This is a genomic window from Undibacterium sp. WLX3042 (assembly GCF_049544825.1).
In the GTDB taxonomy this organism is placed as follows: Bacteria; Pseudomonadota; Gammaproteobacteria; order Burkholderiales; family Burkholderiaceae_D; genus Undibacterium.
On sequence record NZ_CP186698.1, the window covers coordinates 2,305,785 to 2,421,127 of the forward strand.

Annotated in this window: 104 protein-coding genes, 3 tRNA genes, 1 pseudogene and 1 riboswitch (2 of these 109 cut by a window edge); of the genes and pseudogenes, 45 read left to right on the top strand and 63 right to left on the bottom strand. The window is 49.0% G+C overall.

Annotation, left to right across the window (positions count from 1 at the left end):
• Positions 1-1,518: the 5' portion of an electron transfer flavoprotein-ubiquinone oxidoreductase gene (locus ACPAOP_RS10470; protein WP_423710006.1), read on the bottom strand. The gene continues 111 nt to the left of window position 1, outside the view; only the first 1,518 of its 1,629 coding nucleotides appear in the window; the start codon lies at positions 1,516-1,518; the stop codon falls past the left edge of the window.
• Positions 1,519-1,876: 358 nt separating this feature from the next.
• Between ACPAOP_RS10470 and ACPAOP_RS10475 the strand changes: the two genes are divergently transcribed.
• A complete protein-coding gene (locus ACPAOP_RS10475; RefSeq protein WP_423678738.1) occupies positions 1,877-2,653 on the top strand; it encodes an SDR family oxidoreductase in 777 nt (258 codons plus the stop codon).
• Between the two features lie 294 nt (positions 2,654-2,947).
• Here the strand turns inward: ACPAOP_RS10475 and ACPAOP_RS10480 are convergent, their stop codons facing one another.
• Positions 2,948-3,508, bottom strand: a complete 561-nt coding sequence (locus ACPAOP_RS10480; protein ID WP_423707939.1) for a LuxR C-terminal-related transcriptional regulator — start codon at positions 3,506-3,508, stop codon at positions 2,948-2,950.
• A gap of 186 nt (positions 3,509-3,694) precedes the next feature.
• Between ACPAOP_RS10480 and ACPAOP_RS10485 the strand changes: the two genes are divergently transcribed.
• Both ACPAOP_RS10485 and ACPAOP_RS10490 read left to right on the top strand, forming a co-directional pair.
• Positions 3,695-4,396 carry a CoA transferase subunit A gene (locus tag ACPAOP_RS10485; protein WP_423678736.1) on the top strand — a complete coding sequence of 234 codons (702 nt, stop codon included), beginning with the start codon at positions 3,695-3,697 and terminating at the stop codon, positions 4,394-4,396.
• Between the two features lie 18 nt (positions 4,397-4,414).
• Complete coding sequence (locus ACPAOP_RS10490) at positions 4,415-5,056, top strand: CoA transferase subunit B (protein WP_423707941.1); 642 nt, start codon at positions 4,415-4,417, stop codon at positions 5,054-5,056.
• A gap of 80 nt (positions 5,057-5,136) precedes the next feature.
• Here ACPAOP_RS10490 and ACPAOP_RS10495 read toward each other — a convergent pair whose 3' ends face one another.
• From ACPAOP_RS10495 to ACPAOP_RS10630, 28 genes are all read right to left on the bottom strand, one after another.
• Positions 5,137-5,703 carry an NUDIX domain-containing protein gene (locus ACPAOP_RS10495; RefSeq protein ID WP_423678734.1) on the bottom strand — a complete coding sequence of 189 codons (567 nt, stop codon included), beginning with the start codon at positions 5,701-5,703 and terminating at the stop codon, positions 5,137-5,139.
• Positions 5,696-6,007 carry a DUF2818 family protein gene (locus ACPAOP_RS10500; protein ID WP_423678733.1) on the bottom strand — a complete coding sequence of 104 codons (312 nt, stop codon included), beginning with the start codon at positions 6,005-6,007 and terminating at the stop codon, positions 5,696-5,698. The genes ACPAOP_RS10495 and ACPAOP_RS10500 overlap by 8 nt, the downstream gene beginning before the upstream one ends.
• 12 nt (positions 6,008-6,019) lie before the next feature.
• A complete protein-coding gene (nuoN, locus tag ACPAOP_RS10505; protein ID WP_423707942.1) occupies positions 6,020-7,495 on the bottom strand; it encodes an NADH-quinone oxidoreductase subunit NuoN in 1,476 nt (491 codons plus the stop codon).
• A gap of 86 nt (positions 7,496-7,581) precedes the next feature.
• Positions 7,582-9,075 (bottom strand): NADH-quinone oxidoreductase subunit M, encoded by a 1,494-nt coding sequence (locus ACPAOP_RS10510; RefSeq protein WP_423678731.1) that lies wholly within the window; start codon positions 9,073-9,075, stop codon positions 7,582-7,584.
• Positions 9,076-9,101: 26 nt separating this feature from the next.
• On the bottom strand, positions 9,102-11,147 hold the full coding sequence (gene nuoL / locus ACPAOP_RS10515; RefSeq protein ID WP_423707944.1) for an NADH-quinone oxidoreductase subunit L: 2,046 nt from the start codon (positions 11,145-11,147) through the stop codon (positions 9,102-9,104).
• 84 nt (positions 11,148-11,231) lie between these two features.
• Entirely contained in the window at positions 11,232-11,540 is a 309-nt protein-coding gene (gene nuoK / locus ACPAOP_RS10520; protein ID WP_186885129.1) for an NADH-quinone oxidoreductase subunit NuoK, read from the bottom strand.
• Between the two features lies 1 nt (position 11,541).
• Positions 11,542-12,174: an NADH-quinone oxidoreductase subunit J gene (locus ACPAOP_RS10525; RefSeq protein ID WP_423707945.1), complete on the bottom strand. Its 633-nt coding sequence runs from the start codon at positions 12,172-12,174 to the stop codon at positions 11,542-11,544.
• A 16-nt stretch (positions 12,175-12,190) separates the two neighbouring features.
• A complete protein-coding gene (gene nuoI / locus ACPAOP_RS10530) occupies positions 12,191-12,679 on the bottom strand; it encodes an NADH-quinone oxidoreductase subunit NuoI (RefSeq protein WP_186885127.1) in 489 nt (162 codons plus the stop codon).
• 12 nt (positions 12,680-12,691) lie between these two features.
• A complete protein-coding gene (gene nuoH / locus ACPAOP_RS10535) occupies positions 12,692-13,762 on the bottom strand; it encodes an NADH-quinone oxidoreductase subunit NuoH (RefSeq protein WP_423707946.1) in 1,071 nt (356 codons plus the stop codon).
• Positions 13,762-16,068: an NADH-quinone oxidoreductase subunit NuoG gene (nuoG, locus tag ACPAOP_RS10540; protein ID WP_423707947.1), complete on the bottom strand. Its 2,307-nt coding sequence runs from the start codon at positions 16,066-16,068 to the stop codon at positions 13,762-13,764. Before nuoG ends, nuoH begins: the two co-directional genes overlap by 1 nt.
• Before the next feature lie 32 nt (positions 16,069-16,100).
• Positions 16,101-17,396, bottom strand: a complete 1,296-nt coding sequence (nuoF, locus tag ACPAOP_RS10545) for an NADH-quinone oxidoreductase subunit NuoF (RefSeq protein ID WP_423678726.1) — start codon at positions 17,394-17,396, stop codon at positions 16,101-16,103.
• Positions 17,396-17,884, bottom strand: a complete 489-nt coding sequence (gene nuoE / locus ACPAOP_RS10550) for an NADH-quinone oxidoreductase subunit NuoE (RefSeq protein ID WP_423678725.1) — start codon at positions 17,882-17,884, stop codon at positions 17,396-17,398. Before nuoE ends, nuoF begins: the two co-directional genes overlap by 1 nt.
• A gap of 36 nt (positions 17,885-17,920) precedes the next feature.
• Positions 17,921-19,174, bottom strand: a complete 1,254-nt coding sequence (locus ACPAOP_RS10555; RefSeq protein WP_423678724.1) for an NADH-quinone oxidoreductase subunit D — start codon at positions 19,172-19,174, stop codon at positions 17,921-17,923.
• Entirely contained in the window at positions 19,174-19,770 is a 597-nt protein-coding gene (locus ACPAOP_RS10560; protein WP_423678723.1) for an NADH-quinone oxidoreductase subunit C, read from the bottom strand. Before ACPAOP_RS10560 ends, ACPAOP_RS10555 begins: the two co-directional genes overlap by 1 nt.
• Before the next feature lie 29 nt (positions 19,771-19,799).
• Positions 19,800-20,276, bottom strand: coding sequence for a NuoB/complex I 20 kDa subunit family protein (locus tag ACPAOP_RS10565; RefSeq protein WP_186885120.1), 477 nt, complete (start codon positions 20,274-20,276; stop codon positions 19,800-19,802).
• A 6-nt stretch (positions 20,277-20,282) separates the two neighbouring features.
• Positions 20,283-20,642, bottom strand: coding sequence for an NADH-quinone oxidoreductase subunit A (locus ACPAOP_RS10570; protein WP_212679390.1), 360 nt, complete (start codon positions 20,640-20,642; stop codon positions 20,283-20,285).
• A 109-nt stretch (positions 20,643-20,751) separates the two neighbouring features.
• Positions 20,752-20,836: transfer RNA gene (locus tag ACPAOP_RS10575), tRNA-Leu, on the bottom strand.
• An 85-nt stretch (positions 20,837-20,921) separates the two neighbouring features.
• The gene (secG, locus tag ACPAOP_RS10580) at positions 20,922-21,287 is read right to left on the bottom strand and encodes a preprotein translocase subunit SecG (protein WP_423678722.1); all 366 of its coding nucleotides are present in this window, start codon (positions 21,285-21,287) and stop codon (positions 20,922-20,924) included.
• Positions 21,288-21,331: 44 nt separating this feature from the next.
• Positions 21,332-22,081, bottom strand: a complete 750-nt coding sequence (gene tpiA / locus ACPAOP_RS10585) for a triose-phosphate isomerase (protein WP_423707949.1) — start codon at positions 22,079-22,081, stop codon at positions 21,332-21,334.
• Positions 22,082-22,281: 200 nt separating this feature from the next.
• Entirely contained in the window at positions 22,282-23,262 is a 981-nt protein-coding gene (locus ACPAOP_RS10590; protein WP_423707950.1) for an NAD(P)H-quinone oxidoreductase, read from the bottom strand.
• Between the two features lie 100 nt (positions 23,263-23,362).
• Positions 23,363-25,507: a polyribonucleotide nucleotidyltransferase gene (gene pnp / locus ACPAOP_RS10595; protein WP_423707952.1), complete on the bottom strand. Its 2,145-nt coding sequence runs from the start codon at positions 25,505-25,507 to the stop codon at positions 23,363-23,365.
• 218 nt (positions 25,508-25,725) lie between these two features.
• The gene (rpsO, locus tag ACPAOP_RS10600; RefSeq protein ID WP_423678718.1) at positions 25,726-25,995 is read right to left on the bottom strand and encodes a 30S ribosomal protein S15; all 270 of its coding nucleotides are present in this window, start codon (positions 25,993-25,995) and stop codon (positions 25,726-25,728) included.
• 118 nt (positions 25,996-26,113) lie between these two features.
• Complete coding sequence (locus ACPAOP_RS10605) at positions 26,114-27,652, bottom strand: 2-isopropylmalate synthase (protein ID WP_423707953.1); 1,539 nt, start codon at positions 27,650-27,652, stop codon at positions 26,114-26,116.
• 356 nt (positions 27,653-28,008) lie between these two features.
• Positions 28,009-28,875 (bottom strand): CDP-diacylglycerol--serine O-phosphatidyltransferase, encoded by an 867-nt coding sequence (gene pssA, locus ACPAOP_RS10610; protein WP_423678716.1) that lies wholly within the window; start codon positions 28,873-28,875, stop codon positions 28,009-28,011.
• 113 nt (positions 28,876-28,988) lie between these two features.
• A complete protein-coding gene (locus ACPAOP_RS10615; protein WP_423707954.1) occupies positions 28,989-29,717 on the bottom strand; it encodes an SIMPL domain-containing protein in 729 nt (242 codons plus the stop codon).
• A gap of 672 nt (positions 29,718-30,389) precedes the next feature.
• Positions 30,390-31,406 (bottom strand): ketol-acid reductoisomerase, encoded by a 1,017-nt coding sequence (gene ilvC / locus ACPAOP_RS10620; RefSeq protein ID WP_423682227.1) that lies wholly within the window; start codon positions 31,404-31,406, stop codon positions 30,390-30,392.
• A gap of 57 nt (positions 31,407-31,463) precedes the next feature.
• A complete protein-coding gene (ilvN, locus tag ACPAOP_RS10625) occupies positions 31,464-31,955 on the bottom strand; it encodes an acetolactate synthase small subunit (protein ID WP_423682226.1) in 492 nt (163 codons plus the stop codon).
• Position 31,956: 1 nt separating this feature from the next.
• Complete coding sequence (locus ACPAOP_RS10630; protein ID WP_423682225.1) at positions 31,957-33,672, bottom strand: acetolactate synthase 3 catalytic subunit; 1,716 nt, start codon at positions 33,670-33,672, stop codon at positions 31,957-31,959.
• A 527-nt stretch (positions 33,673-34,199) separates the two neighbouring features.
• On the opposite strand from ACPAOP_RS10630, the gene ACPAOP_RS10635 reads away from it, so the two are divergent.
• From ACPAOP_RS10635 to ACPAOP_RS10695, 13 genes are all read left to right on the top strand, one after another.
• Positions 34,200-34,772, top strand: coding sequence for an RNA polymerase sigma factor (locus ACPAOP_RS10635; RefSeq protein ID WP_423682224.1), 573 nt, complete (start codon positions 34,200-34,202; stop codon positions 34,770-34,772).
• Entirely contained in the window at positions 34,769-35,185 is a 417-nt protein-coding gene (locus tag ACPAOP_RS10640) for a DUF3619 family protein (protein WP_423682223.1), read from the top strand. Before ACPAOP_RS10635 ends, ACPAOP_RS10640 begins: the two co-directional genes overlap by 4 nt.
• Before the next feature lie 2 nt (positions 35,186-35,187).
• Positions 35,188-35,871, top strand: a complete 684-nt coding sequence (locus tag ACPAOP_RS10645; protein WP_423682221.1) for a DUF3106 domain-containing protein — start codon at positions 35,188-35,190, stop codon at positions 35,869-35,871.
• Between the two features lie 3 nt (positions 35,872-35,874).
• Positions 35,875-36,387, top strand: coding sequence for an RDD family protein (locus ACPAOP_RS10650; protein ID WP_423682220.1), 513 nt, complete (start codon positions 35,875-35,877; stop codon positions 36,385-36,387).
• Between the two features lie 65 nt (positions 36,388-36,452).
• Positions 36,453-37,124: a TetR/AcrR family transcriptional regulator gene (locus ACPAOP_RS10655; protein ID WP_186885105.1), complete on the top strand. Its 672-nt coding sequence runs from the start codon at positions 36,453-36,455 to the stop codon at positions 37,122-37,124.
• A complete protein-coding gene (locus tag ACPAOP_RS10660; protein ID WP_423682218.1) occupies positions 37,121-37,702 on the top strand; it encodes a TIGR00730 family Rossman fold protein in 582 nt (193 codons plus the stop codon). The genes ACPAOP_RS10655 and ACPAOP_RS10660 overlap by 4 nt, the downstream gene beginning before the upstream one ends.
• A 147-nt stretch (positions 37,703-37,849) precedes the next feature.
• A complete protein-coding gene (locus tag ACPAOP_RS10665; RefSeq protein WP_423682217.1) occupies positions 37,850-38,059 on the top strand; it encodes a DUF3460 family protein in 210 nt (69 codons plus the stop codon).
• Between the two features lie 23 nt (positions 38,060-38,082).
• The gene (locus ACPAOP_RS10670; protein WP_423682216.1) at positions 38,083-38,937 is read left to right on the top strand and encodes a segregation and condensation protein A; all 855 of its coding nucleotides are present in this window, start codon (positions 38,083-38,085) and stop codon (positions 38,935-38,937) included.
• Positions 38,938-38,971: 34 nt separating this feature from the next.
• The gene (panC, locus tag ACPAOP_RS10675) at positions 38,972-39,811 is read left to right on the top strand and encodes a pantoate--beta-alanine ligase (protein ID WP_423682215.1); all 840 of its coding nucleotides are present in this window, start codon (positions 38,972-38,974) and stop codon (positions 39,809-39,811) included.
• The gene (locus tag ACPAOP_RS10680) at positions 39,811-40,698 is read left to right on the top strand and encodes a cobalamin-binding protein (RefSeq protein ID WP_423707956.1); all 888 of its coding nucleotides are present in this window, start codon (positions 39,811-39,813) and stop codon (positions 40,696-40,698) included. The genes panC and ACPAOP_RS10680 overlap by 1 nt, the downstream gene beginning before the upstream one ends.
• A gap of 146 nt (positions 40,699-40,844) precedes the next feature.
• The gene (gene rarD / locus ACPAOP_RS10685; RefSeq protein WP_423682212.1) at positions 40,845-41,729 is read left to right on the top strand and encodes an EamA family transporter RarD; all 885 of its coding nucleotides are present in this window, start codon (positions 40,845-40,847) and stop codon (positions 41,727-41,729) included.
• Positions 41,730-41,855: 126 nt separating this feature from the next.
• A riboswitch (TPP riboswitch) is annotated at positions 41,856-41,954 on the top strand.
• 58 nt (positions 41,955-42,012) lie between these two features.
• The gene (locus ACPAOP_RS10690) at positions 42,013-44,148 is read left to right on the top strand and encodes a TonB-dependent siderophore receptor (protein ID WP_423707958.1); all 2,136 of its coding nucleotides are present in this window, start codon (positions 42,013-42,015) and stop codon (positions 44,146-44,148) included.
• A 728-nt stretch (positions 44,149-44,876) separates the two neighbouring features.
• The gene (locus ACPAOP_RS10695; RefSeq protein WP_423707959.1) at positions 44,877-46,610 is read left to right on the top strand and encodes a methyl-accepting chemotaxis protein; all 1,734 of its coding nucleotides are present in this window, start codon (positions 44,877-44,879) and stop codon (positions 46,608-46,610) included.
• A gap of 152 nt (positions 46,611-46,762) precedes the next feature.
• On the opposite strand, the gene ACPAOP_RS10700 is transcribed toward ACPAOP_RS10695, so the two are convergent.
• The 10 genes from ACPAOP_RS10700 to pepN form a co-directional block, all read right to left on the bottom strand.
• Entirely contained in the window at positions 46,763-48,220 is a 1,458-nt protein-coding gene (locus ACPAOP_RS10700; RefSeq protein ID WP_423707961.1) for a Ppx/GppA family phosphatase, read from the bottom strand.
• A gap of 97 nt (positions 48,221-48,317) precedes the next feature.
• A complete protein-coding gene (locus tag ACPAOP_RS10705; RefSeq protein ID WP_423682206.1) occupies positions 48,318-49,226 on the bottom strand; it encodes a class I SAM-dependent methyltransferase in 909 nt (302 codons plus the stop codon).
• Between the two features lie 155 nt (positions 49,227-49,381).
• Positions 49,382-49,457: transfer RNA gene (locus ACPAOP_RS10710), tRNA-Lys, on the bottom strand.
• A gap of 54 nt (positions 49,458-49,511) precedes the next feature.
• Positions 49,512-49,587, bottom strand: a tRNA-Lys gene (locus tag ACPAOP_RS10715).
• 71 nt (positions 49,588-49,658) lie between these two features.
• The gene (gene ybgF / locus ACPAOP_RS10720; protein WP_423707962.1) at positions 49,659-50,432 is read right to left on the bottom strand and encodes a tol-pal system protein YbgF; all 774 of its coding nucleotides are present in this window, start codon (positions 50,430-50,432) and stop codon (positions 49,659-49,661) included.
• 102 nt (positions 50,433-50,534) lie between these two features.
• Complete coding sequence (gene pal / locus ACPAOP_RS10725) at positions 50,535-51,071, bottom strand: peptidoglycan-associated lipoprotein Pal (RefSeq protein WP_423682204.1); 537 nt, start codon at positions 51,069-51,071, stop codon at positions 50,535-50,537.
• 34 nt (positions 51,072-51,105) lie between these two features.
• A complete protein-coding gene (gene tolB / locus ACPAOP_RS10730; RefSeq protein WP_423707963.1) occupies positions 51,106-52,389 on the bottom strand; it encodes a Tol-Pal system beta propeller repeat protein TolB in 1,284 nt (427 codons plus the stop codon).
• Positions 52,390-52,398: 9 nt separating this feature from the next.
• A complete protein-coding gene (gene tolA, locus ACPAOP_RS10735) occupies positions 52,399-53,367 on the bottom strand; it encodes a cell envelope integrity protein TolA (protein WP_423707965.1) in 969 nt (322 codons plus the stop codon).
• 233 nt (positions 53,368-53,600) lie between these two features.
• A complete protein-coding gene (locus ACPAOP_RS10740; protein WP_423682201.1) occupies positions 53,601-54,602 on the bottom strand; it encodes a class 1 fructose-bisphosphatase in 1,002 nt (333 codons plus the stop codon).
• Positions 54,603-54,729: 127 nt separating this feature from the next.
• Complete coding sequence (gene pepN / locus ACPAOP_RS10745; protein ID WP_423707966.1) at positions 54,730-57,408, bottom strand: aminopeptidase N; 2,679 nt, start codon at positions 57,406-57,408, stop codon at positions 54,730-54,732.
• 298 nt (positions 57,409-57,706) lie between these two features.
• On the opposite strand from pepN, the gene ACPAOP_RS10750 reads away from it, so the two are divergent.
• Positions 57,707-58,336, top strand: coding sequence for a DUF4136 domain-containing protein (locus tag ACPAOP_RS10750; protein WP_423707968.1), 630 nt, complete (start codon positions 57,707-57,709; stop codon positions 58,334-58,336).
• Positions 58,337-58,346: 10 nt separating this feature from the next.
• On the opposite strand, the gene ACPAOP_RS10755 is transcribed toward ACPAOP_RS10750, so the two are convergent.
• The 4 genes from ACPAOP_RS10755 to ACPAOP_RS10770 all read right to left on the bottom strand — a co-directional run bounded on the left by ACPAOP_RS10755 (position 58,347) and on the right by ACPAOP_RS10770 (position 62,642).
• Complete coding sequence (locus ACPAOP_RS10755; protein WP_423707969.1) at positions 58,347-60,524, bottom strand: DUF1631 family protein; 2,178 nt, start codon at positions 60,522-60,524, stop codon at positions 58,347-58,349.
• A gap of 75 nt (positions 60,525-60,599) precedes the next feature.
• A complete protein-coding gene (locus tag ACPAOP_RS10760; protein WP_423682197.1) occupies positions 60,600-60,737 on the bottom strand; it encodes a hypothetical protein in 138 nt (45 codons plus the stop codon).
• Between the two features lie 10 nt (positions 60,738-60,747).
• Entirely contained in the window at positions 60,748-61,722 is a 975-nt protein-coding gene (locus tag ACPAOP_RS10765) for a quinone oxidoreductase family protein (protein ID WP_423682196.1), read from the bottom strand.
• 8 nt (positions 61,723-61,730) lie between these two features.
• Complete coding sequence (locus ACPAOP_RS10770; protein WP_423707970.1) at positions 61,731-62,642, bottom strand: DMT family transporter; 912 nt, start codon at positions 62,640-62,642, stop codon at positions 61,731-61,733.
• Positions 62,643-63,139: 497 nt separating this feature from the next.
• Here ACPAOP_RS10770 and ACPAOP_RS10775 point away from each other — a divergent pair, with 497 nt between their 5' ends.
• The 9 genes from ACPAOP_RS10775 to ACPAOP_RS10815 all read left to right on the top strand — a co-directional run bounded on the left by ACPAOP_RS10775 (position 63,140) and on the right by ACPAOP_RS10815 (position 71,238).
• Positions 63,140-63,865: a YebC/PmpR family DNA-binding transcriptional regulator gene (locus ACPAOP_RS10775; protein ID WP_423682194.1), complete on the top strand. Its 726-nt coding sequence runs from the start codon at positions 63,140-63,142 to the stop codon at positions 63,863-63,865.
• A 1-nt stretch (position 63,866) separates the two neighbouring features.
• A complete protein-coding gene (gene purD, locus ACPAOP_RS10780; protein WP_423682193.1) occupies positions 63,867-65,141 on the top strand; it encodes a phosphoribosylamine--glycine ligase in 1,275 nt (424 codons plus the stop codon).
• Positions 65,142-65,236: 95 nt separating this feature from the next.
• On the top strand, positions 65,237-66,136 hold the full coding sequence (gene hemF, locus ACPAOP_RS10785) for an oxygen-dependent coproporphyrinogen oxidase (protein ID WP_423707971.1): 900 nt from the start codon (positions 65,237-65,239) through the stop codon (positions 66,134-66,136).
• Positions 66,127-66,804, top strand: a complete 678-nt coding sequence (locus ACPAOP_RS10790; RefSeq protein ID WP_423707972.1) for a nicotinate-nucleotide adenylyltransferase — start codon at positions 66,127-66,129, stop codon at positions 66,802-66,804. The genes hemF and ACPAOP_RS10790 overlap by 10 nt, the downstream gene beginning before the upstream one ends.
• Positions 66,804-67,508 (top strand): ribosome silencing factor, encoded by a 705-nt coding sequence (gene rsfS / locus ACPAOP_RS10795; protein ID WP_423707973.1) that lies wholly within the window; start codon positions 66,804-66,806, stop codon positions 67,506-67,508. Before ACPAOP_RS10790 ends, rsfS begins: the two co-directional genes overlap by 1 nt.
• A 90-nt stretch (positions 67,509-67,598) precedes the next feature.
• The gene (rlmH, locus tag ACPAOP_RS10800; protein WP_423682189.1) at positions 67,599-68,069 is read left to right on the top strand and encodes a 23S rRNA (pseudouridine(1915)-N(3))-methyltransferase RlmH; all 471 of its coding nucleotides are present in this window, start codon (positions 67,599-67,601) and stop codon (positions 68,067-68,069) included.
• Between the two features lie 18 nt (positions 68,070-68,087).
• Entirely contained in the window at positions 68,088-68,705 is a 618-nt protein-coding gene (locus tag ACPAOP_RS10805; RefSeq protein ID WP_423707974.1) for a Maf family protein, read from the top strand.
• 12 nt (positions 68,706-68,717) lie between these two features.
• A complete protein-coding gene (rng, locus tag ACPAOP_RS10810) occupies positions 68,718-70,184 on the top strand; it encodes a ribonuclease G (RefSeq protein ID WP_423682186.1) in 1,467 nt (488 codons plus the stop codon).
• Positions 70,185-70,200: 16 nt separating this feature from the next.
• On the top strand, positions 70,201-71,238 hold the full coding sequence (locus ACPAOP_RS10815; protein WP_423707975.1) for an acyltransferase family protein: 1,038 nt from the start codon (positions 70,201-70,203) through the stop codon (positions 71,236-71,238).
• Here ACPAOP_RS10815 and ACPAOP_RS10820 read toward each other — a convergent pair.
• The 8 genes from ACPAOP_RS10820 to ACPAOP_RS10855 all read right to left on the bottom strand — a co-directional run bounded on the left by ACPAOP_RS10820 (position 71,224) and on the right by ACPAOP_RS10855 (position 81,649).
• Entirely contained in the window at positions 71,224-72,432 is a 1,209-nt protein-coding gene (locus ACPAOP_RS10820) for an acetate/propionate family kinase (protein WP_423707976.1), read from the bottom strand. The genes ACPAOP_RS10815 and ACPAOP_RS10820 overlap by 15 nt on opposite strands.
• On the bottom strand, positions 72,429-73,853 hold the full coding sequence (locus ACPAOP_RS10825) for a bifunctional enoyl-CoA hydratase/phosphate acetyltransferase (RefSeq protein WP_423682181.1): 1,425 nt from the start codon (positions 73,851-73,853) through the stop codon (positions 72,429-72,431). Before ACPAOP_RS10825 ends, ACPAOP_RS10820 begins: the two co-directional genes overlap by 4 nt.
• Before the next feature lie 60 nt (positions 73,854-73,913).
• Entirely contained in the window at positions 73,914-74,693 is a 780-nt protein-coding gene (gene fabI, locus ACPAOP_RS10830; RefSeq protein WP_423682179.1) for an enoyl-ACP reductase FabI, read from the bottom strand.
• 39 nt (positions 74,694-74,732) lie between these two features.
• A complete protein-coding gene (locus ACPAOP_RS10835) occupies positions 74,733-75,890 on the bottom strand; it encodes an ABC transporter permease (RefSeq protein WP_423707978.1) in 1,158 nt (385 codons plus the stop codon).
• A 17-nt stretch (positions 75,891-75,907) separates the two neighbouring features.
• On the bottom strand, positions 75,908-77,062 hold the full coding sequence (locus tag ACPAOP_RS10840; RefSeq protein ID WP_423707979.1) for an ABC transporter permease: 1,155 nt from the start codon (positions 77,060-77,062) through the stop codon (positions 75,908-75,910).
• A complete protein-coding gene (locus ACPAOP_RS10845; protein ID WP_423710007.1) occupies positions 77,059-79,071 on the bottom strand; it encodes an ATP-binding cassette domain-containing protein in 2,013 nt (670 codons plus the stop codon). The genes ACPAOP_RS10840 and ACPAOP_RS10845 overlap by 4 nt, the downstream gene beginning before the upstream one ends.
• A gap of 14 nt (positions 79,072-79,085) precedes the next feature.
• Positions 79,086-80,198, bottom strand: coding sequence for an HlyD family secretion protein (locus ACPAOP_RS10850; protein WP_423707981.1), 1,113 nt, complete (start codon positions 80,196-80,198; stop codon positions 79,086-79,088).
• A gap of 119 nt (positions 80,199-80,317) precedes the next feature.
• Complete coding sequence (locus tag ACPAOP_RS10855; RefSeq protein ID WP_423707982.1) at positions 80,318-81,649, bottom strand: TolC family protein; 1,332 nt, start codon at positions 81,647-81,649, stop codon at positions 80,318-80,320.
• Between the two features lie 186 nt (positions 81,650-81,835).
• On the opposite strand from ACPAOP_RS10855, the gene ACPAOP_RS10860 reads away from it, so the two are divergent.
• Positions 81,836-83,716 carry a PHA/PHB synthase family protein gene (locus ACPAOP_RS10860; protein ID WP_423707984.1) on the top strand — a complete coding sequence of 627 codons (1,881 nt, stop codon included), beginning with the start codon at positions 81,836-81,838 and terminating at the stop codon, positions 83,714-83,716.
• 141 nt (positions 83,717-83,857) lie between these two features.
• Here ACPAOP_RS10860 and ACPAOP_RS10865 read toward each other — a convergent pair whose 3' ends face one another.
• The 6 genes from ACPAOP_RS10865 to dnaE all read right to left on the bottom strand — a co-directional run bounded on the left by ACPAOP_RS10865 (position 83,858) and on the right by dnaE (position 93,509).
• Entirely contained in the window at positions 83,858-84,817 is a 960-nt protein-coding gene (locus tag ACPAOP_RS10865; protein ID WP_423682172.1) for a DUF808 domain-containing protein, read from the bottom strand.
• Between the two features lie 107 nt (positions 84,818-84,924).
• On the bottom strand, positions 84,925-85,497 hold the full coding sequence (locus tag ACPAOP_RS10870) for a Crp/Fnr family transcriptional regulator (RefSeq protein ID WP_423707986.1): 573 nt from the start codon (positions 85,495-85,497) through the stop codon (positions 84,925-84,927).
• Between the two features lie 13 nt (positions 85,498-85,510).
• Positions 85,511-86,566: a lipopolysaccharide heptosyltransferase II gene (gene waaF / locus ACPAOP_RS10875; RefSeq protein WP_423682168.1), complete on the bottom strand. Its 1,056-nt coding sequence runs from the start codon at positions 86,564-86,566 to the stop codon at positions 85,511-85,513.
• A gap of 156 nt (positions 86,567-86,722) precedes the next feature.
• On the bottom strand, positions 86,723-88,468 hold the full coding sequence (msbA, locus tag ACPAOP_RS10880; protein ID WP_423707987.1) for a lipid A export permease/ATP-binding protein MsbA: 1,746 nt from the start codon (positions 88,466-88,468) through the stop codon (positions 86,723-86,725).
• A gap of 168 nt (positions 88,469-88,636) precedes the next feature.
• The gene (locus tag ACPAOP_RS10885) at positions 88,637-90,013 is read right to left on the bottom strand and encodes an O-antigen ligase family protein (protein ID WP_423707989.1); all 1,377 of its coding nucleotides are present in this window, start codon (positions 90,011-90,013) and stop codon (positions 88,637-88,639) included.
• Positions 89,991-93,509: a DNA polymerase III subunit alpha gene (dnaE, locus tag ACPAOP_RS10890; RefSeq protein ID WP_423707990.1), complete on the bottom strand. Its 3,519-nt coding sequence runs from the start codon at positions 93,507-93,509 to the stop codon at positions 89,991-89,993. Before dnaE ends, ACPAOP_RS10885 begins: the two co-directional genes overlap by 23 nt.
• Before the next feature lie 265 nt (positions 93,510-93,774).
• Here dnaE and ACPAOP_RS10895 point away from each other — a divergent pair, with 265 nt between their 5' ends.
• The 7 genes from ACPAOP_RS10895 (at position 93,775) to ACPAOP_RS10925 (ending at position 102,858) form a co-directional block, all read left to right on the top strand.
• On the top strand, positions 93,775-95,820 hold the full coding sequence (locus tag ACPAOP_RS10895; RefSeq protein ID WP_423707992.1) for a TonB-dependent receptor plug domain-containing protein: 2,046 nt from the start codon (positions 93,775-93,777) through the stop codon (positions 95,818-95,820).
• A gap of 17 nt (positions 95,821-95,837) precedes the next feature.
• Entirely contained in the window at positions 95,838-96,821 is a 984-nt protein-coding gene (locus ACPAOP_RS10900) for an ABC transporter substrate-binding protein (protein WP_423707994.1), read from the top strand.
• Positions 96,818-98,143 (top strand): diguanylate cyclase, encoded by a 1,326-nt coding sequence (locus ACPAOP_RS10905; protein WP_423682162.1) that lies wholly within the window; start codon positions 96,818-96,820, stop codon positions 98,141-98,143. The genes ACPAOP_RS10900 and ACPAOP_RS10905 overlap by 4 nt, the downstream gene beginning before the upstream one ends.
• 472 nt (positions 98,144-98,615) lie before the next feature.
• Positions 98,616-100,361: a glutamine--tRNA ligase/YqeY domain fusion protein gene (locus tag ACPAOP_RS10910; protein ID WP_423707995.1), complete on the top strand. Its 1,746-nt coding sequence runs from the start codon at positions 98,616-98,618 to the stop codon at positions 100,359-100,361.
• A 100-nt stretch (positions 100,362-100,461) separates the two neighbouring features.
• Complete coding sequence (locus ACPAOP_RS10915) at positions 100,462-101,553, top strand: AAA family ATPase (protein WP_423707997.1); 1,092 nt, start codon at positions 100,462-100,464, stop codon at positions 101,551-101,553.
• On the top strand, positions 101,553-102,236 hold the full coding sequence (locus ACPAOP_RS10920) for a DUF3226 domain-containing protein (RefSeq protein ID WP_423707999.1): 684 nt from the start codon (positions 101,553-101,555) through the stop codon (positions 102,234-102,236). Before ACPAOP_RS10915 ends, ACPAOP_RS10920 begins: the two co-directional genes overlap by 1 nt.
• A gap of 403 nt (positions 102,237-102,639) precedes the next feature.
• Complete coding sequence (locus ACPAOP_RS10925) at positions 102,640-102,858, top strand: addiction module protein (RefSeq protein ID WP_423708000.1); 219 nt, start codon at positions 102,640-102,642, stop codon at positions 102,856-102,858.
• A 308-nt stretch (positions 102,859-103,166) separates the two neighbouring features.
• Here ACPAOP_RS10925 and ACPAOP_RS10930 read toward each other — a convergent pair.
• Positions 103,167-103,529: pseudogene (locus tag ACPAOP_RS10930) on the bottom strand (integrase core domain-containing protein); the annotation flags it as partial.
• A 332-nt stretch (positions 103,530-103,861) separates the two neighbouring features.
• Between ACPAOP_RS10930 and ACPAOP_RS10935 the strand changes: the two are divergent.
• From ACPAOP_RS10935 to ACPAOP_RS10965, 7 genes are all read left to right on the top strand, one after another.
• Positions 103,862-104,287, top strand: coding sequence for a hypothetical protein (locus tag ACPAOP_RS10935; protein ID WP_423708001.1), 426 nt, complete (start codon positions 103,862-103,864; stop codon positions 104,285-104,287).
• Between the two features lie 40 nt (positions 104,288-104,327).
• The gene (locus ACPAOP_RS10940) at positions 104,328-105,107 is read left to right on the top strand and encodes an SMEK domain-containing protein (RefSeq protein ID WP_423708003.1); all 780 of its coding nucleotides are present in this window, start codon (positions 104,328-104,330) and stop codon (positions 105,105-105,107) included.
• Between the two features lie 675 nt (positions 105,108-105,782).
• Positions 105,783-106,340 carry a hypothetical protein gene (locus ACPAOP_RS10945; protein WP_423708005.1) on the top strand — a complete coding sequence of 186 codons (558 nt, stop codon included), beginning with the start codon at positions 105,783-105,785 and terminating at the stop codon, positions 106,338-106,340.
• Positions 106,333-106,623 (top strand): hypothetical protein, encoded by a 291-nt coding sequence (locus tag ACPAOP_RS10950; protein WP_423708007.1) that lies wholly within the window; start codon positions 106,333-106,335, stop codon positions 106,621-106,623. Before ACPAOP_RS10945 ends, ACPAOP_RS10950 begins: the two co-directional genes overlap by 8 nt.
• A gap of 1 nt (position 106,624) precedes the next feature.
• On the top strand, positions 106,625-107,068 hold the full coding sequence (locus ACPAOP_RS10955; protein WP_423708008.1) for a protein-export chaperone SecB: 444 nt from the start codon (positions 106,625-106,627) through the stop codon (positions 107,066-107,068).
• Between the two features lie 368 nt (positions 107,069-107,436).
• Complete coding sequence (locus tag ACPAOP_RS10960; protein ID WP_423708010.1) at positions 107,437-108,393, top strand: hypothetical protein; 957 nt, start codon at positions 107,437-107,439, stop codon at positions 108,391-108,393.
• Positions 108,394-108,451: 58 nt separating this feature from the next.
• The gene (locus ACPAOP_RS10965) at positions 108,452-108,580 is read left to right on the top strand and encodes a hypothetical protein (protein ID WP_423708011.1); all 129 of its coding nucleotides are present in this window, start codon (positions 108,452-108,454) and stop codon (positions 108,578-108,580) included.
• Positions 108,581-108,968: 388 nt separating this feature from the next.
• On the opposite strand, the gene ACPAOP_RS10970 is transcribed toward ACPAOP_RS10965, so the two are convergent.
• A complete protein-coding gene (locus tag ACPAOP_RS10970) occupies positions 108,969-109,112 on the bottom strand; it encodes a hypothetical protein (protein WP_423708012.1) in 144 nt (47 codons plus the stop codon).
• A gap of 204 nt (positions 109,113-109,316) precedes the next feature.
• Positions 109,317-110,015, bottom strand: coding sequence for a hypothetical protein (locus ACPAOP_RS10975; protein WP_423682127.1), 699 nt, complete (start codon positions 110,013-110,015; stop codon positions 109,317-109,319).
• Here ACPAOP_RS10975 and ACPAOP_RS10980 point away from each other — a divergent pair.
• The 4 genes from ACPAOP_RS10980 to ACPAOP_RS10995 all read left to right on the top strand — a co-directional run bounded on the left by ACPAOP_RS10980 (position 110,007) and on the right by ACPAOP_RS10995 (position 113,579).
• A complete protein-coding gene (locus ACPAOP_RS10980; RefSeq protein ID WP_423708014.1) occupies positions 110,007-112,097 on the top strand; it encodes an RHS repeat domain-containing protein in 2,091 nt (696 codons plus the stop codon). The genes ACPAOP_RS10975 and ACPAOP_RS10980 overlap by 9 nt on opposite strands.
• On the top strand, positions 112,094-112,450 hold the full coding sequence (locus ACPAOP_RS10985) for a hypothetical protein (protein WP_423708015.1): 357 nt from the start codon (positions 112,094-112,096) through the stop codon (positions 112,448-112,450). Before ACPAOP_RS10980 ends, ACPAOP_RS10985 begins: the two co-directional genes overlap by 4 nt.
• Positions 112,451-113,085: 635 nt before the next feature.
• Positions 113,086-113,220, top strand: coding sequence for a hypothetical protein (locus ACPAOP_RS10990; protein WP_423708016.1), 135 nt, complete (start codon positions 113,086-113,088; stop codon positions 113,218-113,220).
• Between the two features lie 50 nt (positions 113,221-113,270).
• Entirely contained in the window at positions 113,271-113,579 is a 309-nt protein-coding gene (locus ACPAOP_RS10995; protein ID WP_423708018.1) for a hypothetical protein, read from the top strand.
• A gap of 60 nt (positions 113,580-113,639) precedes the next feature.
• On the opposite strand, the gene ACPAOP_RS11000 is transcribed toward ACPAOP_RS10995, so the two are convergent.
• Positions 113,640-113,885, bottom strand: a complete 246-nt coding sequence (locus ACPAOP_RS11000) for a hypothetical protein (protein ID WP_423708019.1) — start codon at positions 113,883-113,885, stop codon at positions 113,640-113,642.
• 439 nt (positions 113,886-114,324) lie between these two features.
• A protein-coding gene (locus tag ACPAOP_RS11005) for an ABC transporter permease (protein WP_423708020.1) crosses the window boundary here: on the bottom strand, positions 114,325-115,343 show its 3' portion. Its footprint extends 172 nt past the window's final position; 1,019 of the gene's 1,191 nt are visible here — the last part of the coding sequence; the start codon falls outside the window, past its right edge — the gene reads right to left on this strand; its stop codon occupies positions 114,325-114,327.

Genomic DNA, 115,343 nt, shown 5'->3' on the forward strand with positions numbered 1-115,343 from the left:
GATCTGCAAACGATCCTTACCATCATCGGTCTTCGTAAATTCGTACACACCGGCGGGACAGTAACGCACTTCCGGCCCGGCATATTTCGCCAGATTCACCTCAACCGGGACATTACTATTTTTTAAAGTCAGATGGATAGGCTGATCTTCCGCGTGATTCGTGTTAGAGATAAACACGGAAGACAAACGATCAAAAGTCAGTTTACCATCCGGCTTCGGATAGACAATAGGCTTAAACTCAGACGCGGGACGCAGGCATTCGTGATCAGCATGTGTATGTCTCAGCGTCCACGGTGCTTTACCGCCAAAAACGACCTGATCGATACCAACCATCAACGTACCCAGTACCAGACCTTTACTCATGGACGGTTTGAAGTTACGAGCTTTGTGTAACTCCTCGTGCAACCAGGAGGCTTCAAATGCTGTACTGTACGCAGTAACTTCATCGTATTGGCGATTTTCACCCAGCGCATCAAATACCGCATTTGCAGCTAACATCCCGGTCTTGATTGCAGCGTGACTGCCTTTGATGCGGCTGGCGTTCAGGAAACCGGCATCACAACCAATTAATGCACCACCCGGGAAAGTCAGCTTAGGCAATGACTGCAGACCACCGGCTGTAATCGCACGCGCCCCGTAAGCGATCCGCTTACCCCCCTCAAAGAACTGACGGATTTCGGGGTGAGTCTTATAACGCTGGAACTCCTCATACGGAGAAAGGTAAGGATTTTCATATCCAAGCCCGACCACATAACCGACTGCAACCTGATTATTTTCCAGGTGATACAGGAAAGAACCGCCGTAGGTCGCGTTATCCAGCGGCCAGCCGGCCGTGTGAATTACCAAGCCTGGTTGATGTTTTGCCGGATCAATTTCCCACAACTCTTTAATCCCGATACCATAAGTCTGAGGGTCTTTACCCGCATCCAGCTTATATTTTGCGATCAGTTGCTTACCAAGATGTCCGCGTGCGCCTTCAGCAAACAAAGTATATTTTGCGTGCAACTCCATGCCGAGCTGGAATGCCGGACCGGGCTCACCCTCGCGGTTCACGCCCATATTGCCGGTTGCAACGCCTTTTACAGATCCGTCGTCGTTATACAAGATTTCTGCTGCCGGAAAGCCCGGGAAAATCTCGACGCCCAATGCTTCCGCCTGTTGTCCCAGCCAGCGCACTACGTTCGCCAGTGAAATTACATAGTTTCCATGATTCTGGAAACAGGCAGGCAGCATCCAGTTCGGTGTTTTATACGCTTTAGTTTCAGATAAGAATAAAAACCGGTCTTCTGTCACCTCAGTATTCAGAGGTGCGCCAAGTTCTTTCCAGTCAGGGAAAAGTTCGGCCAGCGCTGTCGGGTCCATCACAGCTCCGGAGAGAATATGCGCACCAAGCTCACCGCCTTTTTCCAGCACGCAAACGGAAACTTCATTTCCTTTTTCCGCGGCAAGCTGCTTGAGTTTGATCGCGGCAGACAAGCCTGCAGGACCGCCGCCGACAATGACGACATCGTACTCCATCGCATCGCGGGGACCGTACTGTTCAAGAATGTTTTGGGTCATGACTGTAATCGCTTTAAAATAATTTTCGAACGAACGTGCTAAATTAATCACCGCATGTTATCTGTTGGACTGCCAATGCGCAAGCAAGCGATTAGACGAAGACATCCATTGCGGAAAAACTGACTCTTAGTGTTGGCGAAAGATAATTATCGCAGAGCAGTGTTCAGCCCGCACCAATTAAAACGACGAATCTCTTAGGATTATTGATGAAAAAGAGGCGCGCGCTACATTCTGAGCCACACAGCAGGACACCGTATGTCATGATAGTGCATCAGACAGAATACTGAACTTATCCAAAATTTTGCAGGAGATCATGATGGGAATAGAAATTAATTTTGAAGGAAAAATCGCACTGATTACAGGTGCATCCAGCGGTTTGGGGGCACGCTTTGCGAAAGTGCTGGCGAAAGCTGGTGCGCAAGTGGTACTGGCTTCCCGGCGCGTCGAAAGACTGAAAGAATTACGCGCTGAAATTGAAGCCGATGGCGGTGCAGCTCACGTCGTCGCATTGGACGTAACAGATTATGCCAGCATCAAATCAGCGATCGCCCATGCTGAAACCGAAGCTGGACCTATCGACATTCTGATCAATAACTCAGGTGTCTCAACGACACAACGTCTGGTCGATGTCACACCAGATGATTACAACTATGTGATGGACACCAATCAACGGGGTTCATTCTTTGTAGCACAGGAAACCGCGAAACGGATGATCACCAGATATAAAGGCGATCAACGGAAGCAACACCGCATTATCAACATTGCTTCAGTCGCGGGGCTGCGCGTACTCCCACAAATTGGCATCTACTGCATGAGCAAAGCCGCAGTCATACACATGACGAAGGCAATGGCAGTTGAATGGGGAAAATACGGCATTAATGTCAATGCGATTTGCCCCGGATATATTTCGACGGAAATCAATCAGGAATATTTCGACACTGAACAGGGGCAAAAACTGATAGACATACTGCCGCGCAAGCGTGTCGGAACACCAGAAGATCTGGATGGACTGTTGTTATTGCTGGCTGCAGAAGAGTCGCGCTTCCTGAACGGCGCAATCGTCACAGCAGATGATGGAATGAGTGTGCAATAACCGATACCGGTTACCGGCTATATCTCTGTCAGTGAACTCGTATGAGCAGGACAACACTCCTGACCATACGAGTCGAAAAATTTCAACATCATCACTGAGACCGGAATAGCAAAAATGGTCATTTCCGACACGAGCATACTGTCAGTGGATGTAACCTGCCCATACATTGTCAACATGCGAAGCGCTAAACGATGGTCGCTGAATAAAACTTCAAAACTACCTTCCCCGCACCTGGAAAGTGTACGTAAGCAGCACCTATTAAGCAGATGCTGATCCAGCACACATCACAGTAAGTCAACGCATAATCCCCAACAGCTTATGCACGAGCTCACTTGATGTTGCGGCAGAAAATTTTCTCATCAGCTTAGCCCTGTGCATTTCAACGGTTCTCGGACTAAGTGATATCTGTCTGGCGATCAGTTTACTGGTTTTCCCCTCAACAAGAAGAGCTGCAATCTCTCTTTCTCTTGGTGTCAGTTCCGCGCTTACAGGGCGCTTTGCACTCAGGTCTTCAAATGTCCATATTCCTGCCGCGTGTGGATCATTTTTTAGCAACCCTCGTCCCGTTACATGGCACCAGAATAACTCCTGATTCGCTCTCTTCATGATGCGTTCGTCAGAATATGACCCCTTCGCATTCATGATGGGTGTGATGCGTGCGCCGGTTCGTTCAAACTCATCAGGACTGGGATAAAGTATCTGGAAAGACTGCCCAATCAGATCGTTTTTCTCATAGTTAAACATCTGTGCAAGATCATCATTGCAGGCACAAATTATACGGTTTTGAGACACACACATTCCTATCGGTGCTTGTTGGAAAATAATCTCAAAATCAATCGTGTGCGTCTCTATCATATGGCTATTCTTGTTCAGATGGATAAGGTAAATTTATTCAGGTAGTTTTACGGTATTGCGGAGTATAGCGCAGCATCTTATGCTGAGCTCTAATCTGAAAAAAGTAATACGCAATCAACCGCTATTCGTGTTGTTGCGAAAAAAAATGGATAAGTATTTCACTGAATATCTGCGAGGAGACAAATAATGAATAAGGAATACCCTGACGCAAAGGCCGCCCTGGCTGATGTAGTCAAAGATGGGCAGACGATTGCGGTAGGTGGTTTTGGTTTGTGTGGCATACCAGAAGCATTGATTGCAGCTTTGCGCGATTCTGGTGTCAAGGGATTGACCGCGATCTCTAATAATGCCGGAGTCGATGGCTTTGGACTTGGTCAATTACTGACAACACGCCAGATCAAAAAAATGATCTCGTCGTACGTCGGTGAAAATAAAGAATTTGAACGCCAGTATCTGGCTGGTGAATTAGAGCTCGAATTTACTCCGCAAGGAACGCTGGCAGAGAAGTTGCGCGCTGGTGGCTCCGGTATCCCAGCATTTTTTACGAAAACCGGCGTCGGTACTATCGTAGCCGAGGGAAAAGAAATTCGTGAATTCGATGGTCAGAAATATGTGATGGAAAGATCCCTGGTTGCTGACGTCTCGTTAGTTAAAGCCTGGAAAGCAGATAAGGCCGGCAACTTGGTCTATCGTAAAACGGCGCGTAATTTCAATCCTAACGTTGCCATGGCAGGGAAAGTCACTATTGCGGAAGTCGAAGTACTGGTAGAAACAGGCGATCTGGATCCGGACGAAATTCATACTCCGGGTATTTTTGTGCATCGTATCGTTGTCAATGCGCATCCGGAAAAACGCATCGAACAACGTACTGTGCGTCCGACTAAATAAAATACCAGGAGAACGAATATGGCATGGAATCGTGATGAAATGGCTGCGCGCGCAGCGTTGGAGTTGCAAGATGGATTTTACGTCAATCTCGGCATAGGTCTGCCTACATTGGTGGCTAACCATGTGCCAGCGGGCATGGAGGTCTGGTTGCAATCAGAAAATGGTTTGTTGGGAATTGGCCCATTTCCAACCGAAGATGAAGTTGACCCGGATCTGATTAACGCCGGAAAGCAAACAGTAACTACGCTGCCGGGATCTTCGATTTTCAGCTCGGCAGACTCGTTCGGAATGATACGCGGCGGTAAAATCAATCTCGCTATTTTAGGAGCAATGCAGGTCAGCGAAAACGGTGACCTCGCTAACTGGATGATACCAGGCAAAATGGTCAAGGGTATGGGTGGGGCGATGGATCTTGTCGCTGGTGTCGGTCGTGTCGTGGTTTTGATGGAGCACGTCGCAAAAGACAATGCACATAAACTGCTGAAATCCTGCAATCTGCCATTAACCGGCGTTGGCGTCGTCAACCGGATTATTACCGACCTGGGAGTGATTGATGTAATGCCTGACGGCTTCAAGTTAATTGAACTTGCTCACGGTATCAGTGTAGACGAAGTTGTCGCAAAAACCGAAGCTCGAATCGATACCAGCGCATTTCAATAAACAATCCTGCTGATTCAAAAGCGAAAAAAGCCGGCAAGAATTGAGCCGGCTTTTTTTATTTTCGATACCTGATAATTCATTTACCAGTGATCGTTCAGTATTTTTTCCAGCCAGAAAGTACCTATCACTGTTTTTACATCGGTAATCTTGCCTTCTCTCACCCATTTCAGCATTTCCGTTGGCGTGGCTGTAAAGGTTTCCAAAAATTCTTCATCATCTAAAGACGCCTGCCCGGCTGTTAATCCACGTGCAACGTAAATCTCCAGCCTTTCATCCGAATACGCGATTGCATTGTGGATAGTAAAGATATGCCGCCAATCAGTCGCGCTATAACCAGTTTCTTCACGCAGCTCTCTTTTTGCACAAATCAATGGATCTTCGCCAGCATCAATTTTACCTGCTGGAAATTCAATAAAAACACGATTCAGCGGATAGCGGAACTGACGTTCAAGCAAAACACTGCCATCATCAAATACGGGGATGATGACGACTGCTCCCGGGTGACGTATAAACTCCCTGGTAGCAACATTGCTATCAGGCAAAGACACTGTGTCCTTCTGGACCTTCAGAAAATCACCGGCATAAACCAGACCACCGCTGATCTTTTCCTCACGCAAATGCGCCTCCCCTGAAAGTCTATCAGTCACGCTGCCGCCTCAGATAGCGGAAGACAAATCCGGGAAACGCTAAAACCAGAAATAAAAAAGCGGTTATTGCGAAAAACTCCCATCCTTGCGGGAAGCGATTACCACTTCTGCTTTCCAAAAAAAAGCCGACAGCACCAATCAAAAAATAGAAAATAAGCAGCTCAAGCAAACGCACCCAAAATGGCTTAATAAAAGAAAAACGCCGTAACGCAAAAACTGCGAAACAGCGTTCATTCACAAAGGGTATGTTGGCAGCGATCACTGCCAACAATACGATGAGCCAGACGGAAGTCAGACTAGTCAAAAGAAACCAACCTTATGATGCGAGTGTCTTTACAACTGCATTCAAACATGCAGTCATCAAGCCACCTGGCACAATTCCAAGAATCAAAACAGCCAGTCCATTCAGACTCAGTACGAGGCGGACATCTACGCTAGGGCTAATTAAAGCGCTATCAGTCGCATCATCAAAGTACATCAGTTTAACAACACGAAGATAATAGAACGCTCCGATCAGAGAGAACAACACAGCGACGACTGATAACCATACCTGACCAGTTGCCATGACAGACTGCAATACAGATAACTTTGCGTAGAAGCCCATCAATGGCGGGATGCCAGCGAGCGAGAACATCAACAACAACATAACCAGAGCGAACCATGGTGAACGCTTATTCAGCCCTTTCAGATCATCCAGATTTTCTGCCTCAAAACCTGAGCGTGCCAGCAACATGATCACGCCAAAGGTACCCAAAGTGGTGAGCACATAGGTGATGCTGTAAAACAGCGCGGCACTGTAAGCATCCGCAGCAAGAGTGGTATTGCCGTGAGCGACACCGGATAACAGACCCAACAGCAAAAAGCCCATATGTGAAATCGTAGAATAAGCGAGCATACGCTTCAGATTGGTCTGGGCTATAGCAGTGAGATTACCAATTGCCATAGACAGTACAGCGAGGACAACCAGCATTTGCTGCCAATCTACCGCCTGAGAGAACAAGCCTTCGACTAATAACCTGAATGTCATAGCAAAGGCTGCTAATTTCGGCGCACCACCCAGTAACAATGTCACTGCCGTAGGGGCCCCCTGATATACATCGGGAACCCACATGTGGAACGGAACAACGCCTAACTTAAATGCCAGACCTGCTACGAGGAAGACAATACCAAATACCAGAATTGTCTTATTTGCAGTCGGAGAACTCGCTACCTTAGCGACTTCTGCTAATTCCAAAGAACCTGTCGCACCGTACAACATGGAAATACCGTAGAGCATGAAACCGGACGCGAGTGCACCCAGAATGAAGTATTTCATTGACGCTTCGGTTGATTGTGTATGTTCACGGCGCAACGCCACCAGTGCATACAGAGACAAGGACATCAGTTCCAAGCCAAGATAGATGATGAGGAAATTATTCCCCGAAATCATGATCATTTGGCCTAACAACGAAAACAAAGCTAAGACATAAAACTCGCCGCCCAACTTTCCATTTGTCATACCGCGATCGGATACGTATTGACGCGAATAAATGAAAGTTGCACCCACTGCTACGTAAGAACACAACTTCAGCAAAGTCGACATTGGATCGGAAACGAACATGTTATTCGCAACATAAGTTGAGCCGTCGCTATTTGAAGTCGAGATAGTCAGCGCACCACAAACAAACAACGCAAGTATGCTCATGACATATGTCAGATTACGTTTGTTATCAGGCAAAAACATATCAACCAGCAAAATAGTACAGATTGCCAGCAGCAAAAATATTTCAGGATAAAGTGGTGTGAAGTTCATATTATTCAGTTCTACTAGCATTAATCTGCTGTCACACAATTAGCGCAACGAAAATTGTCGACGGGCTTACTTGTCTATATCCTCAATCAAAGCGGTAACTTTGACGTCGCCACATGCTTCAAAAGATCAGTCACGGAAACTTGCATCGCGTCGGTAAATGGTGCTGGATACAATCCCATTACGATCACAGCGATCGCCAATACGCCTAACATAAAAAATTCACGTGCATTAATATCGCTCAGATGAGCAACATGATCATTAGTAATCTTGCCGAAGACAACCCGTTTGACCATCCACAAAGAATACGCTGCACCGAAAATCAACGCTGTTGCGGCCAGCATGCCAATCCAGAAGTTAAACTTTACTGCGCCAAGAATCACCATGAACTCACCAACAAAGCCTGAAGTTGCTGGCAAGCCGCAGTTCGCCATTGAGAACAGAACAAACAGCGCCGCAAATTTAGGCATGGTATTGACAACACCACCGTAGTCAACAATCTGACGCGAATGCACACGGTCATACAACACACCGATACACAGGAACATCGCACCTGAAATAAAACCATGTGAAATCATTTGCACAATCGCACCCTGAACAGACATGTCGTTAAACATGAAAAAACCCAGTGTGACAAAACCCATGTGCGCAATGGATGAATACGCGACCAGCTTCTTCATATCCGCTTGTACAAGTGCAACCAGGCCAATATAAATCACAGCAACAAGAGACAAAGTGATCATGAAGCCAGCCATATAGTGGCTTGCGTCCGGTGCGATAGGCAACGAAAAACGCAGGAAACCGTAAGCACCAAGCTTGAGCATGATTGCAGCCAACACTACAGAACCGCCTGTCGGTGCTTCAACGTGTGCATCTGGCAACCAAGTGTGCACTGGCCACATCGGTACCTTCACAGCGAACGCCATCAGGAACGCGCAGAAGATCGCAATCTGAGTCGACATCGGCAGAGGCAGTTTGTGCCAGACCAGGATGTCAAATGAATGACCAGCCTTAATATAAAGATAAATGATAGCAACCAGTGTCAGTAAAGAACCAAGCAATGTGTACAAGAAGAACTTGAACGCCGCATAAACGCGGTTCGGACCACCCCAGACACCAACGATGATATACATCGGAATTAGTGTCGCTTCAAAGAACACGTAAAACAACATGCCATCTAAAGCACAGAAAACACCGATCATCAGGCCAGACAGAATCAGAAAAGCCCCCATGTACTGGGCGACCTGTTTCTCGACAACTTCCCACGCAGCAATCACTACAATGACAGTAATAAACGCCGTCAATGGCACCAGCCACAGAGAGATGCCATCGATACCAAGTGAGTAGAAAATATTAAATTTCTCTATCCAGGCAAACTTTTCAACAAACTGCATACCATGTGCTGAATTATTGAAGTTAGTAATCAGCGGCACAGTGACGATAAAACTGGCCAAAGAACCAAGCAGAGAGACGCCGCGAACTAAACCACGGTTACTATCGCGGCCAAAAGCCAGAACAAAAATACCAAATGCGATTGGACACCAGATCGCCAGGCTGAGTAAGGAGGAAGTTGACTGCATCATGATTATATTTTTTTAGCCGAGGTCACTTATTTAGCAAAAGGGAATGGCATGAAATACACGAGGAATGCCAACACGCCTAATATCATTACAAAAGCATAGTGATAGATGTACCCGCTCTGGAATAAGCGAACAAGCTTCGAAAACCATCCTACCAGTTTTGCACTACCATTCACGACCAGTCCGTCAATCAATCCCTTATCACCGACGTTCCACAGCCCGCGCCCAAGGAAACGTGCTCCGCCGGCAAACACGATTTCGTTAAAGCGATCCATGTAGTATTTATTATCCAGCAGCGTATAGACAGCACTTGCATTCTTCTTGATGGCGGCCGGTATCGACGGCTTCACCATATAGAAGAAATAGGAAACAGCCACGCCTGCCAACGCCAGCCAGAATGGAGCTGTTGTCAAAGCATGAGTTGCCATTGCGACAGGACCGTGGAATTCATGTCTTAACTCTTCCATCGCATGGTGAGCTTCGTTGACAAAAATAACGTCTTTAAAGAAACTGCCGAAGAGCATAGGTTCTATTGCTATAAAACCGATGGCGACTGATGGAATTGCCAGCATCACCAGCGGGAACCAGACGACGAAAGGTGATTCATGAGGTTTTTGACCCGGAGCCAATCCGTGATGATGCTCATCATGATCATCCGCTGCGTGATGTGCGTCATGATGGTCATGTGCGTGACCAAAATTTTCTTTTCCGTGGAACACCAGGAAGTACATACGGAAGGAATAAAACGCTGTGACAAATACACCTGCTAAGACAGCAAACTGAGCAAAGCCAGAACCAGCAATGTGAGACGCCTGAACAGCCTCGATGATACTGTCTTTGGAGTAAAACCCTGAGAAGAAAGGAGTACCAATCAGCGCTAACGAGCCTAACAATGACGTCAGCCAGGTAATCGGCATGTATTTACGCAATCCACCCATGTTACGGATGTCCTGATCATGATGCATACCAATGATGACAGAGCCGGCAGCAAGGAACAGAAGTGCCTTAAAGAAAGCGTGTGTCATCAAATGAAATACAGCAACCGAGTACGCAGAAGCGCCCAATGCAACCGTCATGTACCCGAGCTGCGACAATGTGGAATATGCGACAACGCGTTTAATGTCGTTCTGGATAATACCGAGGAAACCCATAAACAGCGCAGTTATCGAACCGATCACCAAGATAAATGACAAAGCAGTATCCGACAATTCGAATAACGGCGACATACGAGAAACCATGAAAATACCAGCAGTAACCATGGTCGCTGCGTGAATAAGCGCAGAAATCGGGGTTGGACCTTCCATCGAATCAGGCAGCCATACATGCAGTGGAAACTGCGCAGATTTACCCATCGCTCCGATAAACAAACAGATGCATGCAACCGTAATCAGCATCCAGTCAGTTCCAGGGAAAATCAGTTTCGCAAGTTCTTCTTTTTTGGCGAAAACTTCTGTGTAATTCATCGAACCGGCATAGGCGAGCAACAAACCGATACCAAGTATGAAACCAAAGTCACCGACACGGTTAACCAAAAATGCCTTCATGTTGGCATAGACAGCCGTCGGTTTGGTGTACCAGAAACCGATCAGCAAATAAGATACCAGACCGACAGCTTCCCAACCGAAAAACAGTTGCAGGAAATTATTGCTCATAACGAGCATCAGCATGGAGAAAGTGAAAAGCGAGATATATGAGAAAAAGCGGTTATAGCCTTCATCTTCGGCCATGTAACCAACGGTATAAATATGCACCATCAGCGACACAAAGGTCACCACACACATCATCATCGCAGTCAGATTATCAACCAGAAAACCGACTTCTAGTTTTAAACCAGCTACCTGCATCCATTGATACAAGGTAGCGTTGTAAACTGGCGCACCATTCATCAAAGCGTTCAGTGTCATGCACGAAATAATGAATGCAACCAGCACACCGAGTATAGTCGCGGTGTGTGAAACTTTACGCCCTACGACGTTACCAAAAAATTTGGTGCCCAGTAAACCGGCAATGGCAGATCCTGCCAATGGAGCCAGAGGTACTGCTAATAGTAGTTGTGGGTTAAGTTGCCCCGCCATGATGACCCTTTTTTAGCTTATTACTTTTTTAAATCGCCAGCGAATGATGAGGAAGATGCATACTGCTTCCGCCCCCATGAAACATTATCCTTTGAGAGCGTCCAGATCTTCTACATTAATCGTATCCAGATTACGGAACAAGACCACGAGAATAGCCAGTCCAATCGCAGACTCAGCTGCAGCAACTGTAAGAATAAAAAATACAAAGATCTGCCCTGCCGCATCACCCAGATAATGAGAGAACGCAATGAAATTCATATTCACTGCCAGCAAATTCAATTCAATCGCCATCAGCAGCACGATAATATTTTTTCGATTCAAAAAAATACCAACGATAGAAATCGCAAACAGAATAGCGCCAAGTATCAGATAGTGTGTCAGTGTCAAAGCCATATCAGCCCTCTTGCTTTTCTGTCGATGAAGTTAAATTACGTTCGGATTCTGCTTTCATTTTTACAACGCGAACGCGATCAGCACTTCTCACTTTTACAGCTTTTGCCGGATCAAAATATTTAGTATCTTTGCGACGGCGTAAAGTCAATGCAACGGCTGCAACGATGGCAAGCAACAGAATTGCCGCTGCAATTTCAAACGCAAATGTATAACGGGTAAAAATTTCGATACCAAGATTTTTCGTGTTGCCTATGGTGTCAGCTGCGGCAGGTACATGGTTATCCGGACGTAAGAATCCACGCCATAAAACAGCAGACATTTCCAGGACGATTACGACACCGATTGTTGCTGCCAAAGGGAGGTGTCCCCAGAATCCGGCTCTTAACTTATCAATATCGATGTCCAGCATCATCACCACGAACAAGAATAAGACCATAACCGCACCGACATACACCAACACCAAAACAATGGCCAGAAACTCGGCTTTCAACAATAACCAGATTGCCGCAGCAGAGAAAAACGACAGCACTAAGAACAATGCGGCATGCACTGGATTACGGGCGGTAATCACCTGCGTCGCAGCTAGCACAAGAATCGCTGCGAAAACATAAAATAATGCAGTAGTAAATTCCATATTGAAACCGTTCTAATTAGCGATATGCAGCGTCAGCAGCACGAGCGGCTGCAATTTGTGGTTCATAGCGATCACCGACTGCCAGTAACATCTCTTTCGTAAAATAGAGATCGCCGCGCTTTTCACCGTGATATTCAAATACATGTGTCTCGACGATGGAATCAACCGGGCAGGACTCTTCACAGAAGCCGCAGAAAATACACTTGGTCAGATCGATGTCATAGCGAGTTGTCCGACGGCTGCCATCTTCACGCTGATCAGATTCGATCGTAATTGCCATCGCAGGACAGACGGCTTCACACAATTTACATGCGATACAACGTTCTTCTCCATTAGGATAGCGACGCAACGCATGCAAACCACGGAAACGTGGTGACTGCGGCGTTTTTTCTTCTGGAAATTGGACAGTAATTTTGCGGGCGAACATGTAGCGACCTGTCAATGCCAGTCCTTTTATCAGTTCGCGCAGCATCAGGCTGCCAAAAAAATCTTTGATTGCTTCCATCTTTTCAGCCTCTTACTTCCAAATATTCCATGAAGTTTGTATCCATGCGGCGACAAATACCAGGTACACCAGGGTTAAGGGAATAAACACTTTCCAACCCAAACGCATGATCTGATCGTAACGGTATCTCGGGAAAGAAGCACGAGCCCAGATAAACATAGAAACAACAACAAATGTTTTCAAACCGAGCCAGATCCAACCTGGAATCCAGTTCAATACGATGGAATTCAAAGGTGCATCCCAACCACCCAGGAACATCAGGGATGCCATTGTAGAAATCAGGATCATATTGGCGTATTCCGCCAGATAGAACATGGCGAAAGACATACCTGAGTACTCAACCATGTGCCCTGCGACGATCTCTGATTCGCCTTCAACCACGTCGAACGGATGACGGTTCGTTTCAGCAATCCCGGAAATGACATAGACAACAAACATCGGCAGCAATGGCAACCAGTTCCAGGACAGGAAATTCAAGCCCATCGAAGCAAAATGACCTTTTGTCTGAGAGTTAACGATGTCCGTCAGATTCAAACTTCCGGAGACCATCAGTACGATGACCAGAACGAAACCCATTGCAATTTCATAGGAAATCATCTGAGCGGATGCACGCATCGCCCCCAAGAACGAGTATTTCGAGTTAGATGCCCATCCAGCGATGATAATGCCGTACACCTCAACTGAGGTGATCGCCATGATCAACAATAAGCCCGCATTGACATTCGCGAGCACGACTTCAGGGCCGAAAGGAATGACAGACCACGCAGCCAGCGCTGGCATAATGGTCATAATAGGTGCGAGGATAAAAAGTACCTTATTAGCTTTTGCCGGGACAACAATTTCTTTCAGCAGCAACTTAACCGCATCAGCAATCGGCTGTAACAGACCTGCTGGTCCGACGCGGTTAGGACCAAGACGGATGTGCATCCAGCCTATCATCTTACGTTCCCACAAAGTAAGATAGGCAACGAGACCCATGATAGGAGCAACGACGCAAATAATTTTGATCAGATTCCAGACCAGAGGCCAGAAGTAGCCAAAGACACCCTGACCGAAAGTTTGTACAGTGAGCAGCCAATTCATTATGCACGCTCCACATTAATAGCACCGAACATACCGTCCAGCTTACTAGTCAGTACCGAACCTGCTGAAACCCGGACTACATTTTCAGGTAAAGATCCATCGATGCCAACATTCAACAGAATACTTCCGGCCTTCGTCACTTTCACCATATCACCAGCAGATACACCGATTTTTTCTGCCTGTGCCTTGCTGATCCATGCCTGAGGCGTACGTGCGTCTGCCGTTTTTTGCAATGATTCCGCTCTTCTTACGATAGCGTCAGTACTGTAAATGGCGACATCGGCGACACGCTCCAGACCTGCCGCAGACGCAGTCGCCAGCGCAGGTTTCAAAGCAGAAGTGTTACTCAGTTTCTCAATCACGTCGCTACCACCCAAAGCTTCATCGCGAATGGCCTCTGAAGTTTCGTAGTCAAAATTATCGAGGCCAAGCAAATTGCCTAAGACACGCAGAACTTTCCATGCTGGGCGTGTTTCTCCCAGTGGCTTGACTACACCATGGAAACTCTGAACACGTCCTTCGCAACTGACAAACGTCCCCGCCGTTTCGGTGAATGGAGAGACTGGCAATAAAACGTCTGCGTATTCGGCTCCGTGCTTGAACGGTGACATAACTACAACCATATCAGCCGCGGACAAGGCTTTCTCTGCCTGAAGCGGATTTGCACTGTCTAAAGCTGGCTCCGCGTGAAGCACAACGTACGCCTTCTTTCCTTCAGTAAATACTGGTTTAGCGTTGTTAGTTGGAATCGCATTTGCAAGATAGCCACCAACGGTGTTTGCAGCTTCCGTCAGGTAACCGAAATCTGCAGCAGTTTGCTCGGCAATCCACTGTGCAAGTGCGTGCAGGCGTGAGGCTTCCGGATGATACGAAGCGGTATTGCCTAAAAATACGCCGGCGTCGCCAGACAACAGGGTCGCTGCGATACTTTGAGCAAGTGCTCCAGCATCAACAGATTCCAGGCCCGCAGGTTTCGCGATCTCTTTTATAGTTGCTACGGCAACCGCTACCTCAGCAAGGAACTGAGCCCATAACGAAGGTGCCAGAATCGCTTTATTTGCTAACTTGATCAGCAGATCATCATCGGTTGCATTCAGCACACTGAGTTTCGTGCCCGACTTCACAGACTGACGCAGGCGCGCGGCCAACAATGGATGATCTTTACGCAAGAATGAACCGATAACGAATACATTCTTCAACTGCGCGAATTTAGTTATGGAAGTTCCCAGCCAAGGTTTAATACTTCCACTCAGTGCAAAATCAGACTGACGTAAGCGGAAGTCAACATTATCAGAACCGATGCCACGGATTATCCGTTGCAGCAGGAATAATTCTTCCACTGTAGAGTTTGGTGCTGCGACCGCAGCTACAGAATCAGCACCGTGTTCATGGCGAATATTACGCATGGCATGGGCAACATACTCCAGCGCTGTCTGCCAATCAGTCTCTTGCCATTGACCGCCTTGCTTGATCATAGGCTTAGTCAGACGCTCAGCACTGTTCACGCCCTCATAAGAGAAGCGGTCTTTATCAGAAATCCAGCACTCGTTGATCTCTTCGTTTTCGAAAGGAACAACGCGCATTACTTTATTATTTTTGACCTGAACAATCAGGTTAGAACCTAAACCATCATGTGCGCTGACTGATTTACGACGGGACAACTCCCAAGTACGTGCGGAATATCGGAATGGTTTCGATGTCAACGCACCAACCGGGCACAGATCAATCATGTTACCGGACAATTCTGAGTCAACAGTCTTGCCTACGAAAGAGGTAATTTCGGAATGCTCACCACGATTCAGCATACCCAATTCCATCACACCGGCAATTTCCTGACCAAAGCGAACACAGCGTGTGCAATGAATACAACGGCTCATTTCTTCCATCGACACCAGCGGGCCGACATCTTTGTGGAAAACAACGCGCTTTTCTTCTTCGTAGCGAGAAGTTGTACCGCCATAACCAACCGCCAAATCCTGCAACTGGCATTCACCGCCCTGGTCGCAAATCGGGCAATCCAGAGGATGGTTAATCAACAGAAATTCCATTACTGCTTTTTGCGCCTTCACCGCTTTATCGCTGTGAGAGCGCACGATCATGCCTGGTGTGACTGGCGTCGCGCAGGCCGGCAGCGGTTTAGGTGCTTTTTCAACCTCTACCAAACACATGCGGCAATTGGCCGCAATAGATAATTTTTTGTGATAACAAAAATGCGGGATATACGTGCCAAGCTTATTGGCAGCGTCCATCACCATACTGCCCTCTTGGACTTCGACTTTTTTGCCGTCTATTTCGATTTCAACCATGGTCTACTCTAAGTGTGCTAACCGAAGCTGGCTTACAGGTAAGTGGGAACCAAGCAATGCTTATGCTCGATGTGATATTCAAACTCTTCGCGGAAGTTCTTCACGAACGCACGTACTGGCATCGCTGCAGCATCGCCTAACGCACAAATCGTTTTACCCTGAATGTTGTCAGCGATGGAATTCAGCATATCCAGATCTTCTGGACGACCTAATCCATTTTCTATCCTGTGAACAAGACGATACAACCAGCCTGTACCTTCGCGGCAAGGCGTACACTGCCCGCACGACTCTTCAAAATAAAAATACGACAGACGTTCCAGCGATTTGACCATGCAACGGGTTTCATCCATGACGATGACGGCTCCGGATCCAAGCATAGAACCCGCCTTGGAAATCGAATCATAATCAAGATCCGTATTCATCATCACATCACCAACAATCACCGGTGCGGAAGAGCCGCCCGGGATCACTGCCTTGATTTTCTTTCCGCCACGCATGCCGCCCGCCAACTCAAGTAACGTGGCAAATGGCGTACCCAACGGAATCTCATAATTACCAGGCCGCTCAACGTCACCTGAAATAGAGAATATCTTTGTACCACCGTTATTTGGCTTACCAAGGGCAGCATAATTTTCACCACCCATGGCAAATATGAACGGTACTGCGGCAAATGTTTCGGTGTTATTAATTGTTGTCGGCTTACCATACAAGCCGAAACTGGCCGGGAACGGTGGTTTAAAGCGCGGCTGGCCTTTTTTACCTTCCAGCGATTCTAACAATGCAGTTTCTTCACCGCAAATATAGGCACCATACCCATGGAACGCATGCAATTGAAAACTAAATTCAGAGCCCGCAATATTGTTACCAAGCATCCCCGCTGCGCGCGCTTCCTCAATCGCTTCCTCGAAACGATCATAGTCAGCAAAAATTTCGCCGTGGATGTAGTTGTAACCGACAGTAATGCCCATCGCGTAGGCACCGATCGCCATACCCTCGATCAGAGCATGAGGGTTATAACGAATAATATCGCGATCCTTGAACGTACCAGGTTCGCCCTCATCGGTATTACAGACAAGATATTTTTGTCCCGGAAACTGACGTGGCATGAAACTCCATTTCAGACCAGTCGGGAAGCCTGCACCACCACGCCCACGTAAAGACGACGCTTTTAGCTCCGCAATAACCTGCTCAGGCGGAATTTTTTCAGAAAGAATACGTTTTAATGAAGCATAGCCACCGCGCGCTACGTAATCTTGCAAGTGCCAGTTTTTGCCATCCAGACCGGCAAGAATCAAAGGCTTGATATGGCGATTGTGCAGACTCGTCATTATTTACCCGCCTCTTTCAGTTCATTCACCAGTCCATCGATTTTTTCGTTCGACATAAAACTGCACATACGCTTGTTGTTGACCAACATAACAGGCGCATCGCCGCATGCTCCCATGCATTCACCCTCAACCAGAGTGAAGCGACCATCAGCGGTCGTCTCTTTGAAATCAATACCCAATTTCTGTTTCAGATGATGAGCCGCGCGCTCTCCGCCCGACAAAGCACAAGGCAAATTGGTACAGACGGTAATTTTGAATTTACCGACCGGCTTCGTGTTGTACATATTGTAGAAAGTCGCCACTTCCTGAACTGCAACGGCAGGCATACCAATATAGTCAGCTAAAGTCTGCATTACATCCGGGGAGATCCAGCCAGTCTCATCCTGTGCAATGGCCAAAGCGGCCATCACAGCAGACTGCCGCTGATCAGGAGGGAACTTTGCCAGTTCACGGTCAATTTTTTTAAATGCCTGCTCTGATAACACCATAGCTAATGCCTCTAATAAACGTCAGACGACGTTCTTTTATCTGTCAATCTCACCAAAAACAATATCCTGAGTACCAATAATCGTTACCGCATCGGCAATCATATGACCCTTCGCCATTTCGTCCAGACCTTGCAAATGAGGGTATCCCGGAGCACGAATCTTCAAACGGTAAGGCTTATTAGCACCATCAGACATCAGATAGATACCAAACTCACCCTTTGGATGTTCAACAGCAGCATATGCTTCACCGACAGGAACATGAAAGCCTTCGGTGAACAGCTTGAAGTGATGGATCAAATCTTCCATATTCGACTTCATGTCAACACGATGCGGCGGGGTAACTTTGTGATTATCTGAAATGACAGGACCCTGATTATTTCTGAGCCACTCAACACATTGCTTAATAATACGGTTTGATTGGCGCATTTCTTCTACACGAACAAGGTATCGGTCATAGCAATCACCATTGACACCGACAGCAATATCGAAATCAAGCAAATCATATACTTCGTATGGTTGCTTCTTGCGCAAATCCCATTCAACGCCAGAGCCTCGCAACATCGCACCGGTAAAGCCCATCGCTTTCGCGCGCTCAGGCGACACGACGCCAACACCGACCAAACGCTGCTTCCAGATACGATTATCCGTCAACAATGTTTCGTACTCGTCGACGTATTTTGGGAAGCGATTTGTAAAATCTTCGATAAAATCAAGCAAAGAACCCTGGCGGTTTTCGTTAAGAAAACGCATTGTTTTCTCGTTCTTCAGCAAAGATGCTTTATGCTTAGGCATTTCATCAGGCAAATCACGATAGACACCACCCGGGCGATAGTAAGCCGCATGCATACGCGCACCGGACACCGCCTCATAGCAGTCCATCAGATCTTCACGCTCACGGAATGCATACAACATCACCGCCATAGCACCAACGTCAAGCGCATGCGCACCAATCCACAACAAGTGATTCAGCAGACGCGTTATTTCATCAAACATCACCCGTATGTATTGGGCGCGTAACGGCACTTCCAACCCGAGCATTTTCTCAATAGCCATCACATAGGCGTGCTCGTTTGCCATCATCGACACATAATCGAGCCTATCCATGTAAGGAACGGACTGCAAAAATGTCTTTTGTTCGGCCAGCTTTTCTGTCGCGCGATGCAACAGACCGATATGCGGGTCAGCACGCTGAATAACTTCGCCATCCAATTCAAGCACCAGACGCAAAACACCGTGCGCAGCAGGATGCTGAGGACCAAAGTTGAGTGTGTAATTCTTAATCTCAGCCATTATTTCATCCCGTAATTTTCTTCACGAATAATACGTGGCGTATTTTCGCGTGGCTCAATAGTCACAGGTTGATAGACAACGCGCTTTTGCTCCGCATCGTAACGCATCTCCACATAGCCAGATACAGGGAAATCTTTGCGGAATGGGTGACCAATAAAACCATAGTCGGTCAGAATACGACGCAAGTCGTTATGACCATCAAACAATATACCGTACAAATCAAAGGCTTCACGCTCATACCAGTTGGCAGCGTTCCACACGTCAATCAGAGATGAAACCAGGGGCATTTCATCGTCCGGCGCAAAAACACGGACACGAAGGCGCCAGTTATTTTTAATCGACAGCAAATGAGAGACAACTGCGTAACGAGCACCATCCCAGGCACCGTCCGCATAAGTAGAGTAATCAACACCACACAGGTCAATCAACTCTTCAAAGCATGTCTCCGGATGATCGCGCAGATCGCGCATGACCTGCAAGTATTCAGCTGCCGACACAACAACCGTCAACTCACCGAGAGCATTTTTCAGCTCAAGAATACGCTCACCCAAGACTGCTTTTAATGCCTGCTCGAGTTTTTCTAATTTGATCGTCATAGTTAAAAGCTGCCTAAGCAATCACGCAATCAGCGCGCGATGGTGTTTGTACGTTTAATTTTGTTTTGCAGCTGAATGACACCGTACAGCAACGCTTCTGCCGTCGGCGGACAACCAGGCACATAAATATCAACTGGAACGATACGATCACAGCCACGAACCACGGAATAGGAATAGTGGTAATAACCGCCACCATTAGCACAAGACCCCATAGAAATAACCCAACGGGGCTCTGCCATCTGATCGTAGACTTTGCGCAACGCAGGTGCCATCTTATTACACAAAGTACCCGCAACAATCATCACATCTGAGTGACGCGGCGAAGGACGAAACACAACACCAAAACGATCAAGATCGTAGCGCGACGCACCTGCATGCATCATTTCAACTGCACAGCAAGCCAGACCGAACGTCATCGGCCACATCGACCCGGTACGAGTCCAGTTAATCAGCTTATCAGCCGTTGTCGTAACAAAGCCTTCGTTCAACACACCTTCAATAGCCATTTTCCATCACTCCCAATCCAGAGCGCCTTTTTTCCAGATGTACCAGAATCCGACAGCAAATTCGAGCACAAAGCCAAGCATAATCAAGAAACCAGTCCATCCAAGGTCACGCATAGCTACGCCCCACGGAAAGAAAAATGCTGTTTCAAGATCAAAGAGAATGAAGAGAATCGCGATCAGATAATATCGCACATCAAATTTCATACGCGCATCTTCAAATGCTTCGAAGCCGCACTCGTATGCAGATGTTTTTTGAGAGTCTGGCTTATACGGACCGAGGACTCGCCCCAAAACCTGAGGCAACACACCAACTCCGATACCAACCAGAATAAAGAGAAGAACTGGGAAATAATTTTCGAGGTTCACGTTAGGCTACCTGTAATTGAACGCCATATGAAGCAAATTACTTTTGAATTACAGCATCAGAAATAACCGCTTCCTCGACAAAACCAGCAAGGAAAACTGATTTGTTTTTTGGTGCCGACGACGAGACTCGAACTCGTACAGCTTTCGCCACTACCCCCTCAAGATAGCGTGTCTACCAATTTCACCACGTCGGCCTAAGCCCAGCATTCTACCCTGAATGACCTCATTGTTCAACGCACAATCGAGGAAATTCAAGAATTTTTACCGGGAAATATAAATTTATTTTGGAATCTGATTTGGCTGCGCCGATGAAGCAGCCGCAGCAGAAGCTGGAGCAGGCGCCTGCACAGCAACAGGAGCAGCTTTTGTCACTGGCAAATTATCCATTACACCACCTGCAGGTTTGCGTTCACCACCAAAAACACCCAGCGCTAAAGTTGCCGCAAAAAATATTGCTGCCGCAATACCTGTAGAACGGGACAAGAAATTTGAGGAACCTGTTGCTCCAAACAGACTACCGGATGCCCCCGAACCAAAAGAAGCGCCCATATCAGCACCCTTACCATGCTGCAGCAAAACCAGGCCGATAATTGCCAATGCAGAGATCACCTGAACAACCACTACCAATGTAAAAAAAGTTTGCATTCAAAACACCCAAAAAAATTAATCTTCAATCTTTAGTCAAACAATCAAACTGCAGCAACAATGGCGAGAAAATCTGCCGACTTCAACGCAGCACCACCAATCAGACCACCATCAATATCTGCCATCGCCAGCAAATCTTTTGCATTATCCGGCTTCATACTGCCGCCATAAAGTATCTGAACCGTCGCCGCCGCCGCCGTGTCTTTCAGCGCAATTTGCTGACGCAAAAAGGCATGAACATCCTGCGCCATCTGAGGCGTTGCTGTTTTACCGGTACCAATCGCCCACACAGGCTCATAAGCAACAACCAGACGAGCGATTTGAGTCGCATCCAAAACATCCAGCACAGCCTGCAATTGCGCACCAACCACCTCTTCAGTCTGCCCGCTCTCACGCTGCTCCAGAGTCTCACCGACACAGACAATCGGAATCAACTGTTCAGACATGGCACGCAGCGCTTTTTTTGCAACGACAGCATTGGACTCGGCATGATATGCACGACGCTCAGAATGCCCGACGATCACATAACGACAACCGCAATCAACCAGCATCGAAGCAGCAACTTCACCGGTAAACGCTCCCTGCGCATGCTCAGAGACATCTTGCGCACCCCACTTGACAGAGCTTGCATTCAGCAGCTCCGCACACTGAGCAAGATAGGGCGTTGGGGCGCATACCAGCACATCACAATCCGGAGACACAGATAAACCGGCTACGATTTCAGATAACAAGGAACGGTTAGCAGCGAAGCTGCCATTCATTTTCCAGTTACCAGCAATGAGAGTACGTCGCATAAGAGATCAGAATATAAATAACCGTCTATTGTATCCCGCTGATAATACCCGGTCAAACAAAGCCAACATAAAACAAACAAGCCATGAAATAGCACGACGATTATATCCCCCCAGATATCCACTCATTCATCCTGCACACCGATCATACTGACACGCCAAAATCCGCTCTCCCTCAATCTCGTCACTCAGACCATGGGAAATCAGACTACTTGCAGCATAATTTTACCGATGTGACGACCATCTTCCATCAAAGCATGTGCCTGCGCCGCATCACTCAAGGAGAGTACCTGATGAATGACTGGTCTGATCTTCCCGGCTTCAAGTAAGGGCCAGACACGTTGCTGCAATTGTGCAGAAATTTGCGCTTTAAACTCAACTGAACGTGGACGTAAAGTTGATCCGGTTATGGTCAGCCGCCGGCGTAATACCTGCCCAAAATCTAACTCCCCACGACTACCACCCAGCAAAGCAATAATCGCAATGCGACCGTCATCTGCCAGACTGTCAATCTCCAGCGGTATATAACTTCCTGCCACCATATCGAGAATTACATCCACCCCCTTACCTGCCGTCAGTAATTTAACAACCTCAGGGAATTTTTCAGTCTTATAGTTGATGACCCGCTCAGCACCAAGCTTTTCAGCTGCTCGGCATTTTTCATCCGTACCAGCCGTCGCAAAAACCCGGTGACCAAGCGCACTCGCAATCTGAATAGCCGCAACACCAATTCCAGATGTACCGCCCTGCACCAACAAGGTCTCACCAGTACTCAGCCTGGCCCGATCGAAGACATTACTCCACACAGTGAAATAAGTTTCAGGCAATGAAGCCGCCTCCAACATGCTCAGACCCTTCGGCACCGGTAAGCATTGTGCCGCCGGGGCAACACAATATTCAGCATATCCGCCACCCTGCACCAGAGCACAGACAGCATCACCTGACTGAAACTCCGTCCCCGACAAATCTCCACCGACGATTTCCCCTGCAACCTCCAGACCCGGCAAATCAGAAGCCCCCTTTGGCACCGGATAATAGCCGAGTCGCTGCAACACATCAGGACGATTCACGCCCGCAGCGTGCACCTTAATTAATATCTCACCTACCTTTGGCTGCGGAACCTCACGCTCACACAACTGCAGGACCTCGGGCGCCCCATATTTTGTAATTTCAATTGCACGCATAAAAATCACCAGTTAAATAAAAAAAGTCATAGTATGCCAATAAAAAAACGCCCGTCTGAACGGGCGTTTTTTAATGCAACATTTTAACTAAAGCCAGCGCTTACTGTGCTGCTTGCGGCTCTTGCGATTGTGCTTGCGCATCGCCTTCGACAACAGCAGCTTTCATGGACAACTTGAAGCGGCCACGATCATCCGTTTCCAGCACTTTCACACGCACTTGCTGCCCCTCTTTAAGATAATCAGCAACTGCATTAACGCGTTCGTTAGCAATCTGACTGATGTGCAGCAAGCCATCTTTACCTGGCATGATTTGCACAATCGCGCCGAAGTCCAGCAACTTCAATACCGTACCTTCGTAAATTTTACCCACTTCAACTTCCGCAGTCAGCTCTTCAATACGGCGCTTGGCTTCTTGTCCGGCAGCCGCATCAACAGAAGCGATAGTAACAACGCCTTCGTCGCTGATGTCGATCTGAGTACCTGTTTCTTCCGTCAACGCGCGGATCACTGCTCCGCCCTTACCAATCACATCACGGATTTTCTCAGGATTGATCTTGATCGTAATCAGGCGTGGCGCAAAATCAGACAACTCGGTCTTACCAACCGGAACCGCCTCTTGCATTTTACCCAGAATATGGACGCGACCTTCTTTCGCCTGTGCCAGAGCAACCTGCATAATTTCTTTAGTGATACCCTGGATTTTAATATCCATTTGCAACGCAGTGATACCTTCGGCAGTACCGGCAACTTTAAAGTCCATATCGCCAAGGTGATCTTCATCACCCAGAATATCAGTCAGAACAGCAAACTTATTACCTTCTTTGATCAGACCCATGGCGATACCTGCAACATGTGCTTTCATCGGCACACCCGCATCCATCAAAGCCAGACAGCCACCGCAGACGGATGCCATAGAAGAGGAGCCGTTGGATTCAGTAATCTCAGAAACCAGACGGACGGAGTAGCTGAAATCTTCCGGATCAGGCAATGCAGCCTGCAAAGCGCGTTTCGCCAGACGACCGTGACCAATTTCACGACGCTTAGGCGTACCAACACGACCTGTTTCACCAGTAGCAAACGGAGGCATGTTGTAATGCAACATGAAGCGGTCAGAGTATTCACCCATGAGCGCGTCAATTTTTTGCTCATCACGGGCAGTACCCAGCGTTGCAATCACCAGCGCCTGAGTTTCACCACGGGTGAACAAGGCTGTACCGTGCGTGCGCGGCAAAATGCCGGTACGAATAGTGATGGGACGTACAGTACGTGTATCGCGACCGTCGATACGTGGCTCACCCTCAAGGATTTGCGAGCGAACAATTTTCGCTTCCAGATCAAACAGGATGTTACCGACTTCAGCAGAGTCAGGAGCAGCCTCGCCTTTAGCAGCAGCTTGCTCAGCCAGCGCTGCAGTCACTGTAGAAGTTGCTGCCTTCAGTTGCTCAGTACGAGCTTGTTTTTCTTTGATTTGATAAGCAGCGCGCAACAAAGGCTCTGCAACAGCAGTAACAGCAGCAATCAGTACTTCATTTTTCGGTGCAGGCGCCCATTGCACTTCAGGCTTACCACCATCACGTACCAATTCGTGAATCGCATCGATCACGGCTTTCATTTGCTCATGACCGAACACAACCGCACCGAGCATGACTTCTTCAGACAATTGCTGCGCTTCAGATTCCACCATCAGCACAGCTTGCTCTGTACCCGCAACAACCAGATCCAGCTTGGAAGATTTCAACTGCGTTGCCGTTGGATTCAATACATACTGACCGTCAATATAACCAACGCGCGCAGCACCAACAGGGCCATTAAAAGGAATGCCAGCAACAGAAATCGCTGCAGAAGCGCCGATCATCGCAGCGATATCCGGATCAATTTCAGGATTGACGGACAATACATGCACAATCACCTGAACTTCATTCAGATAGCCCTCTGGGAACAATGGGCGAATCGGGCGATCGATCAAACGTGAAGTTAATGTTTCTTTTTCTGATGGACGACCTTCTCGCTTGAAGAAACCACCAGGAATGCGGCCTGCAGCGTAAGTTTTTTCCATATAATCCACGGTCAGAGGAAAAAAGTCCTGACCAGGTTTAGCATCTTTTTTTGCAACAACCGTTGCCAGCACCACGGTATCTTCTATCGATACCATCACAGCGCAGGAAGCCTGACGTGCGATTTCACCGGTCTCCAATGTCACCTGGTGTTGACCATATTGGAAAGTTTTCGTAATTTTGTTAAACACAATGTGTCCTTTCTATTTTGCCGACAGATTTTCAGGCGCTGTCGTTCACCTCACCACGTGCAATCCGTCAGGATTGCCTTTTGCCAGTTTTTCACTTATTTCCAACAAATTTTGCTAAAAATTTCGCGAAAAACCAAAACATCAGATAAACAAAAAGCCTGCGACAGTCAACTGACGCAGGCTTTTTGCTATAAATTTTTTGCTAAATTCAGCAAGAATTACTTACGCAAGCCGAGTTTTTCGATCAGAGCGCGATAGCGATTCAGGTCTTTACCTTTCAGGTAAGACAACAGGCTTTTACGACGGTTAACCATCATAATCAGACCACGACGGGAATGGTGATCTTTACCGTGGGCTTTAAAGTGACCGTTCAGATCATTGATACGGGCTGTCAGCAAAGCAACCTGAACTTCTGGAGAACCTGTGTCGTTCTGACCACGGGCGTTATCCGCTACGATAGCGGCTTTTGTACTTTTTTCGATAGACATAACTTTTCCTTTACATGCGATAGCAACAGTTGTTGAGTAACAAAACCATCACTATCGTGAAATAAACTCCCGCCAAAATGACGGGAGCCGAGACTATAGCACAGAAATAATCAATGAATCAAACTTGTGGATTCAGCTTTTCTGACTTGGATTCGAGTTTATTCAGCGCTGACAAGTAAGCCTTCGCAGATGCCACAACGATATCAGGATCAGCACCGACACCATTGACGATACGTCCGGATTTTTGCAGCCTCATCGTTACCTCTCCCTGAGACTGTGTGCCGGTCGTGATTGCATTGACTGAAAACAGCAGCAATTCAGCGCCACTGTTAACCTCGGATTCAATCGCGTTCACGATTGCATCCACTGGTCCATTTCCATTTGCTTCGCAAGTCACTTCCTTACCGGCAAAAGCAAACACCACTTTTGCCTTCGGTGATTCGCCAGTCTCAGAATGCTGGGCCAGCGAAACAAAGCGGTATGCTTCTTTGTCATTGGCCTGTTCTTCGTCTGACACCAGAGCAAGGATATCTTCATCAAAAATTTCAGATTTGCGGTCAGCCAGTTCCTTGAAACGGGCAAAAGCGGCGTTGATTTCTGCTTCAGATTCCAGAATGATGCCAAGCTCTTCGAGGCGCTGTTTGAAGGCATTCCGGCCTGAGAGCTTACCGAGAACAATTTTATTTGCACTCCAGCCCACGTCTTCGGCACGCATGATTTCATAGGTATCACGCGCTTTCAGTATGCCATCCTGATGAATGCCGGACGCATGGGCAAACGCATTTGCGCCAACCACGGCTTTATTTGGCTGCACTGCAAAGCCGGTAATTTGCGACACCAGCTTCGATGCCGAAACAATCTGAGTCGTATCAATACCCAGATCGAGATTAAAGTAATCTTTACGCGTACGCACCGCCATCACGATTTCTTCGAGCGCAGTGTTACCAGCACGCTCACCAAGACCATTAATCGTACATTCCACCTGACGTGCGCCACCAATCATCACACCCGCAAGCGAGTTCGCCACGGCCATTCCCAGATCATTATGACAATGCACCGACCAGATCGCTTTATCAGAATTCGGGATACGCTCACGCAAGGTTTTCAGCATATTGCCGTATAACTCCGGCACACCGTAGCCAACCGTGTCAGCGAAGTTAATCGTCGTTGCACCTTCTTTAATTACCGCCTCAATCACGCGGCATAAAAAGTCCATCTCCGAGCGGCTGCCGTCTTCCGGACTGAATTCAACGTCGTCCGTAAAATTTCGCGCAAAACGTACTGCCTGAATCGCTTGTTCCAATACCTGATCCGGAGTCATGCGCAATTTTTTCTCCATGTGCAAAGGAGACGTCGCAATAAAAGTGTGAATACGCTTGCGCTGCGCAGCAGCCAGGGCTTCCGCTGCACGGGAAATATCGCGGTCATTGGCGCGTGACAAAGAGCAGATCACGGAATCTTTAATCGTCGCAGAAATAGCTTTGATCGATTCAAAATCACCGGGCGAGGCTGCCGCAAAACCGGCCTCAATCACATCGACTTTCAATCTCTCCAGTTGTTTCGCAATCCGCAGTTTTTCATCTTTCGTCATCGATGCGCCCGGTGATTGCTCGCCATCGCGCAAAGTAGTATCAAATATGATGAGTTTGTCTGCCATGATTTTCTCCTGAAAAGAATGATTGAGATTGAAAATGAATCGATAAAAATGCTGAATATTCTCCGCCCCACCCTTGCAACGCACACAGGGGTAAGAGATTACTCAAATTGTGGGTATAGGGGATTTAGCGCGTTACCGCACTAGCAGAAATGCAAATAGCGATAGCAGACGGGATGCGTCTGCTACAGTTTTTAATGTGAGGGATGTGACTGAAAAGTTCATGCATTCGACTATAAGCGCGAACACAGAAAAGTGCAAGAATTTATAGCAGCATCTTTCTAATTTAATTAATCCGAAAAGAAAAAAAGCCACAATGCATTTTGTACATTGTGGCGATTCTGCGTTAAAACAAAATTTTATTTATCGTCGTGCGTTTCCACGCTGGTCTGGATGATGCTGATCGGCCGACCTTTGCGCCAGCGCCACAGCAACACAACGTAACCGGATAAACCATACAACACAAACAAACCAAATAACACTTTAGGCGGATCACTGACCACGACCACATACACCAGTAACACTAACAAAGGCGCAATAAAAGGAACGCTTTTTTTCAGATTCACATCTTTGAAACTGTAAAACGGCACGTTCGTCACCATCGTCAGACCCGCAAACAAGGTGATGCCCCAGGCAATCCAGCGCAGATCGCCACCAGCAAAATGCAAATCATCCATCAACAGCACAAAACCAGCGACCAGCGCCGCTGCGGCCGGACTTGGCAAGCCCTGAAAATAACGTTTATCAACAATACTGATATTCGTATTAAAGCGTGCCAGTCGCAACGCGGCGCCTGCACAATAAACAAATGCGGCCAGCCAGCCAAGTTTATCCATACCGCGCAACGACCATTCATACACGACCAGTGCCGGTGCAGCACCAAAAGAAATCATGTCTGACAGACTGTCGTACTGCGCACCGAATTCACTTTGGGTATTCGTCATCCGGGCAACCCGGCCATCCAGACTATCCAGTACCATCGCAATAAAAATCGCCAGCGCTGCCTGATAAAAACGCTGATCCATTGCCATAACAATGGCGTAAAACCCGCAGAACAAAGCAGCAGTTGTAAATGCATTCGGTAACAAATAAATGCCACGTCCGCGCGCCGCCGTTTTCACAGGCAAAGCCACGCTGTCGGCATCGACTCTTTGCTGCGTTTTACGTACGCCTTTAGGGAAAAGCTTGAAATTACCTTTGGGTTTGCGTCGATTAAAAGATGGCATGTGAATCTGAAGAAATAAAATAGCCCGAACATGTCGGGCGGAACCTGGCACTTTGCGCAGGAAGTATAACCCTGTTTATCAGTCAGGCAAACCCGCAAGCCTGACTGTATGGTCTATTTCAGGCGCAGTTTCCCGGTGATTTTTATATTCAGGGAAGTAAATCCCGGCTCAAAGCTGGGTTCCGTTGCCGCCGCATCAGCTCTGGCTGCCTTGAGCATCATGGGTGCAGCCTCAAACTGACGCAACTCACTACCGGCGTTATCAAAATCGAGAGACTCGATCACAATATCATCAAGCTTCTTCCCCATAGTAGCTGCAATCATTTTGACTTTCTCAGAAAACTGACGATAACCAGCGTCAACCCGCGCGGCTTCGAATTTTTTGATCGCGGCATCAGACAAACCGAAATTCACACCGTTCAGCGCCAGCACTTTCTGACCTGCGGCTGCCGTCGAGGACAGCTGCGCAAGATTGGTCGTTTTCACTTCCAGATACTGACCAGAGCGCCAACCTGTAATCTGGCGCTTGACTGGCTGCCCTGCTGCGTTCACCGGGGTTTCAGCATAGATGGGATAAGAATAATAAGATCGCGTGCGTAACTCTGCCTGCGGGTCTTCTTTCCTGATCAGCTCAGTACCGGATTTCATTTTCTGATTAACCCTGGACGCGGCCACGGTTTTGTCTTTATCCTGCTCTTCGATATAAAAATTGAGCACTGCCTGATCATTGTCAGCCTTCACATCTGCCGATCCTGAGACGGTAATGACGGTACCGGTAAGCGTCTGCGCGGCAACGGGGATTGCCAGCACACAAGCCGCAGTAAAGCCAAGTAATTTTTTCATGATCATTCTCCGGAAATGTTGGTATTGTTGATTCAGACAAGTCTTCTTGATTCAAGTTGCTAAGATACCTTGTTTTCAGCGTTCTCACCCATCCAATATTCCTGCAATGACTCCAACAGGATTTGTGTTTCAAAGCTAAATCAGCTTCCCACCCCGTTTTCAGCCATAAAAATACTCCCCCCAGTATATTTATATCCCCTTTATTTTATTGGGACATATAGGTGAAAATGAGACATACTCCCCTGTTTTATTCAATTTAGCGACAAACAACAGATATTTTGAGGCGAAAAAAAGTCGTCCCAATGGACGACTTTTAGCCTTCGGGCTGCGTGCGCCTGTGAGCGCACGCTGGATGATGTCCGGCGATCTTGGCAATTAGTTTTTGCTTTGATCAACCAGTTTGTTTTTAGCAATCCAAGCGCACTCGTAGGCGTAAAAAAAGTCGTCCCAGTGGACGACTTTTAGACTTCGAGCTGCGTGCGCCTGTGAGCGCACGCTGGATGATACCCGGCGATCTCAGCAATTAGTTTTTGCGTTGATCAACCAGTTTATTTTTCGCAATCCAAGCGCACTCGTAGGCGTAAAAAAAAGTCGTCCCAGTGGACGACTTTTAGCCTTCGGGCTGAGTGCGATTGCAAGCGCACGCTGGATGATGCCCGGCGATCTTGAAGATTAGTTCTTCGATTGATCAACCAATTTGTTTTTCGCGATCCAAGGCATCATCGCACGCAGTTTTGCGCCGACTTCTTCGATCTGATGTTCTGCAGTCAGACGACGACGGGAAATCAAGGTAGGCGCACCTGCTTTGTTTTCCAGGATGAAGCTCTTCGCGTATTCACCAGTCTGAATATCTTTCAGGCATTGGCGCATCGCATTTTTGGTGTCTTCAGTCACAACGCGTGGGCCTGTCACGTATTCGCCGTATTCTGCATTGTTAGAGATCGAGTAATTCATGTTAGCGATACCGCCTTCATAGATCAGATCAACGATCAGCTTCAGTTCATGCAAGCATTCAAAGTACGCCATTTCAGGTGCATAACCAGCTTCGACCAGCGTTTCGAAACCAGCCTTAATCAGTTCAACCGCACCACCGCACAACACAGCCTGTTCACCGAACAAGTCTGTTTCTGTCTCTTCGCGGAAGTTGGTTTCGATGATACCGGCACGGCCGCCACCATTCGCCATTGCATACGACAAAGCGATGTCGCGGGCAGAGCCGGATTTATCCTGATAGACAGCGATCAGGTGCGGCACGCCGCCACCTTGAGTATAAGTACCGCGTACGGTGTGGCCTGGTGCTTTCGGAGCGATCATGATGACGTCCAGATCAGCGCGTGGCACAACTTGTCCGTAGTGAACGTTGAAGCCATGTGCAAACGCAAGTACCGCGCCTTGCTTGGCGTAAGGTGCAACGTTTTCGTTGTACACCTGAGCGATATTTTCATCCGGCAGCAAAATCATGATGACGTCAGCAGCTTTCACTGCTTCATTGACTTCTGCCACTTTCAGGCCAGCGCCTTCGGCTTTAGACCATGATGCGCCGCCTTTACGCAAAGCGACTGTCACGTTACAACCGGAGTCGTTCAGGTTTTGAGCGTGTGCGTGGCCTTGTGAACCATAACCGATGATAGCAACGTTTTTACCTTTGATCAGGGACAGATCACAATCTTTATCGTAGAAAACTTTCATTTTTTATCCTATTTAATTTGAATGATTTTTATATGCCAGAGGCAGATGAATACTTGCTTATACCTTGAGGATGCGTTCGCCGCGTCCTATACCTGAACCACCTGTTCTGACAGTCTCCAGAATTGACGCACGATCGATGGAATCAATGAATGCATCCAGCTTACTTTTGTTACCCGTCAATTCTATGGTGTAGGTTTTTTCGGTCACGTCAATGATGCGGCCGCGGAAAATATCTGCCGTACGCTTCATTTCTTCGCGTTCTTTACCCACTGCCCTTACCTTAATCAGCATCAGTTCACGCTCGATATGAGCGCCTTCTGTCAGATCAACCACCTTCACCACTTCGATCAGACGGTTCAGGTGTTTTGTGATCTGCTCGATGATGTCGTCCGAACCACTGGTGACGATAGTCATACGGGACAAGGTCGAGTCTTCAGTCGGAGCAACCGTCAGCGTCTCAATGTTGTAACCACGGGCAGAGAATAATCCGACCACACGGGACAAAGCACCGGCTTCATTTTCCAGAAGGATGGAAATAATGTGTCTCATATCACAGATCCTCCGAGCCAAGCAGCATTTCAGTCAGGCCCTGACCCGCCTTCACCATAGGCCAGACGTTTTCAGTCTGATCGGTAATGAAGTTCATGAATACCAGTCTGTCTTTCATTGCGAACGCCTCACGTACGGCACCATCAACGTCTGCAGGATTTTCAATTTTCATGCCGACGTGACCATAAGCCTCCACCAGTTTGGTGAAGTCCGGCAGTGAATCCATGTAAGACTCGGAATAACGTGAACCATAATCAATTTGCTGCCACTGTCTGACCATGCCGAGGAAGCGGTTGTTCAACAGGATGATCTTGGGTGTCAGGTGATATTGCTTGCAGGTCGCTAATTCCTGAATACACATTTGTATCGAGGCTTCGCCGGTAATACAGGCGACGGTCGCATCCGGATTCGCCATCTGTACGCCCATCGCGTAAGGCAGCCCGACACCCATCGTTCCCAGGCCACCGGAATTAATCCAGCGACGTGGCTTATCGAAACGATAGTACTGTGCTGCCCACATCTGATGCTGGCCCACGTCGGAAGTCACAAAGGCATCGCCATTGGTTACTTCCCAGACTTTTTCAACCACAGATTGTGGCTTGATCAGCTCAGAAGACGGTGTGTATTTCAGACATTCGCGGCCACGCCACTCGTTGATCTGCTTCCACCATGCCGCCAGTGCCTTGGGATCAGGACGGGTCTCAACTGCGCTTAACTGCGACAACATCTCTTGCAATACGTCTTTGACATTACCAACAATAGGAATGTCCACTTTCACGCGCTTGGATATTGAAGAAGGGTCAATGTCGATATGAATAATTTTGCGCGTATTCGACGCAAAATGCTTAGGATTACCAATCACGCGGTCATCGAAACGCGCGCCGATCGCAATCAGCACGTCGCAGTGCTGCATCGCCATATTGGCTTCGTAAGTGCCGTGCATGCCGGGCATACCGACAAATTTTTCGTCACTGGCGCGATATGCACCGAGACCCATCAGCGTGTTAGTGCAAGGGAATCCCAGTTCATCCACCAGCTTGTTCAGTTCCGGGGAAGCATGCGCCAGAATAACGCCGCCACCGGTGTAGATCATCGGGCGTTCTGCCTGCAGCAATAACTGAACCGCTTTACGAATCTGTCCAGCGTGCCCTTTATCGACAGGTTTGTATGAACGCATTTCAACTTCACGTGGATAGCTGTAAGTCGTTTTGTGCATGCTGATATCTTTAGGAATATCGACCAGCACAGGACCGGGGCGTCCGGTTGTTGCGATGAAAAATGCTTTTTTGATCGTCTCTGCCAGATCCCGGACATCTTTGACCAGGAAATTATGTTTCACGCAGGGACGTGTAATACCTACCGTGTCGCATTCCTGGAAAGCATCCTGGCCGATAACAGCACTAGACACCTGTCCCGAGATAACCACCATAGGAATCGAATCCATGTAAGCAGTTGCCAGACCAGTCACCGCATTGGTAACGCCGGGTCCGGATGTGACCAGAGCCACGCCTACTTTATTCGAGGAACGTGAGTAAGCATCAGCAGCGTGAATTGCAGCCTGTTCGTGACGAACGAGGACGTGCTGAAATTTATCTTGTTTGTAGATTGCATCGTAGATATAAAGTACTGCGCCGCCCGGATATCCGAAAACATGCTCAATACCTTCTTCGGCAAGACACTTGACCAGTATCTCTGCGCCGGTTAATTCTGAACTCATTATGTTGTCCTTTCAAGGTCCATAGGAAATTGATCGGATGTTCTTTCCTGGCGAAACCGACATGCAAATCCGGCGAGCTGATATTCCTTTTTGTGCCGCGACATTTTCTTTTACACCCCCGTTGGGCGTGGTACCGGAAAATGCTTAAGGTACTCGTTCAATCAGTGTTAAGGCTTTACAACGACAAGTTTCTCACGCTTGTGGCATGGGTCAGAACAAACAGCTTCATTAAAGCGCACTTGCTGGCAATAACATTGTGGGTCATTCCTGACAAGTATTTGACACTCCGAGATTTTGAAGTGGACTTACACGGTAATGCGTTGCAGCATTTTGGTCAAGCAGAATTATTCCTTTCTGTTTTTATCCACGTTCTATTTCATCCTTAAAAATTCGTCGTATGACAAAATTTGGGACACGTAAGGCTATTTTTGCTAGGATATGCGCAATTTTAAAAGCAGGCAGCTTTTTAACGGCGAAGGCCGCTATTGATAAATAAAAGCACTATCACCATATGAATATCGCCACCAATGGCTGCTGATAAAGAATTATCGAATTTCCTCGAAAATGTAGAGAGACGTGCGTACAAGCATGCTGTCTACACGGTCAGAAACGAAGAATCAGCGCTGGACATTGTCCAGGAAGCAATGATTAAACTCTCTGAAAAGTATGGCGACAAGCCAGCAAATGAGTTGCCTATGCTGTTTCAGAGAATATTACAGAACACCATATTGGATTTTTTCCGGCGCGAGAAAGTACGGAATACCTGGGTCAGCCTGTTTTCCAGCATTATCCCCGGCAACAACAAAGATGATGATAACTTTGACTTGCTCGAAAGTTATGCTGCAGAAGAAGGTACGGAAGCCGCAGAATCGACTGCTGATAAATTAGAACGTGAACAGGTTCTGAATATTATTGATGATGAAATAAAAAAGCTGCCTGCGCGTCAACGGGAAGCGTTCCTCATGCGTTACTGGGAAGACATGGATGTCGCCGAGACAGCCGCAGCAATGGGCTGCTCAGAAGGCAGCGTCAAAACGCATTGTTCTCGTGCAACCCACGCACTGGCCGCCAACCTCAAGGCTAAAGGAATACAGTTATGAACTACTCAAAAGAATCAAGGGATCTGGATTTTGCCTACAAGGTAAAACGAGCTCTGAACGAATCAGCAGAAAACATTCCGTCTCCGGCAATGGAGAGGCTGGCGCAAGCGCGCAAGCTGGCTCTTGCCCGTAAAAAGCCGGAAGCAACGGTCAGCGTGTTCGCAGTCAAGAACGTCCTCGCCGGGGTGAATGGCTTTTCATCGCAAGGCATGGGTTCATGGTTTGGCAAAGTGGGATTAGTGCTTCCTATGCTGGCGCTGGTTGCCGGATTATTTGGTATTTACGAGTATGAACAGCAACAAAATATCAGCGAATTAGCGGATATTGATGCCGCTGTGCTCGTTGACGAGTTACCTCCCGCAGCCTATGTCGATACTGGTTTCAGCGCTTACCTGAATAAAGCGGAGGAGTAAACGTGGCGTTTTTCAACTTACGTCATTGCGCGTTTTTCCTGCTTATTGGTACCGGACTGCCTTTTGCGCTGGCAGGCGGTAGCAGTGTTGTTCCGGCCTCAAAGCCGGCCGTCGCGCTTTTGGCACCGGCTGAACAGGCCAGACCATTGTGGTCGGAACTGAATCCGGCACAAAAGCAAGCTTTGGCACCTTTGGCAAGCGAATGGGACAAATTACCGGAAAGTCGTAAGAAAAAATGGCTGGAAATCAGTAATCGCTACGCGAAGATGAAGCCTGAGGAACAGGTCCGGCTTCAGGAAAGAATGCGCGAATGGCTGAAACTGACGCCCGAACAACGGATGGCAGCACGTGAAAATTTCGCCAAGAGCTCACTGGTGAAGCCTGAGCAGAAATCAGCTCAGTGGCAACAATATCAGCAGCTCAGCGCTGAAGAAAAACAACGTCTCGCACAAGAACATGCAAAGAAAAAAAGCGTGACCAATTTGTCGCCTGATCTGGTGAAAAATCCACAGATACTGGCACCGATCAAGCTGGGCCCCAAACCTCCGGCAAAGCCGGTAACGCCTGCGCCGGCATCGGCAGCAGTAATCGCCGCACCAGCGCCGGCTTCCGGCAGCGTACCGGCCGTCAGTGAACCTGCCATCGCTCCGGCTGCAGTTTCTGCATCCCAGGTCATCTCGAAATAATCTGTGAACAACGCTTTAACCACTCCTACCTTACGTCGCCGTTTGATTTGCATGGTCTATGAAGCTCTGCTGGTCTTCGGCATCGTGTTTGCTGCGGGTTTTTTGTTTGATGTCATCACGCAAAGCAAGCACGCACTGACTTTGCGTCATCTCCGGCAGCTCTGGCTGTTCGTCATTATCGGAATCTATTTTGTCTTTTGCTGGACGCGCAGCGGGCAGACACTTGCGATGCAAACCTGGCGCATCCGTGTCGCGGATACCGACGGTAAAAGGCTTCCCTTAATCAAGGCGATCGTCCGCTATTGCCTGGCATGGATGTGGTTTCTTCCTGCAATGGCAATCATCTACCAGCTTGGCCTCAAAGAATGGATGATGGTGATCGTTCTCGCGCTCGGTATCGCCGGCTGGGCTATGACGTCCCGCTTCGATGCAAATGGTCAATTCTTACACGATAAACTCGCTAAAACACGTTTATTCCACGTTTCTACTGAGAACGAGAAAATTGCCACGATGTAGAGAGAGGTTTTGCTGTTAAACAGAACGATGTTATTCTAATGAAATAATTTTTCGAGAAGAATCACATGCAACACAAAGCTCCTCGCCGTACCCGCGAACGCATCCTCGAACTTTCCCTCCGCTTGTTCAATGAATTTGGCGAGCCAAACATCACGACTACGGTAATTGCCGAAGAGATGAACATCTCTCCCGGCAATCTGTACTACCATTTCCGCAATAAAGACGATATTGTCAACTCCATTTTTACGCAGTTTGAGGCGGAAATTAATAAAAAGCTCGCCTTCCCCCAAGGCAGAAAAGCCAATATCCAGGATATCTGGACTTATCTGCACCTGACTTTTGAGTTGGTCTGGCGCTATCGTTTTTTCTACCGCGATCTGAGCGATTTACTGTCGCGCAACCGTAAGCTGGAACTCAATTTTAAAGAAATCCTGTCGCACAAAATCAAAGTCGCCACTGATCTCTGCCACGACTTGCGTGCCGACGGTGAATTCGAAGCAACCGATATGGATATAGATGCACTCGCGACCAACATGGTAGTAGTCGCCACTTACTGGCTGTCGTATGAATATGTGCGCAATCCGCGTAAATATTCAGAGCTGCAAACCATGTCAGAATCACTGGCGCGCGGCTGTTATCAGGTGATAGTACTGATCAGCCCTTACTTACGCGGCGAAACCAAACAGGTTTTTGAAAAAATGTCGCAGAATTATCTGCAAAAAATGAATCACTCATGAAAGCAATCTGCGTTTATTGCGGCTCAGCGGCAGGTATTCTGCCCGCCTATGCAGCGGGTGCCAGACAACTGGCAGCAAATCTGGTCAAACAACAACTGGGGTTGGTCTATGGCGGCGGCAACGTCGGCCTGATGGGCATCATCGCCGACGAAGTCATGCGACTTGGCGGAAACGTCACCGGCATTATTCCCAAAGCCCTGATGGATAAAGAAGTCGGTCATCGCGGTCTGAGCGAGCTGCACATCGTCAAAAATATGCATGAGCGCAAAGCCATGATGGCTGAATTATCAGATGGTTTTATTGCCATGCCAGGTGGCATAGGTACACTCGAAGAACTGTTCGAGGTCATGACCTGGGCACAACTGGGTTTTCATGACAAACCGATAGGCTTACTGAATGTCGAAGGCTTCTACGACGGTCTGCTGGCATTTTTAAAGAATACCCAGCAACAGGGTTTCTTGCGCTCCGCACATCTGGAGTTACTCTATTCCAGCAGTGATCCGGCAGAATTATTACAGCATTTCAGCACATATCAACCTGTACACGTACGCAAATGGGTAGATAAGCCGGACTTGTAATCCATCTCTGCTCAGTCACAGATGTGACGCAGTACAGTATCTGTGACTGAGAATACTTTATCATCCTTGCCCTGGCGAATGCGGTTTTCCGGGAAATACAGAGTAAAATGCCGCTTCGTCCGTTCTTTACGTGTTTATTTCAAAGCTATGAAATTCTCCAAGCAATTCTCCCTGTACGAATCTGAAGCAACCAGCTTTCTCAAAAGCTTAAAAACTGCGAATCCTAAGCTGGAACAGAGCCAGCGTGATGGCCGCGCGTTGTTGTGGGATAAAGCGCCAGTTGATCTGGAGATGCAAAAACGCAATCAGGAATCCCGCGTACCGCAACAAGCTTACGTTTACCAAAACAAAGGCTGAGATCCTGTCAGAGCACCCTGCTTGTGACCACTTCTGAACTCCCTTCGACAGAGTTACCTCTGGTCGGTGCCGTTGATAGCACGCCCGATGTCGTTGATGGCATGGCGTTTGCGCGACTGTACGGTGAGCCTCTATTCAAGCTGCCGAATGATTTATATATTCCGCCGGATGCGCTGGAAGTTTTTCTGGAAGCATTCGAAGGGCCGCTGGATTTATTGCTGTATCTGATCCGCAAACAGAATTTCAATATTCTCGACATTCCGATGGCGCAAGTGACCTTGCAGTATCTGAAGTACGTCGATCAGATTCGCGAACACAATCTGGAACTTGCAGCAGAATACCTGCTGATGGCCGCGATGCTGATCGAGATTAAATCGCGCATGTTGCTGCCATCAACCAAAAGCAATGCCGACGATGAGGCCGAAGATCCGCGTGCGGAATTGGTGCGGCGTCTGCTCGAATATGAACAAATGAAACTGGCCGCTTACGATTTAAATGCGATTCCGCAGTTAGGCCGCGATTTTTTACATGCGCAGGTATTCGTCGAGCAGAACACGGTATTGCACTGGCCACACGTGGAAGTCGCTGATATACAAGCCGCCTGGGCCGACATCATGAAGCGGGCAACGCTGGTCGCCCATCATAAAATCAGCCGCGAGGAACTATCGGTACGCGAGCACATGTCCGCTATTTTACGCAAGCTGCAATCGACTAAATTTGTCGAATTTTCCGAACTGTTCGACCCGTCCCGCGGCGCACCGGTGCTGGTTGTGAATTTTGTCGCCCTGCTCGAACTGGCAAAAGAAACACTGATAGAAATCACGCAGGCCGAAGCCTTCGCGCCCATCTACGTCAGACTCGCCTATTCGCCAGTCTGAGTATTGTTGATAACCGAAACATCACTCATTCATCATGAAAATCATTTCATCCATTGAAGAATTACGCGACCATCTCAGCGGTCAGTTACGCACAGCATTTGTGCCTACCATGGGCAATCTGCACGAAGGTCATCTGTCGCTGATGCGACTGGCGAAAAAACACGGCGACCCGGTGGTCGCCTCGATTTTCGTCAATCGTCTGCAATTCGGACCGAACGAAGATTTCGACAAATATCCGCGCACTTTCCAGGCTGACGTCGAAAAGCTGGAAAAAGAAGGCGTCTATATTTTGTTCGCACCGACAGAAAAAGATCTGTATCCGGAACCGCAGGAATTCCGCGTTCGTCCACCTGACGATCTCGGCAATATTCTCGAAGGCGAATTCCGCCCCGGCTTTTTCACTGGCGTGACCACGGTGGTGTTGAAATTATTCTCTTGCGTACAACCACGCGTTGCCGTATTCGGTAAGAAAGATTATCAACAGCTGATGATCGTCAGAAATATGAGCAAGCAATTTGCCTTACCAACCGAAATTATCGCAGCCGATACTTTCCGTGCCGAAGACGGCCTCGCCTTATCGTCGCGCAATATGTATCTGTCTGCCGAAGAACGGGCCGAAGCACCAGCGCTGTATCAGGCGTTGAATCAGGTTGCAGAAGAAGTCCGTGGCGGCCACCTGGATCTGTTTGAACTCGAACGTAAAGCGATGGCCGGCCTCACAAATCGCCACTGGAAACCGGATTACATCGCGATCCGCAAACGTGCTGATCTGCAGCCACCGTCGGCTGGCGATATCGCGCAAGGCGCGCCGCTGGTGGTGCTGGCAGCTGCGAAGCTCGGCAATACCCGTCTGATCGACAATCTGGAAATCTGATGACACCGCTGCGCATGCTGATAGGCAGCGTCTGCATACTGTCTGCACTGCTGGTCAGCGCCAGCAGTGTGGCGGCGGTCAGTGTCAAAGATGATGCTGATCGCACGATCACACTCAGCAAACCGGCGCAAAGAATCATCAGTCTGGCGCCGCATGCGACCGAATTATTATTTGAAGCTGGCGCGGCAAAAAGCATCGTTGCCGTCAGTGATTACAGCGATTTTCCGGCGGCCGCAAAAGCATTACCGTCGGTAGGCAATGTCTTTGCCTTAGACCTGGAAAAACTGCTGGCCTTCAAACCTGATCTCGTTGTCGTCTGGGGCACAGGTAGCGGTAAATTGCTGGTCAACAAATTGCGCGACAATCACATCACCGTTTTTGAAAGCGAGCCACGCGATTATGAGATGGTAGCCACCTCGCTGGAACGACTGGCGATACTGGCTGGCACGCCTGCAGCAGGCAAAGCGGCCGCGGAGCAATTCCGTTTGCGGCTCGCCAACCTTCAGAAACAATATCAGAGCGCTCGCGACAAACCTGTCAGTGTTTTTTATCAGGTCAACCGCAAGCCGCTGATGACGCTGAATGATACGCACATGGTCTCGGCAGCGATACGCTTATGCGGCGGCAAAAACGTTTTTGGTGCGCTGAAAGAAATCAGCCCCACCGTTACTGTCGAAGCCTTGCTGGCGGCGAACCCGGACGCGATCATCACCGGTGGCAGCAACACCGACAGCCTGAATGAGTGGCGGCAGTTTTCTGTGCTGACTGCGGCAAAGAAAAATCATCTGTACGCCGTCAATGGCGACTGGCTGAACCGCGCCGGGCCGCGCATACTCGATGGTACCGAGGCACTCTGCAAACACATTGCCGCAGCCAGAGAAAAATAAAACGCTGCGAAGGCAAGTTTGTCTGCGAGCTGACAGCCGATGTACTCTGTCGGTGTGCAAAAATAATTTGCTCTCAAGCATGATTCCGTCTTTGCGGGGATAATGCTTAGCTCAGCCGCTGTGCGGCTTTTTTCTGGATATGATACATGCGTAAAGGCATCTTCCTGGCAGGCTCGGCTTATATCGTCTGGGGCCTGTTTCCACTGTATTTCAAAGCACTGCAAAGCATTCCTTCTTTAGAAATTTTGATCCATCGCATGTTATGGTCGCTGCTGTTTTTAGCCGGCGTGCTCGCCTGGCGTCAGCAATGGTCATGGCTGAGCGCGGCTTTTCGTCAGCCGAAAGTGATTGCCGGTTTTACGCTCAGCGCCCTGCTCTTGTCTAGCAACTGGTTTATCTATATCTGGGCGGTTAACGATGGTCATGTGGTGGATGCGAGTCTCGGTTATTTCATTACGCCGCTGGTGAATATTCTGATTGGCTCGGCAGTGCTGCGGGAAAGGCTGCGTCCCGGTCAATGGCTGGCTGTTGCCTTTGCCGCGCTCGGCGTTGGCTGGCTGACCTGGCAGACCGGCCATCTGCCCTGGGTCGCCTTAGCGCTGGCGATCACCTTCGGCACTTACGGTTTATTGCGTAAAACCTCGGCGCTGGGCGCGCTGGAAGGCTTGTCGCTGGAAACAATTTTACTGTTTCCATTCGCTTTCGCTTATCTGGCCTGGCTGACTGTGCACGGGCAAAATGCGTTTATGACGCAAAACAGTCACATGCAGATACTGATCGCACTCAGCGGCCCGATCACGGCGATTCCGCTGTTACTGTTTGCAGCCGGTGCGCGCCGGATTCCGATGACGACACTCGGTCTGCTGCAATACATCGCCCCCAGCGTACAACTCTTACTCGGCATCTGGGTATTTCACGAAGCGTTTGATCACCATAAACTGCTCGGCTTTATCGCAATCTGGGCGGCGCTGCTGGTGTATTCGATGGAAGGCATGTGGATCAGCTTGGGAGCAAAAAAACAGGGAGTATGAGCCTGTTTGCATCAAATCTCAGCGTATTTGCTGGGGGTTTTAAGATACTCCCCCCGGTATATTTGAGGCAAAAAAGCACACCTGGTGTGCTTTTTTTATGGTGCAAAACGATTCATGTTAAAGTAGCGCCTTCGCTAGGGGTCCTGGGAATTTTATTTCCGGGTGAGAGAGTCCCTTATACCTGATCTGGATAATGCCAGCGAAGGGAAGCGCAAAGTTCATGCCTCTGCCACGTCCTTTTGTGTACTCCCGCGCTGTACTTCATCGCAACCGAGAGTACAACATGAAAAAACCATCTGCACATCATCTTCATCCACGCCGCTTATCGCTGATCGCGCTTGCCGTGGCTCAGACATTCGCATGGAACACGGCGCACGCGCAATCGACTGAAAAAGAATTACCGGAAGTCGTCGTCAGCGGCAACCGCCTCAGCGATGCCAAAGCCGAGCGCACCAAAGCCGCCGGTTTTCTGGATACCGCACTGATCGAGACGCCGTTTTCGGTCACCGCATGGACAACGCTGCAAATGCAGGATTTGCGCATACGCCAGACCACCGATGCGATGAAATTTGATGCCAGTGTGAATGATGCCTATAACGCTGTCGGCTATGCCGAGCAATTCTCGATTCGCGGTTTTGCGCTGGATAATTCCAGCAGCTATCGCAAAGATGGTTTTGCGATTCCGGGCGATGCCTCGATCCCTTTGGAAAATAAAGAACGCGTTGAAATCCTCAAAGGTATTTCCGGATTTCAGTCTGGCTTTGCCACGCCGGGCGGCATCATTAATTACGTGACCAAGCGCCCGACTGCTTCCGCGCTGCGCAGCATTACCACGGAAATCTCTGAACGCGGCACCTTGTATGGCAGTGCCGATCTGGGCGGTATGAGCGCCGACCGTCAGTTCGGTTATCGCATCAATGCCGCCGGCGAACGCCTGCGCTCGTATGTCAAAGGAGCGAATGGTGAGCGTCAGTTCATTTCCGGTGCGTTCGACTGGCATTTGTCGTCGCAGGCTTTACTGCAACTCGATCTCGATTACCAGCACAAATCGCAGCTCTCAGTGCCGGGCTTCCAGCTCACGAATGGCACCGATCTGCCGCGCAATATCAGCGCCGATATGATGCTGAATCAACAGCCGTGGGCAAAACCGGTCGATACCCGCAACACCAATGTGGGCCTGCGTTTTGAATACAAAATTAACGCTGACTGGAACGCCAGTTTTGCCGCCAATCAGCATGAATTCAAACGTGACGATTACACCGCATTTCCGTATGGCTGCAGTTCTTCCAATCTGTTTCCCGGTTACTGCGCGAACGGCGATTACGATGTGTATGACTATCGCAGCCTGAATGAATCGAAATCGATGACCGGCACGCAGGCACTGCTCAGCGGTAAATTTAGTACCGGCGTATTTGCTCATGCATTCGCAGCGGGCTTATCGACTTCGCGCCGTAAAGATTATTTTGGCGATTACATTTACGACTTCGTTGGCACCAGCAATCTGTATAACCCGGTCGCCGTTGCACCATCGCCAAATCAGCCTGGTGCGGCCAGCTTACGTCGTACCTATAAAGAATGGTCTGTCTTCGCGCAAGACATTATCAGCCTCAGCGACAGCTGGAAACTGCACGCCGGCGTGCGTCACCTGCATATAACACGCAGCCAGCTCGATAATCCCGGTTACGACCGCAATACCTGGGTATCGAATGCAGCGCTGGTGTATCAGCCTGTACAAACCATGTCTCTCTACGGTTCGTTTGCGCAAGGGCTGGAACATGGCGGCATTGCGCCTTTCGGTACCAGCAATCAGAATGTGATGCTGAATCCGGCACGTTCGAAACAACTGGAATTCGGGATCAAGAATGATCTGAGCCGCGATCTGAGCATCACTGCGGCTGTTTTCCGCATTCAGAAACCCCTCGAATACACAAACAGTGTCAACGTTTATGTACAGAATGGCGAAGCGCAACACACCGGACTGGAACTGTCAGCGCAGGGTAAGCTGAGTTCGCAACTGTACCTCGGCGCCAGCATCACCGCACTCGAAGCGAAACAGCAAGACACGGGAAATGCCGCGCTGGATGGCAAGCGCGTGTTGAACGTACCTAAGCTGAAATCCAGCATCTATGCCGACTACGCCGTGGCGCAAATCAAAGGTCTGAATCTGAATGCGAGCTGGCAATATTCCGGCAATAAAGCCTATTCGCCGGATAACGCAGTAATTGTGCCCGGCTACCAGGTCGTGAATCTGGGTGCGCGTTATGTGACCAGCATCGCCGGCACCGCAACGACATTGCGCTTTAATATCGACAATGTATTCGATAAATTCTACTGGCGCGATGTCACGCAGTCCCTCGGCGGTTACTTGCTGCCGGGCGCCTCGCGGATTTACAAACTGTCTGCACAGTTCGACTTCTGATTCTGTGGTGTTGTATTTCGCGTCAGCCTGAACCGCACTGACGCGGTAAATAAGCGCGCCAAGAATCTCCGGCAACAACAACGACGATACGCCACGGCGATCGTCGTTTTTTTATTCGCAGACCGATTACCTGCCTGCCGGATTGACTCAATAGACGATGACCCGCCTCATATCGGCGGCCCAAGAGCATTTTTGACGAAAAATATACTGGGGGGAGTATTTTTTAACAGCCACTGTATTCAAAGAGATAACAGCGAAAATTCAGCATACTCCCCGTCTTTTATACAAACACAGGCTGCGGGTACAGGGATTGCAGGGTGAGCGCAAACCAATGTGAAGATAGCGGAGTCTCAATCAACAGCACAAAGTGACTAAACAGGAAAATACTGGCGCGCCTGTTTTTCAGCGCGATAAATCCAAAGTAAAGCGAAAAATGCGGACAAATTGTGTTTGTTGTTATTGCCATAATGTTGATATAAATCAAGGTTTTTATATTAACATAGTGTCTGATATTGAATTGATCGGTTTGATAGTCTGAATCGGTTTGGATAAAGTGACCCCATCTTTATCGAAAACAAGCGTAAATCTGTCCTGATTTAAGCTGAATCAGTCAGTACAACTCGTGAACAATGAGGTGCTCTACCCTTGCGACCTCAGATCACTCAGAGTATCCCGGATTTGCCATACCTCGTTTAAGAAGAATTTCCGTTACCACGATAGGAAGAGACATGAAACTCAGCTTTCGCAGCAAACTTTATTTACCACTCATCATCAGTTGGCTTTGCCTGCTCGGTATCAGCACGGTCAACGTGTTGCAGAATAAAGCACATCGTTTTGAAGAGCGGCAGATTGCATTGCGCTTTGCGACTGACGTCGGCATGTCAACGGTCAAAGAATATGCTGCACTGGCAGATTCCGGCGCGATGCCGCTGGAAGAAGCCAAGAAACAGGCGCTGGCACGTCTCAAGGCGATGCGCTACGGCAAAGATGGTTACTACACCGTGATCAACTCTCACCCGACGGTGATTATGCATCCGATCAAAGCCGAACTCATCGGTAAAGATGTCACAGACTTTAAAGACCCTGGCGGCCAGTTTTTTTATCGCAATGTCGCCACCATTGCGAAAGGGCCAGGAGAAGGCTGGATAGAATATGTCTGGACCAAACCAGGTAATGCAGATCCTAAGCAGGTATTTCCCAAAGGCGCCTACGTTCTGACTTACAAACCGTGGGACTGGACTTTCATTACCGGCTTGTACCTCGATGACCTGACAGACGCGTTTATCAAGGATTTATGGAGTGCCGTCATCTTGTTGATCGGTATCGGTATCGTCCTGAGCCTCATCATCGTGGTTGTTGCACGTAATATTGAGCGCGCCATCGGTGGTGAACCGGAATACGCTGCCGACATCGCCAAAGGTATTGCTGCCGGCGATCTGACGGTCAATGTGGAAACTGGCGAAAACGATAAAGACAGCCTGCTGTTTGCAATGAAGACAATGCGTGACAGCCTCGCTAAAGTGGTCGGGGAAGTCCGCCAAAGTACCGATATGATCGCAACTGCTTCCAGTGAAATCGCTTCCGGCAATCTGGACTTGTCTGCACGTACTGAAGAACAGGCTAGTTCACTCGAAGAAACAGCGGCGTCCATGGAAGAGTTGACATCGACTGTCAAACAAAACGCAGAAAATGCACGTCAGGCGAATCAGCTGGTGCTGTCAACCGCAGACATGGCTGCCAAAGGTACCGATGCAGGAACAACGGTCGTCAATACCATGGGAGAGATTAACAACTCCTCCAAGAAAATTGTTGACATCATCAGTGTGATTGACGGCATTGCGTTCCAGACCAATATTCTGGCACTGAATGCGGCTGTTGAAGCCGCCCGCGCCGGTGAACAGGGACGCGGGTTTGCCGTCGTCGCCTCAGAAGTCCGCAATCTGGCACAACGCTCGGCAGCCGCCGCCAAGGAAATCAAGACGCTGATTGACGATTCCGTCGAAAAAGTAGAGCTGGGTTCTCAGCAGGTAGGCCAGGCCGGCGCAGCGCTGCAGGAAATTGTGAATGGTGTTAATCGCATCACCGATGTCATGAGCGAAATCACGGCTGCCAGCCATGAACAGCAATCCGGTATCGAACAGGTAAATCAGGCCATTATCCAGATGGATCAGGTTACACAACAAAATGCTGCACTGGTAGAACAGGCCGCCGCCGCTTCCGCCGCGATGCAAGAGCAGGCAAGAAATCTGGCGAGCGTGGTCAGCATGTTCAAGCTCGATGCGTCACAAAGCGCCGTCAGCGCTTCTTTTGCAACACCGCGCTCTGCCCCCGCGAAGGCAGTACCGCGTAACGCCGGTACGCGTCAGCCACAACCGCTGAAAAAAATTGCGGCCATGACAAAACGCGCGGAAACTGCAAAACCGTCAGCAAACAAAGAAAACTCAGACTGGGAAGAGTTTTAAGCATCCAGACTGCACTTATCGTCACGACGACACAGCATAGTCGCTGCGAAAAACGGCTAACACATCATTAAAAAAAGGCCCGCAAATGCGGGCCTTTTTTACTGCCTGTTTTATCGGTCTGTCTTTATCGCTCAGTTTAGCGACCTGCCGGATCAGACATTGGCGCGGACCAGAAAATCCATGCCCACCTCACGCCAGCATTCGGTTTCTTTCTGCAACCAGTAAGCCACCGTCGGATGCAGAGAAACCCAGTCGCGACGCATATCGAGTTCGATATTCTTTTTCATTTTGAGGCGAATATCTTCATAGTCAATTTCTGCCCGCGAATGCATCAGCATCACGGCCAGACGCAATGCCAGCACCGCTTTGGCAAAATCCGTATCACCCAGACCTTCACTGATTTTGCGCAAATTACCTTTCTGACTCAGAATCAGCTTGCTCATGATTCTCTGCTCGCTGGTGGTAAATCCCGCCATATCAGCATTCTCTATCATGTAGGCACCGTGCTTATGGTAACCGGTGTGAGAAACGACCATGCCCACTTCATGCAGAATCGCACTCCAGTACAGCAGACGCAGATAGGTATCTTTCGCCGGTTTGAGTTGCTGATATATCGATTTCGCCATATCCGCAACGCGGTTCGCACGCGACATGTCAATATGGAACAGCTGGCCGATTTTCTGTACCGATACCTCACGCCGGTCGCGCTTGGTTGCGCGCAAGTACAGATCCCACATGACGCCCATACGTAATCCTGCCTCGACCGGCGCCAGTACTTCGATGTTGAATTCTTCCATCAGTCCGATCAGTATGGCCAGCCCGCCTATCACCATCGCGACACGTTCAGGCTTGATGCCACTCAACTCAAGCTCGCTGAGTTGTCCGCTGCGGATACAGTATTGTTTCAGCGCATTCAGACTCTTCAGGGTAAGCCTGCCATCGCCAAGACCAGTATTGATGATGGCATCGGCAATCGCCCGCATCGTCCCAGACGAGCCGTAAGCCTTGCGCCAGTGCTGCGGCTGATACGGTGGCGCAGCGTCTTCAAACATCGATCGGGCGGACAAAATAGCCGCTTCAAAAGCAGCTTCCGTCAGGCGTCCATCCGGGAAAAAACTGGCGCTGTGCTTGACCGTTCCTATGCTGAACGATTCCACCTTGATGATCTCATGGCCGCGCCCTAGTATCACTTCCGTTGAACCACCACCAATATCCATCACCAGCCGGCGCTCGTCCGGGACACGGATTGCATTCGATACGCCCATGTAGATCAGGCGGCCTTCTTCTTCACCGGAAATCACATCAATCGGATGACCGATCGCCGCTTCGGCACGCGGTAAAATCGCCGCAGAATTTTTTGCGATACGGATCGTATTGGTTGCAACAACACGGACACTATCGATCGGATAAGCATTCAGAATTTCACGGAAGCGGGCCAGGCAATCTACCGCATTCTGTATCGCCTGCGGCGTCAGATTGCCATCGGCATCGAGCCCGGCTGCCAGCCGTATCGGCTCACGCGCACTTTTAACAACACGGATCACGTCACCTTCATGACGACCGATGTGCAAACGAAAACTGTTGGAACCAAGGTCAACGGCGGCCAGCATGTTTTCTATCCTTTACTATCAATACTATGAGAAAGTACAGCACGTCAGAATGAAAATGATATTAATCATTTTTTATGACCTGCAAGTGACGCCAGATTTACGGTGTGACGAAAAAACGTCGCTGCATCGATTCCAGCCCGGTCGTCCTGAGCACTTCTGCCAGCCGTTCTGCGGGGCGTTTCGCAGGCAGACCTTTGTATTCCGCGATGATTAATTCATTTTTCATTGAATGCTCCCATCCTACCAGTTCAGTTACCCTGACCTGATAGCCATGCGCTTCTAACTGCAGGCAACGCAACACATTGGTGATCTGGCTGCCGAACTCGCGTGTATGTATGGGATGACGCCACATTTCAGATAAGGGATTATTGCGAACAGCATCCCCCTTATTTTTGCGCAATTCAGCAGCAACTTCCGCCTGGCAGCAAGGTACCAGCACTATAAATTTAGCCTTCTTTTTCAAGGCGAACTGTATCGCATCATCCGTTGCGGTATCACATGCATGCAAAGCAGTCACGATATCAATCTGATCCGGCAACTGATCTGAGGTAATCGAATCTGCTACGGATAAAGTCAGGAAAGACATGCCCGGAAAATCCAGGCGCCGGGCAAGTTCTGTCGATCGCTGCACCAGTTCATCGCGAGTTTCAATCCCATAGATATGCGCTTTGCTTTGTGACTGGCCAACTTTAAAGAACAGGTCATACAGAATAAAGCCGAGATAAGACTTACCCGCCCCGTGATCGACCAAACTGATATCAGCATGGTCTTTTTGCAGAGTTTCCAGCAAGGGCTCAATGAATTGATATAAGTGATAAACCTGCTTGAGTTTGCGGCGACTATCCTGATTCAGTTTGCCATCGCGCGTGAGGATATGCAGCTCTTTGAGTAACTCCAGCGACTGACCGGGACGGATTTCATGTTTTTCGTTGTGATCAGTTGCATCCTGCCCGCGTTGCCCGTCTGATTTGTTTTGTTTGCTTTTTTTGACTTCAGGCTTTTTCATGATGGACTGTCCGCTAAGCTAATCAGGAATGATAATTCCAATTCACAGGCGATGGGAGAACAATACAAAAGTTTGCATTGTGCCGGTCACGGCTTCTCTCGTCATGATTGGAAAAACAAAAAAGGACTCAGGTATACACCTGAGTCCTTTTGTTTTGGTAGGCCGTGCGGGATTCGAACCTGCGACCAACGGATTAAAAGTCCGCTGCTCTACCAGCTGAGCTAACGACCCAAAACTTGCTAAAAAAATTAAAGACTTACATGACATAAGTCTTTTTTGTATTCGTGGTAGGCCGTGCGGGATTCGAACCTGCGACCAACGGATTAAAAGTCCGCTGCTCTACCAGCTGAGCTAACGACCCGAAAGACCGAAATTATATGGCGTTTTCAGGATGCTGTCAATGGCATTCACTGGATTAAATCCCTGCCGTGCTTACTTTGACGACGTCAAACGGCTCTTGGCAGCATGTGCTGCCTCGCTTTCCGGATATTGCGCAATCAGGCTTTCCAGCGTCTTTTTCGCAGCATTTTTATCTTTCATCTCGGTCTGACAACCGGCAATATTGAGTAATGCATCAGGTGCCTTAAGATGATCCGGATAAGTCTTCACCAGTTGTTGCATAGCCACAATCGTGTTTTTACAATCACGCTGCGCATAATAGGAATTACCCATCCAGTACTGCGCGGAGCCAGCAAATGCGGACTGCGGATACGCTGCCAGAAAGCTGCTGAACGAGGTCACGGAATTTTTATAATCACCAGCCTTGAATAAACTGAGTGCATTATCGTAAGCACGCTGCTCATTTGGTTCGACCGTCGCCTCTTTACCGTCCACAGTCAGACGCTTAGGTTCAATCTTACGCAGACGATTATCCAGATCCACGTAAAAATCCTGCTGACGACGCTGAGTATTGGCGATATCATTCGCCAGCACTTCCACCTGTCCGCGCAACTTGGCAATTTCGGCACGCAACTGTTCATTGTCATTAGCCAGATCCAGTGCTGTACCTTTGTCTGCCTTGGTATCAAGCTTATTATCCAAACGAAGATTCAGGGCATCTACTTTGGCACGTAAATCCAGAATCGCTTTACGCGCTTCATCGTCATCAAAAATGCCTGCCGACGCCAGCGACGGGATCAAGGCAGTAGAAAGAGCCGCTGATATAGCAGCAATAGCGAAAGAACGACGAATAGAGATCAATGTCATAGCAATCAAAATAGAATGAAAGACGCCGGATATCCCGCATAAGGAATCCGGCGTCAGATAAGCTCAAAAGACCATCAAAGGCACTTTTAAACTACGCAGCTATTACTGATAGACGATATCAGCACGGCGGTTTTCTGCCCATGCAGCTTCATCGTGACCTTCTGCTTTTGGTTTTTCTTTACCCAAAGAGACGGCTTCGATCTGCGCTTCAGAAACGCCCAGCAAAGTCATGGATTTACGAACAGCTTCAGCACGTTTCTGGCCCAGAGCCAGGTTGTATTCGCTGCCGCCGCGTTCATCCGTATTACCTTGAATCAGGATCTTACGGCCTTTGTTTGTGCTCAGATATTTGGAATGCGCTTCAACAACGGACTTGTACTCATCTTTAACAACATAGCTGTCGAAGTCGAAATAAACACTGCGTTTCGCCAATACACCTTTTGGATCATTCAAAGGATCGACAGAACCAGTATTGACTGTTTTAACTGCATTAGGATCAGCCGGAGTCTGCGTTGTTGCAACAGGTTTTTCTTCGATTTTTGCTTTGTCTTCGAGCGGTACTTTAGAAGCACAGGCAGTCATCAGAACAACGCTGGAAACCAGCATAGCCAGAGTTTTGGATTGGGATGTGAAGCGCATTTTCTCTCCTGATTAAAAAAAAAGTGATTACAACTTATTTCATGAAAGGACCCCAGGTGGGCTCCCGAATATCTCCGGCTTGCACCGTCAATTTTTGCTTAACCTTACCATCAACTGAAACTACGGCCAAAGTACCACGACGACCAGATTCAGTTGCGTACATGATGTAACGGCCATTTGGCGAAAAACTTGGAGATTCGTCTTTACTTGTATCTGACAGTCTCTGTTCCTGACCACTGACCAGGTCAAGTGCATACAACTGGAACTTACCGTCACGGCGTGAGATGTAAGCTAATGTGCGACCATCCGGCGAAATCCGCGGTGTAATATTATAACTCCCGCTGAACGTCACACGCTTCGCCTCGCCACCATTACTGTTCATGCGATAGATCTGGGGACCACCGCTACGATCACTCAGAAAGTAAATCGACTGTCCATCTGCAGAAAACTGCGGTTCAGTATCGATACCGCTACTGCTGGTCAGGCGCTGCAATCCAGAGCCGTCGGCATTGACGGAATAAATCTGCGTCAAACCATCACGTGACAATGCAATCGCTAACTTTGAGCCATCCGGCGACCAGGCCGGAGCCGAGTTACTGCCTTTGTAATTCGCAATCACCCTGCGCTCACCGGTCATCAGATTCTGTACCCAGATCACAGGTTTTTTTGCCTCAAATGACACATAGGCAACCTTAGTACCATCTGCAGACCACGACGGCGAAATAATCGGTTCATTTGAACGCAGTGCAACGCGGACGCCTTCACCGTCCGCATCAGCGACTTCCAGACGATACTCACGTCCCGCCTTGGTCACATAAGCGATTCTTGTTGAGAATACGCCACGGACACCAGTCAGCTTTTCATAAATATCATCCGCGATCCTGTGGGCAGTCTTACGCGTGTTCTCAGGTGCTGCAGCCACCGAAAAGCCCGACAAAGACGCGGACTTCATAGTATCGAGTAACTTGTAGCGAACATCAAAGCGGCCATCTGCAAGACGCTGCACACTACCAACCACCAGTGCTTCGGCACCACGCTTTTTCCATTCATCAAAATTGACCGGACTGGTTTCCGTGATGACGGCACCAGCCTCGATAATTTTGAAATATCCGCTGCGGTTCAGATCGTCTTTGATAATGCTGGTGATTTGTTGCGGAGTCATCGCTTCGTCCGCAAATGCGGCAATCGCCACCGGAATCTGGCTCGATCCGACGCCTGCAATTTCAATACGTAGCTGTGCGCTGGCCGGTGCAATCAAGGCGCTGCCAGTCGCGGAAGCGAGTACGACACGAACAATAATTTTTCTCAAAAAAGACATCATTACCTATCACTCTTCCTTCATTTTGTAAGCGAAATCCAGGGTTGCCGGGACCTGACCGTTTTTATCTTTAGGGAAAGGAGCAGATTTTTCTATCCCTTTTGCTACCGCTTCGTCAAACGCCAGATTACCGGACGACTTCAGTTTTTTAACGGCTCCGCGTAAAGAACCGTCAGGAATCAGTTCAATTCTATACTCTACCGTTGGGTTACCAGCAACAGATTCAACGCCACTGTAAATTGTGTTCGAGCGCACTTTCGCCGCAATTTTTGCCATGTAGCTCGGATCGCCACGATTATTGCCGGTCGATTTCGCGGCTGTACCTGTGCCTCCGCTACCGGTGACACCGGCTTGCGCTGATAAACGCTGCATATTTTCTTTGAACAATTTGTCGCTGGCGGCTTTTTCTTTTGCCTGCTGCGCTTTTTGATCCGCTAATTTTTGTTTCTCGGCTTTTTCTTTTTCACGCTCTTTTTCGCGCTCTTTTTCTTTCAGACGCTCTTTTTCCTGCTCACGTTCTTTTTCGCGTAATTTCTCACGCTCTTTCTCTTTTTTCGCCTGCAGCTCTTGCTCTGCCTGACGTTTTTCCTCAGCCAGCGCACGCTGATGTTCTTCGGCTTTTTTCTTTTCCGCGAGCAGTCGTTTTTTCTCTTGCTGCAAAGCGATCTCAGGATCTTCCTTTGGCAATTCGTTTTTTACTACGGGAGGTGGAGGAGGAATATCTTGAGATTTGACCGGTTCTGGTTCTGGTTGCGGCGCAGGAGGAATCTCAACAGCGACGGGTGCAGCTTCACGCGTCGTCATATCCCAGACTTCGGCTTCGACTGCGGTCGATTCTTTATTTTGCCAGCTGACTCCGATCCACAAAAAGCCTAACAGTAAAACGTGAACCAGCGCCGCCAGCACAACTGGACGCCAGTTAACCGCCTCAGATTGGTGGATGTTTCCCGGGTAAGCTGAAGTAGAAACTTGATTCATAACCTTTTATGATTCGCCAGCACTGGATTAGTTCCAATCAGTCTGAGATTTCGTGGGCGAAAGATTAAATTGATACCGCACATAGTGAAATTATAAACCTCTCCATGAAATTCGCCTTATTTTTTGCAAAAATCAGGAAATTGACGGATAAACATCGTTATTCTTCAGCACTGTGATAGCAAAAAGCGAAGCATATTATTGCTCCGCTTTCTGATAGTCACAGTTAAAACCGCTTAATCCTGATGATAACGGGTCACGCGCTCCACTTCGTTTTTAGAGCCCAGAAAAACTGCAACACGTTGATGCAAAGCGGTCGGCTGCACATCCAGCATCCTTTGTTTGCCATCGGTCGAGGCGCCACCGGCTTGCTCGACGATGAATGACATAGGATTCGCTTCGTACATCAGACGCAACTTACCTGGCTTCTCAGTATCGCGCTTATCTGCCGGATACATGAAAATACCGCCGCGACACAGAATACGGTGGACATCGGTCACCATGGAAGCAATCCAGCGCATATTGAAATCTTTTTCACGCGGACCAGTCACACCAGCCAGCATCTCATCGACATAACGCGTGACTGGCGGATACCAGTGACGCGAGTTCGACGCATTGATGGCAAATTCCTTGGTATCCGCCGGAATCTGCATATTCCTTTGGGTCAGTACCCAGGAGCCCATTTCACGATCCAGCGTGAAGCAATTGACGCCATTGCCTGTTGTCAGCACCAGCACGGTTTGCGGGCCATATACAGCATATCCAGCTGCGACCTGCTTGTTACCCGGCTGCAGGAAATCCTGTTCAGTCGGCGCGGCCATTCCTTCCGGCGCTTTCAGAACTGAAAAAATCGTGCCAATAGACACGTTGACGTCGATGTTGCTGGAGCCATCAAGCGGATCGAATAACAGCATGTATTCGCCCATAGGATAACGATTCGGAATCGGGTGGATCGTTTCCATTTCTTCCGATGCCATTGCGGCTAAGTGACCGCCCCACTCGTTCGCTTCGAGCAAAATCTCATTCGAGAGGATATCGAGTTTCTTTTGTACTTCGCCCTGAATATTCTCGCTGCCGGCACTTCCCAAAACCTCGCCAAGCGCTCCTTTACCGACGGCATGACTGATGGTTTTACAGGCGCGAGCGACAACTTCAATCAGTAAGCGTAACTCGGCGGGGATAGAGTTGTTCAGACGCTGCTCTTCAACAAGATACTGGGTCAGACTGACACGTTTCATGATGTTCCTTATGTTAAAAACTAAATTTCAATATTGAAATAGCGAAGCTTTGATGCGGGTTCTGGCTGTTTTCCGGCCCCGAGCCCGCATGTTGACGAGGTGAGTAATCCAGATATCAGAAAGCAGCTTATGCGGCCAATGCTTTACTGATGACTTCAGCCACATCTTTGGATAATTTTTTCGTCGCTGCTACTTTTTGCAAAGCCGCTTTCATTTGCGCCTGCAAGCCAGCCGGATATTTTTTCCATCTGTCGAGGCTACGTGCAAGACGTGCCGCCACCTGTGGGTTAATTTTATTCAGCGCAATCACTAATTCAGCCCACAACGCATAGCCACTACCATCAGCTGCATGGAACTGCGATGGATTGGCATTACAGAAGTTAAACACCAGACTCCGTGCGCGATTCGGATTCGTTAAGGTGAAAGCCGGATGCTGCATTAATTCTCTTACTTTTTCCACGTCTGTTGTATGTGCCGTTGCCTGCAGCATGAACCACTTATCGATCACCAGATCTTCTTTTTTGAAGTCTTTGAAGAAGCGACGCAGCGCTTTCTCTGATTTTTTCTTCTGCTTTTCAGTGCCATTGAAGTTTGTCAGTGCTGCCAATGCTGCCAGACGATCTGTCATGTTTGCAGCTTCTTTAAACTGCAAATATGCCAGATCAAAGGTGCTTTCATCTGCCCATTCGAGTAAGTACGAAAGTGCCAAATTTTTCAGACTGCGTTTTGCCATCGATACGGCGTCGGGACGATATTTACCCGGTGTCTGATGAGTTTCATAGGCATGCAGCAAATCTGCTTTCAAATGGTGGGTGATCGTCGCACGCACAAACTGACGGGCGGCATGTATCGCCTGCGGATCAACCACCTCAAACGCTTCCGCAATCATCGCTTCGGATGGCAACGTCAGCATGAGCTCGCGGAATGCAGGATCGAGAGATTCATCATTCAGTGTTGAGCGCAAAGCATTGATGAACAAATCATCAAGCAAGAGTTCTTCGCCCGCCTGTATCGCCTTGGTCAATTTCACCAAGCGGCGTGTCGCGAGGCGCTGCCCGGCTTCCCAACGGTTAAATGGATCGCTATCGCTAGCAAATAACAATCCCAGTTCTTCATCGGTGTAATCAATATCCAGAACAACCGGCGCCGAGAAGTTACGCAACAAAGATGGCACAGGCTCTCTGGCGACTTTATTAAACCGGAAGGTTTGTGATGCCGCCGTCAGTTCAAGTACCAGATTCGTGGTGCCCGCCTGCTCAGGGTAATCATCGCAATACAAAGGAATATCTTTCCCCTCCGTATCAAGCAAACCCATCGCAACCGGAATATGGAACGGTAACTTTTTCTCCTGGCCCGGAGTTGCCGGGCAAGACTGCGTCAGCTTGATATCGTATGTCTGCGCTTCAGCATTATACGCCGTCACCACGCTGACACGCGGAGTACCAGCCTGACTGTACCAACGCTCAAACTGAGTAAGATCGCGGCCACTGGAATCTGCCATCGCCGCACGGAAATCATCGCACTCTACCGCCTGACCATCGTGGCGCGCAAAGTACAGATCCATTCCTTTACGGAAGCCATCATGGCCGAGCAAGGTGTAATACATACGAACGACTTCGGCGCCTTTTTCGTAAATCGTCACCGTATAAAAATTATTGATTTCAACGAAGGAATCTGGGCGTACCGGATGCGCCATAGGGCCGGCATCTTCTGAAAACTGCACCTGCCGCAGTACACGCACGTCTTCTATGCGCTTAACGGCACGCCCTGTCGCCGTACCAACCAGATCAGCCGAAAATTCCTGATCGCGGAACACGGTCAGTCCCTCTTTCAAGGAAAGCTGAAACCAGTCGCGGCAGGTGACCCGGTTACCGGTCCAGTTATGGAAATACTCATGTCCGACCACGGATTCAATACCGGCATAATCAACATCAGTAGCGATGCTGGAATTCGCCAATACGTACTTGGTATTAAAAATGTTCAGGCCCTTGTTTTCCATCGCGCCCATATTGAAGTCGCCGGTAGCGACTATCATGAAACGGTCGAGATCGAGTTCCAGCCCAAAACGTTCTTCGTCCCAGCGTATGCTTTTTTTCAGCGAGTCCATCGCATGCTGGGTTTTATCAAGATTACCCTCTTCCACCCAGACTTGCAGTAAGGCTTTACGTCCCGATTTCAGCTTGAACTTTTCTTCCTGACAGACCAGCTTGCCTGCCACCAGTGCAAACAGATAAGAGGGCTTTTTAAACGGATCTTCCCACTTCGCAAAATGACGTCCGTCGTCAAGCTCTCCTTCATCAATCAGATTGCCATTGCTCAGTAATACAGGAAATTTCTTTTTATCTGCGCGCAGCATGACTGTGTATTTGGCCATCACGTCGGGGCGATCAGGAAACCAGGTGATTTTACGAAATCCTTCAGCTTCACACTGCGTGATGAGATTTCCTTTGGACGCATACAAACCAGACAGCGACGTATTTTTCAAAGGCTGTATCTGAGTCGTGATTTCCAGCGTGACCTCATCGGGTGCATTGGGGATACGCAGCGTCTCGCCATCAATCTGGTAGTCCGCTTTCTTCAGCTTCACGCCGTTCATGCGCAACTGTACTAATTTCAAGGACTCACCCGACAGCACGAGATCTTTTTCCTTGCTCGCGTGATTGCGTCGCATGACCATGCGGTTGGCGACCACGGTAGATTTCAGGTCCAGATCAAAACCCATTTCTACGGTGTCAACCCAGTAACCCGGGGCAACGTAATCTTGACGAAGTATGGCTTGAGGAGTGATGACAGTATCGTTACGCATGGCCTTGGAATCTCGCGAAAATTATATAAATCAAAGTCTTATGAACTTTGTGAGACCGACATTTTACCAAGACAAAAAGCAGCGCACGCTAAACCGGACAAAGATAGTCCAATAAACACAAAATTGCTTTTGTCCCGATGCCTGGCGCAACCATCTCTTCCACAAAAAATGGAGACAAAAACAGCTGGCATACGTAATCCGGATGCGACATTTTTCATATACAAATCAATACAAAAATCTCTGCAATGACGCCGAATCACCGCTATCATGAAACCATCGGAAGATTTGGAGCGTAGTTATGAAAAGTTTCTTATCCTGGAGCGTCATCTTTATCAGTACATTGCTAACCGGATGTGCCAGCACATTCACCAGCCAGGTCAGTGTATTTCACGAATGGCCAGGAAACCAGCAGGCAAGGTCTTATATCGTGGAAAGATCGCCATCTCAGGAAAACAATCCCGAATACAAATTGTATGAAGAAGAACTGAGAAAACAATTAGGTTTACACGGTTTTCAGGAAGTCCGGGTCGACGCGACGCCGGCATTAAAAATAGGTATGCAGTACGGCACAGCGTTGAGTGAAATTCAGGTCTCAACGCCGTGGGCACCAGCGATGTATGACCCCTTCTGGCAAACGCACTTCAGTCGCGGTTATCGGTTCTGGCCTTATTCACCGTATTATTTCGGCGGCCCCTACTATATGGGCAGAAACCTTGATTTCAGTGTCAGGCGTTACTATCTGCATCAGCTTGAAATAAACATCAGCGATTTCCAGAATGGAAAGAAACTGGCTGACATCAAAGTGAGCTCAGAACAATTAGGGCAACAGATTTCTGAACACATGCCTTATCTGATAGAAAGTGCCCTGAAGGATTTCCCGGGAACCAATGGCACTACCAGAACCGTGGAACTGCCATTGAAAAAATAGAGCAGCCTGTTTAATTTGGCGGATCGCGCAAGGCTTCAACCAATGCGCGATCCACCACGGATTCAGCGGACACGACAGTTGCATCGCCATTACGCAACTGTACCAGCAACTCTTCACGTGAAATCGAAAATGAATCGTGCCCCTGACGATTCGTAAAAATATAACGGGTACGTTTCGGACTTACCCAAGCTAGTTTGAATCGATTCGTGACACCTGCAGTGGTTGTAAAGTTAAACCAGACGCCACGCTCAAGCTCCTCAACTAATTGTACCCACTCATCCGTTTCCTGTTCACTCTGATCGACCATGTGGCGGTTCAGCCTTTTCTCACTCGCCCGTTGCGCAATATTGACGGCAATTTCGAGTTGACGGCGAGGTGATAATTCCAGAGGCGCGCGTGCAATCGCAGCGTGACGCTCCGCCAGCTTGGAAAAAAACAAGACGCGGTCCGGCTCATCCCATTTGATCGCATTTAACCAGGCATTCAGCAAAGTCAGCATTGCCGGCAATTTGCTCACCAGCTCTTTACGTTCTTCCGACGTATTTTTTGGCTTCAGACTCCAGATCAGGTCATCCATCGTCCGCAGCGCGTTTTCCAGTGCGTTCGGCTTTTCTTCTTTTACGTTGTGCGCAATGGTGAGAATACGTATCCACTGCTTACGCAAAAACTCTTCAACAAACCCGGCAACTTCTCCCGTATCGGTACGTATCGCCACGTCATTTTCAGCGAATTCGCGTGCCAATCGCATTTTTTCCTGCTTCAGCGCTTGTTCTACCGGCTCGGAAATTGCCTGTTCGGCCTGCTCTTCTTCACTCTTGAGAAATGCCTCCAGATCGGCAACCACATCTGAAAACAATTCAATCTGCTGATCAAAGTCCTGCTGAACCCGGTCAACAATTCCTTCTATCATCTGAAATAAAGGATCGTCGTTACTCGCGTCGTTGCCCAACAGCACGCTGGATTTTGCCAGGGTATCGATCAATACCCGCGCAGGATGATTTTCTTTAAAAAAGAAGTCTTTATCGAGCAGAGCGACCTTCAGCGTAGGTATCTGTAATTGTCCGATCAGGCTTTTAATTTCTTCCGGAATACTGGCATCACTGAAGACGTAATCAAAAATTCTGGCCAGCAGCTCTATCGTATTCTGATCAATGTGAGTCAACTCTCCCGGAGGCGCTTCTTGTGACAGGCGTCGCAAATGCGACCGCACTTCCGCTTGCTCCGGCTGGCTTTGCAGTATCTGCTTCTGCAATCCGGTCAGATAATCAAAGAACTGACGATCTATCGTCACTGTGTCCACCACATCACCTGCGTCTCCGTATGACCACGATGAACCTTGTCCCACTGAGCCGGAACCACTCTGAGCAAACGACCCAATACTTCCAGGCTGATTCCTGTCTTTAGATGCCTGCGGAAAGAAAATATTTCTTAATTTATTTTGCAGATACGGATCGCGCGCATCCAGATCTTCACTCTTGAGCGGTGCATGACGTTTTTTACTTTCCCGCTTCACGGCATCGGTATCGACAACGATGCCGCGTTCGGCCAACGCATCATTGAGTCCCTGATATACCGTGCTTAAGTTCAGAAACAAGTCCGGCTGCATGATCCGTATGATCAGATGCGGCGTCACTGTTGTTGATTCAAGCTCCATCCACGCCTGTAATACCGAATTGACAAATATTTCTGGCCGAAAAGGATTTTGCGAGACAGTGATCGGCGTGCGCTTCATCACCAAACCGATACGGCAATTCAGCTCCACCAGCTTTTCTGCGTTATTAACTTCGAGTGACTTTGTCAGATTATTCGTCAGGACTTTATTTTCCATTTCCTCGAAAGTAACGAGAGAAATATCCTTGATATCGTGATTATCTTTGAGTCGCTTACGCGTGTTAATCACGCTGACTTCTTTCATCAGTATCGCAGAGATATGCGACGCCATCAGACGATAAAAAGTGGTCTGATTACGCTTCAGTAACTGACACGCCTCAAAACTGCGCGCGGCTTCTTCTGGTTGCAATGTCTGATCAGAGATTTTAAATAAGGCATCCGTCAAGCGGGATGAAAAAGCCTCTAATTGAGACGAGATAAGATTGGTGGCGACAGGCACCAGACTTTGCAACATCAGCAAACGACTAGAACTCGAAAACTCACTGGTTTTGGCGGTATTTAAAGGAACAGTATCCATAATTCGAGACTAGTTGTAAAAAAAGACAGCAAGAAAATTCAGATAAGCAAGCGTCACGTCAGCAACAGCCAGCAATTAATTCGTGTAGTAAGCCTCCGTCGCCAGCGTGATTACGACGATCACCATGACAGCAGCGAACAAAACCAGCAGTAAACGTCCGAACTTCGGACGACCATCATCTGTTGGTGGTATTTCTTTATTTTTCGGAAGCATATTCAAGCGCCTATGGAATCAATAAACTCGACCCTGTCGTTTTGCGTGCCTCCAGATCCTGATGCGCACGGGCAACTTCACTTAAGGGATAGCGCTGGCGGATGTCGATTTTAACTTTTCCGCTTTCAACCATCGCAAACAAATGCGCCGCCATCTGTTCCAGATCAACTCTGTCAGCAGTGTAGTTCATCAGACTCGGCCGGGTAATAAACAAAGAGCCCCGCGAGGCAAGCTCACTCAGTGAAAACGCGGGAACCGGGCCGGAAGCACTGCCAAAACTCACCATCATCCCCAGAGGTGCAAGGCTATCGAGAGAACCAATAAATGTGTCTTTGCCGATAGAATCATAAACGACAGAGACGCCTTTACCTCCTGTAATTTCTCTTACCCGCTCGACAAAATTCTCTTTATTATAATTAATCACGTGGGCACATCCGTGTGCTCTCGCCAGTTCGCCTTTTTCGTCGGACCCCACAGTGCCTATCATATTGACTCCGATCGCACGAGCCCATTGACAGGCAATCAGGCCCACGCCTCCGGCCGCAGCATGAAAAAGTATTGTCTCTCCTCCCTTGAGCGGATAAGTACGGTGAAACAGATACTGCACCGTGAGTCCCTGCAACATCATGGCCGCCGCAGTCTCAAATGAAATGCCGTCAGGCAGGCGCACCAATTGTTCAGCCGGCATGACACGTGCCTCCGAATATGCGCCCAACGGCCGCCCTGCATACGCAACTCTGTCACCTGCTGCTACGTGCACAACACCTGCGCCGACCGCCTCAACAATACCGGCAGCCTCCATCCCCAAACCAGCAGGAAGGGGGTGCGGATATAAACCTGTACGAAAATAAACGTCGATATAGTTGAGACCGCATGCCTTATGCCGGACAATAACTTCACCCGGTCCCGGAACACCTAAATCAACATCCACATATTCCATCACTTCGGGGCCGCCTACACTGCGCATTCTGATTGCTTTGACCATATCTCCTCCTACATTTTTTTTCTGGTTAACAAATACATCCCCCCCATAACCAATACCGTGCCAGCCATCTGCCATGTGGTAATCGGTTCCGCAAGAAAAAACGCACCTAAAAACAAGGTCGATACCGGGCCTATCATCCCGGCTTGCGAGGCTGTTGCTGCACCTATACGCTGTACTGCCATCATTGTCATAAACACGGGCAGTACTGTACAAAATATTGCATTAACAATCGACAAAAAATAGACAGGTGCTGGCTGCAGCAGCATAGAAGCCGGGCGCAACACAAAGAACTGGCCTATGCAGGCGACACTGGAGACGCACATTGCATAAGAGACCAGTCGCAGAGAACCCAATGTACGAACCATTTGTCCGGACTGAATCAGATATACGGCATAAGAAACGGCCGCCCCCAGCACCATTACCGACCCGAGCAAGACATCATCCCCGCCGAATTGAAGATCGTGCAGAAACACCAGAACGATACCAAAGTAACTGACGATCAACGCCGCCCATTCCAGCATAGATACCTTGCGGCGATACCACATGGCCGACATCAGTAGCACAAATGAAGGAGTGAGGAAAAGGATCAGTCGCTCCAGCCCCGCAGTGATATATTGCAGTCCAAGAAAATCTAAAAACGACGACAGGTAATAACCCACCAGGCCCAGTCCTACCAGCCGCCAGCGGTCAGAGGAGGACAGCGGAGGTGAATTCCTCATCTGCCAGAATGCAATCGCTGCAAAAATAGGCAAAGAGAAAGCCATGCGAAATGTAATCAGGGTCACTGCATCAACCTGATAACGGTATATCAGCTTGGCAACGATGGCTTTGGTTGAAAAAAGAATGGCGCCGGCAATGGCGATTGCGAGTCCGCCAAGATAATGGCGTCGCGTATGAGTGTTCGTTTGTTGAGGATGCATAAACCGGATTGTAAAGCCATCTGAAGAAATAGTAGGAAGTCCGTATCCTGAATTTACGTCGTTCAGACTGGGTTACCGATAATTTCAAACAGGAAAGACTTGTTGATTGTCGGTAACTTGCAACACTGAAACAGCATGCAGGAATGGAAAGCATTCATATCTTTCGGTCATATCAACTACGCAGTGAACACAGGACGATTTACTCGGCTAGTCAAAACTATTCCGGAAAAGAGACAATACTTGCCTCGGCTTGAGAGAACGTTTACTCAGCGCAGCTGATCATGCATAAGATTCAGTGTTATGTCCTCGTCGTGACAGTATTACTTTCGCGAATTATTCAGGCAGACAACGGGTGTGTCTATATGCCGATAGGACTGTCGATTTCGCCATTTTCCGCCATGCCAGTATGATAAAATGCGCGTCTTTAATATCAAACTAAGCTAGGCAAAACTGCTGACCGGATGGATCGGCAATTGCCGAATCAGGGAAGAACGACCATGGCAGGACACAGTAAATGGGCCAATATCAAGCATAAAAAAGCGGCTACCGACGCGAAACGCGGCAAAATCTGGACGCGTCTGATTAAAGAAATTACCGTGGCAGCGCGCATGGGCGGAGAAGATGTCGATTCCAATCCACGCCTGCGCCTCGCCGTCGATAAAGCTGCCGATGCCAATATGCCTAAAGAAAACGTCACGCGTGCGATACAGCGCGGTGCGGGAACTCTGGAAGGCGCAAACTATGAGGAAGTCCGCTACGAAGGATATGGTATCGGCGGTGCCGCACTGATCGTTGACTGTATGACGGACAATCGTGTCCGCACTGTCGCAGAAGTGCGTCATGCTTTCAATAAATATGGTGGCAATATGGGCACAGAAGGTTCTGTTGCCTTCTTGTTCAAACACTGCGGTCAGATGTTTTTTGCACCGGGAACAAATGAAGACGCGCTGATGGAAGCGGCTCTGGAAGCTGGTGCCGATGATGTCATCACTGATGACGAAGGCGGTATCGAAGTATTGTGTGCACCATTTGACTTGTCAGATATACGCGCCGCACTCGAAGCAGCGGGCTTTAAACCAGAAGTCGCCGAGGTCACGATGAAGCCTGCGACAGAAACCGTCTTTACCGGTGAAGATGCGATCAAAATGCAGAAACTGCTGGATGCACTTGAAAATCTGGACGACGTACAAGAAGTTTATACCAACGCCATCATAGAAGAATAATATGAAAATTCTGGTTGTCGGCTCTGGTGGCCGTGAACATGCACTTGCCTGGAAACTCGCGCAGTCTGAGCGGGTACAGACGATTTTCGTTGCCCCTGGTAACGGTGGAACGGCAACGGACATCCGTCTCAAAAATATCGACATCACTGATCCCTCCGCACTTGCTGATTTTGTTCAGCAAGAGCAGATTGAGCTGACGGTCGTTGGACCGGAAGTTCCGCTGGCGGCCGGTATCGTGAATATTTTCCGTGACCGTGGTCTGAAGATTTTTGGTCCATCGAAAGAAGCTGCCCAGTTGGAAAGCTCGAAAGACTTTGCTAAAGCGTTTATGCATCGTCATCAGATCCCAACCGCTGAATATCAGACTTTTTCTGACGTTCAGGCTGCGCATGATTACATCAAAGCCAAAGGCGCACCTATCGTCATCAAGGCTGATGGTCTCGCTGCCGGTAAAGGGGTTGTAGTAGCGATGAACCTGGATGAAGCACATGCTGCTGTTGACATGATGCTGTCCGACAACAAGCTCGGTGACGCAGGCGCACGCGTGGTCATAGAAGAATTTTTAGCCGGTGAAGAAGCCAGTTTCATCGTCATGGTGGACGGTAAAAATATTTTGCCGCTGGCAACCAGTCAGGATCATAAACGCTTGCTGGATAACGATGACGGCCCGAATACTGGCGGTATGGGTGCGTACTCTCCGGCACCAATCGTTACGCCACAATTGCATGCCCGTGTGATGCGCGAAATCATTGTGCCGACAGTACAGGGCATGGCAAAAGATGGCATCGTGTTCACCGGTTTCCTGTATGCTGGGTTGATGATTGATGAGCACGGCACACCGAAAACACTGGAATTCAATTGCCGCATGGGTGATCCGGAAACTCAGCCTATCATGGCGCGCCTGAAAACCGATCTGGTCAGTGTAATGGAACATGCGGTCAACGGCACGCTGGACACCGTCGAACTTGAGTGGGACAGACGTACAGCGATGGGCGTCGTGATGGCCGCCGCCGGTTACCCCGATGCCCCGCGTAAAGGTGACAAAATTACGGGTATTCCTGCAGAAACGCCTGACAGTGTTACATTTCATGCTGGCACAGTGTTGAACGACAAGGTACTCAGCACCAATGGCGGCAGGGTTTTGTGTGTGGTCGGCCTGGGTGACACGGTGAAACTTGCGCAAAAACATGCCTACGATGTTGTTGAAAAAATTCATTTCGACGGGGCGCAATACCGTCGTGACATTGGCTGGCGTGCACTGAACCGTAAGCATTAATGCAGCTTCGGGCGAGCACTCCCTGAGTAACAATGAATGGGTTGGACTAAGTCCAGCCCGTCTTGCTTTTTGAAGACCACCCTGTTCAACAAATAATGACCGATACACAAGCCGTTAAGAATTATTTACTGTCCTTGCAAGCAAGTATTGTTGCCGCGCTTGAGGCTGCCGATGGCCGTCAGTTTATCAGTGACAGCTGGGAACGCCCCGATGGAGGTGGAGGTATTTCCCGCGTCATCGAAGAAGGTCAGGTATTTGAACGTGGCGGGGTTAATTTCTCCCACGTCATGGGCAATAATTTGCCGCCCTCGGCGGCTGCCAGCCGCCCGGAACTGGCAGGCAGAAAATGGGAAGCCATGGGTGTCTCCCTCGTGTTACATCCGCGCAATCCCTACGCTCCGACAGTACACATGAATGTGCGTTTTTTCACCACCCACGCTGAAGGCAAAGATGCCGTATGGTGGTTCGGTGGTGGTATGGATCTGACGCCGTATTACGGTTTTGAGGAGGATGCCCGCCATTTCCATCAGACCTGTAAAGACGCATTAACGCCGTTTGGTAGTGATTTACATCCGCGCTTCAAAAAATGGTGTGACGAGTATTTCTATTTAAAACATCGTAAAGAAGCACGCGGTGTCGGCGGCATTTTTTACGACGATTTCAACGAGTTAGATTTTGCGCAAAGTTTTGCGATGACCAGATCGGTCGGTAACGCCTTCATCCCTGCCTACCTGCCGATTCTTGAAAAACGCAAAGTACTCTCCTACGGTGAGCGCGAGCGGGATTTCCAGGCATATCGTCGTGGTCGCTATGTTGAGTTCAATCTGGTGTTTGACCGCGGTACACATTTTGGCCTGCAATCAGGAGGAAGAACAGAATCGATCCTGATGTCCATGCCTCCGGTAGTGAAATGGCGTTACAACTGGACTCCGGAAACGGACAGTGCAGAGGCGCAATTAACCAATCATTTTCTGGTGCACAGGGAATGGGTTTAAATAGCAGAGAACCTTATTGTGCCTTGGTTCTGGGTGGTAGTTTTGATCCTGTCCATATTGGCCATATCGCTTTGGCAAAGCATCTGTGCAATGTACTTAAACCGGATGAATTACGCATAATCCCGGCTGGACAGCCGTGGCAAAAATCCGCTCTGAAGGCTACATCAGAGCAAAGAGTCAGCATGCTGAAACTGGCTTTTGAAGCATGGTCAGACTGTAATCTGATCATTGATGAGCAGGAAATACGACGCGCAGAAGCCCATGTCGCCAGTTACACCATAGAAACGCTGCGCGAACTGCGGACAGAACTGGGGGCGCAAGCCTCTATCTGTTTTGCTATGGGGGCAGATCAATTGCTGAATCTGCACACATGGCATCAGTGGAAAGACTTATTCAGCGTCGCGCATTTATGTGCGGCAAGTCGTCCCGGATTCGATATCAAGCTCGCCGTCCCTGAAGTAACACGAGAATGGCAGAAAAGATTGATAAGTCCACAAGAAATGCGCACCAGTGCTGCCGGTGGAACATATCTGGACGCAAGTCTGGCGGTTGATGTATCTGCGACCGAACTGCGCAAAGAATTAAAACAGCATAACCCGACAATCAGATTGCTAGTCACTCACAAGGTGCTAGACTACATACAACAACATTCAATTTATCAAAAATAATGGATATTAAAAAATTACAAACACTCGTCATTGATGCTCTCGAAGATGTGAAAGCACAAGACATACAATTGTTTGACACCACGCATCTGACCAGCCTATTTGACCGTGTGCTGATCGCTTCAGGTACATCGAATCGTCAGACTAAGGCATTGGCTGCTTCTGTGCGTGATAAAGTTAAAGAAAATGGTGGCACCATCGTCAGCATGGAAGGCGAAACCACGGGCGAATGGGTACTCGTCGATCTGGGAGACATGGTTGTACATATCATGCAACCTGCGATCCGCGCCTACTATCGTCTCGAAGAAATCTGGGGCGACAAACCGGTCAAACTCGGCGCAGCAAAACGTACAGCAAAAGTTGCGTCAGCGGCGACCACTTCTGACGACGCAGAAAAAACAAAACGTGCACGCAAACCTGCGGGCAAAGCAGCGCCGCTGGAAGTCACTCACGACATGATGGCAATTCAGACGACGATCGATGACGAGAAAAAGCCAGCGCGCAAACCACGCGTGGCAAAAACGGTGGATGGTGAAGCGAAACCTGCACGCAAACCCGCTGCCCGAAAAGCGGCTGATGGCAGCACCGTGAAAGCACCTAAAATTCCTACCGGCGGCCGTGTCAAAGTTGCGGCGACTAAAACTGCCGTCGCATCTGCAAAAGAAGCAGCTGCGAAACGTCCTGCGCGTAAGAAAACAGCCGAGTAATCAGCGCTGCTCTGCCCCAAAAAATGGCTGCCTTGTGCAGCCATTTGTTTGCCTCAGATCATTCGTTTCAAACCAGTTTCAAAAGATATCATGCAACTCATCATCGCCGCTGTTGGTCATAAAATGCCGGAATGGATAGAAACGGCTTTTCAGGAATATGCAAAAAGAATGCCGCCTGAGTGCCGGATTCACCTGAAAGAAATCAAGCCTGTGGAACGCTCCGGCAGTAAAACTGCTGAAACAGTCATGGCATTAGAGCGCGCGAAAATCGAAGCCATCATCCCCAAAAACGCGCGAGTCATCGCCCTGGATGAACGCGGTAAAGACTGGACCAGCGTCGCCCTCTCACAAAATCTGAGTCAATGGCAACAGGATGGGCGGGACGTGGTATTTGTCATCGGCGGAGCTGATGGCCTGGATGCAGAGTTCAAAGCAAAAGCAGATACACTGATCAGAATTTCCAGTCTGACATTACCGCACGGTATGGTCAGAGTCGTGCTGGCAGAACAGCTTTACCGTGCGTGGTCCATCACACAAAATCACCCGTATCATAGGGTGTAATTTGAGTAAAGTAAGACAATGCAACAAGAAAATAAAATCTACCTCGCATCAAAAAGCCCACGCCGCCGCGAGTTGCTGACCCAGGTTGGCATAGCGTATGAATTGCTTCTGCTCAGAGATGCGCCACCGCGTGGCCCGGACGTCACTGAAATTGTGTTACCCGGAGAATTACCACACGATTACGTCCGCCGTGTCACCCAAGAAAAAGCCGAAATGGCATGGAGAGTCATGGCTATGCGCAAACTAGCGCTGCGTCCGGTGCTGGCAGCAGACACCACCGTCGTAATCAATCAGCAGATACTCGGCAAGCCGGCAAACCGCGATGAAGCCGTTTCAATGCTCACGCTGCTGGCTGGTAAGAAGCACGAAGTACTGACCAGTATAGCGGTCCGGCATGAGCATGGTCTTATCGCGGCAACACAGGTGTCAGAAGTCAGCTTTGCCGCTTTAAGCGAACAACAAATCCAGGCTTATTGCGACACACCTGAACCCTACGATAAAGCCGGTGGCTATGGCATACAAGGTGCTGCAGCACGTTTTATTTCCCACATCAATGGCAGTTATTCTGGCATCATGGGCTTGCCTTTGTTTGAGACTTGCCAGGTGTTACGTCAGTCTGGAATTTTTATCCCTTAATTTCTGAACTTCATGAGCGAAAATCTCCTCATCAATATCACTCCGCAAGAAACCCGCGTCGCCCTGATTTTTCAGGGTGCTGTGCAGGAATTGCACATAGAAAGAACCTTATCCCGCGGCCTTGTCGGCAATATTTACCTCGGCAAAGTCGTACGCGTCCTGCCCGGCATGCAGTCGGCGTTCATTGACATCGGTCTTGAGCGGGCTGCTTTCTTGCATGTTGCCGATATCTGGGATGCGCGACCGCAGGAAGGCAATATGAATGCGCCGCTGACGCCGATAGAAAAGCTGCTGTTCGATGGGCAGGCCATCATCGTTCAGGTCATTAAAGATCCGATAGGAACCAAAGGCGCACGCCTGTCCACCCAGATCTCGATTGCCGGTCGCATGCTGGTGTTTCTGCCGCAGGACACACATATCGGTATTTCACAGAAAATTGAAAATGAAGCAGAGCGTGAAGCACTGCGCAGTAAAGTACAGAGTCTGCAACAACCCGATGAAAAAGGCGGATTCATCGTCCGCACGATGGCGGAAGACGCGTCGGAAGAAGATTTGAAAGCCGACGTTGATTACCTGCGCCGCACTTGGTCCACGATTACTCAGCTTGGAAAAACCAGACCACCCACGACCTTGCTGTATCAGGATCTGAATCTGGCGCAACGAGTCTTGCGTGATTTCGTCAATGAAGAGACCGACAATATTCAGGTAGATTCACGCGAAAATTATCTGATGCTACAGGAATTCGCGCGGCATTACATGCCTTCTGTGCTGACCAAGCTTCAACACTACACAGGTGAACGCCCGCTGTTTGATTTGTACGGTGTAGAAGAAGAGATTGAACGCGCCTTAGGCCGTCGTGTCGATCTGAAATCCGGTGGTTATCTGATTGTCGATCAGACAGAAGCCATGACCACGATTGATGTGAACACGGGAAGTTTTGTCGCTGGACGCAATTTTGACGACACCATCTTCAAGACCAATCTGGAAGCAGCGCACGCAATCGCCAGACAACTGCGATTAAGGAATCTGGGCGGCATCATTATTCTCGATATCATCGATATGGAGAACGAAGAGCATAAAGCAGCCGTACTGTCAGAGTTGAATAAGGCCTTATCGCGTGACCGCACCAAATTATCCGTGTCCGGTTTTTCTGCGCTGGGTCTGGTTGAAGTGACGCGCAAACGCACACGTGAATCCCTGGCGCATGTATTGTGTGAAACCTGCCCTGCCTGCAATGGGAAAGGACTGGTCAAAACGGCCCGCACTATTTGCTACGAAATTTTGCGCGAATTATTACGTGAAGCGAAACAATTTAATCCGCGTGAATTCCGTATCATGGCGTCGCAGGTCGTGGTCGATATGTTCCTTGAAGAGGAATCACAACATCTGGCCATGCTCGGTGACTTTATTGGCAAACCGATTTCACTGCAGGTTGAAAACGTGTTCCATCAGGAACAATACGACATCATCCTGATGTAATTTTTCTGCTTATTTCATGCAAAACCGCGATCAATGGGTTGATTACGCCAAAGGCCTGGGCATACTGTTAGTGGTATACGGGCATGTCAGTCGCGGTGTATTTAATGCTGGCATCGAGGTCGATGCAGAGCTGTTCAAGCTGGTTGACAGCGTCATTTACAGCTTCCACATGCCTTTGTTTTTCTTTTTGTCGGGACTGTTTTTTTTGCCGTCCTTGCAAAAATATGGTCGCACCGGGTTAATTGCCGACAAAGTGGACAGCGTGCTGTACCCTTATATTCTCTGGTCATTGTTGCAGGGTTTTATCGAGGTTTTTTTATCCGGATATACCACGTCTTCAACAACGACTGGCGAAGTGTTATCGCTGTTCTGGCAGCCACGGGCGCAGTTCTGGTTTCTGTATGTGTTATTTGCTATTTTCGTTTTGATGGCAATTCTATATCGCGACCGCGAAACTGTTCCCACCTGGGTCTTACCTCTGACAGCGCTTGCCGCCTGGTTTTTACAGCTATTTGTACAACTTCCATTCCCTCTGGATTTCATCGCCAGTTATCTGATTTTCTTTGTATTGGGAACCCGCGCCTTGCACTGGAAAGATATACTCAAAAATAAGGCACTCACAACAACTCTATGCGCAGCAGGGATTTTTACGGGACTGGAATATCTGTTTCATGCACAGCTGCATCTGGCCTATACCGATAAGTCTGCGTTGAATCTGGCATTGGCAATCGCAGGCATTGCATTGATCTGCAGCGCAGCGTTGTTGCTGGCGCAATGGAATCAACAGTGGATGACATGGCTGGCGATGCTGGGATACTGCTCAATGCCGATTTATCTGATGCATATCCTGACCGGCAGCGGCGTCAGGATAGTGTTGAGCAAATTACTGCACATACAAAGCGCAGCCCCACATTTAATCACCGGCAGCCTGGCAGGATTACTGATACCGATCGTCGTGTATCAGTTGACCAAAAAAAGAGAGCTATACGGCTTACGTTATTTATTCATGCCACCAGCGGGCTTATCTTTGAAAGCACGTTTAGCCAGGAAATAGCAAAGCAAAAGCGTCCATAGCAGCAATGCGCCCTTCATCAGTTGGGATAACCCAGATCTCAACCCGGCTGTCACTCGCATGTATCGCGCAGATTTCATCGCCTCGCGCGGCCAGATTTTTATCCAGATCTATCCTGACACCAAGATATTCCAGCCCTGCACCGACCTGCTGACGCAAGATCGCATCGTGCTCACCGATACCGCCAGTAAACGCAAATACATCAACGCCGTTCAGGCATGCAGTTAAGGCTCCAGCTTCACGAATGACGCGATACGTAAATAAGTCTATCGCAGCCTGAGCCTGCGCCTGTCCGCTGCTGCGCAAGGTTCGCATATCTGCCGAAATACCGGAAACGCCCAGCAACCCGGATTCCTTGTAGAGAGTCTTTTCCAGTTGTTTCGCATTCCATCCCGCCTGCAATAAATGCAGGATGACACCGGGATCAAGAGCGCCGCAACGGGTTCCCATCATTAGTCCGTCTAATGCAGAAAAGCCCATCGTCGTCGCGATACTACGACCCTCTTTCATCGCGCAAACACTGGCGCCATTGCCCAGATGCGCCATCAATACGCGCTGGTCAGCCTTTTCTGAATTCTGGCGCAGACGACCGGCCACATAACGATAAGACAGACCATGAAAGCCGTAACGACAAATACCCTCTTCACGTAAGCGTTGCGGCAAAGCTATCGTGCGTTCAGTCTGAGGCATATCAGCGTGAAAACCAGTATCAAAACAGGCAATCTGCGGCACTTCGGGATAGGCTTTCTGAAACGCCAGTACACCATCCAGATTGTGCGGCTGATGCAACGGAGCTAGCGTATTCAGCGTCCGCAGATAAGTCATGGCGTCATCATCGATCAACACTGACTGCGCGTAGCGGGCACCACCATGCACGATCCTGTGTGCGACGCCTGAGATACGTATGCCAGCACTATGCTGGTCGATTAATTCCCGCAAGGCTTTGAGTACGGCGGCAAACGCGTCACCATCCTCATCCTGCTCAAGATCTGTCAGCATGAACTGCTGCCTGACGCCGTCGGTATCAAATCGGATACGGGGCTGTCCACCTGGCTCCAGCCCCTCTACGATGCCGGACATACTGGCAGTATCGACCTGACTATCGTGCAGAGGATACAGAGCAAACTTAATGGTGGATGAACCGGAATTCACCGATAAAATCGCGCTCTTATTCATGGCGTGTTTTTTCTGTATTCATGCGCCAGCAATTTAACCAGCGCCGCAGAAGCAACCCGGGCAACAGGCCCGTCAGCACGGCTGGTGAGAGCAATCGGTACCCGTGCACCGAGTACCACACCACACGTCGATGCTCCGGCAAGATATTCAAATTGTTTCGCCAGCATGTTGCCGGACTCAAGATCAGGAACCATCAGAATATCTGCGTGACCAGCGACCACAGACGTAATACCTTTGATCCTCGCTGCATCTGCAGAAATCGCATTATCAAATGCCAGTGGTCCATCCACAATCGCACCGGTAATCTGGCGGCGATCCACCATTTTGCACAAGGCCGCCGCATCGAGCGTCGAGGCAATTTTTGGATTGACAGTCTCGACGGCCGATAAGATCGCCACTTTAGGTTCGGCCGTTCCCAGTGCATGCGCGAGCTGAATCACGTTTTGTAAAATATCGGCCTTTTCCAGCAGATCAGGAGCAATATTCAAGGCAGCATCGGTCAGTAATAAGACCTTGTGATACATGGGAACATCAAGGTGAAAAACATGAGACAGCCGCCGCTTAGTACGCAATGCGGGGCAATGAACAACAGCGGCCATTAATTCATCGGTATGCAGACTACCTTTCATTAAGGCTTCCACCTCACCTGCGGCAGCCATCGCAACCGCTTTTTCTGCAGCGGCATGGCTGTGCGGTACATCGATCACTTCGATACCAGAAATATCGAGTTGAGCAAACTCGGCGACTTCGTTCAACTTGGCTGACGGTGCGACCAGCACAGGCACGATCAGCCCTTGTTTCATGGCGTCCAGCGCACCCGCGAGAGAATCGGCGTCACACGGATGCACCACCGCACAACGTACCGGATCCAGGCTGCGCACACTGTCCAGCAATTTTTGCTGACGGGCGCCCAGATCGAACATAGTCACTGTAGGTAAATGCGCGCGCGGGCGACTGACCCGCTCGACAGGTGCGATCACCAGCGCGTTTCCGAACACCACTCGCGCGCCATGCTGATTCACGATTTCACAACTCAGCGTAACGCGTTTTTTTTCATCATCTTTAGCGGCTACCGTCACCGTCGTCGTCAGCGTATCGCCGATGCGCACAGGTTTTACAAAATGCAGATCCTGCTCGAGATAGATCGTACCGGGTCCCGGCAACTGCGTACCGAGTACACTAGAAATCAGCGCCCCGCCCCACATACCATGCGCAATCACTCCGTGGAATAAAGTTTTTCCGGCATACTCAGGATCGAGATGTGCAGGATTCACATCACCCGAAATCGCTGCAAATGCCTGTATATCTGCATTACTCAAAGTCTTGATATCACTGGCGGTCTGACCGATCTGTAATTCGTCATAGATCACATTGACTATCATGTCAGGCACATTGGTATCGCTATTCATGCGGTCATTCATAGTGGCATTCCAGAAAGAGATAAACGTGGAAACAAAAAAACAGACGGATACAAGAAACGATCAATTTACAATATGATAACCAGCATCGACATACAGTGTCTGCCCTGTCATTCCTGAAGAGGCATCACTGACCAGAAATGCGGCAAGCTGCCCGATTTCATCCAGACTCACCAAACGCCGCAACGGGGAACGTGCCACAGCTTTGGACATCAGTGCATCAAAATCCTGCAATCCTGATGCGGCACGGGTCGGTACCGGACCGGGTGACATTGCATGAACACGGTGACCGTTCTGCCCCAATTCCATCGCCAGATATCGTACCAGCGATTCCAGCGCTGCTTTGACCGGCCCCATCAGCCCGTAGTTAGGAACGGCTTCATCTGCGCCCAGATAACTCATCGTGATCAGGCTCGCACTCTGGCTTAAATGCGGTTCACATAAACGCGCCACGCGGGCGAAAGAGTGACAGGAAATATTCATGGCCTGCAAAAAGCCGGTCGCAGAACTGTCGATCACCCTGCCGTGCAAATCTTCTTTCGGTGCCCAGGCAATGGAATGGATAAGAAAATCGATTTGTCCGAGATGGCTCACGCTGGCATTTACAAGAGATTCGAGCGCATCATCCTGCTCAACATTACAGACTATCAGCGGCGCATCCAGCTCTGCCGCCAGAGGTGCAACGAACGTCTGAGCTTTCTCATTGACACAGGAGACAACCAGCGAGGCACCCAATTTTTTTAACACCGCCGCGCAACCATAAGCAATACTGTGTTCGTTGGCGAGGCCGATAACCAAGCCCCGCTTTCCTGCCAGTGAAAAACTACCGCCTGTATTTATCATCGTCATTCCTGTTCTTATTCACAAGTCTTCAAATACGTTCTAACCAAACTGTTTTTTGAAACGTAATATGGTCGCACCGCTGACAATATAACCGATGACAAGAATGCCTGCAAACAAAGGCCACAATATGTTGATGCCAGCCCCTTTCATCAAAATGCCATAACTGGCATTGATGTAGTAATACAGCGGCGACACATACATTCCCCAGCGCATCAGCGTCGGCATCGCTTCGGGCGGCGTCCAGGCTCCGGATAAAAACATCATCGGTGCCAGTATCAGGATCACCATCATACCGGCCTGCGCCATATTGTTCGTCAGCGTTGCAATCCAGATTCCTATGCCCGCCAGCGTGCTGACATACAGAGTGGTTAACGCAAAAAATAACAGCAGGCTACCGCTGACCGGAATAGAAAAGATCGGGACTAAAATGCCAAACAACCCCAGTGCTGTTCCGCCCAGTAAGACCGCCACCATCGCCACAATTTTTGGAATCATAATCTGCAAAGGTGACAACGGTGAGACAAGCAATTGCTCTATCGTTCCGCGTTCTTTTTCCCTGACCATCGCCGCTGCCGGTAGCAGCATAGAAAATAAGGTCACCACGTTGAGCAATTCTGAAATACCCATGAACCAGGCGTCGTTCTGATTCGGATTAAACCAGACCCGGCTGTTATTGTTGATCACCGGCGCATCCAGCGCGGATAAATCAGCACTGAAACCAAGATTGCCTGCCGCCTGCTCCAGCCCGTAGCGGGCCACAATCTGGGTCGCATCAACAGCAGCTAAAAAACCCAGCACAGAATTCGACGCATCAATCTGCAATTGCACAGAAGTGTTATCACCGCGCGTCAGCGCTGCACCGAAGCCAGGGGGAATATCCAGCACAGCCATCGCTTTGCCATCATCAAGCAACTGCTGCCCTTGCTTTGCATGATCGATCGCACCTGCCCAGCGAAACTCAGGGGGCATAAAGCGTCCGGCGAGTTCGCGTGATGCAGCGCTGCGATCAAGATCAAACAACACCAATGCCGCATTATTCAACTGAAACGAAACGCCGGAAGCCGCGTTATAAATATCCGCCGAGAATGCATACAGCACAAACACCAGCAATACAGGATCACGTAAGAGTTGTAATAACTCTTTCCAGATCATCGCCTGCAAACGGCTCCACCAGACCCGGTCAAACAGAAATAGCATGTCAGTTTCCTCGTTACTCAATTATCCGGACGTTTGTGAAACGCCAGAAATCCGGCAGTAAATAAGGCGGCCGCATAGAGAGTCAGTATCAGCAAATCCATCCACAACGCGGCAAAACCAACGCCTTTCAGAAAACTGCCTATCGTAATTTCGGCGTAATACATACCGGGTAAAAGATGTGCAATCACCGCAGCAATGGCCGATAACGATGGGATAGGAATAATCATTCCCGAATACAGCACCGCCGGTACCACGGTCACTATCGCTGTTCCCACCATCGCTGCTACCTGCGTATTCACCATCACCGATACCAGCAAACCGATACCTGTTGTGCAGATCACATACAGTATCGTGGAGATAAGGAAAAACAGCGGATCACCTTTAAACGGCGCACCAAATAACAGCAGCGCAAATCCGCTCAGCGCGCAGGCATTGACGATAGAAATACCGACATACGGCAGCAATTTACCGATCAGATATTCGCCGCGCGATAAGGTCGAGGAATACACGTTATAGATCGCTCCGGATTCTTTTTCCCTGACCACCCCCAGCGCGGTCAGAAATGGCGGTGATAACATCAGGATCACCATGATTAATTTCGGCGCAACCGACCAGATACTTTTAACCTCCTGATTGTAGAGGTAACGTGTTTCCAATTTGACTGGTTGCAAACTGCTGCGTATCTTTTCCTGACTGATACCCGTCATCGCGGAAAAATGTGCCGATAAGTTTTCCACATTAATCGCCGCGTTGATTGCCGTCACATAGCCTTTGGTGGTCAAAGCGCGAAACGGAAACGTCCCGTCTATCCAGGTCTGAACTTCTGCTGAACGCCCGGCTTTCAGGTTTTGCCCGAACTGCGGCGGAATCACAATCACTGCCCGCAAGGTATTATCGATCACCAGCTTTTCCACCTCTTTCTCATGTCTGGCATACCCCTGAAAGGAGAAATAACGGGAATCTGTAAAACGATGTGCATAGTCACGCGAAGTGACAGACTGATCGTAATCGACTATCGCCAGCGGAATATTTTCCACATCCAGCGACAGGCCATAACCAAACAAGAGCATCAGCAAAGACGGTACAAAAAATGCCAGCGCAAAAAATAGCCTGTCACGAACGATTTCGCGCCATTCTTTATATGCGACCACCCGGATACGGCGCAGGTTCATTTTTTTTCTCCTCTGGCTTTCGCATCTTCCGCTTCAAGACGAGTCACGATATGCACGAACACATCTTCCATCGCCAGACGTTTCGGTGCGACTTTCAGCACGCCGGTATCTGCAATCACTTCCGTCATCTGACGCAAAGCCTGCTCATCGTCAGGCATCAACACATGGACTCGCGAACCAAACAATGCAGCACTTGAATAACCTGCGGCCTGCAAACGATCCAAAGCTGCCTGCGCATCGCCGGTGTGAATTTCATAAAGTTTTCCCGCTTCTTTTTCGACATCGGCTTTTAACTGATCGGGGGAAGCATCCGCAACGATACGACCTGCATACATCAGCGCCAGATGATCACAATGCTCGGCTTCCGACATGTAATGCGTCGTGACCAGAATAGTTACGTTCTCTTCGCGCGAAAGACGAAACAGCACATCCCAGAATGCGCGTCGTCCCATAGGATCCACACCCGAGGTTGGCTCATCCAGAAACAGCACTTGTGGCCGGTGTATCAGCGCACATCCCAGCGCCAGCCGTTGCCGCAAGCCCATAGGCAGACTGGCCGCCAGTGCCTTGCCAAACGGGCGCAAACCAGCCATGTCGAGTATCCAATCCATGCGTGCGGCTGTTTGTTGCCGTGTCAGACCATAGATGCCGGCATATAAGCGTATGTTTTCGAGTACTGATAAATCCAGATACAGGGAAAATGCCTGCGACATATAACCAATACGTTCGCGTATCTGGCGCCCGGCAGTGCGCATGTCAGCACCAGCGACCCGCCCCTTGCCATCGGTCTGACTCAGGATTCCAGTCAGCATTTTGATGACGGTACTTTTTCCAGCGCCATTCGCGCCCAGCAAACCAAATATCTCACCTTGCGGCACCTGAAAACTGACCTGATCAACGGCTTTAAATTCGCCGAATGTGCGACACAGTTTCACCGCTTCTATCGCCAGACCATTATCTGGATGCCGTTGTGCGGCAGGTTGCGCTGCAGTGTTTTTTTCATCTTTGCCGACCAGCTCTTTTTTTCTCAGCAAGGCGATAAACACATCTTCCAGTTCGGGCTCAAGCACCTCGGTCCGCTGCTGCGGTATGCCTTGCAGACAAGACACGACTTCCGCTTTTGCTGACGCAGGATCTGGCTGATCGACAAAAATCCGCATATCTTGCCCAAGCACTTCCAGCTGCGGGAACGTCTGCGTCAGACGATGTACCGCATCCACCTGCTGCGAGGCATCAGCACAGACACTGCTGACAATAGCGCCTTGCGCGAGCGTTCTGATTTTTTCCGGCTCTCCTGAAGCCAGAATTTTCCCTGCATGCATCAAAGAGACGCGATGAAAACGACTGGCTTCATCCATGTACGCCGTTGATACCAGCGCGGTAATTCCTTTTTCCTTCAGCAGCCGGGAGAGAATGCTCCAGAATTCCCGTCGGGATACCGGATCAACACCTGTCGTTGGTTCATCCAGAATGACCAGTTTCGGCTCGTGGATCAGGGTACAGACCAGACCCAGCTTTTGTTTCATGCCACCGGAAAGATTCTTCATCGGACGGTCACGGAAACGCTCAAGCCGGGTGCTGCGTAACAAGGCTTCCTTGCGCGTACGCAGCTCTTCACGGCTCAGTAAACGCAAGCCGCCAAAGTAATCAATATTTTCTTCTACGGATAAATCGCCATATAAATTCTGTCCCAGCCCTTGCGGCATCAGACCGATGCGGTCTTTAATCTGCTCACTGGATTTTTCAGAATTGATCAGGCAGCCGAATACCCGTAAGTCGCCGCCATCATGGGCAAGCACACCTGCCACGGCTTTGAGCAAACTACTTTTACCCGCACCATCCGGCCCGATCAAACCGTAAATTTCACCGGCCTGCACCTGCAGACTGATGCCATCCAAGGCAACGGTATCACCATAGCGTTTAGCGAGTTCGCGCGCATCCACCACTGGTGCGGACGATGCAGAAGATGCAGGAGCACTATCCGCGTCTGGCTGCTGATCAGATTTCATTAGCACAGACAAATTCATTTCCAGCGTGGCTTTTGCCAGGTGACGTTCTCTTTCCAGCGTATAACTGCATCGGCTGGAATACCCGGCATCAGCTTATGTTCAGGATTTTTTGCAATCGCGAGTTTGACCGCATACACCAGTTTCACGCGCTCATCCGTCGTCTGCACTTCTTTAGGAGTGAACTCAGCGCGCGATGAAATATAACTGACGGTCGCCTCATAAAACTGATCAGGTTGCGCGTCGGTATAGATACGTACTGGTAAGCCCAGGCGCAACTGACCGATTTTTGATTCAGGCACATAAACTTTTAAATGCAACTGATCCAGATTGACCATTTCCACGACTGCACCGCCTGGTAACACTACTTCGCCCGGCTCCCGCAGACGCGTCAGGACGATGCCACTTGCAGGTGACTTGATCAGCAAATCACCGAGCACAGAATCGGCTTCCGTCACAGCGGCGGCCGCTCTGTCGCGTTGCGCTCTTAGGGCTTCCACTTCCTGTTGTCTGGCTTTGACTTTATCTGTTCCGAGCCCGGCCTGAGATAAACCTTGCTGCGCGCGTCTTACTGCTTCCTGAGCCGCTTTCACATCCGATTGCGCGACCTGCCATGCGAGATCAGCCTGCTCGTAGCGATGACGTTCTATGACACCGCGCTCAAACAGTTCTTTGTGTCTCTGCGCATCGCGCCGTGCCTGCTGTTCAACAGCGCTGGCCTTAGCAAGCACCGCCTGTGCCTGACTGACGCCGGCATCAGCAACACTGACGCCCATCGGCACTTCACGTTGTGCAATATCTAAATTCGCTTGTGCTGCTTTCAGTTGTGCATCAGTCGCATTCAGCGCCTGTTTTGCCTGCTCAGCCTTCGCCTGAAAACTGGTGTCTTCCAGCTGCGCGACCACCGTACCAGCCGCTACGGTGTCACCTTCTCTGGCGAATATTTTGCTGATACGGCCGGGGTACTTAGCGGCAGCGACGATACGATCACCTTCGATACGGCCGCTGGCGGCGATCAGCCCTTCAGGTAGTTTCCGGCTGCTGGCAAGATAATAAAAAAATCCAACGCCAATCACGATGGCGGCAACACCCAGCAATGCCGGGCCGATCAACTTACGATTTTTTTCCATCTGTATTCTCACATTGATAAAGGGGGGCGCAAGGCAGAGACGAGCCTGAGTGCGCTTGTAGTGCGCGGCGACTGCTCGCAATCAGGACCTGAATGAACGACGACTGAAGCGTATTCATATCAAAGCTGTCCGGCTGCATGTTGCAATTGCAGACGCGCAAAGGCTCTGTCGTACAAGGCATTGTCCCGGTTTGAGTACGCCTGCAAACGACGCGTTTCCGCATCCAGCACATCGCTGTTCGGCGCAAGGCCGGAGCGATAACGTTCCCGCGCCAACAATAAGGTTTCATCGGCCTGCTCAACCGCTTTTGACACCAGTTGCATGCGGGCGTTCGCCTCTTGCTGAGACAACCAGGACTGGCGCACCTGCAAGGCGATCTTTTCCCGGACATCGAGTTCTGCTTCGCGCACGGCCTGCGCATTGACCGCAAGTTGTGACGCCTGATTCCTGATCAGCCCGCCGTCAAACAATTCCCATTTCATGACGACGCCAACCCACCAGGCTTTATCTTCGGCCAGATAACGATTTTCAAGTTTGCTATAGCCGGCGCTGACACCGATTTGCGGCAAATGCCCGGCACGCACACTGGCAGCCTGATTTTGCAATGCCGTACTTTGCATCGTCAGTTCCTGCAATTCTTTACGCTGGGTATTGGCGGTCTGTAATAAGGTATTCAGATCACTTTCAACCGGTGCCTGACCTGCCAAACCAATGTCGACCAACTCCACCGTCTGATCGTATGGACGCCCCATCCAGCGGTTATACGCGGCACGCGACAGTTCCAGTGCATTCGCTGCCTGTAAGCCGAGTTGCTGCGCATTTGCAAGGGCAACCTGAGAAGCCAGTAAATCATGTTTCGCCACGTAGCCTTGCTGGAACAATTCCTGCACATCGCTGACATGTTTGCTCACCGCGCTGATATGGCTTTTCGCAACCTCGTTCGCGTGTTCGGCCCGCAGCACGGCGATATACGACTGCGCGATTGCCAGTTTTAATTCACTGCGGGTCAGCTTGGTCCGGGCTGCGCTGGCCTCGGCCTGCGCCTGCGCAGCAGCCACACCGGATGAAATTTTCCCGCTGGTGTAAAGCGGTGCGGACACCGTTACACCGCCAAAATAGGCGGAATCTTGTGCAAACGGCAGACTGGCGCCTTTCAGCATTGGCAAAGCAGGAATATTAATTTTGGCGGCAGGCTCAAATTCTGTTCTTAAATACCCCGCCTCGACTGCAAGCTTAGGCAGGTAATTCGCCTGCGCAGAGCTGAGCTGATGTTGTGCTGCCTGTTCTTTGTATTGTGCAGAAGCCAGCACATGATCACGCTTGAGAGCAATATCCCATGCCTGCTCCAGCGATTCCGCCGCACAGGTCGGACTGCTCAGCGCCAGCCATTGCAGGCAGACTAAACCGACGGTCAGCCACTGTTTTTTTAACGGATAAAGGCTCTTTTTCACTCTGCCCTGGTTTGCCGGACAAGTGCATAATGGCAAAAATTGAAGATGGAAAAGAGAATGTTTCATATTAGCACCAGACAATAGTCATCGCAGTGTATTGATAATAGTGCACAATCAAATTGATTTGCATCAATTCCCCTTGTTTGAAGTTTGTGACAATCAGAACTACCGCTAAAGGAAAGTCAGATGAGTACAAATAAACCCTCCCAGGATAAGATAACATCCCCGCCAGCAAAGAAAGAGCATCACGATCAGATTTGTTATCTGACCGGAGAAGAAGCGCCGGTTAATCCCATGGACATGGCACTGCAAAATCACATTGCGAAACTGACCGGTGGAATCTCTCCAGCGAGCGTCAATCTGGCGTGGGCTGACTGGGCCATGCATCTGGCAGCGACACCGGGCAAACAGATGGAATTAGTCGGTCTGCTGCAAAAGCAAGCTGCCGAATGGCCCGCATTCATACGCACCACTGTGCTCAATCATAACGCAGCAACTGCAACAACTGCAGCGGCAACGACTGGAACAACGGAGACTCCGACGTATGCTACACCGGCGAGTACGTCCGACACCCGGTTCTCTCATGCTGGCTGGACCCAGTGGCCTTTCAATGCGATGTCAAAAGCCTTTCTGCAGACGCAGGATTTCTGGAACACCGCGACTACCGGCATACGCGGCGTCACTGCACATCATGAAGATATCGTCAATTTCATGGCTAGACAGTTTCTGGATATGGCATCACCATCCAATATTCCCTGGGCGAATCCTGAAGTCATAGAGGCAAGCCAGCAAAGCGGTGGAAAAAATATCCTGTCAGGTTTCATGCACTGGCTTGAAGATGTCGGCATCAATCTGCCGCCCGGTGAGTACAAAGATAATGATGAGGAGCAGGCTCCGTTTAAACCCGGGCGGGACGTTGCCGTCACGCCGGGTAAAGTGGTTTTCCGCAATCACCTGATTGAACTGATACAGTATTCTCCGCAAACACCTAAGGTTTATGCAGAACCCGTTTTCATTGTCCCTTCCTGGATTATGAAATATTACATTCTGGATCTGTCACCGCATAATTCTATGGTGCGCTTTCTGGTTGAGCAGGGACATACCGTGTTCATGATTTCATGGCGTAACCCGGGGCGTGAAGACCGCGATCTCGGTATGGATGATTATCTCGACAGTGGCTTATTTACTGCATTGAGAGAAGTTCACGCTATTTCCAAAAAACCACTGCACGCAGTCGGCTACTGCCTCGGCGGTACCTTGCTGGCGATTGGTGCTGCGGCACTGGCAGGACAAAAAATGCACGGTGAAAAGCCGCTCGCCACCATGGTCAGCAGCATCACTTTGCTCGCTGCGCAGACCGATTTCAGCGAACCCGGTGAACTCGGATTATTTATCGATGAAAGCCAGTTAGCCATGCTGGACGCCCTGATGTGGAAGCAAGGCTATCTCGATGGTAAACAAATGGCTGGTTCTTTCCAGTTACTGAATTCCCGCGATCTGATATGGTCAAAAATCATGCGCGACTATCAGCTCGGGCTGCGCAATAAGCCGAATGATCTGATGTCATGGAATGCTGATACAACCCGTATGCCCTACCGTATGCACAGCGAATATTTAAAACATCTATTCCTGCATAATGACCTCGCAAAAGGCCATTACGAAGTCCATCAACATGCGGTGGCACTACGAGACATACAAATACCGATGTTTGTCGTAGGAACGGTAAAAGACCATGTGTCACCGTGGCGTTCGGTCTACAAAATTCATGTCCTGACCGATACCAGCATAGACTTTGTCCTGGCGTCCGGCGGACATAATGCAGGCATTGTTTCAGAGCCGGGTCATGCTCATCGCAGTTATCAATTTTTACCAAGCAAGGGGCACGGTACCAGTTATGAAGACCCGAATGTCTGGCTGAAGGAAGCGCAGACAGAACAGGGGTCGTGGTGGACGTACTGGCAGCAATGGCTGGTCAGACATTCATCAGCAACACAAATCAAAGCCTTGCAGCCACGCCATAATCCTGATCTCGGTGACGCTCCGGGGCAATATATTTTTGAAACCTGAACAGGATGGCGTGATCGTCAGATGTCAGATCAGTCCGGATCAATCCGTAAAACCTGAATAAAAAGAGAGACAGGTAAAATCTGTCTCTCTTTTTCTATCCACACCTTATTTCAAGCATTAACAGTCAGCCTGCTCACGTGCTCAGGCGGCATGCCGTCTGAACTTATTTCTGATCTTCTCAGCGAAGTTCACAAGCGTTAAAACCAGTCCACCGGCAACGACGCCAAACAGCATATCCAGCAAAGATGGCGCAATAGCCACTGTCACGCCGCCTATCAGTGGCAGATCTGCGCTGGCTTGTGCGACATTCTGTATCAGATCGTGCACCACATGAATACCATGTGTGAGGATGCCGCCACCCACCATGAACATAGCGACAGTGCCGATCACCGTCAAAGATTTCATCAGCCGAGGTGCAAATGCAAGCAAGCCATTACCCGTCACGCTGAACAAACCTTTGACAATACCGGTCACATTTCTGCGTTTCAGATACAAACCCACATCATCCAGTTTCACGATCGCAGCAACCAGACCATAAACACCGATAGTCATGATCACAGCGATCATCGCCAGTACTGTCAATTGCGATGCAAACGGAGCAGATGCCACTGTCCCCAGCGTAATGATGATGATTTCGGCACTCAGGACAAAATCCGTACGGACTGCGCCTTTGATTTTTTCTTTTTCAAACGCCATGATACTTGCTTCATCATGGGCTACCGCCGCCAGTAACTGTTCCTGCTGATTGCTGACTTCTTCTGAGCTGTGCAGATACTTATGCGCCAGCTTCTCAAATCCCTCAAAACATAAATAGGCGCCGCCCAGCATTAACAAAGGCGTTACCGCCCACGGTGCGAGTGCATTCAGTAACAAAGCCAGCGGCACCAGTATCACTTTGTTTTTCATAGAACCCAGTGCAACCGCCCATACGACGGGCAGTTCACGATTCGCGCGCACGCCCGCCACCTGCTCTGCATTCAGGGCTAGATCATCGCCCAGAACGCCGGTCGTCTTTTTCGCAGCAATTTTAGTCATTGCCGCGACATCGTCCAGCACTGTGGCGATATCATCAAACAGTGCGAGTAAACTTCCTCCGGCCATATTGCCTGTCCTCTAAAAATGAATTCAAATCACCACAGAAGTATGGGAATCAATCAATTGCCATGAAAAATCTTTCACTGGCAGTCCGAGTATCCTCAGTAATGACGTCAGGTTTGTATGCGCTTACGGATACGGCTCAGTGCCTCCGGCGTCACGCCCAGATAATGGGCAACATCTCGCAGCTGTATGCGCGAAGCAATCGCAGGATAGCTTTTTAAAAAAGACTGATAACGCTCTTCAGGATTCATCGTCAGCAGTTCACGCTCGCGCTGTTCTTTACGCACAATGTGCCATTCCAGTAACTGACGCACCGCCCGTTGCCAGTCCGGATGCAGTGCGATCAGCTTATTGATTTCGGAATAATCGACTTGCTCGATCTCGCAACGCTCAACCGCCGTCGCAAAGTAATCCGTACGCAAACCAGCGAGCAGTACATTCGGGCAGGCAAAAAAATCTGCCTCACCGATAAATGATTTAATCCACTCCTGCCCGCCTTCACTCAGATAAGTCAGTTTCACGATGCCGGAACGGACGACATAGACATAAGGTTGCCATTCGCCAGCACCAAAAATGTTTTCGCCTTTACTGAACTGACGTAACTGATACGATGAACGTAATACCTCCCAGTCCGGCAAAGTACTGCCAGCGGCACGTTCGAGTAAATCCTTGATTTGCTGCATCTCGCCCTATTCCTTAACCACGCTCAAATGCCGCCTTCATAATCGCCTGCAAAGGCGGCCAGACCATATCAGGGCTTAATTTTTGCATGCAATCGTGATGCGCCAGTGGACATTCACGCTGTTTGCACGGCGCGCATTTGAGACGCAGGGAAAAAGAGTGTGCAATATCTGAAAACGGTGGCGCATGATCAGGATCTGTCGGCCCGTAAATAGCCAATGCCGGGCGATTCAGTGCCGAGGCGATATGTAAAAGTCCCGAATCATTTCCCACCATCGCGATCGCGGTTGACATCAGGGCCACTGCATCATCGAGGCAGGTTTTTCCTGCCAGATGATGAACCTGCGGACAAGCCGCCTGTATTTCATCGCAGACCGGCGCATCTTTCGGCGATCCCAGGAGTACTACCTGTGCCTGCGGGCAGCTGGACAGCACCATGTTGGCCAATGCAGAAAAATGGCTGGCTGGCCATCTTTTCGCAGGACCGAATTCTGCGCCGGGAGCAAAACAGATCACAGGATATTCCCCGGATAAACCGGCCTTCTGTAATGCCGCCGCGCGTTGCGCGGTACTGACTGTCAGCGTCGGTCTGGGCAGATTCAGCGGCAACTGCAGCGAAGGCGCAAAAGCCAGCGCCGCATAAAACCTTACCATGGGACGCGGATGCGCTTTGTCGTCAAAGTGCATCACATTGATCAGACCGTAACGACTTTCGCCTTTATAGCCGACACGCTTTTTTATTCCTGCCATCCAGGGCAGCAGCGCAAATTTCAGGGTATTTGGTAACACGTAGGCAGCATCATAGCCACGACTGCGCAATAAGCGGGCAAAGCGCCATCGCTCACGTAACTGCAATGCGCCATGTTTAAACGGCGTTTCCAAGATCGTGGCAACCTCAGGCATGGCGCGCAGTACGGGCGCCACCCATGTCGGTGCCAGCACATCGATTGCATGCAAGGGGTATTGTTGCCGGAGTAGTTGCAACAATGGCTGCGCCATTACTGCATCACCTATCCAGTTCGGAGCGATCACCAGTAATCGCGGCGTTGGTGGTGAAACTGATTGCATCATCGTGCTACTTGTTCCATGAAAAAGAGCCCATCGTCCGGATTCAAAAAATGTTTTACGGCATAGTACCTAATATGTCATCACAATGACGCAAAACTGATGCCAGCTGCATGCAAGCTCATCAAGCCGGTATGCGTTTTATATCAAGCCTTGTCTGATTTAATCAGCAAATTGCAAACGATACAGGTTTGCATACACGCCGTCTCTGGTCAACAGTTCTGTATGCGTACCTGTTTCAGCAATCTGTCCGTCCACCAGAACCACAATCCGGCTGGCACGTTCTATCGTCGACAAACGGTGCGCGATCACCAGCGTCGTCCGCCCTTGCATCAGTTCATCCAGAGCTTCCTGTACAGCACGCTCTGATTCACTGTCGAGTGCAGAAGTCGCTTCATCAAGAATCAGGATAGGCGCATCTTTATAGATTGCCCGGGCAATTGCGAGACGCTGACGCTGACCGCCGGATAAGCGATTGCCGTTATCACCGATAGTGGTATTCAAGCCATCCGGCAAATCACGCACGACATCACTCAGATGCGCCGCCTGCACCGCAGCAGCAATGCGCGCCGGATCAGGCTGCGGGTCACCATACGCAATATTGGCAGCGACAGTATCATCGAACAGCACCACATTCTGACTCACCATCGCTATTTGCTGGCGCAGGCTGGTGAGCGAGATTGCGCTCAGTGAACGTCCATCCAGCAAAATGTCGCCACTCACAGGCGTATAAAAACGCGGCACCAGATTCACGAGCGAAGTCTTGCCACCGCCCGACATGCCAACCAGCGCAATGGTTTCGCCCGGTTGTATGCTGAGGTTGATATCGTTCAAGGCGCGCTGTTCTTGTCCGGGATAAGCAAAACTGGTCGCCACGAATTCCAGTTTTCCTTGCGCGCGCGCCGTCAGGTTTTCACCACTGTCTGTTTCCGGTGGAGTATCAATCAGACCAAACACCGATTCAGATGCGGCAAGCCCGCGCTGCATGGGACCATTCAAATCCGCCAGACGTTTGAGTGGCGTCAGCAACAACAGCATCAGGGTAAAGAATTCCGCAAAATTACCGGCCGTGGTCTGATTTGCTGCTGCCTGCGACACCGCGATCATAATCACCACAGCAACTGCAAAAGCGGCTGCCAGCTGCGTCAGCGGCGTGGTGGATGCCACCGCCACCGTGGTTCGCATCGCATAGCCACGGAGTTTTTCATTTTTCTCTTCAAAACGTTGCTGCTCATATTGCTGACCGCCAAAAATGCGGATTACCTGATTCGCGCGCGACGCCTCTTCTATCACTTGCGTCAGTTCATTATTCACATTCAGCTGATTCTGATTCAGCTTACGCAAGCGCTTGCTGACGCCGCGCACCAGCACCGCCATCACCGGTATCAGCACCAACGCGACGATCGTCAGTTGCCAGTTGCGCCACAATAAGGCCAGCAGCAATACCAGTACCGTCAGCGAATCGCGGAACAGGGTTGTCATCGATACCTTCAGCATTTCCACAATCTGTTGCGCTTCAAACATGATGGTGTTGATGATGCGGCTACTGGATTCTGCCTGATAAAAACTGACCGGCACGTTCAGTATGCGATCAAAAATTTTGGCGCGTAATTCGTTCAGTAATTTGGTGGAAATCCAGCTCATCAGATAGCTGGTTGTAAAGGTACACAATCCTCGCACCAGAAAAATACCGATAATCGCAACCGGAATTTTCCATAAAGCCAGATGCGATTGTTCACCTTTAAAGCCGTGATCAAGCAGATAACCCAGCACTTTCGGAAACATGACCTCGGTCGCTGCCGTGCCCAGCATCGTCAGCAATGCCAGCAAAATCCGCGAGCGATATGCCTGTACCGATATCCATAGCCGCTGAAATACTGTGATCGTTTCTTTATTAATCAAACTCATATTTTTATAATGTTTTCTATTTTATGCGGGTTTTCAGGCATTTTTGACCTGACAGGCGCAGCAGATATGGGGGATTGCGTTTCATTCTGAAATATTCCCCATAAAAACTGCTCCTGCACACCTTGTGCATTCGAGCCTATCGTTACAACACAACCGGCACCAATTGCTTCAGGCCTGATTTGCTTTGTCTCTGAGCATATTCTGACGCAAACCGGCGAGTGGAATCGCCAGCAAAATCATGAAGGCCAGACCGAACACCGCATCGCGCAATATCGCATTGAACATCGCCCCTGTGATCATCGCCAAGGTTAACATGCTCAGCAGCATGGCTTTGTCTTTGATTGACTTATCCTTACTGAGCGCCATTCTTCTGGCGATTCTGAACTGACTGAACCAGATCCACAACAAGGCCGCAACGCCCGCCATACCTAACTCTGTTGCATACAGCAAGTAGTCATTATGCGGTGTCGTCATGCCGTTGCTGCTCAAACCTTGTGAACGCTGCCGGTAATTCGGCATCCAGGATGCAATGCCATGCCCACTCCACGGTTTTTCCGCAATCATGCCAGCCGTAATTCTGTAAATCTCAGCACGCATGCCGTCATCATCCGCCGCTTTTTTTCCATGAGCAAAATCGTTCACTTGTTGTATTGTGCAAACGGCGCGTAATTTCGCAATATCCCACGGCTGCAGTTGCACCTGACTCACAACGCAATTCGCCGGACGAGGTAAGTCTGCGACATATTTCAAGCAAGCTGCGATGGTGATCAACAATACCAACGGTAACAACAGGCTGCGTAAATTCCATCGCAGATTGCGTAATAAAATCATCCCGGCCATCAGGAAAAACATCAGGCTCGCGGTACGCGTCTTTGACAGCAATACCAATGCCGCCACCACATACAACAAGGCCAGAATGCGCAACAAATAATGATTCTGGCGCAAACGCAGTTCATGCAGCATCCAGCCCGCCGCGATCGCTAACAAGACGCCGAGCAAAATGGCTTTATTCCCCTGATACAAAACATAGCTGTGGAACAGCGTGTTATCCGGCAAGACATGAAAGAAATTCGCAACGAATAAGGTCGAAGCCATCACGGCACCGGCAAAAAAAACCGATACTGCTTTGCGCTGCCACTCTCCCGCATCAAGCGCCAGAAACGGCAGCAGCAAAAGATAGGTCTGGTAATGCATCAGCGCGGGCCAGAACTCTTTTTCCATCTCCGCAGGTCGCTGCTGTGTCAGTGCGATAACGATACTGACCACCGTCAGCAGCAGCACCGGCATCAACATGGGGTTTTGCCGGATATTATCCAGTTTCCTGACGCCATCGCCTGACGCGATCGCAGCGAGATAAAAAAAGAGGATACCTGCATACATCACACCGACCGGGAAAAACAAAGTCAGCGGCAGACACATCAGTATCTGCTCAGGTAGTTTCTGACGCCAATTTTTTTCCGGCGAGGTACTCCGATGTGCTGCAGGCGTATCAGTAATAGCGAGGATATGAGTCGGCATGAAATCAGGCGTATTCGATCGTGACATTTTTCGGAGACAACCATTCGCCCAGACTCAGACGTAAATGATCGTCAGGATTCACGCGCCACTGATCGGATAAATACAATTCGGCACTCGCCTCAGCGTTCTGATAACTGATCAACACCGGACAACCATCTGGATTCAGATGCGGCTTCAACAATTCCTGCAGTTTTTTGGTATCGGTACTGGCTTGCAAGGTCAGACGTAAGCCTTGAGAAAACTGCACCCGTGCGCGACCGATGTCCATGACTTTTTCTGCAGAAATCCGCAGACCACCGGAGAAACGGTCTTCCGAGACTTTGCCCAATACCGCCAGAAATTCATCTTCCTTAAACAAGGATTTGAACTCTTCCATGATCTCGCTATAAACGGTGACTTCGACCACAGCCGTACTGTCATCCAGCGTCACGATCAGCAGCTTGCCACGCTGCGTCATCTGCGTGCGTACGCCGGTAATGATGCCGCAAATCAGGCGCAAGTCACGCGAAGGCTCTACTTTCGCTAACGTCGTCTTGATGAACTGACGCACTTCCGGCGCATACGAATCAAACAAATGACCAGATAAATAAAAACCCAGCGCCAGTTTTTCTTCGGTCAACCGTTTCTTGTCCGTCCAGGCCGGAACCTCAATATATTCCGGTGGCGGGATCAGATCATCATCGTCACCGAACAGGCTGACCTGATTTGCCGCAGCCTCAGCCTGATCCGCTGCCTCTATCGCCAGTGATACCGTCGCTAATAACACTGCACGGTCTTTGCCCAGGCAATCCATCGCACCGGCGCGAATCAGCGATTCTATCGTGCGGCGATTAACCTGCCGCTTATCGACCCGCTTACAGAAATCAAACAAATCTTTGAACGGGCCGCCGGCTTCGCGCACTGCCATGATGTTTTCTATCGCGTTCTGGCCGGAGCCTTTGACAGCGCCCATACCGTAACGTATCTGCGTCGCTTTTTTACCGGGTTCACTGACCGGCACGAACCGGTAGTCTGACAAATTGATATCCGGCGGCAGCATTTTCAGCTTGCAGATATCGATCGCGTCCTCAACCAGAATCTTGACTTTGTCCGTATCATCCATGGCCAGCGACATATTGGCTGCCATAAACGCGGCGGGATGATGGGCTTTCAGGTAGGCGGTGTAATACGACAGCAGCGCGTACGCAGCAGCATGGGATTTGTTAAAGCCGTAACCTGCAAACTTCTCCATCAGATCGAAAATTTCGTCGGCTTTTTCTTCGCTCAGGCCATTCTTACCGGCACCCTCGCGGAAGATTTTGCGATGTTCGGCCATTTCCTCGGCCTTTTTCTTACCCATCGCACGGCGCAGTAAATCCGCCCCGCCCAGTGAGTAGCCACCGACCACCTGCGCCATCTGCATCACCTGTTCCTGATACACCATAATGCCGTAGGTTTCGGACAAAATGCCCTCCGTACGCGGATCAGGATAATCAAACTTTTCACCGTGCTTACGCTTACAGAAATCGGGAATCAGATCCATAGGCCCCGGACGATACAACGCCACCAGCGCGATAATGTCTTCAAAACGATCGGGACGCGCATCTTTCAACATGCCCTGCATGCCGCGACTTTCAAGCTGGAAGACAGCGACTGTTTTGGCTTTGGTCAGCAACTCGTAGGAGGCGCGATCATCAAGCGGCAGTTTGGCAAGGTCAAACTCCGCCATCGCCGGGTCGAGCATCTTGATATAACGTACAGCACGATCAAGTATCGTTAATGTCGTCAAACCCAAAAAGTCGAACTTCACCAGACCGACAGCTTCGACGTCATCTTTGTCGTATTGCGACACCACTCCCGAATCGCCGCCCTGCGTGTACAGCGGACAGAAATCGGTCAGCTTGCCCGGCGCGATCAGCACACCACCGGCATGCATACCGATATTACGCGTGATGCCTTCGACCTGTTGTGCCAGATCAAGCAGGGTTTTGACTTCCTCTTCATTTTCCTGGCGCTCTGCCAGCAAAGGTTCTTCGATGATTGCCTCCGCAATCGTGACCTGCTTACCCGGTTTGAACGGAATCAGTTTCGATACGCCATCGCAAAACATATAGCCAAAATCCAGTACGCGCCCGACGTCGCGGATCGCACCTTTCGCCGCCATCGTTCCGAAGGTCGCAATCTGTGATACCGCCTCTTTACCATAGCGGTCTTTCACATACTGAATCACGCGGTCACGACCTTCCTGACAGAAGTCAATATCAAAGTCGGGCATCGATACCCGCTCAGGATTTAAGAAACGCTCGAACAGCAAGTTATATTGCAAAGGATCAAGGTCGGTAATCAGCAGCGAATACGCCACCAGCGAACCGGCACCGGAACCACGACCCGGCCCAACAGGCACACCATTGTTTTTTGCCCATTGAATAAAGTCGGCAACAATCAGGAAGTAACCGGGGAAACCCATCTTGATGATGGTATCGGTTTCAAATTTGAGACGCGCTTCATAGCGTGGCCGCTCTCTCTCACGTTTTGCCTCATCCGGAAATAAATGCTGTAGCCGGAATTCCAGCCCGCGCTTCGCTTCATGGATCAGAAAGTCGTTGATATCCATACCATCCGGGGTAGGAAAATCAGGCAACTTTGGCTTACCGAGTTCCAACGTCAGATTGCAGCGCTTGGCAATTTCTACCGAATTTTGTAAAACGGCAGGCATGTCCGCAAACAATGCCTGCATTTCCGCCTGCGTCTTGAAACATTGCTGATCATTGAAACGGCGCACACGCTTACCATTTGCCAGCATGTCGCCTTCTGCGATACAGACACGCGCTTCGTGCGCCATGTAGTCGTCTTTACTCAGGAACTGCACGGGATGCGTCGCCACCACCGGCAGACGTAATTTTTTTGCCAGCGCCACCGCATGCCGCACATGATTTTCCATGTTGGGCTGACCTGCGCGTTGAATTTCTATGTAGAAATGGTCAGGAAAAATACTTTCCCAACGGCGCGCATGCTCTTCTGCCAATGCCAGATTGCCATTATCAATGGCCACACCGACATCGCCAAAATGCGCGCCGGACAAAGCAATCAGCCCGCCGCCCTCGTCTTGCTCATGTAATTTCTGCAGCCACTCAAAGCGGATCTCTGCCCGTCCTTTATGCTGATTCGTCAGCCACGCCTGTGCTAACAGTTCGCACAGTTGCAAATAACCTTTGCGATTTTTGACCAGCAACATCAGACGTGTCGGCTTGTCACGGTCTGTCTCATTGGTAATCCAGGCATCACAGCCGGCAATCGGTTTAATCCCTTTGCCCCGGGCCGCCTTATAAAATTTAACCATGGCAAATAAGTTTGCCAGATCGGTAATCGCCATTGCTGGCTGCATGTCTTTGGCTGCGGCCTTAATCACGTCATCAATACGTACCAGACCATCCACAATCGAATATTCAGAGTGGATGCGCAAATGAATAAATTTTGGATCGGACGGCGCAGCGGATGTTGCTTGAGCGTTCGCTTCTGGAGAAAGTGTTAATTCTGTAGTCATCCCGCTATTCTACCGCGAGCCTACTGCGGCACATCAAATTTACGCACGACAAATATGGATAAGACGACATGTACTGATAATGAAAACACCTCTGTTCAGCCATACTTTTGCCGAAGAAACAAAAAGTTTTGCTTTTAAAAAAATTCTCTGTTCCGTTTTATGAAAAAACCACGGCAGATAAGCAGCAAAGTTGCATCGGCACGACATCTGCGTGTAAGTGCTGTGATAAGCTCAAATCAAGTACTGATGTCTTCTGGAGCTTATTTTGCCTACCGTTTTTAGCAAGTCGGATGCTGTATTTTTGCATCACAGATCACGCTGCACATACAGACATTTGTTTGCTGCTTTGTTATCTCTTCCTTATCTGAGTTCACACGCGGCAGTTGTCGGAGAATCGGCTGAACGGGGCGAATCGATTTTTCTTGATGATATTCCCGTGGTTTTATCTGCCTCGCGCTTATCTCAGCCTATTAATGAAGCGCCAGCGGCGGTCACCGTCATTGATAAGCAAATGATCAAGGATTCCGGCGCCTGGGATCTGTCTGAAATCTTCCGTCTGGTTCCCGGCATGTATGTCGCTTATCATGCCGATCCTTATTTCTCCGCAGACAGTACGGTTGCCTATCATGGTATGGTGACAACCACCACTTCCGACCGCATGCAGGTACTGATTGATGGCCGCTCGGTGTACTCCGGGCTGTTCGGCGGGGTCAACTGGAGCGATGTCCCCATTGTTCTCGCAGATATTGAACGCATAGAAGTTATACGCGGCCCGGATTCAGCCAGTTATGGCGCTAATTCTTATCTTGGTGTCATCAACATCATCACACAGCACGCAGCAGAGTCGCGCGGCGCATCGGTCTCACTCTCTTATGGCGACAGCCGCTCTGAGGGAGTGTTCCGTTACAGTGCAAAAAGTGGTGACCTCAGCTATCGCCTGACTGCAAGTATGCGTAAGGACGACGGAGAAAATACCTTCATCCAGCATCCGACCTCGCAGGATAAATACTGGACGCTGAATAAATACGATAACAAGACAATCCAGATTTTCAATCTGCGTACCGATTATCAGCTCAACGCCAGCGACACGCTGGAGTTTCAGTTTGGCTACAATGGTGGCCCGCGTGAAGTCGGCGAATATAAAAACGTCTCAGCTCTTACCCGGCAAGCTGAAAATCATTTTGAAATGCTTTACTGGCGTCGTGCTCTGGAATCTGGTGGTGAGTTATCTGTGAAAGCGTTTCACACCCAGGAAAGAGTCAACGCAAAGTTGCAGGACTCTGATGGCATCAGCGATGGTGATGCGAGATTCAGCCGTTTCGATCTGGAGGCGCAACATACCTTCTCGCCCTTCAAGAATGCCCGCCTGGTCTGGGGTGGCAGTATCCGTTACGACAACACATATGCGCCGTATTACCTCGGTGTCGGCGACAATCAGTATCTTTACGGCGATTTTCCCTACCATCTGCAAAGATTGTTCGGCAATCTGGAGTGGCGCTTTTCTCCCGATCTGGTCTTGAACGCAGGCGCAATGGCAGAACGCAATACCTATACCGGCAGCGATGTCACTCCGCGGATTGCGCTGAACTGGCATGCCACTCCTGAACACACATTCAGAATCAGTCATTCACGTGCAACCCGCTCACCATCTGTGTATGAAAAGGTGTACGAAGGTTACTGGCGCGGTGCCGATATGTACCCTAATCTGCCACCGCTGCAAACGGAACGCGTCAAATCTACAGAAATTGGTTATATGGGGAAAATCGCCAGAGCGGATGTCGATTTCCGTATTTTTTATGATGATTACAGCGAGTTGATAGATGTCCGTAAAGAAAAATCAGCCGCCAGCGGTAATCTAAATGCAGGTCGTGCATTAATGCGTGGCTATGAATTACAAGTCAAAGCGCCGATAGGCGAATCAACCCGCATTGTGTATGGTTTATCCGGCGGCACAGTCAAAAGTGATGATGTGAATGGTGTGATTTACAGCGACTCTTTACCTAAATACAACCATAGCCTGTTGCTCAGTCATAAATTCAATGAGCAATGGCAAGGCAGTCTGGTCGCCTATCAGGTAGCAAAAACCAAATTCAATGCGACTGATTACAATCCTGTTATGAATCGCGGCTATTATGTCGACGGCAATCGCCGCTTCGACGGACGCCTTGCCTACCAGTTTAAAATGGGCGGCAATCAGGCCGAACTCGCACTGATCATACAAAACATTGCCAATGCGCATTATTTTGAATATCGCCACGATAATGAATTTCCAGGACGCTTAACCAGACTGAAACTGAAGGTCGATTTTTGAATCATGCTTATTACATCATGAGATTCTGGCACCTTCTGGTCAGCGCCGATTGGCGACGTACATGGCTGGTCGGCCTGTTCGGAGCAGCGCTCATGCTATTTTCCGGCATGAGTGCATCGGCATACACACTCGAGAGCATCACCGTCGTCCTCAGTGATGAAGGCGGAGCCTACGAAGAATTTGCCAGTCATTTCAACAGTCTTCTGCAGCCAGCGAATAAAACCTCCGTCAAATTAGTTTCGCTGAAAAATGTCGCAAATGACGACTTCACCCGTACCAATAACAACCAGCTGGTGATCGCCGTCGGCACGCCGGCGATGGTGGCGATGGCACAAAAACCCGCCAGCAATGCAGTATTGAACGTATTGGTACCGCGTGCGACTTTCATCAAGACGGCAAAGCAATACAACCGCAGCCAGGATCACCGGCGTTTCTCAGCCGTGTATATGGATCAGTCGTGGACGCGCCAATTGCGGCTGATACGCTCGACAATGCCGACAAAGCCGAAAGTCGGCATACTGCTGGGCAAAGAATCCAGCGAACATATTGCTAGCCTGCAGAGCGCCGCAAAAGAAGCCGATGTGACCTTGAATATTGAAACCGTCAACGATGATGCCGACTTACTGAATGCCCTGCGCCGGCTCCTGAGCAGCAGCAACGTGATACTCGCGGTACCTGATACGCAGATCTACAACCGCAATAATATCTCCAGCATTTTATTGACCAGTTATCGTCAGCAAGTGCCTTTATTCGGTTTCTCCGCATCCTACGTCAAGGCAGGCGCACTCGCGGCGGTCTATAGCTCTCCAGCCCAGATCGGCCAGCAGGTGGCAGAAATCATCAGCAATTTATCCTCTGCCAGCAGCCTGCCCGCGCCGCAATACCCGCGCTATTTTTCCGTCAATACGAATCCACAAGTAGCACGCTCGCTGGGCCTCAGTATCGATTCTGAGAGTGAAATTCAACGCCATCTCAGGCAATTGTCGGAGCTGGCACAATGAAAAACTGGCAGCTCTCAAAACGTATCCTCTTTATCGCCCTGGTGCCTGTCTGGGCCATCATGATTCTGCTAACGATACTGATCGTGGTCGTTGGTGTTACTGAAATCGATGGCGCGCTGAAGGCACGCGGTGCGCTGATTACCCGCCACCTCGCTCCCGCCTGCGAATACGGCGTGTTTTCGGGTAATCGTGAGGTGCTGCAATCAATGGCGCAGGCGATCATGAAAGAAGATGACTCGCAGGCGGTGATTATTACCGACACCGAAAGGCATATTCTCGCTATCAGCGGCAAACCCGACGCACTCACTGCAGAACACCAGCGAGCAGCGATGGAAGGCCGTATCTCCAAAGGCAAAGGCAGTCTGATTTTCGGTGCACCGATTTACCAGGGCAATACCGAAGGCGACGCGTTTGATTTATTTGACAGCACGACGAAAGAAAAATCAGAAAATGCCAAGTTGCTGGGGTATGTGTATCTGGAGCTCAGTACCGCCTCCAGTCAGCGCAGTAAAAACCTGTTTGCGATTGTCAGCCTGCTGATCGGCATCATCGGTACTGCTTTTGCATCCGTACTGGCGCTGCGGATGAGTAATGATCTGACACGCCCGCTGTCGCGCCTGATTGATGGTGTACACCGCATGGCGCAAGGCGATTTCAGTACCCGCATCGTCGCTAATTCCGGTGGTGAAATTCAGGAACTTGAAGACGGATTCAATAATATGGCGTCTGAAATTCAGCGCAGCCACGATGAAATGCTGGAAATCAACGCCAATCTGGAAAAAATGGTCGGTGAACGTACCCGCCAGCTCGAACTGAAAAATCAGGATCTCGAATATCTTTCCAATACTGACCGCCTGACGGGCTTATACAATCGCTTCAAACTCGAAACAATACTTGAGGAAGAACATCTGCGCAGTCAGCGCTATGGCAGCGATTTTGCACTGACCATTATTGATGTCGATAAGTTTAAATCCGTCAACGACACCTACGGACATCAGGTCGGCGATCAGGTACTGATCAGCATCGGCAAAATCCTGCAGAAAAACGTGCGCAGCAGCGATGCGGTCGGACGCTGGGGCGGCGAAGAATTTATCGTTATCTTCCGCGAAACTACCGCAGAAGACGCGATTGCTGTTGCTGAAGAACTGCGTGCTGCGATCGAAGCCTACGAATTTGAAACTATAGGCAAACGCACCGCCAGCTTTGGCGTTGCCGCTTACCGCCATCCTGACAATATCTCAGAAATGATACGGCGCGCAGATAACGCCCTGTATATCGCCAAACACAATGGCAGAAACCGCGTCGAATACAAAGAAGACTGAGAGTGTGAAAGAGGCACAAAGACAGTTTTCAACGGTAATGTCTGAGCGATCTCAGCCCCGCGCCGGCATCGATATCTGAATCAGCAAATTAAATCAGGGTAATGCCGGTACTATGTCCACGTCATCCCGCATAGAACAAGCTGACCTGCGCATGCTGTTTTATCGTCAATCCCTGCCCTGCCGTTACCACTGGATTCTGCGCCCGGCAACTGACAGGCCAAACGCCAACACCCACACCACAAACCGCCCTCAAACAAATGCGCTTTCTGTGCTGCGCTACGGTAAAATGCTTGTCATCCCATTATGGAAGCACTGAATCGCATGTTCGCTCATGAGCACAGATGAGGTTGGGCGCCCCTTGCGCATCACCTGCGTAAAGCAATTCACCAGACGCCGCCTGCCATCTGCCTGCCTGTCAACGAACCAGCGCGCCGGTCTCGTATCCAACATTTTATTTTTATCGGTTTAATTTATGAGCAACGACAACAAAAATAAGGCAGCAGCAGAAACCGCCGCACCCGTTTCCAATTTTTTACGCGCCATTATCGATAACGACAACGCCGCAGGTACTTACAAGCGTGATGGCATGCCAACCGTCATCACCCGCTTCCCGCCAGAACCCAACGGCTACCTGCACATCGGCCATGCCAAATCGATCTGCCTCAATTTCGGTTTAGCCCGCGATTACAACGGCGTCTGCCATCTGCGCTTCGACGACACCAATCCAGAAAAAGAAGATCAGGAATACGTCGACACCATCATGGACAGCGTTAAATGGCTGGGGTTCGACTGGCAAGCCTCGGCACAAAACGGCGGTGGCAATCACCTGTATTACGCCAGCAATTATTTCGACACTTTTTACGCGATTGCCGAATACCTGATTAATGCCGGTCATGCCTACGTTGACAGCCAAAGCCCTGAAGACATGGCGGCGAATCGTGGTGATTTCTCACGCCCCGGCGTGAACTCGCCTTTCCGCGACCGCACAGCCAGCGAATCGTTGGATTTATTCCGCCGCATGAAAGCCGGTGAATTTGCTGATGGCGCTCACATCCTGCGCGCCAAGATCGACATGGCATCACCCAACATGAATATGCGCGATCCGGCCATCTACCGCATTCGTCACGCCCATCATCACAATACCGGCGACAAATGGTGCATCTACCCGATGTACGACTACGCGCATCCGCTCGAAGACGCAATCGAAAACATCACGCACTCGATTTGTACTTTGGAATTTCAGGATCACCGCCCGTTCTACGACTGGATCATCGCCCGCGCAGCCGAAGGCGGCTTCTTCAAACAACCCGTGCCACGCCAATACGAATTCGCGCGCCTGAACTTAACCTACGTCGTCACCAGCAAACGCAAACTGCGTCAACTGGTAGAACAAAACATCGTCAGCGGTTGGGACGACCCGCGCATGCCCACCATCGTCGGCATCCGTCGCCGTGGCTACACACCAGAATCCATCCAGCTTTTCTGCGAACGCATAGGCGTGACCCGCTCTGATGGCTGGATCGATTACAGCACACTCGAAGGCTGCCTGCGTGAAGACCTCGACCCGAAAGCAGCACGCGCCACCGCCGTGCTGCGCCCGTTGAAACTGATCATCGACAACTTCCCTGAAAGCGAAAATATTGCCTGCAGCGCCCCCGTTCACCCGCACCACCCGGAACGCGGCAACCGCGAATTCACCATCGGCAAAGAACTGTGGATAGAACAAGAAGACTTCATGGAAGAACCCGTCAAAGGCTACTTCCGCCTGTTCCCCGGCAACAAAGTGCGCCTGCGTTACGGCTACGTCGTTGAATGCACCGGTTGCGATAAAGATGACAACGGTAATGTGATTGCCGTACATTGCAACTACTTCGCCGACAGCAAATCCGGCACTGAAGGCAGCGCGAATTACAAAGTCAAAGGCAACATCCACTGGGTCAACGCCGCCGATGCCTTAGAAGCCGAAGTACGCCTGTACGACCGCCTGTTCACAGATGCAAACCCGGATGCAGGCGGCAAAGACTTCATGGCCCTGCTCAATCCAAACGCATTAGAAATCGTCAAAGCCTACGTAGAACCAGGCATGAAAGACGTGACACCTGATACACGTTTGCAATTTGAACGCCACGGCTATTTTGTCGCAGATCGTGTGGATTCTGTGGTCGGGAAACCTGTGTTTAATCGGGTGACTACTTTGAAGGATGGTTGGGGGAAGTGAATTGATCCGATCAAAATAAACTTATAAGCATTTTAATTTATTATTTATTTAACTCAACGCGAATATTCTGACAATAAAATTCACGATGCAAAAGGCAAATATGGCTACCGGATTCTTCTTCAAGTCTCTTGAATTTAGGAACTATCGAGGATTAAGAAAACTTAATTTAAAAGATCTAAAAAGGATAAATATCATCGGAGGCAAAAATGGCGCGGGAAAATCAACCATTTTGGATGGGATTTTTCTAACACTTGGAAGAAATAATCCTTTTGCATTACTGCGTCCATTTCAGATTAAACAATCAAACGTCGCATTTCCTGATGGTCTAAATTACCTATTTAGCGACCAAGACATAACAAGCGAAGTCAATATATGTGCTGATCTAGCTAATAGTAGAAAACTAAAACTTGTACTAAGAATGGAGCCCGTAAAAGAACTTCATGTGTCAGCATTCAATGGAATATCGAACCGAATTAGTTCAACTATTAGTACACAAAGCTCAGATACTGGCGTCAAATGTGAAATGTCGATAACTGATTTTAGTGGAACAAAAACCGATAAGATTTTTTATTGGCAGCAATCTGCCGAACAACTAAATCTTCATATAGAAAAAAATAATGGCGCGATTACGCCGCATGCGGTAATCGTTTCGGCTGGATTATCTGGTAATCCGAAAGAAGATGCTGAACGATATAGCGTGCTCGCAAAATTGAATAAAATTGGAAAATTAATTGAAGTACTTCAACAAATAGATCCTGAATTGAAAGGACTGAGTCTTTTCCAAGAAAATGGAAACCCGGTACTTTATGCTGAATTCAAAAACGGGGACATTAGGCAGACTTTCCTTCTCGGAAGCGGCTTCCAGTTGATTTTATCAGTTTCAATGATGCTAATGACGATGAAAGATGGCATTTTTCTATTCGACGAAATTGAAAGCTCGATTCACTATAAATTTTTAGAGGAATTTTGGAAACAAATAACAAAGTTAGCCAATGAAAATAATGCCCAAATTTTTGCAGTAACTCATTCAAGCGAATGCATTGCTGCAGCAATACGAGGAATTACATCTACAGGAAATATGCAAGACCTAAATTATATTAGGTTAGAGAACAGAGGATCTGAAACAGCAGCGATTCAATATACCGGTGAAGAATTAAGTGATGCTTTTGAATTTAATTCTGAGGTGCGCTAATGTCAAATTCTACAAAAGCTATTTTCTTCAAAGAAGGGCAAGAATTTAATCGACAAAGGGAAACATGTCCATATGTAATTTTTGTTGAAGGAACTGATGACGCACACTTTGTAGACACTCTCCTTTCTGATATTGGTGCATCTACAGATGTTGTTGGAATTGTTATAGTGGGAGGCAAAGGTAATTTTCCAAGTTTTATTAATTCCTTTTGCAAGCAATCAAATTTTACTCAAGGCACGACAAAAGGAATTGCAATTATCAGAGATGCGGACGAGGATCATCTTGCAGCGACCAAGGAAGTTCAAGAAATTTTTCAGAAAATTTCTAGTATACAGATCAACAACGCGAGCCCAATACGAGACGGAAATTATAGGTTTGGATTTTATTTACTTCCAAAAGAGAATGAAAATGGAGACTTAGAAAAATTGTGTCTCGAAACTGTTAAAGATGAACCAATTGAAGTACTTGCTGAGAAATTTATTCAAGAAATCCAAAGTCTTAATCAGACCGATCAATTAAATCAGATCAACAAAAGAAAAACACAAACGTACTTGTCTGGCGTTATTGGTGAAATTTGCAAAGGCCCCGGTCTTGGTATCAAAAGAGGGCATTTCAAGTTAGATCATCAAGCATTATCTCCTTTAAAACAATTTTTAAAAGATTTTATTCCTTCAACTCAGTAAGTCATGTTGGAACATGTGCTGACTAAAGTAGCAAGCGTAGCGAGCTTATCACTGTAGGGTGCGCCATGCGCACCGTTTCACCGGACTTCCTCATTTTTTACGCCGTTCGTTTTTCCATCATTGGTGCGCATGGGCACACCCTACTTAATTTTTATGCGGCTTGTGGCGTGTTTTCGGCCTGCAAGCCGCATTTTTATTAGGGGTTCATTTTAAGAATATTGACGAGTCATCGCGTTGAAAGCGCGCTGTGATTTTATTTCTCGCGCTTCGCTCAACGTCAAATGTGCCGAAGGGCAGCAAGCGTAGATCGAAGTTTCCAACACTCTCATAAACAAGCCTGCCTCGTCATTCGCAGAAAAATCTTCTACAATCCAGACACGCTAGCAAAATTCAGGTGAACGCAATGAGCACATTACTCGATGAAATCCAGCAACTGGGTATCGCTGAACGCATACAATTGGTAGAGGATTTATGGGATAGCGTTGCCAGCCGCACATCAAATTTTCCGATAACCGATGCGCAAAAAGCGGAGCTTGATCGGCGTTTAGCCAAACGTGGATCTGCAAAACCAAGTGGCGTCAGCCTCGATCAGATAGCACAAAAACTCGGCGTCGCCATATGAGTTTGTCGGTCATATTTGAACCGGATGCAGAGCAAGAAATCATTGAAGCATTTCAATAGTCTGAGGAACAATCCTTTGGCTTGGGTGGCGAATTCCTCCGTGCTGTCAAACAATGCGAAGCAATACTCTCCCGCAATCCCCTTCAATATCAAATCCAATACAGAGAAGTACGCCGCGCATTTTTGCGGCGTTTCCCTTACGCGTTGCATTATCTAATTGAAGAAAACACTGTCTCGGTATTAGCGTGCTTTCATTTCCGCCGAGACCCCAAAGCCTGGCGGTGAATGTCAAGGTAGTTGTCGCCTGAATCATGCAGCCTTGAGGGATAGACCCTGGTTGGCTTTTGTCTGGCGCTCTGGGCAATCTCGATCAGGATTGAGCGTGACCACGGCGACGTGATCCCAGTTGCGGGTATTGCGCGCCCAGCGTTGCGGCTTTTGCTGCTTGGCACTCAGGTACAGGCGGTCTCGTGCAGCCAGGATGTCGATGTCCTGACCGCTGTGACGCTGTGCAGGTGTGACGTACTGGATGCCACAGTGGCGGTGCTCCATGTTGTACCAATGCGCGAATTGGCTTGCCCACTGGCGAGCCGCCTGTAGATCAGCAAAGCCCTTTGACGGGAACTCGGGCCGGTACTTGGCCGTGCGGAACAGCGACTCCACAAATGCGTTTGTAAACCTCCCCCAATCAGTGCCAGGTATTACTAGAGTTTTGAGGTTGATGAAATAATCGGTATTCAACAGGTGTCATCCCGTTGAGCGAATCATGTGGACATTGCTCGTTAGCCAGTATCTGGCTGTCACTGAATTTGGATGTTTTCATCAAGAATCTCCTGCGTTGATCATACGAGAAAATTCTACTTTTAGCGTCTGTTAATTTTCGGGATGATTACCCGCCCACGCCTTGCCAACGGTTCCTGTCTAGGTTTTCGTCGCGATTCGTCAACAGTCCCAAAGAACGGTTTTTAGACTTTACTTACATCGGCAGTAATGGCGAACTATGTATGTCTCATAGCTTTCGATTAAAACACGGGTATCAGAAATCGGACGCCGTTGTCCCTCTGCCGGAAAATATCGAGCAAATGTTCGTTGAAGCCTTGGATAAGGCACGTGCAACAATGCGTCTGATCGGGGAAAAAAGTCCATACGAGTGTGTTGCCCAAATTTCTGGTGGCATTCGCCATAGCGTGTTACCTATTCTCGGTGTTGATGGACGGACCAATGGCGCTTTGACAAGTGTTTGCGACGAAATATCGATTGAATTGACATTCGTAATCCCCTCAGAAGAAGTATCGTCAAATAAGATGCTTCTACCGTTCTTTTTCAGGCTTTGGGAATCTTTGCGGACAAAAAGGCCTGTATATTATGATGACTTGAATAGTTCAGATCTGCGGTACGGTAACAGCCATCAAATACATCAGGAATGCTGACGCTGGGTGCCAAATTAACCAAACATTATTGAGGACTCTTATGCCACTGGCATCTGCAAAAACGTTCGAAGAAATTTTGATGTGGCTTTCAGTACTACGATATATCTTTAAATCGAGGAGCAAAAGAAAGCTCTATGATTTAAATAAGCAGGCAGAGCGTTTTTTTAGGGACATTCTCAACAAGGTCGAGAATCTTCAGCTAGAAGACCTTAATGAAGAGAAGGCGAATGCTGCAGCAATTGATCTCGGCGACAAGGCCAGTAAAATTTGTATACAAGTTACAGCCGAAAATTCCTCTACGAAAATCAAAGACACATTAAACGGCTTCATTAACAATGAACTTTATAAGACGTATTCAAGGCTCGTGATCTTAATCATTACGGAAAAGCGAAATTATTCAAGCAATTTCGACACCAAAGGGAAATTTACATTCTCTAAAAATAGCGATATTTGGGATATTGACGATTTGCTAGAAAAAATTGAAATGCTCAAGCTGGGAAGGGCTGAAGAGCTAAAGGAGTATATTTCTAAAGAGCTTGCGCCTATAGTGTCCGCTTTCGCAGCTCCAGAAAGTTTGCTCGCTAGGGTTGAGAAACTAGTTGATTTGCCGCCTCTAACAGCGAAGAAATTTTTGACACATATAGGCTACGAGCCAGACGATGGTTATTGGAGTGATGAGTTCAAAAAGATCAAAATATTCTATGAAAGGCTTAAAAAATTCTCTCGCAAGCAGAGAGAATATCTATTGCTTATTATTGACAGGGGGAGATATCAAGCCACTATGGAAAAAATAGAATTCGAATTTTCCCCTCTGAATTAGACAACATGCTGTTTCTTTCTGAGGGTGAGCGGAGTCAATATTTCCAGGTTTTGGAGAGTGCTAGACTTGCGTCAATTGACCCGGACGACTATCCAGTAAAAATCGAGCTTCATTTTTTGCTTGAATCTAAGGTTGACCTTTTTGTTTTGCTTAAGGAGTATTGCAGTTCGGAGGATTTGATGAAAAAAATTCTTGTTGACTGTGATTTTACGGCGCTAGATTAGTGCCTCCAAACTCGTTTGTAACACTAACGGCCTGCCATGTAAAACTGAGAGCCTTTCCCATAGAGTGAGTGAACCGCTCTAGTTCACCAAGTCAGCTGTCTTATCGTTGCTTTACACCTTTACCTATTCTGACTGGCGAGGATTCTGCTTGCCAGTTTAAACCTCGGTCCTCTATTGTCCGTTTTGGGGCGACTTCCGCTTGCCGCGACAAAGCGTGAACCCTCTGGGCGAGAAAGATGCTACTCTAGCCACAAATGACTAGGTTCGGCCAAGACCGGACGGTCAAAGGGTATGCTGTTGATTTGCATTTAAAACTAATTCACATTAATTAATCCACCTTGCAACGAGGCACCATGATCGAAGATGTCAGCATAGCGTTTTACCATGTTTGCAACGAAGCAATGATGCTGATATCATCGAGCCTTCCCGTTGAAATTGCTATTGTTACAATATGATTGCTTTTGAAGGATTCCATGGAACGAGTAAAGCAGCCTCGGAGAATATATTAAAAACGGCATTTCTTAGAAGCACCAAGAAAGATGAATGGCTTGGACACGGCATTTATTTTTTTGTGGACGGCATATCCAGTCCAGACCTAAATGCTGATCATTGGGCCAAATGTAACTCTCGGGATAGCGTCGCCGGAATACAGAAATACAATGATTATGCTATTCTTAAATCAGATATCAATGTAGATGAGGATTTTCTGTTGGACATCACCACTATTGAAGGGTTGAAGCGCTTCAATATTGCGAAGGAATTTTTCTTCAACAAGATGATTGAAAACTTCGACTTCCACAAGAAAGCCGAGCACAACTGCATTCTGTTTAATTACTTTGTTAAGATGCTTAAGTCTCAGGCTGTGAAGCATAACTTGTATATTAAGAACAAGCGGGAACGAATAGCGGGGTTACGACTAAATGTCCCTAACACAACCGTGTTATGTGTGATCAACGCAGCTTCAATTGGTCACACACAAATAGTGAAAGAAGGAAAAGTAAATGAATGAAGCATTCTTACAAAGAGCGCTCAAAATTATTGAAGCTCTTACTCCGGAAGAGCTAGAGTCGAGCATGGCCGAATATGGGATCGAATTCACAAGAAAATATACATTTTTTGAGGACGTCCCCATGGACTTTGGTGCGCAAGACCCCGTCATTGCGCCTGTTATGGATCTGGACGCAAAGCTAAAATCTTTCGTAAATGACTTGGCGCTTGATATCGACTATTCACTTATAAGCCCAGTTCAAAATAAAGCAGTTAATGATGATTCCTATATGATGGCTGCCTGAGATGTCCGCAACTCCAATCCAAATCAAGCCAGTAAAATTTCAAGCTCAGAAGGTTGTAATTGGTGATCCAGATGATATTGACATCGGAGAAAGAGATCTTTCTTTAAGGGTAGTATGTCAGAAGCTCTCAGATAATTCAGTAGCAATTATCTTCAACATTAAACTTAAAGTTGAAGATATATCGTTGCAGGTTTTGTATGCTGTGGATTTTGAAGTTGCCTGTGAGACAGACACCAAGTTTGTCGTTTCCGATGAAACGATCGAGCATCCCTTCATGAACGTGAATGCTCCTGCAATTGGATATCCATTCGTACGTGCGTACATTGGTACTCTGTTGCTTAACTCAGGGTATAAACCTTTTATGCTACCCCCAGTTAATTTTCAAGCGCTTTACACAAAAAAGAAAGCGCTTAAGATCGACAAGAACGCAGATGCTGAAGAGTAGTTTTCAATATGATTAAACAGCTCAATAGTTAAAGCGCAGACGTCTGCACAATAACTAGGCCGTCAAATTTAGGCGGCCTTTTTCATTGAATCAAACCGTTGAGTCGAACGAACGTCTGAGTCGCCCTGCAATTAGCGACGACCACGGAAGACTGGAACATCTGCGGTAAGCAGCACACTGCATATATAGGTAACGGCCACAAGCGGCCGCTCGACTTCCTCCTCTGCTATGTCCGCAGCTTCATTTACTTCGGAATTTGTTGGAGCAAGCATCAACAAGGGAATTACCCACACAATTTGCTATTTTGCCTGCATACGCAGAGCATGTGTAGATGTTAGACTCTTAGCACATGATCACAGAAGACAAACATGCAATTTAATCCCATCTCTATCGTTCTTACACTAGTAGGCGGCCTGTTGCTCGCGGCTATTTTAGGCTGGATTCGTCGTCCGCGCCTTACAGTGTTCGTACCCCGAACGTTTTCTTATAATCAATTAAGCGACAAGGGTCACCTTGTAGAAGTTACCGTCTTCAACCGGGGATTCAAGACAGAGGAGAATATTGATGTAACTTTGAATCCAGCTTTGAAATATGAGTTATTAGGCGCAAATAGTCCAGATGCGACGGTTGATAGGAATCGGCTGAAGATGACGCGTATTGCCCCATCAGATGAAATTACTATGCTTTTAAACGTTGAGGGCGGAGTATTCAAACCTGATGATATAGTTCAAACGATTTCCAAAGAGACTAAAGGTATTACAGTCGCGAAGCTTGAAGAAGTTCCACCAACTGCATCACAAAGGGTCTGGTTAGTTGGTATTTTCATTGTCTTCCCAGCAGTTTGCTACTTGAGCTATGTTGCACTTCAAAATGTGTTAGCTACTCCAGAAAAGACTGAAAAAGAGGTTGCAGTAGAAGTGGAACAAACGGGGGGCTGGAATGTGCTTTCGATATACAAGAAAAAAGAGAATAAGCTTTATGCGGCTTTAGTATCTGGAAAATTGTCTATCGATATCGGAAAATTGAGCGCAAAAAACGATCTGGTTTCGGTTCCGTTTAAAATGACCAATAATAGTAGCGCTATTATTACGGCAACTGTTGAGGCGATTACCAGTACAGAGGACAAGCGTGCGCCTCGTTACCAACAGCGCTTCAGTGATGTAATTATTTTCCCTGGGAAAACAGTTGAGAGGTCCATTAATGTGATCATCCCTGTTAACGCCACTGCGGACGAGAGAACAGTTTTTGCAGAGGTCTTCCTTCAGAACGCCGAGGGTGAAACTATGCAAATGAAGCGTAGCTATGTTGCTCCTGAAAAATTGTAATCGGCATTCAACAAAGAGTTACTGATAATGGGAAAAGGCAGGCTGGAAGCTGTCCACCTTGTTGTATACCTCTGGCATGGCGTTGTCGTTCGTCCAGCCGTTGATTGGCTTTGCGGTCTATGTGGTTGTCGCAATGATCTGGTTCATTGCTGATCGCCGGTTTGACGGAATACACTCCTATGCCTAACAACCACGGGCAAACTGATGATCAAGAACCGGCTCGAAGCATTCAGCGACGGCGTCATTTCCAGGCTGCTCTTGGGAATTGCCACAGTCCGCTATTGGGGCGCAATCGGACGAAGTGTGTCAGATCAAGTATGAATTAGTACATTTAAGTACTTATTTTTTAATCGCTAGGAAATAAAATTTGCTTTTGGTGCGGAAGCTTATTTTCATGCGTACCATCTGCGTACCTTCGTTTGCGTACCTTATACATACGAGCCACTATAGGTATTCTTCGTCGCAAAGTGGATTGCAAATGAAATGCGATTGAGCACTGTTGCCAACACGTGACAATTATTTTTGCATCCATGTATGCATCCACGTGGAAGTTATGTGTAAGTAAAACCCTTTATCTATGCGGGTCTTGGTATGTTGTTTGATTCCCACAGCTGCCAAAATAAAATGATAAGCCCTTGATTTTTAAGGGCTTTTTCTTTTTCTGGCTTGCTTAGTATGCCATCTGGTATGCCATTTTGGGTTAGAACGGATTCATCCATATTGGACGGCTGTTTGTGATAAATCACTCTTGGAGTGATTTTGAATCCTTGTCTTATCGACGATTGCCAATCGACGGCGAACTCCTTCTTTTTTTGGGGGCGCTAAGAAGGCTGAGATCCAACTTAATAAAATTGGTCTTTTGTAGTAAATGGCTTTCCCACCAAGTCATCAAAAGCCGTCTGGCGCTGTTGCTTATCCCACATTCATTTTGTCCGCGTCTTTTTTTTTGTGTAATCCTTGATGAATTCGCTACGGAAACAGCTGAATTTGACTGCAGTAAATTCAAAGTAAGCAATAAATTTATTCGTATCAATGACGTAGGTTGGGGATATTTTGTTCAGGACTTGCTTCATTTCATTTTTTAGCTCACTTTTACTTAATCTGCGAAGTAGAGGAAACAGTCCTTCTCTGTAAGAATCTCTGTCAAGTTTCATTTCTAGCGCTTCAAAAATTGTAATTGCGCTATAGGGCAAATCAACTTCCAAATGGGGAGTATGTTTTTCTGCTCTCCGGAGAGTCAAATATGGTTCCGATCTTTTGCTTTGGATATCTGTTGTTGCTAATTGCAGCAAATCTTCCATGCTAAGTGGTAGCAGGAGCATCAGCCATATGATTCCATAGAGCTCTAGTTCAATTGGCTCTAGATTTCCACCTGTAAAGCGTCCTCGATTGAGTGGGGCAATTTGATTTAATTCCTTAACGAAGTTTCTAGCGTATTCATAGCTCTTAAAGCACGGAATACGCGGCATTGCCAAGTCTGCGGACAGTTTTTCAATGCCGTTCTTGTGTCTTTCCTTAAGAATTTTTGTACGATATTTTTCAGCTTCTATCCTGGCCTGTTCCTCAGAAAGATCTTTAGCGCTCCCAAGTGATTTTTCATAGGGTGTCCCCTTGTGCATCATTCTAAACTCGGGGAGCAGGTCACTGACACCACGACCCTGTATCTGGACACCACCTACATAAGTAAAAATAGATACGATGAATGGAACCGCCTGATTCGCCAGCAATACCAGCGAGGAAACGCCAGTCCAAAAATCTTCGATCATCGTTATAACAGCTATGGGTATCTTGAACGCCTGGAAAGACGGAGCCTTGTCTTATGGCGAGCCACCGTCCAGGATGCCTCACAACACGTCCGTCAGGCGAAACTGGGCAATGGCCTGGATGTTAAATACGACTACAACCCCTACACAAGTCGCCTGAAGCAAAGCATTCTTCAAAACAGCCAGGGAATCGCACTGCTACAAGAAGGCTACACCTACGACGTATTGGGCAATGTAGATCGTCGCAGCCAGTATTGGAACAACAGTGGATACAGCGAAGGCTTTACCTACGACGAACTCAACCGGCTCGAAAGCGCCACCGTCGATGGCCAGGCCAGCCAACACTTCCGCTACGACGCCATCGGCAACATCCTCAGTAAAACCGGTGTCGGCATGGGCGACTACATCTACCCCGCCGCCGGCAGCAATAGCGTGCGTCCCCATGCCGTCAAGCAAATCCCCGGAATCGGCGCGCATGAATACGACGACAACGGTAACCTGCTGAGCACCATCCGCAGCAGTCGCTGGGTCAACATCGACTGGACCAGCTTCGACATGCCAAAACGCATTAGCAAAGGCGAGGCCGACAGCAGCCAGTTCACCTACGGACCTGAACACCAGCGCAGCAAACAAACTAAAATCAGCCAGCCCAATGGCAACCCGGCAGTCACCACGACCTACTATGCCGGAGCACAAGAGGCTGACATCAACAATGGTCAGGCGACCGTCAAAACCTACTGGCCGTATGGGCTCGGTGTTGAGATCGACCAACCCGGCAGCAACACCAGCGAACTCAACTGGAGCCACCACGACAGACTGGGCAGCATCATCAGCATCAGCGACAGCAGTGGCAACCTGAAAGAAAAAATGGCCTACGACAGTTGGGGCAAACGCCGAACCACCGATGGCAGCGCGACACCGGATAATCTGGATGGGCAAGTCGACAACAAAGGCTACACCGGCCATGAAATGCTCGATCAGCTCGATCTGGTGCACATGAACGGCAGGATCTACGACCCGCTGATGGCAAGGTTTCTGAGTGCCGACCCGATGATTCAGGATCCGGCACATAGCCAGAGCTACAACCGGTATACTTACGTGTGGAACAACCCGACGAATTTGACAGATCCGACGGGGTTTGAGGCTGGAAATGCGGGCGATAATGGGTTGATTCAGAAAGAGGAGGCAAACAAGAAAGACTGTGACCTCATCTGCCAAGGCGTTCGACGGATGATGGATGTATGCCGCGCAATGGGTGGGAATTGCGGGATGATTGGCGATACGTCTAAGGCCACAGGTAACGGTAAAGACAAGACTGGTACCGGACAGGGGCAGGCTGCTCCTCTAGGTAACGCGGCAATCAGTGGAGGTAACTACATTGGTGGGCTTGCTCCGTCGTTCCCACTTGCGTCGGGTGGAAGAGAAAAGCCAAGTTGCGATGCCGGAATGCAGTGCGTCGAGATCGTCGGTCACAACCCCGATAAGAAGCAGGATTCAGGGTGGGGAGCGGCTATCGGGATGACGTTCGATTGGGCTACTGGCCATGGTTCTGCAAATCGCCATTTCGATGCGAGCACGTCATCGACCCAAAATATGATGTCGGCTCGCAGGGTCGGCGAGGCACGAAACTATTTCTACAAGAAGAACGCTGAGGCTCTAGCTGCCGGAAAACCTCTTGCCCCGGTTACCGGGTACAAGGGCGACTTCGGTTTGACTGACTTGGTCTGGTATGCGGGGCTGAATCCGACACAGCAGTTTGTCGGCAGTTATCGCATTGATATTTTCCCTGTTGGCCAGGATCAGATTCGTTTTGACCTTTCTAACAATTCGAGCATGAAGTCATTCCTATACGGGGTCGGGCCGGATTGGGAGCGCGACAAGGCTGCGCCCTTTGGAAATATGCGACAGACTTATTCTTGGACGGAGCCTGTGAAACGATGAAACGATTAATCACTGCCGCAGCCTTGCTTGTCGGGTTGGTGGGCTGTTCAAACAAAATTGATCCAGTTGGCGTGTACCTTCTCGACACAGGAGGGAAGTCATACACGCTGACGATGCGCACCGGAGGCGACTACTCGCTTAATATTGCGAGTCCAGGTATTCGTGGCGATGAGATTCGAGGGCGATGGCAGGACGAGGATGGCACCGGCCGGTCAATTTCTTTCTCTGGGATCGTGTGGGCTGGTACTGAGCCTCAGGCGGGCAATGGCTACTGGAAGGCTAACATTGAAGGCCGCTCACAAAAGATTTGCCTGGATGGTGAAGGATTGACCTGCTTCTCAAAAAAACAATAGCGCCCTTGCTTGAAAATACCAAGCCTTTCGTTTCTCACGCAGGATAGGCTTTTTGCGCCATTTGCAATGCAAGCTCAAAGCCGGGTAGGACCGGTGAAGCCCGCATGGTGCATACGTCAAGCTAACAGCGTTGGCTTTGGCGCTGAGTTTGCGAAGCCCGGCCTTCTGTTTTTACTTAAATCTGTACTTGCTCTGTACTTACCGATTTTGCGTTGATTTCTAAAAAACAGAAATTGACGCAAAATCGGTGCAAGGTGCATTTTTAAAAAATCGCATCAAACTTCCCGCGCATAAAAAATCTAATTTAGCTAAATTCCCCAAGATTCAGCTAAACCTCTCTTCACTGCCAATTCCCTAGTTCCTAAAATCCGAGCCCGCCGGTGCAAAAAATCCAGCTTAAAATCCGCAACAATTAGTTGGCCTAAAACAGCTAAAACCTCCCCCAATTAACCCACACACATGACGCACGCTTACGTGCATACTCCCCAACCGCCGCAAACCTAAGCTGGGCAACGGTTTGCCGTGTCAGACACACCAAGCCCAACTTCAACACGAAAAATTGGCTTGAGCCTATTTCATGTTGAAAATCAATCGCTTATCTTGTATAACAATTGTTATCAACAAAGGAAATGCGAATGATACTCTCCAAACAATTAAACTTCCGATTGAACGAAGAAGAATGGCAGGCGCTCAGTGAGCGAGCGAAGCAAAGTAATCGAAAACCCGGAGAATTGGCGCGCATGAATACGACGACAACGGCAACCTGCTGAGCACCATCCGCAGCAGTCGCTGGGTCAACATCGACTGGACCAGCTTCGACATGCCAAAACGCATCAGCAAAGGCGAGGCCGACAGCAGCCAGTTCACCTACGGCCCCGAACACCAGCGCAGCAAACAAACTAAAACCAGCCAGCCAAACGGCAATCCGGCAGTCACCACCACCTACTATGCCGGAGCACAAGAAGCCGACATCAACAATGGTCAGGCCACCGTCAAAACCTACTGGCCGTATGGGCTTGGTGTTGAGATCGACCAAGCGGTTAACCGGATACGGCCACGTCAATTCCATGAGGGATTGAGGTGGCCATTACCAAGCCCAAAGCCAGTCTTTAAAAATGGATGGTATTAAGCGCTGATGTGTTTCTATATTTTTCAGCATCAATGAGTCGTGGCTGATTATGATTTTTGGTCACATGAAGGTCATTTCCAAACCGCTCGTCCTGGCGACGACGTAGGTAAGAAGCCCCAGACCCAGCAGTAATAGCGTGAAGGCGGCGAATACCTTGCTACTGGCGCGCAGAACTGCTCGCGCCTCTCTCGCGGTATTTTTCCCCTTTTTCGCTTTGTCGTAATGCCACTTGATGGCGAAGAACATGCCGGTGCCCAGCACGAGTATCTTAAACGTCACTAAGATTATGGGAATCCATTCCATCATTTTGATTATTTTCCAGACTAAGAATCGGCACTGTCGATAACATCAGAATATATCGTCGGCAGTGTTGCCTTAAAACGCTGCTCCGACAGCGATATGGCATTTTTAAATTGTCCATTCCTTACTGCGCTTGACTCTTCACGATACCTTTCTGCGAAATCAGGAAGGCATTCAAACCGGTGAATTAGCAAATCCAGAAGAAGATATGAACGGTTGCGCCAGGAGGGCAATGTTGTTACAGGGCATAACGCATTCTACTTAAAAGCAATAGCCATAGACAGAGACAAACTGTCCCAGTTGAAAAAACAATAATGCAAAAATAAGGATCTGATTGCCGCGGTGACCTGTGCAGAGTGAGGTTTTTTATCTGTTGCCGATGACGTGTTTTCAGTACTGGCTAAGGATTCGTGAGTGACTCTTCCGGCGCTGCTGATTCAGTATTTTATCGGGCAGCAAATACCTTTGCCGGCTCCAGTTTAAGAACCGGACGTGCACTGACGATTGCTGCGATGACTCCTGTCAGCATAACCATGCCACCACCCGCAAGCGGAGCAAACCACATCATGCGGAAAGGGTAGTCGCTGTTACGCAAAAACAGATCGGCAAGGGCGCACAGACCCGTGCCCATTCCTGCACCCGATAGTCCGCATACCATCGCTTGTAAGAACACCATTTTCAGTAATTGTGAAGGGAGTGTGCCGAGTGCGCTCAGCACGGCATACTGCTGCAGGCTTTCGCTGGTGAACATATAGAGCATGACGCCAGTAACGCCGAATCCTACGGCAATCGCCAGAATCAACATGGACATGACATCGCCTACGTCTTCAGAATTACGCAGATACCAGTGCACCGTCTCTGTTTTGAAATCAGCGGCTGTTCGTGCTTTCAGGCCGGTCTGTTGCTCGATGCGCGTAGCGAGTGTCTGCATGCTGTTGTCTGATCCGGCGCGAACCAGGATAAAGCTGATTTGCCTGCGTTCGGAGGGCAAAATATGGCGAGCGTTGGTGAGCGTCATGTACATCAGCGGTTTGGCCGGATAACGAGGATGCGCATTCGATACACCGGCAATGCGTATGCGGTGATCATTGAGTTCCAGCTGATCGTTCCTGGCCAGCCGTCGCATCGCCGCGTTGACGTTTGAACGACCACCGCTCGGCCATGTATCACTGGTATGCAGCGGCGTCACCAGTTTGTCTTCTGTGCCACCGTCATCAACCACGACCTGACCCGGCTGGCGCAGTACAGCATGATCCAGGCCTGCCATTCGCGGAAGACCGGCGAGACTGCTGTCGTCAACGCCGATTACCTGAAATGACTGAAACGAACCGTTCGGAAAGCGGACTTCAGCAGAACTGAGCAGCAGTGGTATGGCGGCGGCAACACCCGGTACTGAACGGACACGTAACAATGCTGCGTCAGATAGATTCGTTGTCTGCTCAACGGAACTGACTGCCGCGTCCA

What these genes read in the sequence shown, in the direction of transcription:
- ACPAOP_RS10555 (WP_423678724.1), bottom strand. Translation starts at nt 19,174, where the DNA reads ATGGCTGAGATTAAGAATTACACACTCAACTTTGGTCCTCAGCATCCT.
- ACPAOP_RS10915 (WP_423707997.1), top strand. Translation starts at nt 100,462, where the DNA reads ATGGCTACCGGATTCTTCTTCAAGTCTCTTGAATTTAGGAACTATCGA.
- rng (WP_423682186.1), top strand. Translation starts at nt 68,718, where the DNA reads ATGAGCGAAAATCTCCTCATCAATATCACTCCGCAAGAAACCCGCGTC.
- ACPAOP_RS10680 (WP_423707956.1), top strand. Translation starts at nt 39,811, where the DNA reads ATGACACCGCTGCGCATGCTGATAGGCAGCGTCTGCATACTGTCTGCA.
- ACPAOP_RS10690 (WP_423707958.1), top strand. Translation starts at nt 42,013, where the DNA reads ATGAAAAAACCATCTGCACATCATCTTCATCCACGCCGCTTATCGCTG.
- ACPAOP_RS10995 (WP_423708018.1), top strand. Translation starts at nt 113,271, where the DNA reads ATGCCAAAACGCATCAGCAAAGGCGAGGCCGACAGCAGCCAGTTCACC.
- ACPAOP_RS10885 (WP_423707989.1), bottom strand. Translation starts at nt 90,013, where the DNA reads ATGTCACGATCGAATACGCCTGATTTCATGCCGACTCATATCCTCGCT.
- ACPAOP_RS10815 (WP_423707975.1), top strand. Translation starts at nt 70,201, where the DNA reads ATGCAAAACCGCGATCAATGGGTTGATTACGCCAAAGGCCTGGGCATA.
- ACPAOP_RS10920 (WP_423707999.1), top strand. Translation starts at nt 101,553, where the DNA reads ATGTCAAATTCTACAAAAGCTATTTTCTTCAAAGAAGGGCAAGAATTT.
- ACPAOP_RS10950 (WP_423708007.1), top strand. Translation starts at nt 106,333, where the DNA reads ATGAATGAAGCATTCTTACAAAGAGCGCTCAAAATTATTGAAGCTCTT.
- ilvN (WP_423682226.1), bottom strand. Translation starts at nt 31,955, where the DNA reads ATGAGACACATTATTTCCATCCTTCTGGAAAATGAAGCCGGTGCTTTG.
- panC (WP_423682215.1), top strand. Translation starts at nt 38,972, where the DNA reads ATGAAAATCATTTCATCCATTGAAGAATTACGCGACCATCTCAGCGGT.
- nuoE (WP_423678725.1), bottom strand. Translation starts at nt 17,884, where the DNA reads ATGGTGTTATCAGAGCAGGCATTTAAAAAAATTGACCGTGAACTGGCA.
- ACPAOP_RS10935 (WP_423708001.1), top strand. Translation starts at nt 103,862, where the DNA reads ATGTCTCATAGCTTTCGATTAAAACACGGGTATCAGAAATCGGACGCC.
- ACPAOP_RS10825 (WP_423682181.1), bottom strand. Translation starts at nt 73,853, where the DNA reads ATGAATGACCGCATGAATAGCGATACCAATGTGCCTGACATGATAGTC.
- ACPAOP_RS10775 (WP_423682194.1), top strand. Translation starts at nt 63,140, where the DNA reads ATGGCAGGACACAGTAAATGGGCCAATATCAAGCATAAAAAAGCGGCT.
- ACPAOP_RS10990 (WP_423708016.1), top strand. Translation starts at nt 113,086, where the DNA reads ATGATACTCTCCAAACAATTAAACTTCCGATTGAACGAAGAAGAATGG.
- ACPAOP_RS10900 (WP_423707994.1), top strand. Translation starts at nt 95,838, where the DNA reads ATGAGATTCTGGCACCTTCTGGTCAGCGCCGATTGGCGACGTACATGG.
- ACPAOP_RS11000 (WP_423708019.1), bottom strand. Translation starts at nt 113,885, where the DNA reads ATGATGGAATGGATTCCCATAATCTTAGTGACGTTTAAGATACTCGTG.
- ACPAOP_RS10485 (WP_423678736.1), top strand. Translation starts at nt 3,695, where the DNA reads ATGAATAAGGAATACCCTGACGCAAAGGCCGCCCTGGCTGATGTAGTC.
- ACPAOP_RS10865 (WP_423682172.1), bottom strand. Translation starts at nt 84,817, where the DNA reads ATGGCCGGAGGAAGTTTACTCGCACTGTTTGATGATATCGCCACAGTG.
- ACPAOP_RS10790 (WP_423707972.1), top strand. Translation starts at nt 66,127, where the DNA reads ATGGGTTTAAATAGCAGAGAACCTTATTGTGCCTTGGTTCTGGGTGGT.
- ACPAOP_RS10835 (WP_423707978.1), bottom strand. Translation starts at nt 75,890, where the DNA reads ATGCTATTTCTGTTTGACCGGGTCTGGTGGAGCCGTTTGCAGGCGATG.
- msbA (WP_423707987.1), bottom strand. Translation starts at nt 88,468, where the DNA reads ATGAGTTTGATTAATAAAGAAACGATCACAGTATTTCAGCGGCTATGG.
- ACPAOP_RS10870 (WP_423707986.1), bottom strand. Translation starts at nt 85,497, where the DNA reads ATGCAGCAAATCAAGGATTTACTCGAACGTGCCGCTGGCAGTACTTTG.
- ACPAOP_RS10845 (WP_423710007.1), bottom strand. Translation starts at nt 79,071, where the DNA reads ATGAAATCTGATCAGCAGCCAGACGCGGATAGTGCTCCTGCATCTTCT.
- pepN (WP_423707966.1), bottom strand. Translation starts at nt 57,408, where the DNA reads ATGCGTAACGATACTGTCATCACTCCTCAAGCCATACTTCGTCAAGAT.
- rsfS (WP_423707973.1), top strand. Translation starts at nt 66,804, where the DNA reads ATGGATATTAAAAAATTACAAACACTCGTCATTGATGCTCTCGAAGAT.
- ACPAOP_RS10850 (WP_423707981.1), bottom strand. Translation starts at nt 80,198, where the DNA reads ATGGAAAAAAATCGTAAGTTGATCGGCCCGGCATTGCTGGGTGTTGCC.
- tpiA (WP_423707949.1), bottom strand. Translation starts at nt 22,081, where the DNA reads ATGCGACGTACTCTCATTGCTGGTAACTGGAAAATGAATGGCAGCTTC.
- ACPAOP_RS10660 (WP_423682218.1), top strand. Translation starts at nt 37,121, where the DNA reads ATGAAAGCAATCTGCGTTTATTGCGGCTCAGCGGCAGGTATTCTGCCC.
- dnaE (WP_423707990.1), bottom strand. Translation starts at nt 93,509, where the DNA reads ATGACTACAGAATTAACACTTTCTCCAGAAGCGAACGCTCAAGCAACA.
- ACPAOP_RS10705 (WP_423682206.1), bottom strand. Translation starts at nt 49,226, where the DNA reads ATGAAAAAGCCTGAAGTCAAAAAAAGCAAACAAAACAAATCAGACGGG.
- ACPAOP_RS10860 (WP_423707984.1), top strand. Translation starts at nt 81,836, where the DNA reads ATGAGTACAAATAAACCCTCCCAGGATAAGATAACATCCCCGCCAGCA.
- ACPAOP_RS10635 (WP_423682224.1), top strand. Translation starts at nt 34,200, where the DNA reads ATGGCTGCTGATAAAGAATTATCGAATTTCCTCGAAAATGTAGAGAGA.
- ACPAOP_RS10480 (WP_423707939.1), bottom strand. Translation starts at nt 3,508, where the DNA reads ATGATAGAGACGCACACGATTGATTTTGAGATTATTTTCCAACAAGCA.
- secG (WP_423678722.1), bottom strand. Translation starts at nt 21,287, where the DNA reads ATGCAAACTTTTTTTACATTGGTAGTGGTTGTTCAGGTGATCTCTGCA.
- purD (WP_423682193.1), top strand. Translation starts at nt 63,867, where the DNA reads ATGAAAATTCTGGTTGTCGGCTCTGGTGGCCGTGAACATGCACTTGCC.
- ACPAOP_RS10940 (WP_423708003.1), top strand. Translation starts at nt 104,328, where the DNA reads ATGCCACTGGCATCTGCAAAAACGTTCGAAGAAATTTTGATGTGGCTT.
- ACPAOP_RS10640 (WP_423682223.1), top strand. Translation starts at nt 34,769, where the DNA reads ATGAACTACTCAAAAGAATCAAGGGATCTGGATTTTGCCTACAAGGTA.
- ACPAOP_RS10490 (WP_423707941.1), top strand. Translation starts at nt 4,415, where the DNA reads ATGGCATGGAATCGTGATGAAATGGCTGCGCGCGCAGCGTTGGAGTTG.
- ACPAOP_RS10605 (WP_423707953.1), bottom strand. Translation starts at nt 27,652, where the DNA reads ATGGCAGACAAACTCATCATATTTGATACTACTTTGCGCGATGGCGAG.
- ACPAOP_RS10910 (WP_423707995.1), top strand. Translation starts at nt 98,616, where the DNA reads ATGAGCAACGACAACAAAAATAAGGCAGCAGCAGAAACCGCCGCACCC.
- tolA (WP_423707965.1), bottom strand. Translation starts at nt 53,367, where the DNA reads ATGAATCAAGTTTCTACTTCAGCTTACCCGGGAAACATCCACCAATCT.
- ACPAOP_RS10955 (WP_423708008.1), top strand. Translation starts at nt 106,625, where the DNA reads ATGTCCGCAACTCCAATCCAAATCAAGCCAGTAAAATTTCAAGCTCAG.
- ACPAOP_RS10655 (WP_186885105.1), top strand. Translation starts at nt 36,453, where the DNA reads ATGCAACACAAAGCTCCTCGCCGTACCCGCGAACGCATCCTCGAACTT.
- ACPAOP_RS10765 (WP_423682196.1), bottom strand. Translation starts at nt 61,722, where the DNA reads ATGGTCAAAGCAATCAGAATGCGCAGTGTAGGCGGCCCCGAAGTGATG.
- ACPAOP_RS10960 (WP_423708010.1), top strand. Translation starts at nt 107,437, where the DNA reads ATGCAATTTAATCCCATCTCTATCGTTCTTACACTAGTAGGCGGCCTG.
- pal (WP_423682204.1), bottom strand. Translation starts at nt 51,071, where the DNA reads ATGCGCTTCACATCCCAATCCAAAACTCTGGCTATGCTGGTTTCCAGC.
- ilvC (WP_423682227.1), bottom strand. Translation starts at nt 31,406, where the DNA reads ATGAAAGTTTTCTACGATAAAGATTGTGATCTGTCCCTGATCAAAGGT.
- ACPAOP_RS10945 (WP_423708005.1), top strand. Translation starts at nt 105,783, where the DNA reads ATGATTGCTTTTGAAGGATTCCATGGAACGAGTAAAGCAGCCTCGGAG.
- nuoN (WP_423707942.1), bottom strand. Translation starts at nt 7,495, where the DNA reads ATGAACTTCACACCACTTTATCCTGAAATATTTTTGCTGCTGGCAATC.
- ACPAOP_RS10615 (WP_423707954.1), bottom strand. Translation starts at nt 29,717, where the DNA reads ATGAAAAAATTACTTGGCTTTACTGCGGCTTGTGTGCTGGCAATCCCC.
- ACPAOP_RS10665 (WP_423682217.1), top strand. Translation starts at nt 37,850, where the DNA reads ATGAAATTCTCCAAGCAATTCTCCCTGTACGAATCTGAAGCAACCAGC.
- rpsO (WP_423678718.1), bottom strand. Translation starts at nt 25,995, where the DNA reads ATGTCTATCGAAAAAAGTACAAAAGCCGCTATCGTAGCGGATAACGCC.
- ACPAOP_RS10760 (WP_423682197.1), bottom strand. Translation starts at nt 60,737, where the DNA reads ATGCTTCCGAAAAATAAAGAAATACCACCAACAGATGATGGTCGTCCG.
- ACPAOP_RS10590 (WP_423707950.1), bottom strand. Translation starts at nt 23,262, where the DNA reads ATGCGTGCAATTGAAATTACAAAATATGGGGCGCCCGAGGTCCTGCAG.
- ACPAOP_RS10975 (WP_423682127.1), bottom strand. Translation starts at nt 110,015, where the DNA reads ATGATGCACAAGGGGACACCCTATGAAAAATCACTTGGGAGCGCTAAA.
- hemF (WP_423707971.1), top strand. Translation starts at nt 65,237, where the DNA reads ATGACCGATACACAAGCCGTTAAGAATTATTTACTGTCCTTGCAAGCA.
- nuoI (WP_186885127.1), bottom strand. Translation starts at nt 12,679, where the DNA reads ATGGAAGCAATCAAAGATTTTTTTGGCAGCCTGATGCTGCGCGAACTG.
- ACPAOP_RS10840 (WP_423707979.1), bottom strand. Translation starts at nt 77,062, where the DNA reads ATGAACCTGCGCCGTATCCGGGTGGTCGCATATAAAGAATGGCGCGAA.
- ACPAOP_RS10905 (WP_423682162.1), top strand. Translation starts at nt 96,818, where the DNA reads ATGAAAAACTGGCAGCTCTCAAAACGTATCCTCTTTATCGCCCTGGTG.
- ACPAOP_RS10630 (WP_423682225.1), bottom strand. Translation starts at nt 33,672, where the DNA reads ATGAGTTCAGAATTAACCGGCGCAGAGATACTGGTCAAGTGTCTTGCC.
- ACPAOP_RS10700 (WP_423707961.1), bottom strand. Translation starts at nt 48,220, where the DNA reads ATGCTGGCCGCCGTTGACCTTGGTTCCAACAGTTTTCGTTTGCACATC.
- ACPAOP_RS10695 (WP_423707959.1), top strand. Translation starts at nt 44,877, where the DNA reads ATGAAACTCAGCTTTCGCAGCAAACTTTATTTACCACTCATCATCAGT.
- ACPAOP_RS10525 (WP_423707945.1), bottom strand. Translation starts at nt 12,174, where the DNA reads ATGGAATTTACTACTGCATTATTTTATGTTTTCGCAGCGATTCTTGTG.
- tolB (WP_423707963.1), bottom strand. Translation starts at nt 52,389, where the DNA reads ATGTCTTTTTTGAGAAAAATTATTGTTCGTGTCGTACTCGCTTCCGCG.
- ACPAOP_RS10475 (WP_423678738.1), top strand. Translation starts at nt 1,877, where the DNA reads ATGGGAATAGAAATTAATTTTGAAGGAAAAATCGCACTGATTACAGGT.
- nuoH (WP_423707946.1), bottom strand. Translation starts at nt 13,762, where the DNA reads ATGAATTGGCTGCTCACTGTACAAACTTTCGGTCAGGGTGTCTTTGGC.
- waaF (WP_423682168.1), bottom strand. Translation starts at nt 86,566, where the DNA reads ATGATGCAATCAGTTTCACCACCAACGCCGCGATTACTGGTGATCGCT.
- ACPAOP_RS10565 (WP_186885120.1), bottom strand. Translation starts at nt 20,276, where the DNA reads ATGGCTATTGAAGGTGTGTTGAACGAAGGCTTTGTTACGACAACGGCT.
- nuoL (WP_423707944.1), bottom strand. Translation starts at nt 11,147, where the DNA reads ATGGCGGGGCAACTTAACCCACAACTACTATTAGCAGTACCTCTGGCT.
- ybgF (WP_423707962.1), bottom strand. Translation starts at nt 50,432, where the DNA reads ATGACATTGATCTCTATTCGTCGTTCTTTCGCTATTGCTGCTATATCA.
- pssA (WP_423678716.1), bottom strand. Translation starts at nt 28,875, where the DNA reads ATGCCATCTTTTAATCGACGCAAACCCAAAGGTAATTTCAAGCTTTTC.
- ACPAOP_RS10510 (WP_423678731.1), bottom strand. Translation starts at nt 9,075, where the DNA reads ATGATGCAGTCAACTTCCTCCTTACTCAGCCTGGCGATCTGGTGTCCA.
- nuoG (WP_423707947.1), bottom strand. Translation starts at nt 16,068, where the DNA reads ATGGTTGAAATCGAAATAGACGGCAAAAAAGTCGAAGTCCAAGAGGGC.
- nuoK (WP_186885129.1), bottom strand. Translation starts at nt 11,540, where the DNA reads ATGGCTTTGACACTGACACACTATCTGATACTTGGCGCTATTCTGTTT.
- ACPAOP_RS10970 (WP_423708012.1), bottom strand. Translation starts at nt 109,112, where the DNA reads ATGGATGAATCCGTTCTAACCCAAAATGGCATACCAGATGGCATACTA.
- ACPAOP_RS10740 (WP_423682201.1), bottom strand. Translation starts at nt 54,602, where the DNA reads ATGAAACGTGTCAGTCTGACCCAGTATCTTGTTGAAGAGCAGCGTCTG.
- nuoF (WP_423678726.1), bottom strand. Translation starts at nt 17,396, where the DNA reads ATGACGAGTCTGCACAATCGCCATATCAAGCCTTTGATTCTTGCCGGT.
- ACPAOP_RS10820 (WP_423707976.1), bottom strand. Translation starts at nt 72,432, where the DNA reads ATGAATAAGAGCGCGATTTTATCGGTGAATTCCGGTTCATCCACCATT.
- ACPAOP_RS10805 (WP_423707974.1), top strand. Translation starts at nt 68,088, where the DNA reads ATGCAACAAGAAAATAAAATCTACCTCGCATCAAAAAGCCCACGCCGC.
- ACPAOP_RS10755 (WP_423707969.1), bottom strand. Translation starts at nt 60,524, where the DNA reads ATGGATACTGTTCCTTTAAATACCGCCAAAACCAGTGAGTTTTCGAGT.
- fabI (WP_423682179.1), bottom strand. Translation starts at nt 74,693, where the DNA reads ATGATAAATACAGGCGGTAGTTTTTCACTGGCAGGAAAGCGGGGCTTG.
- ACPAOP_RS10560 (WP_423678723.1), bottom strand. Translation starts at nt 19,770, where the DNA reads ATGACGATCAAATTAGAAAAACTCGAGCAGGCATTAAAAGCAGTCTTG.
- ACPAOP_RS10770 (WP_423707970.1), bottom strand. Translation starts at nt 62,642, where the DNA reads ATGCATCCTCAACAAACGAACACTCATACGCGACGCCATTATCTTGGC.
- ACPAOP_RS10985 (WP_423708015.1), top strand. Translation starts at nt 112,094, where the DNA reads ATGAAACGATTAATCACTGCCGCAGCCTTGCTTGTCGGGTTGGTGGGC.
- rlmH (WP_423682189.1), top strand. Translation starts at nt 67,599, where the DNA reads ATGCAACTCATCATCGCCGCTGTTGGTCATAAAATGCCGGAATGGATA.
- rarD (WP_423682212.1), top strand. Translation starts at nt 40,845, where the DNA reads ATGCGTAAAGGCATCTTCCTGGCAGGCTCGGCTTATATCGTCTGGGGC.
- ACPAOP_RS10750 (WP_423707968.1), top strand. Translation starts at nt 57,707, where the DNA reads ATGAAAAGTTTCTTATCCTGGAGCGTCATCTTTATCAGTACATTGCTA.
- ACPAOP_RS10925 (WP_423708000.1), top strand. Translation starts at nt 102,640, where the DNA reads ATGAGCACATTACTCGATGAAATCCAGCAACTGGGTATCGCTGAACGC.